Here is a 115,343-nt window from a genome sequence, read left to right as displayed (position 1 = left end):
TGCATGTGGCGGGCAGCTCGTATCCGGGACGAATGAGTAATCCGCGCGGACTTCCTTGGTGGCAAGCCAGAGCGCCCGAGATTGCCCCTTTTCTTTCCGCCGATGAGCAATCCTTGCTTGCAGCAGAATTGAATTTTCAACGATCGCAGCAAACCGGCACATTACCTGGCGGCGTTATTCATGCCGACTTGTTCCGCGACAATATTCTGTTTACCGGGCATACCATCGGCGGCGTCATCGATTTTTATTTCGCCTGCAACGATGCGTTCTTGTATGATCTGGCCATTACGGTCAACGACTGGTGCATGACTGAGAACAAAGTCTTGGATGAATCATGCACGCTGGCGCTCATTAAAGCTTATCATGCCGTACGTCCGCTTAACGCGGCCGAACACGATGCCTGGTCTGCCATGCTGCGTGCCGGCGCACTGCGTTTCTGGGTATCCCGTTTGTACGACTATCATTTACCGCGCCCGGGGGAATTGACACACGCCAAAGATCCGGCGCACTTCCGGGAAATATTAAAAAATCATGCGCGCGATTCAGTAAAACTACAGCAGCTCTGGATATAACGCTTCATTAAAACCGTTTACTGAAATTAACTGGAGAAACATTAATGGAAATTCATCAAGTTCACGCAAAACAGGGATTACAATGGATTCTAAGCGGTTTCTACATGTTCCGCAGAGCACCGCTGGCTTGGGTTTTTGTGTGCTTCACCCTGATGTTGATCGCCATATCGATGTCGTTGATCCCATTGCTGGGAAAATTTATTTTTACCTTGGTTTCACCGGTATTTCTCGCAGGAATCATGCTGGGATGCAAGGACATGGAACAAGGCAAATCGCTTGATATGACGCACTTATTTGCTGCTTTCAGGACCAATACCGTGCCGCTCATCACGATTGGCGGGATTTATTTGGTCGGGCAGATTCTCATCATCGGTCTGGTTATGTTGATCGGCGGTTCGCAAATGACCGACATGATGCTCTACGGCAAAAGAGTCGATGAAAGTGAACTGATGGGCGTGATGAGCAGTTTCCTGACATCCTCCTTGATTGCGCTGACGCTTTCCATTCCATTGATGATGGCTTCCTGGTTCTCGCCGCTGCTGGTGGTGTTTGAGAACGTACCGCCCATTATAGCCATGCAAAAAAGCTTTTTTGCCTGCCTGAGAAACTTCATACCATTTCAGTTGTATGGCGTTACGCTCATCGTGCTGACCATTATCAGCGTGATGCCTTATGGCGCCGGTCTGATCATTCTGATTCCAACCATTTTCGCGTCCATCTATGTCAGTTACAAAGACATCTTCCTGAATGAACCCATCCGCTTCAAAAACAACCAATCCGAAGCGGATTTACAAAAAGCCAATTGGGGCGATGCCGATCAACAACCGGGACAACAACATGAGCCTGAAGCCAAAGAGGAAACGGCTACAACCGGAAATAAACCTCAGGATAAAGATCAAAACGAACGCTGAGCGTGTAATACATGGTCATTAAAGCGCGGTCAATTTGGCATATTCGAGCAACAGCCATTTCGCACCGGCATGATCGAAATTAACCTGAACGCGCGCATCGCTGCCGCTGCCTTCGTAGTTGATGATAACGCCGTCGCCGAACTTGGCATGCGAGACATTTTGTCCGATGCGCCACTCCCCACCGGAAGATTTTGGCTGACCGTAGGCGGTCCTTGAATAATTTGTTGCGGTTTGACTGCCGCTATTGGAAGCGTAGGCACCTTGATTCATTCGCGGTGCTGATTGCAGCCATTTCAAGCAGTTTTGCGGGATTTCATCGAGAAAACGCGATGCGATGTGATAGCGGGTTTGACCATGTAGCATGCGGCTTTGCGCAAAACTGAGATATAACCGGCGGCGCGCACGCGTCATAGCCACATACATCAGCCGCCGCTCTTCAGCAATGCCGTTGATTTCATTCAAACTATTCTCGTGCGGAAACAATCCTTCTTCCAAACCGCTCAGAAAAACGCTGTGAAATTCCAATCCTTTGGCGGCATGCACCGTCATCAATTGCAACGCATCCTGGCCGCTGCCCGCCTGATGCTCACCGGCTTCCAGCGATGCGTGCGCGAGGAATTCCGCCAAGCTGTCGTTTTCCGCTTCATGCACAAAACTGGTCGCAGCATTAATCAACTCGTTTAAATTTTCCAGCCTTTCCGCGCCCTCGCGCTCTTTGCCGTAATGCGCCAGTAATCCGCTGCTTGTCAGCATGTGCTCAACGATTTGCGGAAGCGGTAATGCTTTACAGTACTGCTGCATGCTCAGAATCAAATGCACGAATGCCGCGATACCTTTTAACATCTCCGGCAATTTTTGCAGCACGGCCGATTCACCGCCGCACTTTTGCACAGCGGCAATCCACAGACTGCCACCAAGCACTTTGGCGTCTTCCTGTAATTGTTCCAGTCCACGAGCGCCGATACCACGCGCCGGAAAATTAATCACCCGCAATAACGCGCTGTCATCGCCGGGATTGGCAATCAAGCGCAAATAGGCCAATGCATGTTTGATTTCCTGCCGGTCGAAAAACCGCATACCACCATACACACGATACGGTATCGCGGCATTGAACAAACTGTGCTCAAGCACCCGCGACTGCGCATTGGAACGATACAGCAGCGCCATTTCCGACAAGGCAACACCTTCCGCATGCAATGCTTTGACTTCTCCCACGATAAACGCCGCTTCGTCGAAATCATTCGGCGCGTTATAAACCCGCAATAGCTCGCCTTTGCCTTCCGCCGTCCAGAGATTTTTCCCCAATCGCTCGCTATTGTTTTCGATCAAAGCATTCGCTGCATCCAAAATATGGCCGTGCGAACGGTAATTCTGCTCGAGTTTGATAACTTTGGTGATACCAAAATCATGCTCAAAGTCCCGCATGTTGCCGGCATAAGCACCGCGAAACGCATAAATACTCTGGTCGTCATCGCCGACGGCAAAAACCGCCGCGGCATTTTTTGTTCCGGTACCCGCCAGTAACTTCAACCATTTGTATTGCAGCGGGTTGGTGTCCTGAAACTCATCCACCAGGATATGATGAAAGCGCTGGCGATAGTGCTGACATAGAATTTCATTGCGATTCAGCAGTTCATAACTGCGCAGCAGCAATTCGGCAAAATCCACCGCACCTTCCTTCTGGCATTGCTGCTCGTACGCTTGATAAAACTCCAGCATACGGCGCGAGTAAGCATCTTCAACCGTAACATACGCCGCACGCAATCCGGCTTCCTTGGCATTATTGATGAACCATTGCACCTGGCGCGGCGGGAATTTTTTTTCATCAGCCGATAAGTCTTTCAGAATGCGCTTGATCAAAGCCAGTTGGTCGGCGGAATCGAGAATCTGAAACGCTTGCGGCAAACCAGCATCCTGAAAATGCGTCCGCAACATGCGATGGCATAAACCATGAAACGTGCCGATCCACATACCGCGCGGATTAACCGGCAGCATTGCGGTAATGCGCGTCAACATTTCCTTGGCTGCCTTATTGGTGAATGTCACGGCCAGGATGCCGTTCGGATTCGCTTGCCCCGACTGGATCAAATGAGCAATACGTGTTGTCAGTACACGGGTTTTGCCGCTACCGGCGCCAGCCAGCACCAGTACCGATTGATGCGGCAGCGTAATGGCTTCGAGTTGCTGCGGATTGAGATTGGATAATAAAGAAGTCATATGGCCGATATAGCCAGCGACGGACTGACTAGACTTGAAACCAAGGGGATCGAATGCATTTTCAACGCACTGATTAATCCGGAATACGATAGATCAGAGTTTGCACTTGATATCGTAATTCACGAATTAACCGGCCGTTGGTTAGAAACTACTATGCCCTGCTTTTGGCAACGATATCCAAAATCAGCGGCGTCAGTATCAGTTCAATCGCCATGCCCATTTTGCCGCCAGGAACAACGATAGTGTTAGGACGGGACATGAACGAATCATGGATCATTCTCAGCAGGAATGGAAAATCCGTCGTCTCAGGATGTCTAAAGCGAATCACGACCATACTTTCGTCCAATGTCGGAATTTCCCGGGCAATGAACGGATTGGAAGTATCAACCGTCGGCACGCGCTGGAAATTAATATGTGTACGCGAGAATTGCGGCGTGATGTAATGCACGTAGTCATGCATGCGGCGCAGTATGGTGTGCGTGACAGCTTCAGCTGAATAACCGCGCGCATTGGTGTCGCGATAGATTTTTTGAATCCACTCCAGGTTGACGATAGGCACTACACCGACCAATAAATCCACATATTTGGCAGCATCAGCGGTATCGCTCTTGGCGCCGCCATGCAGTCCTTCGTAAAACAGCAAATCGGAACCGGCTGGAATCTGCGACCAAGGTGTGAATGTTCCCGGTTTTTGATTCCAAGGCGCAGCTTCTTCTTCGTTATGCAAGTACAAACGCTTCTGCCCCGTGCCTTTCTCGCCGTATTCTTTAAACAGCGCTTCCAATTTTTCAAATTCGTTGGCTTCAGGACCGAAGTGGCTGATCGGACGGCCGGCGTTTTTTTCTGATTCGGCTACGGCTTGTTTCATTGCTTCACGATCGTAGCGATGAAAACTGTCACCCTCGATCACCACCGCACTGAGTTTCTCACGGCGGAAAATATGTTCAAAACTGGTTTTAACCGTTGAGGTGCCTGCACCTGATGATCCGGTAACGGCGATAACCGGGTGTTTTTGCGACATTCTTATTTTCTCCTAAAATATATATCACTATTAAAATTTTGCATCCTATATGATACCTTTTTTCTGCTAATCTTTGACAGGGATAATTGCTTTGCATTGAACTTTGTCTGAAAGAATTATACGAATCCACAGAGCGAAAAATACCACCGCTTGGCGGCGCGCAGCCCCTGAACCCGTAGGCACGATAATGGAGTGAAAGCACCATGAAAGCAATCAAACAACTGATCATACCGTCGATAGCTTCCTGCATGCTGGGAGCTTGCGTCAGTTTACCGACCGGTCCCAGCGTCATGACCTTGCCGGGTTCCGGTAAAAGCTTCGAGCAGTTCCGCTATGACGATTACGCATGCCGCCGCTATGCCTATGAGCAAGTCGGCGGTATAACGCCACGGCAATCGGCACAAGCCAGTGGTGTGGAAAGTGCAGCGATCGGTGCCGGACTTGGCGCGGCGGCAGGCGCCGCCATCGCAGGCGGTGGAGGCGCGGCGATCGGCGCGGGTACCGGTTTGCTAGCCGGCGGACTGGCCGGTTCGGGCACGGCCAGCACTTCCGCATACGTCAATCAGCAGCGCTATGACATGGGCTATATTCAATGCATGTATGCCAAAGGGCATCGCGTTCCGGTATCCGGCCGAATCAGCGGCGGTCCGCCCGCACATACCGGCGGCGGCACGGTACCTGCGTCATCTAATTTTACTCCACCGCCTCCGCCCCCGGGTAATCCCCCGCCGCCGCCACCGCGATAATTTCTCGCTTTGATTCGCGCATTGATCTCGATAACCGGTATAACATTGCGGGTCATCAATACCCAGAGCTTTATTACGGTGAGAAAAGTTTACAGCGGGATTGGCATGAATTCGTGTTCAAATGGATAGATCATTGCTTATCAAACAACCCATCACTCAGTATCATATTACGTTAGAATATGTGTTGAAAACGATCGCTGTTGCATGAGTAACCGGCGATTCAGGATAGAAACTCACAATTAGTTTTTTTACCCATTGCATTTGAACCTTAAGATAAGAACATAGGAGTAAAACTGTGCATCCGCTTGTACCTATTATCATGGCATTTGGTGCCATTCTGTTTTTAATTGGAATAATCGTTCAAGCCTGGTTTGGTGTGAAACGGACCAGCACCATAAAACTGCGAGGAAAGGAATATAAAATCTGGCAGTTTGTAGCAACCACTGTGGGATCGGGTGTAGCGCTGTTCATGTTCTCGGTCTTGATGCCTAAATATATGCCTTATGAACCGGAACAAGGGCCTCAGCTGGCGCAACCTGCATTATCCGGTAATCTGAAATATGAATTGGATTCCATCCTGGCCAGTTTGAATATCAAGAACGATACCATACTGAACGCGATCGACCGGTTCCAAGTAGAGTATCAAGCGGCATCGCAGAAAGGTGACAAAAACACCATGGATTTGCTCGCGCTGGAAATTGCCTACAGAATCAGAACGGAACTGCAAAACCTAGGACATGCGGAAAGCCGGATCGAGCGCGATGTTGAAGGAATCCTGGGCATTCTGAAACAACCTGCCAAACCAGGGGATGGCAAGTAGAAAAATTACCCGGCATTTCGATAGAATGAAAATTTAATTAATTACTCGATAGGATTGACCATGAAAAGAACGATTCAAGCACTATTAATCGTCTGCACGATGCTTTTAGCAGCCCCTCAATTAGTATTGGCTGACCAGTATCCTGACAAAGTTGTAGAAAAACTGGGAAATGGCCTTGCAAACGCGGTGACCGGGGTTGTTGAAATACCGAAAACAATCACAATCGTTGGCAACCGGGATGGCGTCGTTCACGGCATGACCGTCGGTTTTCTAACCGGTATCGCCAATGCGGTAGGCCGCTCACTGAGCGGAGCGTTCGATATTGCAACCTTCCTGGTACCGACAACGCCTTTTGTCAAACCAGCCAACATCTGGGATGATTTCAACCGCGAAACCACTTTTGTCGAAGCGCACATGCGCTAATCGCTTCACTATTTCTGCCACTGTCCATTCTCAGCAGAAAATGCAGTGGCAGAAAACAATCACTACAGTTTACAAAGAAAAAGTTTTCTTAAAAACTAAATGGACTTACCAAAATTTGCCGGTGGTGAGTCCGCTTCCAGGCATTCGCTGAATACATAACTGTCTTCCTCTTCCGCAAATCCTTCGCTTTCAACCAGTACGAAACTGACACAATCCTTCTTTTTAAAGGAATAGCGGTATTTATCGGGATGCCCTTTTTCCGGTAACGCAATCTCATGGAATAAACCATCCTTGATCCACCAGCGGCCGGATTCGCTAAAACTCTGCGCCGTATCATCCTTCTCCATGAAACTGAACTCGATGGTATAGGTGCCATCGGCATTTCTCGTTTGCGTCCAACGTTTTAACGTACCGCCTTCTTCCAGGTATTCACCTGTCCATACCCCGATCAGTTTGACATCAAGCGCAGGACGCTGATGACCGGCTGTGATCGCAGTACAGCCCAGCAATGCAATCGCCAGGAATGGCAAAACTAACAACTTCATTGATTCTCCTTTCATTACTGTTAATCCGAAGCGTGCGCTATTGTTTTGCGAAGCCACACACTTAAACGATCCAAATAAAATTATCGCATTTTTCCATATTAGCCTATGACAACCGGAAGTCTCCACAGAGCTATTCCAGCACTCAATAATTCCCAACCGATCCAGTAATAGTCCTGCAATAGGCACGTCACATCCCGTTCTTATAATCCATCGCGTACTGTAAAGCTATACCCGGTGTGAATCGGGGACCGGAAAATCCAGGATCTGCAACGCAGATAGCCAGATTGCCTGTACTTATCATTGGATTAAAGAATTTTTTAGATTATTTCGGGAGAATACAATGTACAAACAAAGAATACTCGCTACTGTCGTTTCCGGAGCACTCATGATGGTATCCGGAGCACCGCAAGCCGTTGCCGCCAGCACCGGTTTTGATAGTTTTACTGCTTTACCTGGCAGTGTTCCCGGCGGCTCATTAGCGGAATCCAGCCCATTTCTACTCGCAAATCCAAGCTGGAGCCAGACCTCCATTGCCAATCGCGCCAATCAATTAAGCCAAGGAATCGATAATAGCGGCAATTGGGACATGATTACGGCCAACGAATCCGGCGCGGATGCGGGCCGTTATTTGTTCATGCCGTTTGAAACCGGATCCGCTGGCGTGCAACGTATCGATTTGTGGAATGCCGATTACAATGCCCGTACCGTGACGCTGGTCGCATCCGGCACACAAAACTTCGTTTCCGGCGACGCTTCCCTTTGGACTCCCTGGGGTGGCTACTTAACCGCCGAGGAATCATGGGGCACCGGTAGCAGCAAAGGGCGTCTATTTGAATTGACCAACCCAGTCACCGCAACCGGCTCAAGTGATTCCAATTTTGTGCAGCGCAGCGTTCTTCCACGCGTGTCGCACGAAGGTTTAGCGTTTGATAAAGACAACAGCTTGTACTTCATTGATGAAGTGAACGGTGGCGGTATCTACAAGTATGTGTCGGCAAATCCGCATGCCTCCAATGGCGACGATTATTTTGCCGCCGGACAAACCTTCGTGATGCTGGTTAACGGCGGTAACAATGCCAATGCAACCGGTGCCATCACCTGGGCGCCGATCACCGATGCCAGCGGCGGCGCACTGCCCGGAGTCTCCGTACTCAACGCCGACGGCACCATCGATGGCCGTTTATCCGCCAACAATGTGCTTTCAACCGATTATCAACGCCCGGAAGATCTGGAAATCAAAACATTGGCAAACGGCGATCAGATCCTCTACGTAGCCACTACCACGACGGATGAAGTGTATTCCTTCAATCTCGCCAGCAATAACGCTAGTCTGTTTGTCAATACTGCCACGCTGGACCAAGCCACCGGTTTGGGTGTCGGCAGCGTATTCAAGAATCCGGATAATTTGGCTATCGATGCCAAAGGCAATATCTACATCGTTGAAGACCAGCCGGGCGGCTCCGCCGATATCTGGTTTGCTCAAGATGCGAATAACGACGGTATCGCCGAATCGGTCGGCCGTTGGGCTTCCCTGTCAACTTCGGGCGCAGAACCAACCGGGCTTTATTTTGACAAATTCAACCCGAACATCGCTTATGTGAATGTACAACATCCTTTTAACGGCGATGATCGTACCGTGATGATTGCGGTGCCGGAACCCGAATCCTACACGATGCTTATGGTCGGGCTTGGTTTGGTGGGTGCTTCTGTGTATCGCAGAAAACATCCCTCACAAAGCAATTCGTAATTGATCATTTTCCCGAGTTCTATGCCAGCGGTATAACCGTGACGTGGACTTTGCAATGGACAGATCACCCCGGAGAAACCAGGGGTGATCTTTTTTATAGGGCGGCTTGTTAAAGTAACGTAAAGCCAATTTCCTTATTCACATTATCCTTCACGGCATTCAGCGCCGAATTGATGGCCGCCTCGGCGGACAGAACACCTAATCCTTCGATGGTCATCAGTACCATGCGCGTCGCATTCTTTTGCATTTCCAGATGTAACTCAGCCTGTTCCTTATTGATTTTCCCGGTGGCTTTGAGCGTTCCGATCATCACCAATGTCTGCGCGAGTTTTTTCGCTTCGGCTTCACCATAATCTTTAACATCGGGCCATTTCTCCGCAAGGCTGCCATTCAACGCAGCGAGTATGTCTTTCCCCAATTTAACCGCATCCAGGCTCATCATATTCTCCTCAGATAGATATCAATCGTTGCGCAACAATTACTCGCCACGCCGTTTCGCAAGCTCGAGCTTCAGAATTGCCGTAAAACTGGTATTGAAATGCGTGCGCACGAGCGTGATTTGATCCTTGGATAAGCATTCGATCTTATGAAGCTTTTCGAGATTATCCAACTGACTGGCCAGCAATTGCGATTCTTGCGTGGTGATGTCATTTCTCGGAATCGCCGCAGCACGGACGGTAATCGCGCTAATGTCCACCTTGGCTTCATCATAAAATTGCTTATGATTTTCGTATGTGCACTCGGGCAAACCTTCTACCGACTCAAGTGTCACCAGATGCGCTTCCGTTTTGCGCTGTAAATCAGTCACCGCCCTATCGGTCGTCTCGTCATAACCGCTGACCAGTTTAACAGTACAACTGGATAACGCCAGCGTCATCGCGAGACAAACAGAAACTAAAAATAGGCCGAATCCCGGTATTCTTCGATCAATGTTCATCATTTGTCATCTCCTGATGGATATAACCCGGTTAATCAATGGATAAACCTAACTTCCTGGTTAATCTAACACCGCTATCATAGTGCCTAAGTATGCGTTGCTTGACAAGCCAAACCACGGTTACCGTGAAATTTGCACCGTACCGGCGCCCGGTATGCCATTTTCATGACTTATTCAGCGGTGACCAAGGATAGTTTTCCAAATGCTCCTTTAACTCTTCCGCACGGTAGCGATTGACCCGCACAGCAGCCAAAACGATTACCATGACGATCGGCAGGGTAAAAATCAATATACCGGTCAGCGCGATCAGATACTCACCGATCCACAATGTGACTATCCAGTTAAAGATCAGTACCGACAGATACAAAACCGGTCCCAATAAAGAGCGGAGCGGCATGGCAAAAATCCCGCGCGGTGTTTTCCCGTCCCGCTTGCGATCAATTTGCTGCAAAGCGGCCACTAATAGAAAACTAGTCAGCAGCCAGCCGAGGTAGTTTGAAATCGGCACGCCAAAATGCAATCCTGCTTCGTAGTAACCATAAATTTGCCCGAGAAACCAGCGGTTTCCCTGCAATGCCACCGGATCGATGATGATATCCAGGAATGTTTGCAAAAAAGCGCCCAATACCAGCGCTGCCCATGAATGCCGGATAGCACGCGTCTCCAGCGTGATCAGATCGGCACCTTTAGTCGCCAGCGGTGACAAAATAAACAATGCTGTCGTGTAGCTGCAATAAGTCAGGAAAACGTAAGAGAGTGAATCGAAGAAAGGCACCCCCCAAACCCACAACTCCTGATGGCTGGTGTCGTCGATGTAGTAGTACCAGCCGTAAGGAAATCCCGTGGTAATCGAGAGTTTCTCTGAGGTGAACGCGATCAAGTATCCGGCCAGTGTAAAAGTCAGCGTCTTGCGCCAGCCTAAATGCGGCACACAGGCCAGCAGAAATGCCGCAAAAAAAGTAAATACATAGGGACGCATGACAATGGTGTCAATTGCGGCATCAAACATGAATAACTCCTAGGCCGATGAACCGTTTAGTCCGTTCGATTTGAGGGTAAATCATCTGTTCCGGCAATTTATCCGCAGCATTGGTTTGCGATTTCTTGCGTCTTCACAACCTGCCGGGTTTTATTGTCTGGCTGATTTTGCTATCAAGGATAGCAATAAGCTTAATCTGACGATGAACTGAGTAATGGAACGAAACAAGGCAACGCATATTTTGCGTTGCCGGATAAGTATTCGCTTAGTCCATTACTTTTGCCGTGCGACCCGTACTTTTGCTCCGGGCTCACCAGTGTTCAATCTGCGGCTTTCGCCATGTCGATAGCGCGCATCACCATGTCACGCGCTTCGGCGGAATCACCCCAGCGGCCTACACGCACCCATTTTTCCGGCTCGAGATCTTTGTAATGGGTAAAGAAATGCTCAATCTGCTGAAACACAATATCGGGCAGATCGTCGCGTTCACACACATGAGCGTAATACGGGAAAGTTTTATTATCCGGCACACAGATCAGTTTTTCATCACCGCCATGCTCATCCTCGAGATGCAGTAATGCAATCGGACGGGCGCGCACCACACAACCGGCGAGAAATGGCGAACGGGCGATCACCAATGCATCGAGCGGATCACCATCATCGCACAAGGTGTGCGGAACAAAACCGTAATTGGCCGGATATCGCATGGGCGTATGCAGGATCCGATCCACAAATAATGCACCGGATTTTTTATCAAACTCATATTTGACAGGTTCACCACCGGTCGGTACTTCGACGATAACGTTGACATCGTTAGGCACATTTCCGCCTACAGGAATAGCGTTGATATCCATGGAATTTGCCTTTTTGCTAGATTTGAAGTGAGTGACAGAAGTTGCCGCTCATTGGGTTTGAGTGTACTGAGGAGTGGAAAGGCTGTCAAACCAGCGTTGAAAAAAACGCACATCCCCGCCAATGCGCCAATCCAGCCGCTTAGAAATTGCGTACCGTTAGATTTAGCAGAAAATGACTTAGCTCTATCTGCCGATGCATCCCGGATCGCAGTGTTTGCAAATGTACTTGCTACACGGTTTTCTTAAACAGCTCCAGTAAAAATTGATACAGCCACGATCCGCCGTAAGCGATCGCGGCGATCATGAGTATCGCCGCGGCGCCATAGATAATTTTGTCCATCACACTCTCACTCCTTTCAGTTTTTCAAGCGATGCCCGCGTCAGATGCCGAATTCGTATACGCAGATCAACCTTGGCAGTTTACTCGTTTACTGGCTGTTTTTAGGCGCTAGTTCTCAACGAAGCAATTTTTCCCGGTCATTTTACTCAGGATGGAATTGTATAGACTGGCATTCTCCAGTGCAGGTGTAGAAGCGAGCAGCCCGGACATTTGCAGGCAATTGACACGAGGTGAATTGATCACCGCCAGTACTAGGAAATGCGTGGGTGAATCAGTAGCAGCCACGCGATCGAAAAGATCCTGCGGAAGCGCCGCATTGGCCGCGAGCGCTGACAAAACATAGGTTTTATATAAGCCCTGACGTACGGGATCGGCAGCATTACTATCGTTCATCGCCGCCGCTATCAATTTTTCCATGATGGCGCGCGAGATTTTTTGATTACCAGCCAGCCCTGCAACCCGCTCGTAAGTCAGCGGCCCTGCCGCGATTCCTTCCAAAGCCGCCAGCGGCATATTGGCATTGGCGCCGGCCTGTTGCACCACAGCACCATCGCCAGACATGGCCAGCCTCTCGAGAATGGCCGGTGGCGTCGATGGATGCTGAGCCAGTGCGATTTCCATCTCCCGGTGTCCCCAAGGAATCCAGCGTTGACTCACCGCCTCAAGCACTTGCGGTGTTGATGCCGGATTCTTGGCAACCGCTAACGCACGCTGTTGCGCGAAGAAACCTAACCCTGCGAGCACGAGTATGGCCAGAAATACAGCGGCAAATTGTACATTTCTGCTATTCCATGACGCTTTGCCGGAACGTAAATCGAGCACTGCAAATGCGCTATAAACCAACGCCCACCCCACGCCCGCAGCCGCAAAACCATAGAAAGGGATCATGATCAGGCCAATAGCCGCTGTTGAGCTGGTTGATGTAAAAACGGCCTGTAGAATGAATGCCGTGGCGCCCAAGAAACCCGCATAAGCGCCCGCTTTCAGAATAGCTGTTCGATTTTGCATCCCGCCCCTCTTCTTGAATTGCCTTGTCCCAAACGCTCACATTGCAGAATACAATGCGCTTCGGTTATTGGCATCTCGTAGGTAACGGCAAAATCCGGAGAAAAATGCCGGATAGGTTGTTTGCGGTTTATGGCTCTGGTTCGAGATGCAGTAACAGCACACCAAGCTGCACCTCGGATGAAACGGCACGAACAAGGAGCAAGTGACTTGCACTTGCTCATTTCCATTAATCTAATGCTTTAATTTAGCGGGAAGTCACAGCGGATTGCAGCAGATTGGCCGTTGCCTGTCCGCTCGTTTTGCTTACATAGTTAGTAATCACCGGAATGAATTTTCCCACCATATCAGGGGAAAGATTCAATTGCTGAAATGATGCGGCCAGTGCTGCCGCACTGCCGAGTGTGCTATTACCACCCGCTAGCGCAGATAAGTTGGACATGGCTGGTGCTGCACCCAGCATTGTGCTCATTCCGGGAACAGACCGGGACAATGACGAAAATGCCTGCGGATTCATATTGCTTTGTGCCATTTGAAATATCGCACCAGCGCCGCCTAGCGCCTGTTGCGGCGAGACACCAAGACGGTGAGCCAAAATATCCACCAGACCAATCTGCGCAGCTCCTTCAGCGTTACCTGCCACCGCGGCACCGGCATTAAGCACTTGCTTTCCGCTCTGTGCCGCACTTTCTATCGTTGACAGACTTTGATTAACCGCACCCACAGGATTCGTACCGCCGGTATTGGTGGCGCAGCCCGTAACTGCCGTTAAAATGATCACGGCGCCTAATTGAACGTAATTGCTTTTTTTCATCATTACTCCTTCTCGTGTATAGATATGTGATCGATGGCTATTGTCATAATACAAGTGTGCTGAGAATAAAAAATATTTTAGCCTCTCTGAACTAGCAGAGCTAATAATATCCGATAAGCTACCATAGTTCCTTGGCAAGTGCATCAGGCTGTATCCCGGCACCCTTCAAATTCTTATTAACCGGCACGCCGCCGCATAGTAAAGCTCCAAATCATTGTAACCGTCCCGTGCCGCCATAAATGAATACATTGCGGAACAATCGCTAACGCTGTTTACAGCACCGCCAGGTGGTTAGCATCCTAAAACCCTGAATAACCTGTGGTTTCTTTAATATGCGTGTAAGACAACGCTGATTTAAATTTATTCTTCTTTTTGTTAACTTGTTTTGCTCCTTTTTGATTCCTTCCATACAGCGTTCCGAAATTTTAAACATAGTTATCAATAAAGGATGTTTATTCAAACCAATACATTACGTTCGCCAATTGATTGGCTCTTAGAAAAAATCACTGCAGAAGAGGTATTGAATTTCAAGTAATTAACTATTGGAAATAATCATTTGCAGAAGGATGGGCACGTATGAGCGGATACATCAAGATACTGATTGTTGAAGATGAAAAAATTGTTGCGCTTGATCTGAAAAGACGTCTGACAAAACTAGGCTATCAAGTCACAGGGATGGCTGCCAGCGGTCAGAAAGCACTGGCGCTGGTGGATCAGGAGATTCCCAACATTGTGCTGATGGACATTCATATTCAGGGAGATATGGATGGCGTTGAAGTGGCGGACCAGCTGCAAAAAGCGCATAGCATTCCGATCATTTACTTGACTGCCTACTCCGAAGAAAAAACCGTGACCCGGGCTAAAGCGACCAAGCCCTACGGTTATTTATTAAAGCCATTTTCCGACAGAGAACTGCACATCATCATCCAAGTCAGTATAGAGCGTTACGAAAACGATATTCTGTTAAAAAAGAATGAGCAACACTTTCGTCTTGCACTGGAAGCGGCGCAATTGGGTACATGGGAGGTGACGAAAGAATCTCGTGAAATATTCATGGGTAAAAGCACCGAAGGAACGATTGAACCTATATCCGACTGGGAAAGCTTTTTTCTTTCGATAGACGAGACCGACCAGCCGAAAGTATCGGATTTTATCGATAGGCTGCGCAATAAAAAGGGAACCGCTGCGGAAATTGAATTTCGCGTGAACCCGGATAGCGCGAAAAGTTACTGGTACAAGTTGTATGGCAAATCATTCAAAAATAGCGACGCAGGCAAGCATCAGATCGTCGGCATCTTGCAGGAAACGACCGAGAGCCGTCTGGCAAAAGACCGGTTAGCGCAAGCGGCGACCGTGTTCAAATGCGCCTCGGAAGGCATCATCATTCTGAATAAGAATAGAAAATTTAATTGCGCCAATAGCGCCTTTTATAAGATCACCCGGTTTCAGCCCCATGATCTTCAGAATAAGGAGTTACCGTTTCTTACCAGCCGTTCCTTGAGTGAGAATACTTACAATAGCATATGGCAAAGTATTGATAAGCATGGCCATTGGCGAGGGGAAATCACGGCTTTCAAAAAAAATAATGAAACCATGTATGTTTGGTTGACGATTGGACTCATTCCCGCTGAAGTGAGCGAAGAACAGCAATTCGTCGTCATGATATCGGATATCACAACCATCCGCGAGACGCAGGAACAGCTGTCTCATATTGCGTACTACGATAATCTGACCAACTTGCCCAATCGCATGCTAATCATGGATCGGCTCCGGTTGGCGCTGGCAAAAGCAATCCGGAGTTCCACGTTTCTTGGCGTGTTGTTTATCGACCTCGATAATTTTAAGAGAATCAATGACACCCTGGGGCATTCGCATGGAGACTCAATGCTCTGTCTGGTTGCGCAGAGAATGCTTTCCGTGCTGCGGCAAAGCGACACCTTGGGCCGATTGGGGGGTGATGAGTTTATTGTTATTGTGACGAATGCTGAATCCCGCGATGCCTTGGTGATCGTCGCGGAAAAAATACTGGAATGTCTTTCCCATCCCATAGTCATCAGTAACATGGAAGTCATCCCATCGTGCAGTATTGGTATCAGCGCGTACCCGGATCATTCCTCACATCATGATGAATTAGTGCAAATGGCAGATACCGCCATGTACGAAGCAAAAAACAAAGGGCGCAACAGTTACGCTTTTTATCATCCATCCCTGACACAAAAAGCCGCTCATTATTTAACGCGGGAACGGGAATTGCATCACGCTTTAATTAAAAATGAGTTTCTGCTGCATTATCAACCGCAATTTTCTTTATCGCAGAAAAAAATAACCGGTGTGGAAGCCTTGATCCGCTGGCAGCATCCAGTAAAGGGCATGCTATCTCCCGCTGAAATTATTCCGGTTGCTGAAACGAGCAGGCTTATCGTTGAAATCGGCAACTGGATCCTAATGGAAGCATGCAAACAACTCAAGCAATGGCGGGATGAAGGTTTTAGTGATCTTCGCGTGGCTGTCAATATCTCCATTCGTCAACTTGCCGATAAAGATTTGCAGCAATTTATCGCGGGACTGTTACAGCAATACGCATTGCCAGCACACTCACTCGAACTGGAAATAACCGAATCCTGCCTGCAAAATGAATTGATTTATATCCGCTGCCTGGAGCAACTGGATAGTCTGGGTATACCGATTTCCATCGATGATTTTGGCACCGGTTATTCCTGCCTGAGTTCATTGAAGAATCTTCCGATACGGCGGCTGAAAATAGATCAGAGTTTTGTCAAAAGCATTCCATATGACACGAATGATTGCGCCATTGCAGCGGCTATACTGGCATTGGCGCAAAAACTTAATCTACAGGTCACTGCCGAGGGTATAGAAACATACGAACAAGCTGATTTTCTTGGCAATCTTGGCTGCGATGAACTGCAAGGCTATTTACTGAGTAAACCGGTGGATGCTGAGCAAATACCTTATTTACTCAGAAAATTGCCAGATCGTCTCATTTTCTTAAAATCCTAGACTTCCTCCCGTTTTTTACTCCAGGATCAAATCTGAATATGCCGCCGACCCGATTTGGAAATTTCAGCAATACCGCAGAAATGATGCATTTAGCCGTTGAAGCTTCCCCCAATGGCATGGTCATGACGGATTGCGATGGAAAAATCGTCATGGTGAATTCCGCCACGGAAAAACTATTCGGTTATTCCAGGCAGGAATTAATCGGTCATTCCATCGAAATGCTTATTCCCGAACGGTTCCGCAGCCATCATCCTGGTTATCGGGAAGCTTATATCGGCGAATCAAAATCGCGTTCCATGGGGCATGGCAGGGATCTTTACGGCCTGCACAAGAGCGGCAAGGAATTCCCGGTTGAGGTTGGTCTGAATCCGGTGGAAGCCGAACATGACGGCGTCTTTGTACTAGCCGCCATCGTCGATATTACCGATCGCAAGCATGCCGAGGAAATGATATACCTCGCAGTCGAAGCTTCTCCGAACGGTATGGTGATGACCAATCATGAAGGAAAAATTATGATGGTAAATTCCACCACCGAGGAACTATTCGGTTACCACCGGGGAGAATTACTAGGTCAACCGATTGAAATTTTGATACCTGAATCACATCGCGCCCATCATCCGTCATTAAGAAGTAATTATCTGCAATATCCAAGCACACGCGCGATGGGGCATGGCAGAGATCTGCATGGGGCGCATAAAAACGGCAAAGAATTTCCGGTCGAAGTAGGTCTGAATCCGATCCAAACACCCAGAGGTGTGATGGTGCTTGCATCCGTGATCGACATTACCGAGCGCAAATCCCAAGAAGAACAACTCAAAGCCGCGTTAAAGGAAAAAGATTTATTGCTATCGGAAATTCATCACAGGGTTAAAAACAACCTTCAAATCATCGATAGCCTGCTCGGTATGCAATCCGATATGCTGGATAATAATACGGCTGCTATATCCGTTCTAAAAGAAAGTCAGAACCGGGTGAAATCCATGGCGCTGATTCACCAGATCTTATATCAATCATTGGATTTTTCCCGTGTTGATTTTTCCGGTTTCATCCAATCCTTGGTTGATAACTTATCCGTTTCCTATGCGCTGGATACATCGAGAATTTTAATAAATATCGATACCGATCAGGAGGTGCTTCTTCCCATCGATGTCAGTATTCCATTGGGATTGATTCTGAACGAGCTGTGCACGAACGCGATGAAATATGCGTTTACTGAAAACCGCTGCGGCCATATCGATATCAGCCTTAAACGCCAGAATCAAGGACAACTGCTGGTATGTATTAGCGATGACGGTGTAGGGATACCGGACGATTTTGATATTGAAAATACCCAATCCCTGGGGTTGCAGCTTGTTCAGTTACTCAGTGAGCAGATTTCCACGGAACTCACCATCCATCGTAAAAATCCGACCAGTTTTTCGCTGATTGTTCCACTCTGAAATCAGTGCATTGCTTAAGAATTTCCAGTTCGCTCTGAAACCCGCATATCGAATGAATACGATACCGATTATTGATTGGGCATATGCTGATGCGGCTGCCCGGGTTCGATATGGCGCGCATGATCGCTTAACTGCGCATCAAACCACCGGTGGATTGCAGTGATAAGCTGGGGGGACTCAGTAAAATAGCTGATTTGTGCGCCGATAGGGAGCACTTTGTATTCAATCTTGATATCTCCCGGTTTGGCTGCTTTTAATTCAGGTAATCCGGGCATGCCTTCACCGTGAATTTTTTCCGGATTTGAGAAGTTTCCTTGCTTGAATTCATTGGCTATTTCAGACAAATGCGCTCTGATCAAACTGACTTGCTCCTGATCCGATATGTTTTTGACGGTAACCTTCTGAACGCCTCCACTTTCGGTCTTGGTGAAAACATGCACGGTCTTTTCCAAACCAAACGGCATGACATGAGCACCGCGCTCCGCTACTTCGTCCAATCGCTTTTCATCCGCTGGCGCAGCAGCACCAATCGATGCCGGTAAAAGAAATACCAGCAAGAAAGTGACAGTAAGCAGTTGATTCATTTTATTTCTCCGCTACAGTGAGCTTACAGAACCGACCAGATTGGTGGAATCAACCGCACATAGAGAAAATCTTACACTTCGTTTGACTGTTTCATGTACAGGCAAGAATGCTCAAATAGTGCGGTTATTTATCCGGATGCCGCTCATGCACCTAGCTTCATCACTTCAATGCCGCCAGTTGTTCCTTCAAAGCCTTAATTTCCTCTTCCGCGCGGATTTTCGGGGTGATGTCTAATTGCACGCCGAGGAAATAAAGTAAGTTTCCGTGCGAATCGAAAAGCGGGGAAACCAATAAATGGTTATAAAATAATTCACCGTTCTTACGAAAGTTTCTCAGAACCACTTCCACCGGTTTCCTATTCTTGATCCCTTCCTTCAGCTGCTTAACACCGGCTTGATCGTGTTCATCGCCCTGCAAGAAACGGCAGTTCCTGCCTACCGTTTCCGCTAACGTATAACCGGTTATTGTCTCAAACGCTTTATTCACATAAACCAAAGGCATGTCCTCTTGATCGGGATCAGCCAGTGTTACACCGTTCACACATGAATCAAGAATCTTGGACAATACTTGTGGAATTAATCCAGGGTCTTTTTCAACGATAAAATCCATGATCTTCTCTCCAGGTTAATCAACTGTTAGCATAATTAAAACGTACGAACGGGCCTGCCATTTTGAGTCAACCTACTCCGCCTCAATCAGTTTCTTGATATTCTTGACAGTCCTTTCGGTTCCATCTTGAACGGCAATACGCACCAGCTTCTCAAACGGCCTGACATGCAGATCCAAGCTCAGCAATTCAAAAATAAAAGTTATCCGGCTGTCGGAAGCATTCACTGATTCAATGACATAATCACACCGGTAAGGATTGGAAACGCCTTCAAAACAGATACGTGCACCCGTATCAAAAAATTTAACTTTGAAGGTCGACTCCGAGCGATTGCCTTGATCGATGCGGACTTGACGGCAGACGGTTCCTAGTTTTACCGGACCATCGGTGATTTTCTCCAATTCTTTAACTTCCGGAGACCATCGGGGATAATTAATGAGCAGATCATTACCGATAAAATTGAAAAGTTTATCGGCTGGACTTTGAATTATTGCACTGGCCTTGCCAATTACAGGGCTGTCTTTGAACAAACCAAGCATAAAATGCCTCCCGCACGGTGTTTGCTAAACCAAATAGGTATCGATTCCTGCCAATAATAAGTCATATTGCGCTTCGACAATTTCTTTAATCGTTAAAGCCGGAATACCGGTGATCAAGTTACCTTCCGCAACCAGCCAGCCTACCGCATCCGACGGCCCCAGACTCACCACATAACCCAATTCATGGTGAAGATAAGGCTCGAGCAATCCGGGAAATCCCGCATGCCGCAACACATTACGCGCCACTAATTTACCCTTCCGGACAGCGGATTGCGCGGTCAATGTATTCGACCCAAGCGACTGGTAATACGAACAATCGCCCGCTACAAAAATATGGGGTAGCGGTTTCTGATTAACTATAACCTGTCCGAAAGCATTTGCGGTAAAAATATTGCGCTGCTTTTTTCCCAAAAACAGCAGAGTTAAACTGGAAGGTAATTCAAACTGCTTTTCAGTCACTTTTTCCATCAGCAAAATTTTTCCGGTTTGCTGTTCACGGTAATACGTATTCGGATAAAAAGCGATATTCATATCCCGCATGCGGGATTCCGCATAAGTACCAAACCCGGCAGGAAATTGTTCCAGCACATGCTCGCCCGAATGGATTAGGCGCAATTCCGCCTTTCGTCTGATCCGATCGAGAAATTGCTTTATTTCGAATAAAAACTGTATCCCCGTGGCTCCTCCGCCTACAACGGAAATCGACAGTTCAGGTGAGTCATTCCGGTCGAGCAACCTGGTTAATAAATCTGATCCGCTCATCGTGGCAAAATCATTCAGATTCAGCAAATTGCCGCTATCGTCATGATCACTTTTCTGACTCTCGCAACCGCTCGCGACGATCAAATAATCAAAATCAATCATTTCACCATTCACAACCAGCTGCCGTTCGTTCTGATAGCTCTCCAACGCGTTTTGATCAAAGCTCAGTTCTGCCGGAATGTGCCGGCAACCATAGCGATTTACTATATCGGCAAAAGGAACCAGCAAATCGGCTAGCGGATAGCGAAACGTTTCGTGCAAGTGCGTAATTTTCAGATGCTGCGTTTTAGGATCGATCAGCGTAATGTCGGTATCCGGAGCAAATTGTAAAAGATTGGTTAACGCGGCAAGTCCGGCATATCCGCCACCGGCAATGACCACCTTCAATCTTTTTTGCTTGGAAATATTAAATGGCAGAAAAGCCACGGTCACTCCTTACCTTTATCTATGATTAACGCAAAACCTTGCCAGACGCTTGCGCCGGTAATGTCAACTTGAACCCGGCTACACTACAGCCTAGCATAATTACCGGCTGCATGGCTTTATCTTTACATCACACCGTTTGGAATCCGGTTCACGCGCCAATTTTGCTTGACCCAGCGCCAGAAAGAAGCAATATCGCCTTCCAGAATTTCTAGTGGCGGCTGCTGACCCAGGAAATGCAACGCATCAACCAGCTCCTTTAATGCCTCGGCCGTATTCACCGGAGCAGCGTTCGTTTGCTTGCTGAGCTTCTCTCCTGCCGCGTTGGTTACCACGGGCAAGTGCATGTATTGCGGTACCGGATAACGCAACAGCTGCTGCAGAAATATTTGCCGCGGTGTGGAATCGATAAGATCAGCGCCGCGAACTACATGCGTGATATTCTGCGTGGCGTCGTCCACCACAACCGCAAGCTGATAGGCATAAATCCCATCAGCCCGGCGTAACACAAAATCACCCACCTCACTGCGCAGTTTCTGCGTATACAATCCCTTCAAACCATCGGTAAACTGAATGACATCATCATGAGTTTGAATACGAAGCGCATGTGTATTTTGCAGTGAAGCGGGATTGTTCAGACAGGTTCCGGGATAAATGAAACCATATAAACCGGTGATGCTGGAATCCGCGATTTCCTTCCGGGAGCACGTACAGGGATACAATAAACCTTGTTTATTCAACACATGCAAAGCATCCCGGTATGCCTCGGAACGCTGGCTTTGGTAGATGATTTCCTCGTCCCATTCCATACCCAATTTCTCAAGCGTATCCAAAATTTGTTTGGCCGCTCCAGGTACTCTACGTTGCAAATCGACGTCCTCAATTCTAACCAGCCATTTGCCGCCATGAAATTTCGCATCGGCATAGCTGCCTACAGCCGCTACCAGCGAACCAAAGTGCAGCGGTCCGGTCGGTGATGGCGCGAATCGTCCGCGATAATGCGTATTAATCGATCGAGTGCTTTCCATTTGTAAATCAGCACATTGAGATTAAAAGAATAATAACCACCGCACCCTTTCCATTTAGCCGCTCTATGAATGAATAAAGTATCAACAACTTCCGGTATTGCCCTGCCATATCTATTATAATTGCCCAAACTTGCCAATCATATTAGTGGTTTCCTGTCAGCAGAATCAAGAATTTCAAACCAATCATGCATATTCATATACTCGGAATTTGCGGTACCTTTATGGGGGGTATTGCAGCCATTGCACGCGAATCCGGTCACACGGTGACGGGTTGCGATCAAGATGTCTATCCACCGATGAGCACCCAACTTGAGTCTCAAGGTATCGAATTGATAGCGGGTTATTCGCCCGAACAGATCCGGTTACAGCCGGATATTTTCGTCATCGGTAACGTCGTTACACGCGGCAATCCGCTGATGGAGGAAATACTCAACCGGAATTTACCTTATATTTCCGGTCCGCAGTGGTTATCGGAAAATATTCTACGGCATCGCTGGGTGCTTGCCGTGTCCGGTACCCACGGAAAAACGACAACCAGCTCGATGTTAGCCTGGATATTGGATTACGCCGGATTGAATCCGGGATTTCTGATTGGTGGAATCCCCGAGAATTTTGGCATTTCAGCACGAATCGGAAACACCTCACCCTTCTTTGTCATTGAAGCGGACGAATACGACACAGCATTTTTTGATAAACGCTCCAAATTTGTTCACTACCATCCGAAAACCGCGATACTGAATAATCTTGAGTTCGATCATGCCGATATTTTTACAGATCTTTCAGCGATTGAACGGCAATTCCATCACTTTGTACGAGTTATTCCGAATAACGGTTTAATCGTCGCAAATGGCCAAGATCCCAATCTGAAGCATGTCCTCAAACAAGGCTGTTGGACACCGGTAGAAGAATTCGGCACTGAAAGTGGCTGGCATACCAAAACGCAGACAAACAATATGATCGATATCTATTGCAACGAAACATTTCACGGAAGCCTGCAATGGGATTTATTGGGCGAACATAACCGCATGAATGCGCTGGCTGCGCTGATTGCTGCGCGGCACACCGGGATACCGGTCAATATTGGCATCGAAGCACTAGCACAATTCAAGAATGTCAAACGCCGCATGGAGAAACGCGGTACGGTCAACGGTATCTCCGTTTATGATGATTTCGCTCACCACCCGACCGCCATTCAAACCACAATCGAAGGCTTGCGGACTCATACCGGCAAAGCAAGGATTATTGCAGTCCTGGAGCCGCGCTCCAACACCATGAAAATGGGAGTATGGAAAGATTCTCTTGCTAAGAGTTTGAGCGAAGCCGATCAGGTGCTTTGCTTCACCCGCGATGCACACTGGGCTAAAGATGCCATGTTGCCATTACATAACAAGGCACGCTGTGTTGATGATTTGAATCAGCTCGTCCAAGCTATCGCAACGATCGCAGCGCCTGGCGATCATATTTTAATCATGAGCAACGGAGGTTTTGGCGGCATCCATGAAAAAATACTATCCGCATTAGAACGAACGTAAAAACCCGTTCAAACTAAAAAGAATGCTATAAACAGCGTATCTAATCGCCTTCAAACTCGCACAACGCAAACACCGGACATCCCAAATTTTCCAGCCGGGCTTTACCGCCCACATCCGGCAAATCGATCACAAAGCAGCATTCCACCACTTCACCCCCCATATCCCGGATCAGGCCAACGGCAGCTTCAGCGGTTCCACCGGTTGCAATCAGATCATCCACTAGCAGCACTCGTTCTCCCGGTTGAATCGCGTCGACGTGAATTTCAATCCGGTCACTGCCATATTCCAGTTGATAATCTCTTCCTATCGTTTCCGCCGGTAATTTGTTTCGCTTACGAATCGGCACAAAGCCTTTACCCAGCTGATAGGCCACGGGCGCACCGATAATAAAACCGCGCGACTCAATGCCAGCCACTTTATCAATTTTGACATTGCTGTAGCGCTTTGAAATTTCCTGTATGGTTGTCCGCAATCCGATGGGATCTTTTAGCAGTGTGGTGATATCACGAAACATAATGCCGTGATGCGGGTAGTGCGGGACGGTACGAATGTGGGATTTAATCGTCATAAAGTTGTAGCAAGCAATAATGAAAACTCAAGGAATTAAAACGACAAAGGCCTCAACCCATAACAGGTTGAGGCCTTTTAAAACTACCTCAATAGAACACTACATCAAATCTTAGTGGTCCATTCCAGCTTTTGCATCAAAGCTAGCTGGTTTTTTAAGTTGAGTCATGATGTCATCATTCCAAGCACCATCAACTGTCATGTGAGCAGCAGCACCCAGCAATACAGCTTCAATCAGGTTATGACTGAGATATACATGCAAGCCAGGTTGATGGAATTCATAAGATGCAGCAACTGCAGCGCCTGCTGGAACAAACCAAGTTTCTTGGTTGGTCAGAGGTACATCACCAAATGAACCGCCTACCCAGTACAGATCACCGTGTCCACCAATCAAGTGCGGATAGGAAGGACGGTTAGCTTGTGAATGGATAAACAGAACTTTCTCACCCACTTTGGCTTTCAGTGCGTTGTCACCGGTCAGTGCACCAACTGCGCCATTGAATACTACGTGTGTTGGGATAAGTCCTTTAGCAACTTCCAACATGTCTGCCATGCCTTCTGCTGGTGAGCCATAGGTTTTGAAATTACCTTTGTCATCTTTAGGCAGATAGAAATCTTGTTCGCCGATGTAGTAAGCGCGGTCATACTTGTATGGTTTGCCTTTGTTGTCTTTCAGACCATCTTTAGGCAATATCATGATGGCACCGCTCATACCGGAAATAACGTGGAATGGAATCATGGTTCCGCCAGGTGCGCAATGATAAACGAATACGCCTGATTTGATTGCTTTCCAACGCAGTACAACTTCTTCACCGGGTTGAACCAGTGTTAAACCAGCACCACCGAGCGCACCGGTTGCAGCGTGGAAGTCTACGTTATGCGCCAATGTGCTTGATTTTGGATTTTTTAATGTCAATTCAATATAGTCGCCTTCATGTGCAACGATAAGCGGACCAGGAACACTACCGTTGAAAGTCAGCGCCCAAACTTTTGCACCTGGCGCAACTTCGATCAGCTTCTCTTGGGTTTCCATTGTAATTTGAACAACTTTTGGCCCTTTTGAAGTTTGCTCATGTGCAGGTACATTTGGTGGAGCCACCAATGTTTGTTTAACATGCGGTAATTTAGAAACGTCTGTAGCAGCCACAGCTACTTGAGTTGCGCCTAAACAGAGCAATCCTAGACCAACAATCGCTTGAACAGCTTTAATCATATCTCCCTCCATAAATGATGAATTTTACGCTTTTTTTATGCGCCATTCTAATTGCTACTTGTCATGTAATCATCAAGATTACCAACATCTGCCTTTTAAGCTATGAAGAGCCCAAAGGACGGAACGGAGAATATACACTTTTTGAAGAAAACTGTCTATTCTTAGTAGCTTGTAACGATTATAGCCATACTGAATGAATGGGATTGGAATGACTTGAATCGATATTAATATAAATCCTGTTGTTATCCGGTCATCGAGTCAAAATCCATTCAATCAGCAATGTTCAACCCTGTATTAACTTGATTTCAGCCGCCGCGAGATTCTCCTGTGTACCGCGCAGCACGATAACATCGCCAAGTTCCAGACGTGTTTCTCCGGTGGGCAATAATCCGCGAATGTTGCGTCTTCTCACCGCGGTAACTTCGACATCCAGACTTGCCAGATCAATATCACCCAGTGTTTTATTAATCGCAGCCGCACCTTGAATAATGGTGATCGTCAACAAACGCGGCAACAGTTTCTCACTGTTGTCCTCGGCTTCATCGGTCACACCATAATAAAAACCGCGCAACAGGCTATAACGCTGCTCACGAATTTTTCTGATGCGGCGCAAAATTCGCCCGGTCGATATATCGACAAACATCAGCGCATGGGACGCCAACATTAAGCTGCCTTCCATGATTTCCGCCACCACTTCCGTAGCCCCGGCTTCTTTCAATACATCAATATCAGAGTCATCGCGCGTGCGGACAACAACGGAAAGAACCGGGCGCAACTCCTGAACGTGCTTCAGAATCTTCAGTGTAGAAACCGTATCCGCATAGCTGACAACCAATACTTTGGCGCGCATCAATCCCGCGGCAATCAGCACTTCGCACCGGGCTGCATCGCCGTACACCACGGCCTCCCCCGCACCGGCTGCCTCGCGGATACGTTGCGGATCGAGATCCAAGGCGATAAACGGTATGGACTCCTGTTCCAGTATCCGCGCCATACTCTGACCGCTGCGCCCGTAACCGCAGATAATCACATGATTCTGCGACACCATCGTCTGCGCGGCAATGGATGTGATCTGCATCGCGCGATACATCCAATCCGAACCGTATAGACGATGAATCATCGATTCGCTGTATTCAATAATGAATGGCGCGATGAACATCGATAGCACCATAGCCGCAAGCACCGGCTGCAGAATTGAATTTTCGATCAAACCGGATTCACCCGCCTGTGCCAGTAAAATGAAGCCAAATTCTCCTGCTTGCGCCAGATTCACCCCCGTCCTGATCGCGACGTTGGCATCCGCGCCAAACAAACGCGACAATCCGGCAATTACGACTATTTTCAGCACAATCAACGCTGCCAGAATGGCAAATATCCACAGGAAATTTTCAATGACGACCTGCATATCCAACAGCATACCAATCGTCACAAAAAACAAACCCAGCAAAATATCCCGGAAAGGCTTGATATCGTCTTCCACTTGGTAGCGGTATTCCGTTTCGGAGATCAACATGCCCGCCAGAAATGCCCCCAAAGCCATTGACAAACCAGCCAGTTCGGTTAACCACGCGATACCCAGCGTAATCAACAGCACATTCAGTACGAACAATTCCGACGATTTCTGCCGGGCAACCAAATGAAACCAGGGGCGCATCAATTTTTGCCCGAAAAATAACAGAAAGGTCAGAACAGCGGCCACTTTCAGCAAAGCAACCGTCAGCATTAAACTGAAGTCGTTCGTTTCACTATCGATCTCAGCCGCCAGCGCGGGCATCACAATCAATAATGGAATAACCGCCAGATCCTGAAAAAGCAGAACGCCGATCACCTGCCTGCCATGCGTAGAATTGAGTTCCGCCCGCTCGGCCAATATTTTGCTCACAATAGCGGTGGAAGACATCGCCAGGGCGCCGCCCAATACCAATCCAGTGCGCCAATCCAGCGCCAGCATCCAGGCTATTGCCATCACTAAAAAAGAATGCAGATCGCCACTTGCGCCGTGCCAAAACCAAAAACAATGCGCTTCATCGTAATCAGCTTGGGCAAACTGAATTCCAGGCCTACGCTGAACATCAGAAATACCACGCCAAACTCAGCCAAGTGGCGAGTCTCATCACTATCCGCGATCCAACCCAACGCATACGGACCGATGCACACGCCCGCCAACAAATAACCCAGCATCGGCGGTAGCCGCAGTAAACGGAAAACGACCACCGCCAATACCGACACGGCTAACAAAATGAGAACAGGCTGTAATGGATTGAACATACCGGTAAAAAATTGGTTTTGGGCACAGAACCGTAAGATACTTGAGGATAGCGCGCTTCACAATCTGCGCAAGACATAATGCTATAATCGCTCCGATTTAATACTTCTTACGGAAATGCCAGTACCTCATCTCTCCACTGCTCTGCGCGGCCCTATCCTTGATCTTGAAAGCCGAATTATCAATGCCATGCCTACCATCGAGCATTGGCTCAGGAACAAGTGGCGTGAACATACCGTCCCTTTTTATTGCTCTGTCGACTTGCGCAATAGCGGTTTCAAATTGGCGCCTGTGGATACCAACTTGTTTCCCGGCGGTTTTAACAACCTGAACCAGGAATTCATTCCGCTGTGCGTGCAAGCGATGATGAGCGCAATTGAAAAAATATGCCCTGATACGCATAGCGTGCTGCTGATTCCGGAAAACCACACGCGCAATACCTTCTACTTGCAGAATATCGCAACCCTGCAAAACATCATCCAGCGCGCCGGATTGAATGTACGGCTGGGTACCTTGCTGCCGGAAATCACCGAAGCCACCCGGATTGATTTACCGGATGGGCAATTCATTACGCTTGAACCCATAATCCGTAAAAATAACAAACTCGGCGTCAAAAATTTCGATCCCTGTGCGGTGCTTCTGAATAATGATCTATCTAATGGCGCCCCTGATATCTTGCAGAACTTGCACCAAACCGTCATTCCGCCCCTGCATGCCGGCTGGGCGACACGGCGCAAATCGGAGCACTTTGCTGCGTATGATCGCGTGGCGCAGGAATTCGCCGATCTGATCGGCATTGATCCCTGGTTGATCAATCCGCGTTTTACATCGTGCGGCGAAATCAATTTCCTGGAAAAACAAGGCGTAGAATGCGTTGCAGCTGCGATTGACCGGATTCTCTCAGTAATCAGGAAAAAATATCAGCAATATGGCGTCAAGGAAGATCCTTTCGTCATCGTCAAGGCCGATTCCGGCACGTACGGCATGGGCATCATGACGGTCAAGAGCGGCGAGGAAATCCATAGTCTCAACCGCAAGCAACGTAACAAGATGGCCGTGGTAAAAGAAGGCTTGCAAGTTTCCCATGTGCTGGTGCAGGAAGGTGTCTACACCTTTGAAACCATCAATCAGGCAGTCGCGGAGCCGGTCGTGTACATGATCGACCGCTATGTCGTCGGCGGTTTTTACCGTGTTCATACCGGACGCGGCATCGACGAAAACTTGAATGCGCCGGGCATGCATTTCGTGCCGCTAGCGTTTGAAACCACCTGTCTGGAAGCCAGCGCCACGCAGCCGAACGTCATCCCGAACCGCTTTTATGCCTATGGTGTCGTTGCACGTCTCGCCCTGCTAGCCGCTGCATTGGAGCTGGAGCAAACCGATCCGCACGCGCAACCGCCGTTATCCGCCTGAAAACCGCCATGAAACTCGCCTTTATCATCGATCAGCTGGATTCAATTAAAACCGGCAAAGATTCCAGTTTTGCGATGATGCGCGAGGCCATTGCCAGGAATCACCAGATTTACGTGCTCTATCAGCACGATATCGCTTTAATAGATCACACAGTGACCGGCTTTTTCCGATCTTTGACTTTGACGGATACACCGCAGCGCGACGGACATTGGTACAACACCGGCGATAGTTTACCGGTACCGCTGCACGAATTTGACGCCGTACTGATGCGCAAGGATCCGCCGTTTGATCTGGAATATGTGTACAGCACCTATTTGCTGGAATTGGCGGAAACACAAGGCGCATTTGTCATTAATAGTCCGCGTGCCATCCGCGATTACAACGAGAAACTGGCCATTGCACAATTTCCGCAATGGATCGCCCCTACCCTCGTCACCAGCCAGTCGCATCTAATCCGGGAATTTCTCGCGCAGCATCGGGATATCATCCTGAAACCGCTCGACGGCATGGGCGGCGCCAGCGTGTTTCGCGTGCACAGCGCCGATCACAATATCAGCGTGATTCTTGAAACGCTGACTCATTACGGCACACGAACCATCATGGCACAACGGTTTATCCCCGAGATCACGCAAGGGGACAAACGCATTCTGCTCATCGGCGGCAAGCCTGTACCCCATGCGCTGGCACGCATCCCCAAACCGGGTGAAACACGCGGCAACTTGGCTGCAGGCGGTACCGGCGTGGCTCAACCGCTGTCACAGCGAGACCGGGAAATCGCGGAATCGCTTGGGCCCGAATTAGCCCAACGTGGGTTAATGTTGGTGGGTCTGGATGTGATCGGCGATTACCTGACCGAAGTCAATGTAACCAGCCCGACGGGGATGCAGGAAATTACCCAACAAACGGGATTTAATGTAGCGGGAATGATGCTGGATGCGATTGAAGCAGGCATCCAAACAAAGGCATTAATCAAACGGTAAATTACCGGCGAAAACCGTATTCCAGCACAAAATACTGTGGATTGTACTGCGCTAACGGCTCGTACAGCTTTTTCAGTTCTTCCTCGGGTCCGTGGATTTCCAAGCGGACGATCTCAGCGATCTCAAGCGCGCGTTGCAGCAGATCACCCACATTGTCCAAATGCGCCAGCAATCCCTCCGCGCCTTCGTACCCCTCGCGGCAATAGGCTTCGTCACCATGAAAGCAAAAACCATAGTAGAGGCACTTTTGCTCGCTGCTTGCTCTGGCAACAAACTGCTCACAGAGCTGTTTGAATTGGTCGATTTGACCTTCGGCAATTTTGAAATACGGCGCTATCGAACAGCATCGATCGTGTGTGGACATGGATTCAGGCGATTTGAAGCAGAGAAGATTTTATAACGTGCGATCACGAAAAAACCGGATTCAACATTAACAAGCCCGGAACAGACACAACTTACAGTGTGATCCGTTCCGGGCTGATAGTAAGCCGGAAGTTTGTTGTTACAAACTTAGTGAACCGTTGCAGCTTGTTTTTCTTCGCAAATCAGATTGCTGCAATAGGTTTCATGGATACCGTCCAGGAAGCCCCACAACGCATCGCACGCTTCTTGGGTTGCAGCCAGCACTTCGGCTTGTTTTTCCGGGGTATCGGCAAAGCGTTCGATAATGGCCCATTCGGCTTGCGAGTGATAAATATCGGCCTTTTGGTGTACCGAGAAGAATTCGTAATCTTCAGGGTTTTTCATGCCATAGAATTTAGCCAAACCATCGATTTTCACCGCAGCAATATCAGGTACTTGCGATTCGAAAGCGTGCAATGCAGCCAATCCGGCATAGAACGGACGATTCAAGCAAATATCGCGGAAGGTATCAACCAGATTCTCGGTCGAAGGCAATGCCGCTGTATTGGCCAGGATTTTATCGTTCGCGCCCAATGCGAAAGCAAAATTTTTCCATAGCGCTGGGTGATTTTTTTCACCGTGTTCTTCGTCGATCAAGTTGCGCAATACTTCCTGACGCACGCTGATGTCGCCGCTGTTGGTTTCCGAATGGATGTGCGGTGTATTGAAGTGAACCGCGCTTAAATAGGTCGGTTCGGCCAGTACGTTGTAAAAATATTGTTCAGCGTAATGACGCAGTTGTTCCTTGGTCAGTTTGCCTTCGGTCCATGCGATATAGAATGGATGTTTGAGCAAATGTTTTTCACTGATAATGGCGCTGATTTTTTGCTTGAGCAGGGTATTGGTTGTCATGATTACTCCTTATAAACCGTGATGGATAAAGTGCTGCATATCATCGCTAAATAACACCGGCAAGTCAAATTTAGCTGGCCTGCGCGATGCTCAATCGATTGGCCAAATAGCGGCTGGCGGCAATCATATTGCGCAATGCCGGTTTTACTTCTTCCCAATTGCGTGTTTTTAATCCGCAATCCGGATTCACCCACAAGCGCTCGACAGGAATGCGTTGCGCGGCCTTTTTCATCAAATCGACGATCGAATCGACCGACGGGATGTTGGGCGAATGAATATCATACACCCCCGGACCGATCTCGTTCGGATACTGAAACCGGTCAAAGGCGTCGAGCAATTCCATAGCTGAGCGGGAAGTCTCGATCGTAATGACATCGGCGTCCATACGCGCAATCGCCTCCATGATGTCATTGAATTCGGAATAGCACATGTGTGTATGAATTTGCGTTTCATCCCTGACGCCATTGGCGGTGATACGAAAGGCGCGAATGGCCCAGTCGAGGTAATTGTTCCACTGCGATTTTCTCAGCGGTAGACCCTCTCTCAGCGCGGCTTCGTCAATTTGTATCATGCGAATACCCGCTTTTTCCAAAGCCAATACTTCGTCGCGTATCGCCAGCGCCAATTGCAAGCAAGTCTCCGCACGCGGCTGATCATCACGCACGAACGACCAATTCAGCATCGTCACCGGCCCCGTCAACATGCCTTTCAGCGGCTTGCTGGTGAGCGATTGGGCGTATTGAATCCATTCCGTAGTCATCGCCTTGACATGCGAAACATCGCCATAAATCACCGGCGGTTTGACACACCGCGACCCGTACGATTGCACCCAGCCGAACTGCGTGAAAGCGTAGCCTTCCAGTTGCTCGCCGAAATACTCCACCATGTCGTTACGTTCCGGCTCACCATGCACCAACACATCCAATCCCAACGCTTCCTGCTCGCGCACGCACAGTTCGATTTCGCTTCGCATGGCCTGACGGTACTTCGGCTCGGCTAGTTTGCCTTCACGAAAATCACGGCGCGTCTGCCTGATTTGCTGCGTCTGTGGAAACGACCCAATGGTGGTAGTCGGAAAAAGCGGCAGCTGAAATTTCTTCCGCTGCACAATTGCCCGCTGCTGATACGGCGATTGACGGCTGCCCATCGCATCCGTGATCTCAAGCACACGCGCTTTTACCGCAGCTTGATGCACGCGCTTGGATACTTTTCGGCTGGTGACGGCGGCGCTATTTTCCCGCAGCATTTCAGCCACGCTTGCCCGGCCATGATTCAACGCTTGCGCCAGAACATCCACCTCGTGCAATTTCTGCACGGCAAAAGCCAGCCAGAAGCGGATATCCGGGTCAAGTTTTTGCTCGCTCTCCAGATCGACCGGCACATGCAGCAACGAGCAAGAAGGCGCAAGCCAGAGCCGTTCATTCAGCCGCGCATGCACAGGTTCCAGCCAATCCAGCGCTGCGATCAAATCGGTTTTCCAGATATTGCGGCCATTAATCACGCCTAAGGAGAGAATTTTGTGCATGGGCAACCAATCGATCACCTTGGCGATTTCATCGTGCGCCGCGACCGCATCCAGATGCAATCCGGCGACCGGCAATTCGCATGCCAATTGCAGATTGTCTTGCAACTGCCCGAAGTAAGTGGTTAATAACAACTTGACCGGCGCAGCCTGCAACTGATAGTACGTTTTGCGCAACGCATGCTTCCATGCCTGATCGAGCTCCATGACCAACACCGGCTCGTCAATCTGCACCCATTCAACACCGGCGTTTTTAAGTTCCTGCAGCAAATGCGCATACACATCGAGTAGATCATCGAGCAGATCGAGCTTATCGCTGCCATCCTTGGATTTTCCCAGCCACAAATACGTCACTGGGCCGAGAATAACGGGTTTGACGCGCGGATGAATTTGCTGCGCTTGCCGGATTTGTTCCAGCAAGCGGCTGGCATCCAATGAAAAGCGCGTATCCCGCGCAAATTCAGGCACAATGTAATGGTAGTTGGTATCGAACCATTTCGTCATTTCCCCCGCATGAACACAAGCGCAATCCGCATGATCGCTGACCGAACGGCCTCTCGCCACGCGAAAATAATGATCGAGTGTACCGCCCGGCAATGCACTGACGCGCGCGGGAATATTCCCCAGCAGGAAACTCGTATCCAGCACATGATCGTACAATGAAAAATCGCCCGCCGGAATCCAATCGAGTTGGGATTGGTTCTGCCAATGCTGCGTTTGCAGATCCTGCGCACTATCCAATAAAGCAGCTTCGGAAATGGCGCCTTGCCAGTATTTTTCCAAAGCAAATTTCAATTCCCGGTTTCTGCCGATGCGCGGGAATCCAAGGTTGTGTGTCGTTACCATCGTTCAATCACCACTTATGATTAATAATCGTGGCGCTATTGTATGAACAATGAGTAATGAATAATAATGATAAGTTTTAATGCTCCAATAAGGTTTCCTCATAGATGATCGAACACAGCCACCTGAAAATTATTCAAGCCCTGCACACCAACGGCACCCTAACTGAAGCCGCCAATGCGCTCTGCCTCAGCCAGCCGGCGCTTTCGCATCAAATCAGTTATCTGGAAAAGAAATTGGGCGTCGCGCTATGGGAACGCGAAGGCCGCAGCTTGCGTTTGACCCAGGCGGGCAAGTTGCTATTGGAAGCCGCCAATCAAGTGCTGCCGGTGCTTGCACAAACCGAAAAAACCCTCGAAGCCTACGGCGAAGGCCGGCAAGGCATTCTGCGCATCGGCGTGGAATGCTACCCCTGCTTCGAATGGCTCACCGGCATGATCGGCCAATACATGCGGCAAATGCCCGGCATCGACGTCGACATCGTGCAGAAATTTCAATTCTCGGGCTTGGAAGGCTTGCTGAATCATCACATCGACGTGCTGATCACCCCCGACCTGGTTAAAAAAGACAATATCGCGTATGAAACCCTAGCGGAATATCAACTGGTACTGTTGGCAGCACCAGATCATCCACTGGCGGATTTGCCACTAATCACACCGGAGCTTTTAAGCAAGGAAACGCTGCTGACCTTCCCGGTACCGTTGGAACGGCTCGACATTCTCACCCACTTCCTCACCCCCGCGCACCTCGAACCCAACAAATTGAAACAAATCGAATCGCTCGAAATCATGCTGCAAATGACTGCGCTCAATCGCGGCGTGTGCGTGCTGCCGGAATGGCTCGCCGACATCAAAAACAAGGATTTGAATCTCAAAAAGATCCAAATCGGCGAGCAAGGTCTGTTTCAGAAATTGTATTTGGCGCTGCGGGAAGCGGATCAGGCCATACCGTATATCCACTTTTTCATCACATTGGGGCAGCAATGCACTGGGAAATCATTCACCTGAGTGCCATGCCCAATGTATCGCGGAAAATTTCATTAGCCACCTCTAATTTCACCAGCAGCAACGGTATCTTGGTAATACCGGATGTTTCAGTCGATGGCACAACGAATTATGAGAGCGTGACCTTGCAACTCAATTTAGGAACCGGCACTTTATCAATACTGGATGCGACACCGAAAGATACCTCCTTTTCACCCACGGCGCTGGAAACAATGTCCGGTGGCGGAGTCAAAGCCGATTTTCACGGCTGCGCACGCTCGGGACATAATCAACTGACTTGTTTGATGAAGGTCGTAAGTCTTAATAACGATGCAAGTATTGATGTTTTTCCAAGACTTAGTAAACTTTTCGATAATCTTAGTAAAGAATATATCGCATCATCTGCTACCGCGTTCGACCAGATATTCTCCGGCGACTTCTCATTTAGAGCGATTCAAGGAATACCTATTGAAGTCAAATTGATCTATAACAGTATAGACCCAAGCGCTTCATTAGTTTCAACATTTCAACCATACTTTTTTTTAAATGGTAGTTTCACTAAAGGTAATTTCAGAAACATTGATTTTTAAACATCTCACTCAGCCGTTCTTTTCCTTCCAAAAAATGGATGGTTGGCTCTTATGGCAGACTATACCAGGTTGATCGCCCACCACCATGGCGCACCAAAAGACCTTTTTCAACCAGTGATGTGAAAGTTGCTTTGAGTGTGTTCGGACTTGTACCGGTTTCGCGCACCATGTCGCGGGTGGTAACGCGGCCATGGTCGCGCACGTAGTCGAGAATTTTGACCGCCAGCTCCGGCAGAATGGCGAGTGCGTTCTTCTCGCGCTCCACTTTTACGGCCAGGCGGCGTTTTTGCTGCTGCAAAGCACGCAGAAAAAACAACAGCCAAGGCTGCCAATCCGGAGCCTCGGTACGGATGGTGCCTTGAGTCTGGCGTAAAGCCAGATAGTAGCCTTCTTTGCTGTTCTCAATCACACTTTCCAGTGACGAATACGGCACATAGGCATAGCCGGTCTGTAACAGCAGCAGCGTGGTGAGGATACGGCTTAGACGGCCGTTGCCGTCCTGAAAAGGATGAATTTCCAGAAAGGTGACGATGAAGATGCCGGTTATCAGTAGCGGATGAAGGCGCGCCAGCTCACGGGTATCTTTTAACCACTCCATCAGTTCCTGCATCCGGCGCGGCGTATCGAATGGTGAAGCCGTCTCGAACACGATGCCAATCATTTTCCCGTCTGCGTCAAAGGCTCCCACATCATTGCGCAACGTCTTGTATTCACCGCGATGCCGTTCGTCCTTGTCGCTGTAGCGCAACAGGTCGCGATGAAGCTGCTTGATGTGATTTTCTGTGAAGGGAATGTCAGCCCAAGATTGGAAAATGGTTTCCATCACCTCGGCATAACCGGCAACTTCCTGCTCGTCGCGGCTGGTGAAGCGTTTTATTTCGAGGTTGGCCAGCAGGCGCTCCACCTCGCGGTCGGTCAGCTTGCTGCCCTCAATACGAGTGGAAGAGCCGATACTCTCGATGGTGGCAATGTGTCGTAACGCTTTCAGGCGCTCCGGCGCAAGAGTACCAAGCGCACGCCAGGCGCCTTTGAATTCGTCAATCTCGGCAACCAGAGCAAGCAGCTCCGGCGTGATCTGAAGTGAATCGGTCTTCATCATACCGGAATATATACCGGATTACGCCGGATTGTCTACCCGAAAACCCGGCACTGAAGCAATTACCTCCTCACCGGCAAGCTAAGATAAAATTATGCGTTGCGCAAAGTTAAATTTTTCATCTTTAAACTAAATCAATTCACATGGACGAACAATCAAGCCTAATTGCGCTATTCACCAGCAGTTTTTTAGCTGCCACCCTACTTCCCGGTGGATCGGAGGCTGTACTCGTGGGGGTTTTGCTGGCGTATCCCGATTTGCACTGGCAGGCGCTGATTTTGGCGACGATTGGCAATACGTTGGGCGGGATGAGTTCATATTTGATTGGACGGTTATTGCCGGATGAAAAAGCCGTGCTGAAGAAAGCGGGAGGCAGTGCACGGGGGTTGGAATGGGTACGTCGGCATGGCACGCCCATTCTGCTGCTATCGTGGGCGCCGTTGATTGGCGATTTGTTGTGTGTGGCCGCAGGGTGGTTGCGCGCTAATTGTTTGTGGGCTTTGCTATTTATTGCTGTGGGAAAGTTCGCCCGCTATTGGGTGATTGCGGTTGCGGTGAATTGAGTGGATTTACGATTACGATTCAATTTATTCATCGGTGCGAATAAACTGAATCGTAATGAATCGATTAAACCACTATCAATTTTCAAACAGTTTCTGTAGTTCACCGCTTTGGTACATTTCGGTGACGATATCCGAGCCGCCGATAAACTCGCCGTTCACGTACAACTGTGGAATGGTAGGCCAGTTTGAATAATCCTTGATACCCTGCCTGATTTCCGGATCTGCCAGTACATCGACAGCGTAAATATTATCAACACCACAAGCCTTCAGAATATTCACAGCATTCGCTGAGAAACCACATTGCGGCTGGTCCGGGGTGCCTTTCATATAGAGTACAACCGGGTGTGTGGTCACTTGTTGTTCAATTAAATCTTCAACATTCATAGTGTTAATTTCTCCAAAAGATCATTCCAAAAGTTTTATACAGAAACAAAAAACCGCATTCTAAATTACTACACGAGCGCCCTGCTTATAGCTTACATCAAAAAATTCAATTGACCGCCGCTTACCCGCATTATGCCAGCCAAGTCCGGGTGGGAACAAATATTACTAAAATCCTTCTCCTGCAACAATTGCCGGCACGCAGACGCTTGATCGTAGCCATGTTCCAGCAACAACCATCCGTTATTCATAAGATGATCCGGTGCTTTATCGATGATATGGCTAATGCACGACAACCCGTGATCACCGGCGGATAGCGCCATTGCCGGTTCAAAACGCAGATCGCCTTGTTGCAAATGCGGGTCGTTGTCCGCCACATAAGGCGGATTGGATACGATGAGATCAAATCTTTCCCCGGAAAGTTCATCAAACCAGCTGCCGGTGACGAGTTGCAGATTTTGAATGTGCAGATTCTGCGCGTTCGATTGGCAAACGGCAATCGCAGCCGGAGACAAATCAACTGCGGTGACTTGAGCGCGCGGACGGTGTTTGGCAATGGTCAGCGCGATTGCACCGCTGCCCGTACCCAAATCGAGGATCCGGCAGGATTGATCAAGCGGGATTAACTGCAATGCCAGTTCGACCAATAATTCCGTTTCCGGGCGCGGAATCAGAACCGCTGCGTTGACTTTGAGTGTCAAATCGTAAAAATCCCGCTCCCCGGTCAAATACGCGACCGGCACGCCTTCCATCCGCCGTTGAATCAAGTTTGAGAATTCATCCCATTGCTGCGCAGTCAGTATCTGATCCGGATAAGTCAGCAAGAATGCATGATCGGCATCGAGCACATGCTGCAACAACAAACGCGCGTCGATCCGGTCGATATCGCGGCCAGCTGTTGCTAACGCTTGGGAAATGGTGATGGGTTGCATAGTGATGCAATCAGGAAAATCAACCGCGCGGCTGATTATTCTTGCACGGAAGCGGCTAAGAGTTCTGCCTGGTGCTCCGCCATTAACGCCGAACACAGTTCATCGATATCGCCATCCATAATCTGATCCATTTTATAGAGCGTCAAATTGATGCGATGATCGGTTATGCGTCCCTGGGGGAAATTGTATGTGCGGATCCGTTCCGAGCGTTCGCCGCTGCCTACCAATGATTTCCGTGTGGCGGCTTGTTCCGCATGCTGTTCGCGCATTTGTTTGGCATGGATACGCGCTGCCAGCACGCTTAGGGCTTGCGCTTTGTTTTTGTGTTGCGAGCGTCCATCCTGGCATTCCACCACGATACCGGTTGGCAAGTGCGTAACGCGCACGGCTGAGTCGGTTTTATTGATATGCTGACCGCCCGCGCCGGAAGCGCGGAATGTATCGATGCGCAACTCGGAAGGATTCAACACCACTTCGCTGACTTCATCCGCTTCGGGCATAACCGCCACGGTACAGGTGGAAGTATGCACGCGCCCTTGCGTTTCAGTCACGGGCACCCGTTGCACGCGATGACCGCCGGATTCAAATTTAAGGCGCGAATAAGCGCCTTGGCCGATGATCTTGGCGATAATTTCCTTATAGCCGCCAATGTCCGACAGGCTTTGCGAAATGATCTCAACTTGCCAACCGCGCCTTTCCGCAAAGCGCGAATACATGCGAAACAAGTTTCCGGCAAACAGTGCGGATTCATCGCCGCCGGTTCCGGCGCGGATTTCCAGGAAAATATTGCGTTCGTCGTTGGGATCTTTCGGCAGCAGCTGTTTTTGTATTTCCGATTCCAGTTTCGTCAGTTTTTCCTTTCCCGTCTGTATTTCCACCTCGGCAAAAGCGCGCATTTCAAGGTCGGCATGCATTTCCCGCGCGGTTTGGATGTCGCGTTCGCTTTGCTGGTAGGCGCGGTAGAGTTCTACGATGGGGACGATGTCTGAATGTTCACGCGTCAATTTGCGGTAACTGTCCAGGTCGGCGGTGGCGGATTCGCTGCTGAGCAAATGATTTAATTCCTCCAATCGCACACTCAAGCGAGTGAGCCTGTCCGTGATGTTCTTGTTCATTGCGGGCGATGCAGCTGGTATAACCGGTTAATCAGCTCGACTAATTCTTCACGTTCATCCGCCGCTGCATGATTCAGAATACTGGACGGTACATGCAGGAATTTGTTGGTTAAGCCATTACTGAGCGCTTCGATGACTTTTTTCGGATCTTCGCCTTTCTCCAGCAGCTTGTGCGCCCGTTCCAGCTCATGGCGGCGGTAACGCTCACCTTGGTCACGCAACGCGCGGATGGTCGGCACCATTTCCCGGGTCGCCAGCCAGCGCATGAAATCAACGACGTTGGAATCAATGATGGTTTCGGCCTGTGCCACCGCGTTCTGGCGCGAATCTAATCCTTCCTTCACGATTTCTGCCAAATCATCGACGTAATAGAGAAACACATCATCCAGTTCCGCCACTTCCGATTCCACGTCGCGCGGCACGGCCAGGTCGACGATAAAAATGGGGCGATGCTTGCGGATTTTGATCGCACGTTCGACCATGCCTTTGCCCAGTATCGGCAACGGGCTTGCGGTACACGTCACGACAATATCGTGTAACGCCAACTGTTCCGGTAATTCGCTGAGCGTTATCGCTTGTGCATTGAAACGTTCGGCCAGCGCTTCGGCGCGCTCGACGGTACGGTTCGCCACGGTTATTTTCTTGGGATTACGCGCGGCGAAGTGATTAGCGCACAGCTCGATCATTTCTCCGGCGCCGATAAACAATACACGCTGTTCACTGATATCGCCGAAAATACGTTCGGCCAAGCGCGCGGCGGCGGCGGCCATCGATACCGAGCTGGTGCCGATCTCAGTCGAGGTACGCACTTCCTTGGCAACATAGAAGGTACGTTGAAACAGTTTATGCAGCAATAGACCCAGGGTCCCGGCATGTTCAGCCGATTTCACTGCGCTCTTCAGCTGTCCGAGTATTTGCGGTTCGCCCAACACCATCGAATCTAAACCGCTGGCAACCCGGAAAGCGTGTTTTACGGCGTGTTCGCGAGGGAATTTGTATAAATAGGGATCCAGTTCACGCGTCGGCAAATGATGAAAATCCGCCAGCCACGCCATGGCATCTTCGGGTTTATCGGTGCAGCAATAGACTTCCGTGCGATTACAAGTGGAAACAATAGCGGCTTCTTTAATCGGATTACGCCCGACCAGATCCCTCAGCGCCAATTCCATCGTATTTTCAGGAAAAGTGACCTGCTCACGCACATCTAACGGCGCAGTATTGTGATTAATACCGAAGGCGAATAACTGCATGAGAAATAATGTTAGCCAATGAAAGCAACGGGTAAGAAATAACTCGCGATTATAATATTACGAGCTCTTAAATACCATCAATCAAAATAATTTATTTTACACGTCACTGCTGACCGTAAAATCACCCCTTCAGTGCCACGGTGTGATCGGAATGATCGAAATGCTGTTTTTGGGCGATCCTTCAATAATCCGGTCGCTATAAGTCAAATAAACCAGCACATTCCGCTTTGCATCATAAAACCGCACCACCTGTAACGTTTTGAACAACAGCGATGTATTTTTTTTGAAAACTTCTTTGCCATCTTCATGCCCGTTCTTTATTTTTTCCGGCAATGTAATCGGCCCAATCTGACGGCACGCGATCGAAGCATCCGATGTATCTTCGGCAACACCGACCGCGCCGCCGACTCCTCCGGTTTTTGCGCGGCTTAAATAACAGGTCGCGCCGGGAATCTCGGGGTCATCAAATGCTTCAATAACGATTTTGTCATTCGCACCCAATAATTTGAACTTGGTTGAAACACTGCCGATTTGTTCCGCCACAGCAATACCGGCGGCAAATGACAACAAGCTCAGCATCCCGATAAAATGTACCGCAATTTTCTTTTTACTATTGATCTGAAACCGCATTATCTTCTCCCCGCAACCTTAGTGTCATCCGTTTTTAGTTTATAAACATGCATTCTTAATACACATTCCATAAAATTTGCCTCTGCTGCCATTCGCATTAATTATTAGCCATTGAGTCTCAGGTTACAAGTTAGTTTCATTCCTGCATTCGATTATTGCGATCATTGGATAAAACTGGTGAGATTTCACATCACACCGGAAAGAACCCGGTATTGCGATGTATTTATTGTGTTGGTTAAATTGACAATCATGTCCAAACACAAATGAAGAGATAGTGGAAGGAAATTACCAGATTTTTCTGGTAGGCGCGATTGGACTCGAACCAACGACCCCCACCATGTCAAGGTGGTGCTCTAACCAGCTGAGCTACGCGCCTGGGAAAAGCGGATTCTAACTGAAACCTTTAAACGCCACAAATGTAATTGTTTTAATCGCATGACTTGTTTATCAGCGAAACCAAACATCAATAATGTTCAAAACCTGATTTTCAAGTATACTGCCCCGCTGCAAGAACGATCCAGAGAAGAAAAATTGATCTGGAAGCAATGCGTTAAAACGAGATTAAGATTTTATTAGTAAATAATGGACTGGCATTCGCCAAGGAGAATTTATGCATAAACTGTTACCAAGCGTTTTTTTGTTTTTGATACTTGCTTTACCTTTCAGCGTTTTTGCTCATGAGGGCGAGGACCACAGTCATGACGAGTCGGCATCGGAATTGGATGGAGGAAACGGATGGCGTCTGGTCCGGAAAGTCGAACTGGGTACTTCGGGAAAATTTGTTAATCTAGTACTCATCGATCACGCGGTCTACACCGACAAGACCATCTACAGCGCCGTCATCAACCGGCTTTGCAGCCCTTCCGATCAGTTCTGTAGAATCAGATTCTGGAGTGAAGAACGCTTTGTGCCTGAAACTGCCGCGCTAACCGTGGAACAAAATAAACAACTCCGCGCCGACTATCTCGTGAATAAAACAGCTGGCATGCATCATTTACGCTGGTCTTGCACGGTTGACCCGGACAAGACCCACTGCTTCTAATAGTTGATTCCGCTACTGATCGCAACAATCCTGGATAAGAGTGCCGTAATACGAGAATTACAGACCGTAATTCTAAATATGCAACGCACGCTTATCCACGCCAAGTGCAGCTTCATGAAATACTTCAGATAACGACGGATGCGCATGAACTATGCAGGCGATATCTTCACTGCTGGCGGAAAATTTCATCGCCATTACTGCTTCCGAAATGAGTTCCGACACGTGCGGGCCGATCATATGAACACCCAATACGCGATCGGTTTTCTCGTCCGCCAGCACTTTGATAAAGCCGCTTGTTTCACCCATGGCTCGCGCGCGTCCGTTGGCAATAAACGGAAACTGGCCTGATTTATAAGCGATACCGGCCGCTCTCAATTCCTGTTCGTTTTTACCCACCCAGGCAATTTCCGGCGCTGTATAAATGACCCACGGCACCGTATTGAAATCCACGGTTTCAAGCTCGTCGGTTTGTCCTTTTTCCACATGCTGAATCATTTCGGCAACGGCCACTCCTTCTTCCGAAGCTTTGTGCGCCAGCATCGGCCCGCGCACCACGTCACCCACGGCATACACATTAGCTAGATTGGTACGGCAGTATTGATCGACCACAACAAATCCGCGCTCGTCCACCTGTAAACCGTTTTCCTGAACACCCAGTCCCGCAGTGTTCGGAATGCGGCCGATGGCCACGATCAACTTGTCGATTTCCAGAACCTGCTCCTGATTATTTGAGTCGCTATAACCGACCGTGACAGTATCATCGGTTACTTTGACCGATTTGATATTGACGCCGGTATTGATTTGCAAACCCGTTTCTTTGGCAAAAATACTTTTCGCTTCCTTGGCGATTTGCTCATCCGCTGCCATCAAGAAACCCGGCATTGCTTCGAGAATCGTGACTTCCGCACCCAGCCTGCGCCACACGCTGCCCATTTCGAGACCGATCACCCCCGCACCGATGACACCCAGCCGCTTGGGTACTTCCGTCAATGCCAAGGCACCGGCATTATCCAGAATCATGACATTATCCACTTCGGCAAAAGGCAATGGGCGCGGAACCGATCCGGTTGCGACGATGACATGTTTGGCCTGAATTGTCTCGGCAGTGCCGTTATCGTCTACTTTGATCTGCCAGGTATTGGCGGATGCTTCCCGTTTCAACAGGGTTCCCCGGCCATGCATCGATTTCACTTTGTTCTTCTTGAACAACGACGCAATGCCGGTGGTAAACATAGTCACAATCTTGTCTTTACGCGCAATCATGACCGGAACATCGACGGATACATTCTCCGCCGTGATACCGTGCGCGGACACCTTGTGTTGAATCTGGAAATAATTTTCCGAGGATTCCAATAACGCCTTGGATGGAATACAACCGACGTTTAAACAGGTGCCGCCAAGACTGGCTTTGCCTTTGGGATTTTTCCATTCGTCGATACACACGGTATTCAAACCCAGTTGCGCACAGCGGATTGCCGCCACATAACCGCCGGGACCCGCACCGATTACTGCTACATCAAATGTTTCTGACATGATTAAACCTTATGGGAAGATCGTAATGAGGGAGTAATTTTAAAGTAAAACAAAATGACTGTTGATGATTTGTTTTGACTGGCAGGCTTAGTTCACTACAGCGGCAGCTCCCCGCTTTCACAGCCAATGCCGCTGATTTCACGTACTGCCTGCACGTAATCGCCATTTTCGCGCAGTTTTGTCAGTGAGCCGGAATGATTTCTGGCATGCATACGCGCCAAACGGGAGAGGCTGGTAGCCGTCATTTCCCACTGCAAGCCATTTAAAATCTCATCCGCACCGGTGGAATTATTGCACACCAGTATCATGTCGCAACCCGCAGCCAGTGCCGCTTGTGCGCGTGACAACATCGATTCGAGAAATTCTCCGGCGCCGCGCATCGTCAAGTCGTCACTGAAAATACAACCTTCAAATTGCAGCTGCTCGCGCAAAATTTTCTGTAACCAGATGGTGGAAAAACCGGCCGGTCTCGCATCCACTGCCGGGTAAATGACATGCGCCGGCATTATTCCGGCCAAGCCAAAATCAATCATCTGCTGGAAAGGAATCAGATCGTTCATTTCGATATCGATGTAACTGCGCTGATCGATAGATTTTTGCAGATGGGAATCGGCCTTGATATAGCCGTGACCCGGAAAATGCTTGCCGACCGCGAGCATGCCGCCTTTTTTCAATCCGAGCATCAATTGATGCGCCAGATCGGCAACGGCACGCGGATCCTGGTGAAAAGCGCGATCGCCGATCACGCCGCTTTGTCCGTGATCGATATCCAACACCGGCGTAAAGCTGAAATCGACATCGCATGCGTTTAACTCCGCCGCCAGCACATAACCGGTCTGTCTGGCGAGATGACGCGCGCGCGCGGGCTGCTTATCCCAGATTTTTCCCAGCTCACGCATCGCGGGTATGCGCGTAAAATCTTCCCGGAAACGTTGCACGCGGCCGCCTTCATGATCGACGGCAATCAATAGGTGCGGGCTGCGTAACGCATGAATTTGCTGCGTCAATTCTGTCAATTGACGGTGATTGTCATAATTGCGTGTGAACAGAATCACACCGCCGGTGAGCGGGTGCAGCAGCCTGCGCTTATCGTCCTCGGTCAGCTGCGTACCGGCGATATCGAGCATCACGGGACCCAGCGGCACGATTATCTTTCCAGCACGACAAAGGCGCACACCATATTGATCTCATCGCTGATGGAAAGATGGTGCTGCGTAATGCCTTTATCGTTAATGAGTTGATCTAGCTCGGGATGAAACTGAAAAAAAGGCTTACCCAGATCGTCATGAGTAATCGTGATATACGTGAAATTCACCGGATGGCGCAATCCCGTACCTATCGCTTTAGATAATGCTTCCTTGGCGGCAAAACGGCCGGCCAGATACAAAACCGGCTTGCTGCTCGAATGGTATTCCTGCCATTCGCTGTCGGTTAAGATGCGCCGCGCAAAGCGCTCGCCATAGCGGTCCAGCGATTGCGCGATGCGCGCCGACTCGACAATATCGGTGCCAATACCGTAGATCATCCACGCGCCTCAAGCATCAACTGCTTCATTTCCTGCACCGCCTGCTTAAAACCAACAAAAATCGCCCGCGCGACAATCGCGTGACCGATATTCAATTCGGAAATAGCGGGAATAGCAGCGATGGTTTGCACATTGTCATAATGCAAACCGTGTCCGGCATTGACTTTCAGACCCAGATCGATACCCAGCGCAACCGCTTTCCGGATAGCGGCAAATTGTTCTGCTTGCACTTGTGGCGTATGCGCATCGGCAAAACCGCCGGTATGAATTTCGATAACCGGCGCACCCGCGCGCGCAGCCGCATCAATTTGCAGCGGATCGGCATTGATGAACAACGAAACCCGAATCCCCACTTGCGCCAGTTTCTGGCATGCGCGCTGAACTTGCTCAAAATGCTTGACCACATCGAGTCCGCCTTCGGTCGTCAACTCTTCGCGCCGCTCCGGGACCAGGCAAATGTCGTGCGGCTTAATGCGCAATGCGATACCGATCATCTCGTCGGTCACCGCGCTTTCCAGATTCATCCGGGTAGTTAACCGGTCACGTAAAATCTCGACATCGCGATCCTGTATGTGACGGCGATCTTCGCGTAAATGCAGTGTAATCGCATCTGCTCCGGCGGATTCCGCGATCAATGCCGCTTCGATCGGATCCGGATAGTTTGTGCCGCGCGCCTGCCGTAATGTCGCCACATGATCAATATTGACGCCGAGTTCAATCATCATTGCAATTTCCCAAGAAAAGCCCGTTAGAAAAAACTTCTAACACATTATTCGTAACCAAGATTTCTTAATACACTTTCGTTATCAGCCCATCCGCTTTTCACTTTCACCCACACCTCCAAATAGACTTTTTCACCCAGCAGCAATTCCATGTCTTTACGTGCCTGAGTCGCTATCTGCTTCAACTTTTCACCTTTCTTACCAATGATAATCGCTTTCTGGTTCGGTTTCTCAACCAAAATGGTGGCATAAATCTTGTGCACCCCATCTTCCTGCTTAAATTGATCGACCACGACACTGGTCGAATAGGGAATTTCGTCGCCGACCAAGCGGAATAGTTTTTCCCGGATAAATTCTCCCACAATAAAGCGCTCACTGCGATCCGTCACTTCATCTTCACCATATAAAGGCGGATTCTCGGGTAAATACTGACGGATAGTAGTCAGAAGCTCCGGTAATTGGATTTTATGCATGGCGCTGACCGGTATGACGTCGGCGAATTTAAAAGTATTACCCACTTCCTTTAAAAACGGGAGCAACCGATTCTTGTCAGCCAACTTATCAATTTTATTGATCACCAAAATAACCGGAACCTGCTCAGGCAGAATTTTAAGCGTCGCAAGATCGCGCTGATCAAACCGCAGCGCTTCGATGACAAACAAAATAACGTCCACATCCTGCACGCTTTGCGTAACCACCCGGTTCATGGCCGTGTTTAAACGGTTGATAAATTGCGTCTGGAAACCAGGTGTATCCACGAAAACGTACTGCGTTTGCTGGTCCGTCAAAATACCGTTGATGCGGAAACGAGTCGTTTGGGCTTTTCGGGAAGTAATGCTGATTTTTTGTTGCAACAGCTTATTTAGTAATGTCGATTTACCCACATTGGGACGGCCGATAATGGCGATGTAGCCAGTGCGGAAATGGGCTGCAACAATCATACTAAGAAATCTTGGGTTGTCATATCGTGTTATCTGGAATAACTGTCACATTAAGGATACGCATGATGCAAGCAAATTTCGTCATAAGCCAGCTTTGCCGCTGCCTGCTCCGCGCCACGCCGGCTGGTGCCTTCTCCCGAAGTACGGATATCGAATGCCGGTATCACGCACTCCACTTGAAATTTCTGCTTATGCGCTTTACCGCTGGTGGTAACCACCACATACTCCGGCAGCGCCAGTTTCTGGCTTTGTAAAAATTCCTGCAATAAAGTTTTCGGATCCTTGCCTTGCGTTTTAAAATCGATATCCTGCATCAAGGGCAAATAGAGCGTTCTAATAACTTCTTCCGCCTGTGCGTAATTACTGTCCACATAGATGGCGCCCAACACGGCTTCCAGGGCATCAGCCAGAATCGATGGGCGGTGGCAGCCGCCACTCCTGAGCTCACCCTCACCCAATCTTATCAATTGATCGATCTGCAAGTTCAGCGCCATGCCGGACAGCGCTTTCTGATTGACAAAATTGGCGCGCAAGCGCGATAAATGGCCCTCGGGAAGATCCGGGAAGTGTGTATAAATCAATCCGGCGATCGCACAATTCAGTACCGCATCGCCAAGAAATTCAAGCCGTTCATTATGCGCTGCGCTATGACTTCGATGCGTCAATGCTTCCTGTAACAACTGGGGTTGTGTAAATGTATACCCCAGGCGTTTACAAAACTGATCGAACAACAATGGATGATTACTCGGTAGCGACATTGGATACGATATTTCCGCTATCACTCGCTGGATGCTTGAAAGTCAATTTGCAGGGAAATATTGGAAACCAGGGGTATTTGGACTACGTAGCTCGCACTGAGTACAATGCGGCCATTTTCCTTATTGATTTTAATATCCTGCCCATTGATAGATTTAATATTATCGATTTGAGCGCGCTTATCAAACAGTATTTTTATTTGACTCGGGCTTGTGGTCTGCGTATCGATATCTTTCACAATGGCAGCCAAATTTCTTTTGATCGATGAGAATTCAATATAAGCAGGTGCAACTTTCAAACCGGAAATTGAAACCAGAATTAAAATCACCGCCCAGACGAGCAAACCGGATAAGCTAATCCCCCTTTGTTTTTGCCGCAGCGTATGATATCTCATGCTTTCTTCCACATTTAAAAAAGCTTATCGATTATTTAATGGATAGCCCGATACGATCAAAGCTTCCAAAGTTCCACCAAATCATGAAGGCTTTGCCGACAATATTTTCCTCCGGAACAAACCCCCAGTAACGGCTATCGCTGCTACTGTCGCGATTATCCCCGAGGGCAAAATAATTTCCCGGTGGCACTTCACAGGTAAATCCCGTGCGGTGGTACTTGCAGTTATCGCGAAACGGAAAATCCCTGACATTCGAGTATTGCAGTCCTTTAACATCCTGATTAATCAGAATAGAATGACTTTCTTCCTTGCTGAGATATTCCGAATAACGATCGGAATAAATATAGCCGTGCCCAGACTCGACATATTTGTAATCGCCGTCATAGTCCATTTTGATCACTTCACCATTAATAATCAGCTGCTTATTATGATAAGTGATCACGTCGCCGGGCAGTCCGACTACACGCTTGATATAATCAATCGAAGGATCCTCAGGATAGCGGAATACCAGCACATCGCCACGCTTGGGCTCATTCATATCGATAACTTTCTTGTTGATAACCGGCAGCCGGATTCCATAGGTATATTTGTTGACCAAAATGAAATCGCCAACCAGCAGCGTCGGTATCATCGACCCGGAAGGAATTTTGAATGGCTCGATCACAAAAGAGCGCAAGCTGAAAACGATCAGAATGATTGGAAAAAAGCTCTTGGGATATTCGATCCACCAAGGTTCACTTTCTCCTTCGGCGCGTTTATTTTTCCAAAACAGAAAATCCAGTAAATAAATACAACCGGTAATCACCAGCAGTACGAACAAAATCAAAGGAAAATTCATTGCGATTCCTTCGATGACACATGAAATATCGTATTAAAGCAATCCGGCTTTAATTCAAAACCGGACAATAGAACTGTATTTTTACGCTTCATTATTTATTATCAACCTGCAAAATTGCCAGAAATGCTTCTTGCGGAATTTCCACATTACCCACCCGTTTCATTCTCTTTTTACCTGCTTTTTGCTTCTCCAGCAACTTTCGTTTACGGGATATATCGCCACCGTAACATTTTGCCAACACATTCTTGCGTAACGCTTTGACTGTCTCGCGCGAGATGATATGCGCACCGATGGCCGCCTGCACGGCAATATCGAACATCTGACGCGGAATCAATTCACGCATTTTTTGCACCAATTCACGTCCGCGGTAGTGACTGTTGCTGCGGTGAATGATCAGCGACAACGCATCGACTTTATCGCCATTAATCAACACATCCAGTTTCACCAAATCGGAAGCGCGGAATTCCTTGAATTCATAGTCCAATGAAGCATAACCGCGGCTGGTCGATTTCAAGCGGTCGAAAAAATCCATTACGACTTCATTCAATGGCATCTCATAGGTCAGCATTACTTGCTTACCCATATACTGCATATTCGTCTGGTTGCCGCGTTTGCTTACGCACAAGGTAATCACCGCACCCACATATTCTTCCGGCACGATGATGGTGGATGTAATAATCGGTTCGCGTATCTCTTCGATTTTAGAGAGATCAGGAATCTTGGACGGATTCTCAATTTCGATCATGGTGCCATCGCGCAACAGTACTTGATATACCACTGTCGGTGCAGTCGTAATCAAATCCATATCGTATTCTCTTTCCAGCCTTTCCTGCACAATGTCCATATGCAGCAGCCCAAGAAAACCGCAACGGAAACCAAAACCCAATGCTTGCGATACTTCCGGTTCAAAGTGCAACGATGAGTCGTTCAGCTTCAGTTTCTCCAGAGCTGAACGCAGAGCATCGTACTGATTGGATTCCACCGGGTATAATCCGGCAAATACCTGCGGCTTAATTTCTTTAAAGCCTTGCAGCGGTTTTTCCGCCGGATTGGTGGCCAATGTTACCGTATCGCCCACTTTGGCCGTATCCAGCTCTTTAATGCCGGAAATGATAAACCCCACTTCTCCGGCGCTAAGCGAATCGCGATTTAAGGATTTTGGCACGAACACTCCAACCTGCTCGCATAACTGAACCGCTTTGCTCGCCATCAACAAAATTTTATCGCCGGGTTTCAGCGTGCCGTCCATAACTCTGACCAATATCACGACACCGACATAATTATCGAACCAGGAATCGATAATCAATGCTTTCAGCGGTGCTTTAGGGTCACCTTTTGGTGCGGGAATTTTTGCGATCAATGCTTCTAGAACATCCGCGACACCTTGCCCCGTTTTCGCACTGATTCTGACGGCGTCGTGCGCATCGATTCCGATAACTTCCTCGATATTGTCGATAACCCGTTCCGGGTCCGCAGCCGGCAAATCAATTTTGTTGAGCACCGGAATGACTTCGACCCCCTGCTCAATTGCGGTATAGCAATTGGCAACCGTTTGCGCTTCAACGCCCTGCGAGGCATCAACCACCAGGAGTGCGCCTTCGCAGGCCGCTAACGAGCGCGAAACTTCATAGGAAAAATCAACGTGCCCGGGCGTATCGATCAAATTCAGCAAGTAAGTTTCACCATTTCTAGCCTTATAACGCAATGCCGCCGTCTGAGCCTTGATGGTAATGCCTCTTTCGCGTTCCAAATCCATGGAATCCAGGACTTGTTCTTCCATTTCACGATCAGACAAGCCGCCGCATAAGTGAATAATACGGTCTGCCAGTGTCGATTTGCCGTGATCAATATGGGCAATGATGGAGAAATTACGAATATGCTGCATCAGGATATGAGATATAAAAATATTTCCAGTACTATAAGATTAACGCCGCTGGACTGGAAATTAAAATATTGTATTGGCAGTTAAAAGAGGCAGCATTCTAACGAAATTCAGCAAGATAATCATCTAAAGCTGCTAAATCCAGAAAATAGTGACAGATTTCCTGGCCGTTATGCGAGGACATCAACACGGGAATTTTGTCCCCGTAGCGGGCAACCAGCTCAGGATCGGAATCAATATCAATCACCTGAAAAGCGAAAGATACTTGCGCCTGCAAGTTTCGCAGCGCAAGTATCATGTCCTGACACAGATGGCATTCTTCACGGCCATAAACGATCAATTCGGGTACTTGATCCACGGCCTCCGGGCCGGATTCAGTCTTTTTTGTCATCGTCGGTAAGCTTCATCGTGATAAAAGTCGTGATATCGCTTCGCTTAACAAGCAAAGCGATATTCTTTCCGCTCTTGACCTGACCCAACAATTCATTAAATTGCTCAACAGTTTTCACGTCCTTACTGTTTAAGCCCAGAATGATATCGCCAATGCGGATTCCCGAGCGGCTAGCGATACCGGGCTGCATATCTTCAACCAGCAAGCCATTGGCAATCTCGAGTTGTTTCTTTTGCTCGTCATTAATCTCGCTTAGTGCCAATCCCAAGCGATTCGACGTATTCGTTTTTTTACCTTGTTTCTGTTTGCGATTTTCCGCCGCGTCATCGGAAGGTGTTTCTCCGACTTCGACTTTGATTGTTTTCAAAGCGCCCTCTCGCCAAACTTCTATCGATACTTTGGATTTCGGTTTGGTATTGCCAACTATACGCGGCAAATCTGCCGAGGTTCCCACCTCTTTTTCATCAAACTTCAGAATAATATCGCGTGGCTTGATCCCCGCTTGATCGGCAGGACCACCTTTTTCCACTGAAACAACCAGCGCGCCGTTACTGTCGGATAAACCGAACGACTCCGCGAGCTCTTTGGTAACTTCCTGGATCATCACACCGATTCTTCCCCGGCTCACTTTACCATTAGCTTTTAATTGATCCGCAATTTCGGTTGCAACATTAATCGGTATGGCGAATGATAATCCCATGAACCCGCCAGTCCGGCTGTATATCTGGGAGTTGATCCCAACCACTTCACCGCGCATATTGAACAGCGGGCCGCCGGAATTTCCGGGATTGATCGCCACATCGGTTTGTATGAATGGAACATAATTTTCCTGCGCCAGAGAACGTCCTTTTGCGCTCACGATACCGGCCGTCACACTGTGTTCAAAACCGAACGGTGAGCCGATTGCAACCACCCACTCACCCACTTTGAGATTTTCCGGATTCCCTTGCGTCACTTTAGGCAAATCCGTGGCATTGATTTTAATTAAAGCAATATCGGTTTTCCGGTCAGTACCAATGATCTCAGCAGTAAACTCCCGTTTGTCATTCAGCTTTACCGTAATTTCATCAGCCGTTTCAACAACGTGTGCATTCGTCAGAATATAACCGTCCGCACTGATGATAAAACCGGAACCCAAAGACTTTGGCTCTGATCTTCTCGGCGCGGGGAAAGGTTGCATGTGCCGCTTAAAGAAATCGTAAAACGGCGAATTTTCCGGAAGACCCTGTATTTCAGGGAGAACCTGACTGTTCACCGCATCTGCGTTCTGCATCGCGCTGATATTGACTACCGCAGCGCCATGTTTTTCAACAAGCCCGGTAAAGTCGGGTAATTGATTGGTTTGTGCGAATGCTGATGAGGTATACAAAAACAACATCATTAATATCAATCGAAGCATGATTTTTATCCTTATTTTACGTTTGGCAAGCAATCAACGTGGGTATACATCACTTTTTTAACCGTCGAACCGGGAAATATGTTCAATTTTTCTTGTGGATATCGATGGGAAGCGGAAGAATTTTACAGGTTCGGTATGCTTTGACTTGCGGAAATTAATCTTTTTTAACAACAGAATCGCCTATTAGTTTAATGGTTACCAGTGGAACTTCACCGACTGTCGTTATTTTATTATCATTGAGTGTGCGAACATAGATATTTATCGCACCACGGCTAGTAAAGAAACCAGGAACCGGTGACGGCGCATCCTTACTAATCGGTTCGATAAACACCGAAACTGTTGCAAGTCCGTCAGATACGGCAATATGATCGACCAGAGCAGGCTTTTCGGTTAAATTGCGCTTCATTTCAACCAATTTCCGGAAGCCTGCGGGAAGACTCTTGACCTGCCACGGTAATTCACCTTCGGCTAAAATTGAGGTCAGTAATTTTGTTGTTTCCCACTCGCCTGAAATCAGCGATTGGTTCGGTTTCAATTGGCTGGAAGGAATGTCTCCATCGATCTCCAGTTGTGCAAAAGCAAATTGCTCAATGATTTGATTGCCATTGATCACAGCCACCTTCACCGGCACTCCGGTTGCAGTGTCAATCCAAAATTTATGACCATATCGTAATGAATCCCTCGGAGTCAGAGATAAGACCTGGCACTCATGATCCGCAATCCGTTCGCGGCCGATTTCCTTGACGGAGTAATTCTCGTCAACGTTATCTAATGGTAAAGGGAGAATATCAGGAAAGAATTTACGAAACCAACGTTTTTCAGTATATATTTTTTTACTTTCAGGAAGATAACACTGCATCTCATCGTTATTTCGAAAAACAATACGCGGCAGTCCGTCCAGCACTTCAATTTTTTCATATTCACCGGTTGGACCAGCCTTGTGCACAATGCGAGAGGTCTCTATATGGCCATCGGCATAATAAACGAACGTTCCGGAGTAATTATGGCGGCGTGGCGCGTCAGCCATTTTCTTTAACCAACCCAGCGCACTCTGCGTTGAACGAGATAACTCTTGCGCAACCGCTGTTTGAAGGCCTACTACTAGCAGTAAAAATAGCGAAAACAGCGCGAATATTTTACGGCTAATCATCTACCATATCTTTCGTGGTATTCAGTCACGTTATTGACATTGGTAACCTGCCCATTCATCGTGATACCTGGAGAGAATTCCCGGTGCACGAACAGGTAATCATTCATTTCAACCGGGGGATGCGAGTAATTATGAATTAAAGGAGGAGAAGAAACTGTGACGGGTGTGGCAGTTAAGTTATTATCGCGTTTTGATTGTTCAGCTATCATAACCTGCTGCGGTTTATAGAGATTGTTCATTATAACCCACCCCGAAACCATCGCTATCACCGAGGCAGCCATTGAAAAGGCCAGAACTTTATGTGTTTGTTTCTTTTCAATGTCACGAGAGCTATTATTAGGAGAGAGTATGGTTGGTTCGGCTTTTAACTTTTGGCTGACGCTAGCGGATATATTCATCGATAATCGAGATGATTGCCGCAGCGCATCGCCAATCACGTGATACGTTTTCCATTCATCCCGCAGATCATCACCTTTTTTTATCGCTTCAATAATATTTGAAACATCTTGCTGATCAAGCTCACCATCCATCAATGCAGATACTTTACTTTTCACATTACCACCTCTTGTCTTTACTTGTCCCTAGCAAAGGACGCAACTGTTCAGATATCGCTTCACGTGCGCGAAATATGCGCGAACGTACAGTCCCAATGGGACAACTCATAATATTTGCAATTTCTTCATAACTTAACCCATCAATTTCTCTTAAAACAATCGCTGTACGCAATTCTTCAGGTAACGAATCCAACGTCTGATTTACTGTTTGAGCAATTTCTTGGCTCATCAGTTCACTTTCAGGCGTATTCATCTCCTTCAACAAACCGCTATCTTCAAAATCTTCGGCATCTTCATTGTCAAATCCTTGCAATGTCGGCAGCTTACGCCCCTGAGATACCAGAAAATTCTTTGCTGTATTGATACCAATCCGGTACAGCCACGTATAAAAAGCACTATCTCCACGAAATGAAGGTAATGCTCTATATGCTTTGATAAAAGCTTCTTGCGTAACATCCTCAACCTCAGCTGAGTCACGAATGAACTGTGACAATAAACGAGCCAGCTTACGTTGATATTTAATGACTAGTAGATCAAATGCATGCTTATCTCCGCCTTGAACTCGTTCTACTAACTGTTGATCGATCTCCCGATCACCCATACAACCTGATCCCTGAGCATTTTAAATGAATTTATAGTTTCTTCTTGTTCCATTAAATGTAGCATAATGACACAACAGAACAAGTATACATATCCAAATGAATCTCGGGAACTACGTAATTGCATCATCATTGTTTCAGAGACAATTAATCCTATCGATTAGTTCACAATTCAGTTTTTTAGCATCAGTAAAAGCAAATCCATGTATACAGATTGAAGCACTCCGAGTCTGTTATTATTCAGCCTATCAATTACAAAAATAGATGGCCGAGTTTGATGCCTAAAAACAATTTCGATACGCTGATCATTGGCAGTGGATTAGCTGGGTTCACGCTGGCATTACATTTAGCACAGCATAAAAAAATCTGTATCGTGACTAAGCTAAGTGCTGATTCGGGTGCCAGCTCATGGGCGCAAGGGGGAATTGCAGCGGCATTATCCGATAACGATTCTCCATCACAACATGTACAAGACACATTGATCGCCGGAGCCGGCTTATGTGATAAGGACATCACGCAATACATCACTGAAAATGCAGCCAATGCGATTCATTGGTTGATAGATCAAGGTGTTATTTTCACCAGCGACAAAACAAGCGAAACCGGATATCACCTGACAAAAGAAGGTGGTCATAGCATACGGCGCATTATTCATAGCGGTGATGCGACAGGTAAAGCTGTACAGCAAGCCTTAATCCGGAAAATACAAACGCATCCGAATATTTTAGTACTGGAACATCATATCGCCATCGATCTGATTACCAGCGACAAGTTATCCGATTATGCTCAAACGCAGCATAAACGATGCTTTGGCGCTTATATCCTCGACAAAAAACAAGATAAAGTGCTTACTTTTACAGCGCAAAACACTGTATTAGCGACAGGTGGAGCCAGCAAGGTCTATCTCTACACGACCAATCCGGACACCGCCACGGGTGACGGTATTGCAATGGGCTGGCGTGCGGGTTGCCGGATTGCCAATATGGAATTCATTCAGTTTCACCCGACTTGCCTCTATCATCCGCATGCAAAATCGTTCTTGATCAGTGAAGCCGTGCGCGGCGAAGGCGGTTTATTAAAACTGCCTAACGGCGACCGCTTCATGCCACGGCATGATGAACGCGCCGAACTCGCGCCGCGCGACATCGTGGCTCGCGCTATTGACTTTGAAATGAAAAAAAGAGGACTGGATTGCGTCTATCTGGATATATCCCACAAACCTGCCGACTTTCTCAAAGAACATTTCCCGACCATTTACGCCCGCTGCCTGGAATTGGGAATCGATATCACCCGGGAACCGATTCCGGTTGTTCCGGCAGCACACTACACATGCGGCGGGGTGGTGACTGACAAGCACGGCAAAACCGACTTGGATAACCTATATGCCATCGGAGAAACAGCCCATACCGGATTACACGGCGCCAATCGTTTAGCCAGTAACTCTCTGCTGGAATGTCTGGTATTGGCTCAGGCTGCGGGAATCGATATCGCCAATCAGCCGATGAATGGACTGCCCAAGCTGCCCGATTGGGATGAAAGCCGGGTTACAGATGCGGATGAAGAAATTGTCATCGCGCACAACTGGGATGAACTGCGCCGCTTTATGTGGAACTATGTCGGCATTGTGCGAACAACCAAACGATTGCAACGCGCGCAGCATCGCATTGCGTTATTACGCGAAGAAATCGAGGAATACTATACAAACTTCCGTGTTACCAGTGACTTGCTAGAGCTGCGCAATCTCGTCGATAGCGCCGATCTCATTGTGCGATGCGCCATGCTGCGCCATGAAAGCCGGGGATTGCACTATAGCAAGGATTACCCGGATACCTTGCCGGTAGCGCAAGATACGATACTGCAGAGAGAAATTTAAGAGCAACTGAAAACTGTGCTTAACTTTTCAACACCTAAGCCGGTGTAACCGGCTTAGGTTAATAACAGAACAACCCTATTTTTAAATAGATTAATTTAAAAGATTAACTGCATTTTCCTGTTTCGGAACCATCACTATTGGTCTCTGTACCATCATCTTTCACACAAGAATTTTGGCAGACGCCTGATTTTTTACAGGACTTTCCCGCTGGCAGGCTTTTCTTATCAATACAAGTGCCATCTACCAAATAACACACTTGGTTTGCTCCGCAAGCTGATTTTCCATCTTTCTCGGTATCCAGGCTACAAGCGGCAAAAGCCTGGCTGGTAGCAAACACCATTGCAATAACTAATACCAATGCATGAACAGTTTTTTTAAACATATTTTCTCCATTTTTAATTTACAAACAAAGGACTCCCTCTTTGCACAATTAGGATAACAGAAAAATTTTCCATTGCGTGCAAATTGTTTTTATCGCTCATGTGGAAAAATACTTCAGAATAAACAGCCTACTTACATTCCCCAAGGTGCACACCACCATCAAAACGCTAAACACCATGCACGTATTCTGTTGAGCGCAGTTTGGCATGAAATACACCCGCCATCGTTAACCGGCCGCCATGATCATTTGCCAGTTTCTTGATCCTGCTTCCATTTCCATCGCAACCAAACCCGCAACCGCCTGAATTCATCCACTTTGATGCTATCGGGCAATATCACGACACTACGGATAAAAAATTTACCGGCCGGTTGCAGACTCATCACGGTAAGATAAGGAGCGACAAAAGTGCTGCCCAATATGCGGCAAGTGATCGATTGTCCGGATCGCGTTGTTACAATACAGCACATATCCTCCTTCAGCTGCAAAGCGATCACCGCATCATTTGCACTGAGCAATGCATCTTTACGCAGGTAATAGAGCAGACTGATAATCAGCAAGACAACGATGACAGCCTTTACTTCCAAGGGTAACGCCAGCGGCCATAAAAAGCTGGCAGCAATCAGATGCGCCAGACTCAATATCGCCACAAGCCGGTAGGAAGATTGAAGATGAATAAACAAATCAGGCATATTTAAAATCGCTTTTCCAGCCTTGACACTCACAGAAAATAAAATCACCCGGTGCAAAGCGCAATCTCCCGCAGCGCACGCTTGCTTTCACCCGGATTGAGTATCGTATAATCAGTGCCCGTTTATTCATCCGTAGCTTTTGTATGAACCCAGCATGGCAAACCTTTTTACGTGATCGTCACGCCGTCATTGAAAATGATAGCGTGGTACATTTTGGCAACATCACAACCGAGCTTCAAGAGACACCAACAGCCACCGTCATGGCTGATCTATCCCATCACAGCCTAATTCGTTTTTCCGGTGAGGACGCAAAAACTTTTTTGCAAAACCAACTCAGTTGCGATATCCGGGAAATCAATCCAAATCAGGCGCAATATGGCAGCTACTGCACTCCTAAAGGCCGGATTCTGGCAACTTTCCTGCTCTGGCAGCACCATGACGATCTTCTCATGCAATTGCCCGCCGGCTTATCCGCTGCCATACAAAAGCGGTTAACCATGTTTGTGCTGCGCGCCAAAGTGCGGTTGACTGATGCCAGTAATGACTTGGTCCGAATCGGTGTCGCAGGTCCCGATGCCGCCATGCTGATTAAAGATGTAACCGGTTTAGCATGCCATTTTGATCATCCGTTGCAAGTCGCGCATGATGGCGCACTGAGCGCTCTTTGTCTGTCTCCGCAACGTATCGAATTGATCACCTCAGTTGAAAATGCACCCGCACTCTGGCAGCGTCTTGATCAACAGGCCAAACCGGTTGGCGTGGATTGCTGGAATTGGTTAAATATCGAATCGGGAATTCCGGTTATATTGCCCGAGACCCAGGAAATGTTTCTGCCGCAGATGGTCAATTTGGACGCCATTGGCGGTGTCAGTTTCAAAAAAGGCTGCTATCCGGGGCAAGAAATTGTGGCACGCACGCAATACCTCGGGAAACTCAAACGGCGCATGTTTTTGGCGCATATCGGCTCGACACAAACCATTAAAGCGGGCGATGCGCTCTACAGCAACGACATGGAAGATCAATCCAGCGGCAACATTGTCAATGCGACACCGTCACCGCAAGGGGGTTTTGATGTTTTAGCCGTTATTCAACAAAGTAGTATTGACACCGGTGAGATACATTGGCAATCGCTGCAAGGGTCAACGCTGGAAATTAAGCCGCTGCCCTATTCATTGCCGGCGTAAAAACACAGCGGCTCATCACCGCTTATTGAGTCACTTTATTGTTTCTCAACAGCTTGCGCTTGCGGCTTAGGTTGATTGGAAAAATTCAAATTATCGGGTGCATTGGTCCCTCCCGTCACAACAAACGTCATTGCTTCTTCAGTCGTCCAATCCGTCAGAACGACATCGTCCATCGGCACAATTTCGATATAACCGGAAGTTGGGTTGGGCGCGGTCGGTACATAAACCGCAGCAAGCTTTCTTCCGCTGTTTTTATCCGTTATGACTTTCGTGATAAACCCGACCGCTTTCATTTCTGACGATGGGAAGCTGATCAGCACAACACGTTGCCCGGTAACCGGCGGCTGACTGACCGTGTGCAAGAAACGTTTGGTGGCGCCATAAATTGTTTGCACCAGAGGCAGTCGAGCCAAAATATTTTCATAAATACCGATGACTTTCTTGCCAATGACAAAAGAAGCCAGCAAACCGATGCCATAAAGACTCACAATCGTTAGCAATGCAGCCACTGCATGCTGAAAATTGGAATCGAGAAGCCAGCTGGCCGTGGTATCCGAAAATGGCCGGACAGCACGCGCCATCCCCTTTAACAAAGGATCTCCGATCTGTGCCAATAAATTCAATAAAAAATCAAATACCAGCCACGTCACCCACAGCGGCGCCACGGTAAGAAAACCGATGAGAATATAGCGAGCTAGATGGGCAGAACGTGCTGCAGGCTGCTCCTGATTACTTTCTGTTGACATGCTTTAAAATTTTCTCCCGCCAAGTGTGTATGATCCAAGCTTTATTTTCTTCCGGTCAAAAGGTACAAACCACCGGAAACCGGCCGTCCATAAAACTGGTTATGATAATATTATTTTGCGTGAAACCAATGCAAATATTAGAAATATCATATACTGGCAAGCCTGCGGCGTTCTTGGTAAAATCGCGGGGCACGCTGCAATAATTTCTGACATAGATCGACTGGCATTGAACATGCGTTATCCGTAAAATCTGTTTTCATTTGTAGTAAAAAATTCTGGTCGGCACGCATTCCAAAAAACCAGAGTAACTGACTGAAAACAGCATCATCTCATGCAGAAAAATGAATTTTTAAACTAAAAAATCACCTTCACGCAATTCAGGGTGTACTCTCATAGGAATGAAAAGGGATCGTTATGTCACATAGCTCAACACAAATTAATAAGTATCTTAAGAGTTTACAAAAGCACTTAGCTGATGAGCATCCGGATAACCCGACACTGGCCAATGCAGTAAAAAGCTTCAGAAAAATGGATTATGTCGGCCACAGCATGGGGTTACTCAACAAAGACGAATCCTATGCGACCTGTGTGACCTGGTGGCCTATGATCGCCGTATTAGGTACCTTTTCCGCCGGAAAATCGACCTATATCAATTCCTATCTGGATATGAAGCTGCAACGCACCGGCAATCAGGCCGTCGATGACAAATTCACGGTCATTTGCTACAGCCGTCATAATGAAGCAAAGACACTGCCGGGCATTGCACTCGATGCCGACCCGCGTTTCCCGTTCTTCCAAATCAGCCGTAGTATTGATGAGATTTCCGAAGCCGGTCAAGAGCGCATTGATGCTTACTTGCAGTTGAAAACCTGCCCGTCCGAAAATATACGCGGAAAAATCCTGATCGATTCTCCCGGCTTTGACGCAGACAATCAGCGTGCATCGACATTGCGCTTAACACAACACATCATTAACTTATCCGATCTTGTGCTGGTATTTTTTGACGCGCGCCACCCCGAACCGAAGGCCATGCAGGATACATTGGCTTATTTGGTATCGGCCAGCGTTAACCGTGCCGATGCAAACAAATTCCTGTACATTCTGAATCAGATTGATGTCACCGCACAGGAAGACAATCCGGAAGAAGTTGTTTCGGCCTGGCAACGCTCGCTCGCTGAAGTAGGCTTAGTCACCGGACGGTTCTATCGCATCTATAATCCCGCCGCTGCCGTTCCGATCGCCAATCCGCACATCAAGGAACGCTTCGAGAAAAAACGCGAAGAAGATATGGCTGACATCAATGCAAGAATGCATCAGATCGAAGTCGAACGTTCGTACCGCATTGTCGGAAAACTAGAACAAACAGCCAAAGGTATTAAAAATCAGATTGTTAATAAACTATCTGACATGCTAAAAAAATGGAAAAGCAAAGTCATATTATTTGATGGCTTAGCTTATGGCACATTGGCGGTGCTGGCAGGAATAGCTTTGACGATGAATGAATCGTGGGGGATTGTCAAAACATTCCCGGAAGAGCTCATACAAGGAGATACCACAGCAATCGCCATCGCTTCGTTTTTAGCGCTCAGTATTATTTTCATCCATTTTTCCATCCGCCGCGCAGTTGCCAATAAGCTACTGAAGAATCTGGCAAATGAAATCGGCAACGATCATGAGGTCTACAAACAGTACGTACAGGCATTTAATAAGAGTACCGCCACGTACCGTCCAATGCTCCTCAGCGGACCGGCTGGCTGGAATGATGTTGCACAACAAACCATTGATGAAATCATTAACGAAGCTAACGATTATATTCAAGCATTGAACGATCAATTCACGAATCCATCGGGAAATGAGGGTGAAAATTCGCAAGTTTAAGATTTTACAATGCGAAATCGTTTTCCCGCACTGCTATATGCGCACTTTGCGGCACAAACGATCTTAGGGCCTGTTAACACAATCTGATTGCTTCGACGATGAGAGCGAAGTGGATAAAGGAGATGAAGACGACATCGAGCTTATCGAACCTGGAGAAGATGCGGCGAAATCCCTTGAGCCTTCTGAACAATCGTTCGATCTCGTTGCGTTTTTTGTACATGGCACGGTTGTATTCCCAGGGTGACAAGCGATTTGCTTTGGGCGGAACAACCGGGATGTAACCCAAATCTAGTGCCAGTTGCCGGGTTTGGTCGCCCTCATAAGCACGATCCATCAGCAGGTAGGTGGGCGTATTGACGGGACCGAGGGAAAGCAAAAGCTGCCTGCCCTCTGGCGCATCGTGGGCGTGACCGGGCGAGAGGGCAAAGCTTATGGTTGTTCTGGAATCTGCGGCAACCAGATGAATTTTGGTGGTCCATCCACCTCGAGATTTTCCGATGGATTGGGGGCCGTTTTTTTTAACGCACCCGTACCGTCGGGATGGACTTTGATGCTGGTGCTGTCCAGCGAAACAGTTTCAATACGGATACGGATGATTTGCTGATGCTGAAGTTGCCCAAATACATGGCTCAGTACACCACTCTTTGCCCAGCGATTCATGCGGGTATAGATGGTATGCCAGTTGCCGAATCGCTTGGGCAGTCCTCGCCACTTGCAGCCATGCTCGGCAACGTAAAGAATGGCATTGAGAACTTGCAGATTGGAATGGCTGACGTTGCCACGCTGACGCGGCAGGCAGTGCTCGATCTGTTGATATTGAGTTTCGGTGATTTCCATCACCAAATTATATCAAATAGCGTTAACAGGCCCTAATCAACCACTAGGGGTAACAAATAGAATTGATAGAAGAATCCAATTCACAATATCAATTCTTTTGTTCTCCATAGATTACTGAGTTTCTTTTTCATCAACTTCAACTCGTGCCCATTCCGGTTTGCCCAGAATTACACTTCCCCATCACTCAGCTTTTGAGCTGTAACGAGCTTTAAGGTCTCTGTTGCCGGTTCGATTTAGTTTCATAACTTGTTCTGGTTTGGACAAGAACGATATAAAAGAGTAAAATTCCGGCTCTTTATACCCAAGGGTAGTTTAATAACCGGAGAATTTTATGTCAGTCACAATCGACCAAAAAGCACAGGTAGTGCGCGACTATCAAAGAGCCGAAGGGGATACTGGCTCTCCTGAAGTCCAAGTTGCACTCTTAACAACCAGAATCAATGACTTAATCGGTCATTTCAAAACGCATGTCAAGGATCATCATTCCCGCCGCGGTCTATTACGCATGGTTGGACGCCGCCGCAAACTGCTTGATTATCTAAAAAACCGCAATGCCGATTCTTACCAAACGCTGATTGAACGCCTTGGTTTACGTAAATAGATGTTCTCCTCAAGCTTGGCTGGTGCCAATCGAGCAGACCATTTTTCAGTCGTGCAATCGATATTCTTGTCTGCAAGCAAATCAAAATTCGGAAAGATTCATCAAATAGGAAAAAGGGATTGTTAATTGAAACCTATTAAGAAGAGTATTACCTATGGACGCCATCAACTCACACTGGAAACAGGTGAGATAGCAAGACAGTCACATGGCGCCGTAATGGTTACAATGGACGATACAGTAGTACTTGTCACCGTAGTTGGCGCAAAAAATATAAAACCAGGACAGGATTTCTTTCCGCTGACAGTGGATTACCAGGAAAGATCTTATGCGGCAGGCAGAATACCCGGCAGTTTCTTTAAACGAGAGGGTCGTCCATCAGAAAAGGAAATATTAACTTCCCGATTGATCGACCGTCCTATTCGGCCGCTCTTCCCCGAAGGTTTCTATAACGAAGTGCAGATAGTAGCCACGGTAATGTCGGCCGACAATGAAGTGGATCCGGATATACCTTCGATTATTGGCACCTCCGCTGCATTAATCCTTTCCGGCATTCCGTTCGATGGCCCGCTTGGCGCAGCCCGGGTCGGTTATATCAACAATGAATATGTTCTAAATCCAACCACTTCCGAGCTGGAAGATACGCAATTGAATCTAGTTGTTGCAGGTACACAAAACGCTGTTTTGATGGTTGAATCAGAGGCACTGGAACTCTCTGAAGAAGTGATGCTAGGAGCCGTGACGTTTGGTCATGAGCAAATGCAAGTCGTTATCAATGCGATCAACGAGCTTGCCGATGAAGCAGGTGTTACCGCTTGGGATTGGACACCACCGGCAAAAGATGTCGCTTTTGAAGAAAAGATTAACGGCTTGGCGGAAGCTGATTTGCGGCAAGCATACAAAATCAAGCAAAAACAAGCGCGCAGCGAAGCGATTGAAGCCATCAGTCAACGCATCTCCGCCGAACTCGGTGTTGATACCGAGGGTGGCCCCGGTCTCCAGCCATTCAAGGAAGCTTTTTTTGCGCTGGAATCGAAAATTGTGCGCAACCAAATTCTGGATGGTGAACCTCGGATCGATGGCCGCGGCACGCGGACTGTACGCCCTATTACAATTCGCAACGGCGTACTGCCGCGCACGCATGGCTCAGCACTATTTACCCGTGGAGAAACGCAGGCACTGGCAATTGCAACTTTGGGCACCGCGCGCGATGAGCAAAAAATCGATTCGCTGCAAGGCGATTATAACGACCGGTTCATGCTGCATTACAATATGCCGCCCTATGCAACCGGAGAAATTGGCCGTGTCGGCACTCCAAAACGCCGTGAAATCGGCCACGGACGGCTTGCCAAACGCGCCCTAGCCGCGGTACTACCAACTCCCGAAGAATTCGGTTATTCACTCCGTGTGGTATCCGAAATTACCGAATCCAATGGTTCCAGTTCAATGGCATCGGTCTGTGGCGGTTGCCTTGCACTGATGGATGCAGGTGTTCCATTGAAAGCTCATGTCGCGGGTATCGCCATGGGCTTGATTAAGGATGGCAACCGTTTCGCTGTACTGACGGACATTCTTGGTGATGAAGATCATCTCGGTGATATGGATTTCAAGGTAGCAGGCACCGAGAAAGGTATCACCGCCTTGCAAATGGATATCAAAATTCAAGGTATCACCAAAGAAATCATGCATGCAGCGTTGATACAAGCGCATGAAGGGCGGATGCATATCCTGCAAATCATGAAACAAGCGCTGCCATCGACCCGGGAAGATATTTCAGTGCATGCACCGCGCATCATCAAACTGAAAATCAATCCAGAAAAGATTCGCGATGTTATCGGTAAAGGCGGCGCTGTAATACGCACGCTCACGGAAGAAACCGGCACCACCATTGATATCACCGATGACGGTCAAGTTACGATCGCTTGTGTTAATGCGGAAGGCGGTGAGCTCGCCAAAAAACGCATTGAAGACATTACCGCGGAAGTCGAAGTTGGTAAAATTTATGACGGCGTAGTCCTGAAATTACTGGATTTTGGTGCCATCGTCAGCGTTCTTCCCGGAAAAGACGGCTTGTTGCATATTTCGCAAATCGCCAATGAGCGTGTCAACAACGTTTCCGATCATTTGAACGAGGGCCAGCAGGTTCGTGTCAAGGTGCTTGAAGCGGATGACAAGGGTAGATTGCGCCTCAGCATGAAAGCGCTAGCTGCTGATGAAGGCAATACCGATCCTGCTACAGAAGAATCTTAAACCGTCTCAGATTTACGCACTAGCTTAAACAAAAGCCCTGCTTCACAAGCAGGGCTTTTCATTTTAACCGGCTACAAACCCGTTCAGCTCATTGCGTTCAAAACTATTTAGCTATTTGTCTCTCACGCATTTCATCCAGTGTCTTGCAATCGATGCAAAGTGTCGCCGTAGGCCGTGCTTCTAATCGTTTTAATCCGATTTCCACACCGCAGCTTTCGCAATAACCATAATCACCGGAATCGATCTTGCCGATAATCTCATCAATCTTCTTGATCAGTTTGCGCTCCCGGTCACGGTTACGTAATTCAAGCGTCATATCAGATTCCTGACTGGCTCGGTCATTAGGGTCGGCGAAAACCGTCGCTTCATCCTGCATGGTATGAACGGCACGGTCAATATCCTGACCCAATTCCACTTTCATATCGTCCAGTATCTTACGAAAATGCGTCAGCTGATCAGGCCCCATATATTCTTCACCTGCTTTGGGTTCATAGGGAGTCACTTGTTTACTTTGCAGCTCTTTTGGCATCTGTCAGGCTCCTCTTTAATTCCGCTAGCGTACAAAAATCGCATAGTATTATCAGAAAACAGGTTCGATAACAAGTTATTTATCCATAGATGATGTTTGTCATCAGTCGAATTCTACAATAACATACCACTGTAAATTTGATTTGCGACATGACGCATGCAAAATGTAAACATTTCTGGTTTTTAATCGTGCCCAAACAAAATTAGCATAACTCTCAACTTGAAGCACGAAGAAATTGACGTTTCACCGCTAAGAAGGTATAGTGTCGCCTTTTCCGGGGTGTAGCGTAGCCTGGTAGCGCGCCTGGTTTGGGACCAGGATGTCGGGAGTTCAAATCTCTCCACCCCGACCAATTTCAGCCCTAATATTTAGAGCAGCCCGATTTAGTGCCCGTAGCTCAATCGGATAGAGCACCAGCCTTCTAAGCTGGGGGTTACAGGTTCGATTCCTGTCGGGCACGCCACAAATATTATACCTTCCTCATGGATGGACTGAATTGTTCAACTCGGTTTGTGTGTGCAAGACCGTATCACTTTTCTTCATATGGTGGCTGTAGCTCAGTTGGTAGAGTCCCGGATTGTGATTCCGGTTGTCGTGGGTTCGAGTCCCATCAGCCACCCCACCTGATAATCCATATCCCCCCCCTCCATTCTGTTTCTTTATTGTCATTTATGCTCGCAATCCGAAGCGTGACTTTGTTTGCCTAAAAATATATATTAGCGGCAGAATACTTTATTTACCCGCTAACCCGCACTATTCAGGAACATTACCGATGAGCCACAATTTATTCAACAGCCTGCATGAGCTATCCATAGCCCCCGGAAACACTGCGAAATACTATTCACTCCCGGCGCTGGAGAAAAGTGGCATTGGAAAAATTTCCCGGCTGCCGGTATCGATCCGTATCGTATTGGAATCGGTATTGCGGAATTTTGACAATAAAAAGATCACGGAAGCGCATATCCGGCAACTGGCCAGCTGGAAACCCGAAGCTGCCAGAGTGGATGAAATACCGTTTGTCGTTTCCCGCATTGTGCTGCAAGACTTTACCGGCGTACCGCTGCTGGTCGATCTCGCTGCCATGCGCAGCACGGCGGTAAAGCTGGGAAAAAATCCGAAGCTCATCGAACCGTTGGTTCCCGTCGATCTGGTCGTGGACCATTCGATACAGGTTGATCACTACGGCACGAAAGATGCGATCGATCGCAATATGGAAATAGAATTTTTCCGTAATAACGAACGTTACCAGTTCATCAAGTGGGGCATGCAAGCGTTTGACACATTCAAGGTGATCCCCCCCGGGATTGGCATTGTGCATCAGGTCAACCTCGAATATCTCGCGCGCGGTGTGCACCGGAAAGACGGACTTATTTTTCCTGATACGCTGGTCGGTACCGATTCGCATACCACCATGATCAACGGTATCGGTGTCGTCGGCTGGGGTGTCGGCGGGATCGAAGCGGAAGCCGGTATGCTGGGTCAACCGGTTTATTTCCTCACCCCCGATGTAGTGGGTGTCAATTTAACAGGCCAGTTGCGCGAAGGTGTTACCGCAACCGATCTGGTACTGACGATCACGGAAATGCTGCGTAAGGCCAATGTGGTCGGTAAATTCGTCGAGTTCTTCGGTGAAGGAACCGCTTCATTGACGCTGCCCGATCGCGCCACGATCGCCAACATGGCGCCGGAGTATGGCGCAACCATGGGATTCTTTCCGGTCGACGACGCGACTATTGATTATTTCAGAGGCACGGGACGTAGCCAGGAAGAAATCGCCGCATTCCAGGCTTATTTCCAGGCACAGCAAATGTATGGCATCCCCAAAAAAGGAGACATCGACTATACCAGCGAGCTGACGCTCGATCTGAGTTCGGTATCACCTGCACTAGCGGGTCCCAAACGCCCTCAGGATCGCATTGAACTGACGGCCATAAAATCCCGTTTCACCGAGCTCTTTAACAAACCCATCAGAGAAAGCGGTTACGGCAAACAAAACGACAATATCAATCAGCGTTACTCAGTGCGCAATGCTCATAGCCAGGATCTCGAAGTTTGCACACATATCGACTCCGGCAATGTCGATGAAAACAGATTGTCGGCACCCAGTGCCGGCAACACACCGGCGCCGCAAAGCGCTGCATCCACCGAGCGGCGGATGGTTTCCCGCAATATCACCGAAATGACCAGTAACCGCCCCGCGCCCAATGCAGCCGACTTATGTCAGGTCGAATTGAATGGCTCAAGCGTTGATCTGGGTCACGGCGATGTATTGATTGCCGCCATCACATCCTGTACCAACACATCCAACCCGAGCGTGCTGCTGGCTGCGGGTTTACTGGCCAAAAAGGCGGTCGAGAAAGGATTGTCGGTCAAGCATCACATCAAAACATCGCTGGCGCCCGGCTCGCGCGTAGTCACCGATTATTTAAACATCACCGGACTGTCGCCTTATCTCGAACAGTTGGGCTTCAATCTGGTCGGTTACGGCTGCACCACGTGCATCGGCAACGCGGGACCATTGGCCGAACCGATAGAAGAAGCCATCGTCAAGAATGATCTGGTCTGCGCTGCGGTATTATCCGGTAACCGCAATTTTGAAGCGCGCATTCATCCAAACATTCGCGCTAACTTTCTGGCGTCACCACCATTGGTCGTGGCCTACGCAATCGCCGGTACTATACTGAAAGACCTCACGGCTGAACCATTGGGCATCGGCAAAAACAATCAACCAGTCTGGCTAAAGGATATCTGGCCTAGCAGCGCGGAAATTCATGCATTATTGAAATATGCCGCCAACGCGGATACTTTCCGGAAACTCTATGGCAATCTCACCAAAGATCACACGTTGTGGAATAGCGTCACTTCCGTTACCGGACAAACCTACAATTGGCCGGAGTCGACTTATATCGCCGAACCGCCCTTTTTCCAGAATTTCTCGCTGCAGCCTGCAACATCCAGCGGCGCGGGTAACATTAAAAATGCCTACGCGCTGGGGATATTTGGCGATTCCGTGACAACGGATCACATCAGTCCGGCGGGATCGATCAAGGACACTTCACCCGCAGGACGTTATCTGCTCGATCATCATGTCGGCAAAGCCGATTTTAATAGCTATGGCGCCCGGCGCGGCCACCATGAAGTGATGATGCGCGGTACCTTTGCCAATGTGCGCATCAAAAATCTGATGATTCCCGGCAGCGAAGGCGGCATTACCCTTTATCAGGGCGCCGCAGGCGCTGCGCCGGAGCAAATGAGCATTTACGATGCCGCAATGAAATATCAATCCCAGAATATTCCCACCGTTGTTTTCGGTGGTAAGGAATACGGTACTGGCTCAAGCCGCGACTGGGCCGCTAAGGGCACGCAGCTGTTGGGTGTTAAAGCGGTGATCGCCAGCAGCTTTGAACGCATCCACCGCAGCAATCTGATTGGTATGGGCGTTCTGCCATTGCAATTCAAAAACAATGACAATGCCGATACGTTGGGCATCAAAGGCGACGAGCAATTCGATATCTTGGGACTGGATAATATCCAGCCGCAACAGGATGTCACGCTGAGTATCCGGCGAAAAGACGGCAGCAACCAGACCGTGCAACTGTTATGCCGTATTGATACCACCATCGAGGTGGATTACTTCAAACACGGCGGAATCTTGCCTTATGTTCTGCGGGAATTGATGGCATAGGCAATTATTTATTGCACTGGAGCAAATAATAATATTTTCAGATTGTTATAACTATACAACTATCTCTGTTTATATATATAACGCTGGATGTCATATAGTACGTCTACGATAAAAAAAGCGGAGGCAGTCCGATGATGTACGATCTGGTTGATAAAGTTTTTAAAGCGCTTTTGTCTTTAAATGAGGAAGATGAAAGAAAGTTTGCCGATGTGAGAAAAGACATCAATCACATCAATCATATCCTGCACGATATGGTTATTATCGATACCAAAAGCTCTGCACTGCTAACGCACGTTTCCGTCATGCTAGCGGTTGTCATCGGTATGCTGTTCACGTTGATCGGCCCCAAGGAAAGCGGCAGTATTTTGGCTTATATGCTGAAAATTGAAATGGTGTCTTACGCCATCGTTGCCATGGTGCTGCTTCGATGCCTCGATATCATGGGGCCGCCATTCCGGAAACTCAGAAACGAAATGCACGAAATCGATGCTCAATACCATCAAGAAATAGTCACCAGAAGAGCAATCTATCAATTGATGTCTCGAGTCGTTTTCATTTTGACGGTGGTACTGATCTTAATTACATTCTTAAAGATTTTTGGCTTTCAATGAAGCATAAAGCCAAATGGCACCACCGCTCTCAACACATCCTTACTACGACGGTCGTGGGATAACACATTCCCGTCTGATCAAAGATAATGCGAATTTACTCGTTCTTTGCCTGTAGCGTAAATACATCCACCAAACGGAATTTAGGCGCTTGTGTCTTGAGATCTGTCATGGGGGTATCAATGCCGATGACATAACCGGTCAACGTATTCTCGGTCAACTTAAAGCGAATGATGTGACGATAGCGTTCAGACCTCGCCCCTCCTCCGGCCTCGCCGTTATGGCAATTGAACGCCAGCGATACCGCGAAATACCAGCCTAGCCAAATACAGCTGAAAATCGCGCCCGATAGCAAAGCCATCAGCAAACGCCAACCATCCACAGGAACAGGCTCCCCCCGCGTTGCTGCAAAAAATACGGCCATTCCGATGATAATCCATGCCATCAACATACCGTTACCGATTTTTTTCTGAATTTCCGGTGAAAAATTTTTGGTTAAATGCTCACTAGAAAACAAGAAACCGGCAGCCACAGTAATCGCGATTGTCACTGTGCAAATTACTAACCACTCAGTCAAACTGGCATACAGCGCCAAACAAACCGGTATTGAAATTTGCAATAGCGCATGCCAGAAACCTATCGCCAGGAACTTACCCCAATTGGCTCTGGCTATACCGAGCTTGCCGGTATCAAAAAACGGGAATGCGGTAAAACCGGCTATGACTAAGGACCAAAGAATGATCGCCAGCAAATCAAAACTCATCACGGATGCCTTGTAAACACCGTAATGCAAAAAAACAAATGCGATACAAACAATCCCCATCACATTCAATACCCATAAAGGAAAAGAATCCCACCAGGTTTGATGCCGGATTTTAGACCGGTCCGATAAAACATCGCTGTAGCTCCGGTTCAAATCAAATATCAGCAGCGCTGCAAATACAAACAAACCGATCAACCATGAAGCTTGGAAAGAAGCGGGAGATGATTCTCTTGGCCAAAGCACCAGAAATAGTAACGGAATTATCCATAAAGAAACGGGTATGAGGAATGCCGTACGGAACCGTTCCCATTCATCCTGCAAGTCACTGTATTTGACTTTTGATAACTCCGGTATGCTCATCCTCTTCCATGCAAGCAAGAACACGATGAATAGAAAGATATAAACCAAATCGAACCCATACGATAATTCGAAATAGTGATGTGTATCAGCAATAAGAAGCCCTTGCTGGATACGTTCCAGGAAATACTGATCTGCATCGAGTGCAGGTAAATTATCCAAGAAATACCTGAATAAGGACGAAGTGCTTTGCGGAATAGTCACTGCAAAATAAGTCACCAAAGCCACGATGGCGCCGATTAACCCAACACTACCACGCCAAAGAATGTTCCATGGATTCAGAATTCTCCGCGTGATTTCGCAATGGGAATCGGATTCTTCCGGATAAACCCGCTGTTTTTTTATTTCTCCGGCATCGGTATGGCTCGGGTGCAAAAAAGCGCCACCGCCGCCAGCGACCACGGAAGCGTAATTACCAGGTTCGCCATTTTCATTTTTGTTGCCCCAGTAACGCGCGTAATGATGCGTATCCCCCGAAATATCCAAGCGGCATTTGTTGCTGTTCAGTTTGCCGTCATGCAGAAAACCGGGCTCCAGCCCCAAATGCTCAAACGATCTCGTCATCGGCGCATCTTCCGCGGCACACTTGCCAAAGACAGTACTGGGTTCGGGTGTGGCAACAATTAATTTACCGGGTATTGCAGCTTGCAAAGCTTCTTGTACTTCCGCTTTTTTGTCTGTATCAAATAACGCGCCACTGGCTACCAAATTGTCGCAGAAAGTCGATACAAAAAAAGCTTGCTGCCGCTTATCCATTTTGCCATTTTGCGCATCGAATCCCCATAATTTCCAGTCAAAAGGCAATTCCAGCGCGACATAACTGCTTCTTTGCATCCGCGTGAATCCGTACAGACCCAACTGAGGATCTTGCAGATTTTCTTGCTCGCGCACATTCGCCTGAAGATTTTTACTGATCGGTTCACAGAACTGCCGGTTAAAACCATCCAATGCATCATAATAATCATGATTGGCCGGTATACCAAAAATCGGACGTTGCTCGACCTTTTTCCCTGTAGCGGCACAGATGTCGACATAAGCCCAATTAAAAGGCGTCTGGAACCGCTCTTTGAGCGAAGCCACATCTGCCACATGGTAAGCCGTATCGCCGCCGACAAATAAAAACTCACCGCGCGGTAATTGAAGATCATAGCCTTCGGTTGGAGATAACGAAATCTGCTCCTTACCCGGCACTTCACTTTTAAGCCAGAGATCGCTCATGCACAAATACGCGACGTTATAGACCGCGCTCATGCCGTCGCCGGTATCCGCAATGTAATCAAACCAGTAGGGTTCTTGCTTATTGCCAGTGCAGCGCTTCATTGAAATGGTTTCAGCAAACATCCAATCCCTGGGATCTTGCTTCTCACCATTCACTGTAGAGGAAATAATGCTTTTGAGACTGGTCAGAAGATCCCTGCCCCCGAGCCAGCTAACCGGCTTCTTGAATTCCCGTTTCATTCCCATCCTATTGTCAGTTGAGCATTAAATACTATGAGTGCTGGTCATCATAGCGCACGACATCGCATTAAGAGAAATTTAACTTTATTTAACTGACCGGAAATTCGGAACTGTTTGCAGCCTCCTCGTTTTTTCGACCCCATCAAATAGAAGTTGCGGGTATTTGGCCATGGTGAACTGTACTGGTGCAACGCGACCGGGCAACTCATGGAAGCCATGAACGGCACATCAAGCAGTTCGTGGATAACCCTCCAGCAGTCGCTTTTGCCCCATGCTGCTGCATGGACACAAAGCGGGAATAAACAGACCAAAGTCATGGCAAGGATTATTCGTTATGTAATACATATAGTTAAGCATTCGCTTGTTTACTTAATACCAAACATAATAATAAAATCAATATCGTTAGCATCAAATGAAATAAGTTACGATTCTTGTTTCCGGATAAATCTATTCTGGAATTAGAAAAAACCACGCAAGCGATTGAAAAATAATGACAAAATTCCAGAAAAATATTTGAATAATAATGCAGAACAACCAATGATAGATTTATCCAACAACAGCCTGGAGAAGATGGAATTCATGAAAGAAATCGCCAGCGATGAATGAAGAAGAGTTTCACGCAAAGATTGGTGTATTTAAGGCAGTGGCGGCAGTCCAAACAAACAAAGAATCAAACCACGATGACTAAAATTTCAATGCTCTCAGACTAGTGCGAAACGGAGCCATGCAAGTGCAAGGCGGGGAGTAAATAAAAAGGGGTTGAAAATGAAAAACAAGAAAAACAGAATCGCAGCGGCAATTGGTGGATTAATGCTGTGCGCATCTTTTGCAGCCAACGCAACGCTTGAACCAAGATTGAGCGGGATGGCTTATTACGATACGGATACCAGGCTGACTTGGGCGGCGCCAAAACATACGCTGGATTTAGGATTGAATTATTCAGGGTATGATGCTTTTATGCCAACTTTTGAGCTGGGTGGAACCGGCGATTGGGCAATACCGCAATGGAGAGATTTAATAAATTTTGTGGCCAATCACTCCATTATTATCGGATGGGGAGGCCCGGGATCAATTCCGTTGCCGCCACTGGAGTCCTGGGGTAATAACTTTTGGTATTGGGCTGAAGATGGACTCTTGATAGGTGGAAGACTGTATCCGAATGCCTTTTCACCAGCAATGCTGGACTCTTACCCATTCACCGAGTCAACAATTACTTTCTTCGGCGTATGGCCTGTACACCATGGCGATGTGCCGCTGGTAGCGGTGCCGGAACCATCCACCTACACGCTGCTGCTGGCGGGGTTAGGGTTGTTTGGGTATATGGGACACAGGCAAGCGAAGCAATAAAGGAGCACACCTTCCATAGAAACGGAGATCGATCATGAAAAAAGAACTAGGGCCTGTTAACACAATCTGATTGCTTCGACGATGAGAGCGAAGTGGATAAAGGAGATGAAGACGACATCGAGCTTATCGAACCTGGAGAAGATGCGGCGAAATCCCTTGAGCCTTCTGAACAATCGTTCGATCTCGTTGCGTTTTTTGTACATGGCACGGTTGTATTCCCAGGGTGACAAGCGATTTGCTTTGGGCGGAACAACCGGGATGTAACCTAAATCTAGTGCCAGTTGCCGGGTTTGGTCGCCCTCATAAGCACGATCCATCAGCAGGTAGGTGGGCGTATTGACGGGACCGAGGGAAAGCAAAAGCTGCCTGCCCTCTGGCGCATCGTGGGCGTGACCGGGCGAGAGGGCAAAGCTTATGGTTGTTCTGGAATCTGCGGCAACCAGATGAATTTTGGTGGTCCATCCACCTCGAGATTTTCCGATGGATTGGGGGCCGTTTTTTTTAACGCACCCGTACCGTCGGGATGGACTTTGATGCTGGTGCTGTCCAGCGAAACAGTTTCAATACGGATACGGATGATTTGCTGATGCTGAAGTTGCCCAAATACATGGCTCAGTACACCACTCTTTGCCCAGCGATTCATGCGGGTATAGATGGTATGCCAGTTGCCGAATCGCTTGGGCAGTCCTCGCCACTTGCAGCCATGCTCGGCAACGTAAAGAATGGCATTGAGAACTTGCAGATTGGAATGGCTGACGTTGCCACGCTGACGCGGCAGGCAGTGCTCGATCTGTTGATATTGAGTTTCGGTGATTTCCATCACCAAATTATATCAAATAGCGTTAACAGGCCCTAATAAAAATAGCAGCAGCATCCCTACTCATTGCATCGACATCAGCCAATGCCGAATGGTCAATTACCAGTCTGGGTACATTAGGTGCACCATCAAGCGTTGCCAAAGACATCAACAATTTAGGACAGGTGGTGGGATATCTTAATGAAGGCGCAAAGGCCTTCGTTACAGAAGCAAACGGTGCGAATATGATTGAGCTTCTTGGCGGCCCACACACAGCCTTTGGTATCAACGATTCTGGACAAGTAACGGGACATAACAGATCTAACCATGCTTTTATCACGGACACCAATGGCACAGGCATTACAGACCTAGGTACTTTGGGTGGCACAAGCTCGAGTTACTCCACAGGATATAGCGTAGGATCGGCCATCAATAATTCTGGACAAGTAGCGGGATATTCTTATGTTGATTCCAACTATTCAACTCACGCATTCATTACGGGTTCTAACGGAGTAGGGATGACTGACTTAGGTACGTTGGGAGGAAGAGAAAGTTACGCCACAGACATTAACGATTCCGGACAGGTAGTTGGATATTCAAACCCTCTCCGTAGCGGTATTCTCCATGCATTCATCACGGGGCCGAACGGTATAGGCATGACTGATTTGGGTACTTTGGGCGGATATTACAGCTATGCAACTGGAATTAACAACTCTGGGCAAGTGACGGGATTCTCGGAAGATACCAGTAATAATTATATCGCCTTCATTACTGATACAAATGGTACAAACATGACTAGCATTGGAACTTTAGGCGGAGCAAGAAGTTGGGCCAATGATATTAATGATTCCGGACAGATAGTTGGCTGGTCTGACACTGCTACTGAACGTGCCCATCCTTTTTTATATAGCGATGGTGTAATGATCAACCTTATGCAACTTGCTCCAGTAATCGAAGCCGGATGGGATTGGATTCAGCCCGAAGCCATCAACAACCTTGGACAAATTGTTGGGCATGGATCACTGAACGGCAGTGATCGGCAGGCATTTTTGCTTTCACCTTTTGATATTCCTGAGTTTCCTATAATCGGGCCTCCCCCTCTTCTCCCTATTCCATCTGTGCCTGAACCGTCAACTTATACGCTGCTGCTGGTGGGGCTGGGATTGCTATTTTTCAGAACCAAAACAGAATTGAACTCATAAAAGGAATACTGAATGCTGACAACTACACTCATGTGTTTCGTTATTTCCGTCACCAATGGGGATACATTGGTTGCAAGTTGCGATCATCATCAAATAGTTGTTCGGCTCGCTGAAATTGACGCACCCGAAAAACGCCAAAGATTCGGTCTTGATTCAAAGTTATCTTTATCGGAAATTTGTTTGAATAAAAATGCTGAAGTAGCGCCCAAAAGCAAAGATAGTCATGGCCGCACTGTTGCCTATGTTACATGTGAAGGAATAGATGCCAACACCGAGCAAATCAAACGCGGCATGGCTTGGGTTTTTGATAAATATGTAACTAATAAGGGATTGTATGACATACAAAATAAAGCAAAATCATCACAATCCGGATTATGGAAATTAGATTCCCCTACCCCGCCTTGGCAGTGGAGAAAAAACACGCCAGCCCCCAAACTATGAGGTGAAATATGAAAGACAAGGAGCAGTCAATGCCATTTTCACCCGTAAGCTGCTAAAAACTTTCGCTTGAAGCATCGCTCGATAACCACTCACCCACCAGATACTAGCGGTGTTGGTCGATTAGTGAGTGCTCCGACAGACGCAAGAAATCTGACTGAAAGTAATGGAAAAAGACCCAATAGAGCGCATCCTCATCTTCGCCAAAACTAACATGATCAAGTAAAACCGGACAACCCAGTTAAGCAACTTTCTTTACATTTTCAATTTCTACCTCATATTGATTAGGGCTTTTGTATCCCAAATATGAGTGCAGTCGATGATTGTTATAGAACATGGAAATATAGTGCAGCACATCTTGCTGAGCTGAGAAACGGGTTTGATAATGGCGCCAGATTTCCTGACGATCCAATAATGTTAAGCGAGTGCGTTTGTGTATATTCATCGACAGTATTCTCCTAAATACTGTAAACAGCGCTAGGAATTCTTACAGATAAGGAGATATGCTGCAAAGGCGCTCAACCAGTATAACTTAGCAAAAATTATTACCCATCATGCCTATTCACGCAGAGTGTAATTCACGTGGTTTATCAATATTTCCCACTCATCTGGATAAAAGCAGCGAAACCCATCTCAATCCATTGGGACCGAAAGAAAATCTATCCGCCTATTTTTACATCTTTTATTCTGATCGCTTCCAAGGCATCAAACTTTTTTGGATCCATCATTTCTTCCAGTAATTTCTTAATATCTGCAATACTGGTTTTATGCAGACTTATCTCAAGCTCAACCGTCACTTCGACTTTCATAAATCACCCCCATTTATTTGCATTTGATCAATAGATTACGAGTGACTATTGCGCCGGAAGTTGTCGAATATCCAACCGATGACGATTGTGTATTTGCGCCCAGTTCTCGGATTGCCTGAGAGAAAGGAACCGCTTCGCCTTGCTGATTCAACAAGTGATACCCGCGCGTGCCACAGACCTCGCCCGCTTTCTCAAGGCAGTTGCTATAGTTCATTCCGGAGCCACCACAGTTGATGTTATGCCCTTTGGTACCATCGGCCAGAAACACCTCTTTGGAGGTAACACAACCTTGCAGCAGTGCAACAACGACAATAAGCATAGAAAGTGTTTGAAACATGTTGATTCCTTCTCATCATTAGATCACAAAGCCACTGCATGAAAACAAGCAGCTTCCCGGTTTGATTTTATACCACATCGCAAGGCGCTGTTAGGTTTGAATGCAATGCAGAATCGGACGGCCTCTCTGCTCTGTCTTGGCGTTGCTTTTTATTGCGCGGTATCGCCACAGACAGAAATAACAAAAAACCCGCGTTTAAGCGGGTTTCGTGGATGTTTTTACAAATCATTGCCGGGCAATGCAAAACATAAAATCATTCCCATTCGATGGTAGCCGGTGGTTTGCCGGAAATGTCGTAGACGACACGGTTGATGCCGCGGATTTCGTTAATAATCCGGTTGGAAACCTTGCTGAGTAAGGAATAGGGAAGTTCCGCCCAGTTGGCGGTCATGAAATCCTGGGTTTGTACGGCTCTGAGCGCAATGACGTACTCATAGGTACGTCCGTCCCCCATCACGCCGACGGATTTGACCGGCAGAAACACCGCGAACGCTTGCGAGGTTTTTTCGTACCAACCGGAATGCTGCAATTCTTCGATAAAAATGTGATCGGCCTGTCGTAATAATTCGGCGTATTCGTATTTCACTTCGCCCAGTATGCGCACACCCAAACCGGGACCGGGAAACGGGTGGCGGAAAACCATATCGCGCGGCAAACCGAGCACTAAACCCAATTCGCGCACTTCGTCTTTAAACAGTTCACGCAACGGTTCGAGCAATTTCAGGTGCATCGTCTCCGGCAACCCGCCGACATTGTGATGTGACTTGATGGTATGCGCTTTCTTGGTTTTCCCCCCCGCGGATTCGATCACATCGGGATAAATCGTGCCTTGCGCCAGCCATTTGGCGTCGCTGATTTTGGCCGATTCGCGCTGAAATACCTCGACAAATTCCCGGCCGATAATTTTGCGCTTGGCTTCCGGATCGGTAATGCCGGTCAGGTTGCGATAGAAATCACGGCTGGCATCGACATGAATCACTTTAACCGCCAAATTCTTAGCGAACGTTTCCATGACTTGCCTGGCTTCATTGGCGCGCAGCAGGCCATTATCAACGAAAACACAGGTCAACTGATCGCCGATGGCGCGATGGATCAATGCCGCCGCCACTGAGGAATCCACACCGCCGGATAAACCCAGAATAACCTGATCGTTACCCACCGTTGCGCGAATTTTACCGATCGCTTCCTCGACATAATCCGGCATATTCCAATCGCGCCCGATGCCACAAATATCGTGCACAAACCGTTCGATGATCGCTTTGCCTTGCAGCGTATGCGTCACTTCGGGATGGAACTGGATGCCGTAAAAGCGCCGCCGGTCATCCGCCATCGCCGCAATCGGCGTCGCTGCGTTACACGCCATCACCTTAAATCCGGCCGGTAATGCGATCACCGCGTCGCCATGACTCATCCACACATCCAACACATTGCTTCCGTCCGCGCTGGTGCGATCTTGTATGTCCTGAAACAGCGCGACCTGTTGCGCCGTCTGTATCTCGGCATAACCAAACTCGCGTACCGCAGCATTCTCAACCGTACCCCCCAATTGCGCCGCCATCGTTTGCATGCCATAGCAAATACCCAACACCGGCACGCCCAGCTCAAAGACAATGTGCGGCGCGCGCGGTGTTTCGTCTTCAGTGACTGAAGCGGGACCGCCGGAAAGGATAATTCCGCTGGGTGCAAAGGCTTTGATAAATTCGGGGCTGGCATCGTACGGATGCAATTCGCAATAGACGTTCGTTTCACGCACACGCCGCGCAATCAGTTGCGTGTACTGCGAACCAAAGTCCAGGATGAGGATTTTCTGATGCATTGAAGAGAATTCTTATTTGACGTGGTAGTTAGGCGCTTCTTTGGTGATCTGCACATCGTGCACATGCGATTCACGGATACCGGCTGAGGTGATTTCGACAAACTCGGCTTTTTCGTGCATCGCGGCGATGGTTTCACAACCCAGATAGCCCATGCTCGAACGCACGCCCCCCATCAACTGATGGATTACGGCAGAAATGCTGCCCTTGAATGGCACCCGGCCTTCCACACCTTCGGGAACCAGTTTGTCGTTGTTTTTCTGTTCTTTATCCTGGAAATAGCGATCGCTTGATCCCTGCTGCATGGCGGAAAGCGAGCCCATGCCGCGGTAGCTTTTGTACGAACGCCCTTGAAACAACTCAATCTCACCCGGCGCTTCGGTCGTGCCAGCGAACAATCCGCCGAGCATCACGGTATTCGCTCCCGCCGCCAGTGCTTTGGCGATATCGCCGGAATAGCGGATACCGCCATCGGCAATCATCGGCACACCGCTCCCTTTTAATGCTTCGGAAACGTTATGAATCGCGGTGACCTGCGGAATCCCGACACCTGCGACGATACGCGTGGTGCAAATGGAACCGGGGCCGATACCCACTTTCACCGCATCCGCGCCATGATCGACCAGCGCTCTCGCGGCAGCTGCCGTGGCCACGTTTCCGCCAATGACTTGCACCGACGGCAAATTCTTTTTGACCCACGCGATACGGTCCAGCACGCTTTGCGAGTGACCATGCGCCGTGTCAACGACAATCACATCGGCACCGGCTTCCGCCAATGCAACGGCACGTTCTTCGCTGCCCTCCCCGACGCCGATCGCCGCCCCGACCCGCAACCTCTCCTGTTCATCCTTGCACGCCAGCGGATATTCCGACGTTTTAATGATGTCCTTCACGGTAATCAATCCGCATAGCTCGAACTGATCGTTGACCACCAGCACGCGTTCCAGCCGGTGTTTGTGCAGCAGCGCCAGCACCGCCTCACGCGACGTATCTTCCTTGACTGTCACTAACCGGCTTTTCGGCGTCATGATATGTTTGATCGTCTGATCGAGATTGGTCTCAAAACGCAAATCCCGGTTGGTGACGATACCGACGACTTTTTTACCGTTCACAACCGGCAAACCGGAAATTTTGTGCTGGCGTATCAGTTCCAGTACTTCCCGCACGGTCATATTTTGATGGATGGTCACCGGATCCTTAACCACACCGCTCTCGAAACGTTTGACTTGCGCGACATGCGCGGCTTGCGCTTCGATCGTCATATTTTTATGGATGATACCGATGCCGCCTTCCTGCGCCAGGGCAATCGCCAGCGGCGCTTCGGTCACCGTATCCATGGCCGCCGACAGCACCGGGAGATTGAGTGTGATGGTACGCGTCAATTGCGTTGCCAGGCTGACATCACGCGGCAAAACCGTCGAGTGGGCTGGGATTAACAGAACATCATCAAAGGTCAGTGCTTTTTGAATCAATTGCATGATAACAATCCTTGGCAAAGCGACATTATAGCCAAATTCAGCTATGAATTTCGCGCCAAATCAACTAAGAACACAGCATATTTGCAGTAGATATGATTTAATGCGAAAAATCTTTAAGTTGCATAAATACGAAACCGATGTATTTCAGATTATTCATGTTCTGGAGCACGCTATGAGAATTTTTGTATTTACAGTGATGATTCTGTTAATGAGCATCAGCGCCAATGCGCAGATTTATAAGTGGGTCGATAAAAACGGCAAAACACAATACACCGATCAACCGCCCCCGCCGAATGCTGCTCAGAACGAGCAACGATTAAATATCAAATCCGCGCCGGTCGCAGGAAATCAAAACAGCCCCAGGAATTTATCCGAAGACAGAGAAGAATTTGACAAACGGCGGCAACTCAGAAGAGAAGAAGAAACTAAACAGCAAGCCAAATCCGAAGAAAGCAAAAAAAAATGTATAGACGCCCAAACTCAGCTTAAAATGTACACCGATTCGCCGCGCCTCACCGTTCCCGATGGCGCCGGTGGTATGGTTTATGTGGATGATGATTTGCGGCAAAGAAAAATTGCCGATGCCAACAAGACGATTGCAACTTACTGTAAATAGAAAACCTTCTTGAACTAGATGATTGTATCCCGCGGCAAACTATTCATTGTCATTCTTCTCTTTTTGACAGGTACTTCAGTTTCGGCTGAAGTACCTGTTTCACATTCAGAACGCGATCACACTGCTCAGCAAAAAACCGGAAATCCTGCCTATAACGCAGCCAGACCGGGAATGCAGTGGCAAATCTTGCCAGGGGAGGATATTCCTCAGATCGGTCATTTGATGTTTCCGCACGATGCGGTTGCACGCGACGCATTTGTTCGTGCGGTTATCCGCACAAATCCCGAGCACTTTCCCGATGGAATCTATCGCCCCATACCGGCTGGAACCGTGATTCACATCCCGGATTTAAGAACCATCGGCAAGTATGCAAAACCGGCAACTAAAGCGCATCCATCCAACGCAAGCCACAACGCGAATAAGAGTCAACCGCAAGCATCAGCTCCGGACAACGCAACATCGGACTTGAACGAAGCATTGCAACTGATCGCGCAATTGGAACAAATTGCTGAAAATGAAACCAACGAACTCAATATTCTGTTAAAGCGCATCGAGTCCATTGAAAAGCAGATCACTGCGATGCAAGCCATACTCATGGCCCATGTTCCAGCAAGCAGCAACGAGCGCCGCAGCGAGAGTGCAGCGCCTATCCCTCCGGAAGAAATGACGCACCCTTCCCAGGAAGCAGTTGCGGCACCGCCTGCTGATAGCAGTGTGCAATCCGCGGAGAATATCGTCACAGCGCCGCAATCACCCGCCAACACGCCACAACCGGCCAATCCAATTGTGCCGGTTGAAACCAATCCGGCTGCGCCGGAATCCGCCCTGCTATTGGATAATGCATTTCTTCTCGGAATTCTGCTGACACTGCTGATTATTTTCCTGATCGTGCGCAACTATCAAAGAATCAAGGAAAGACTTGCACAATCCCGCGACACAGCGCAACCGTTCGATCCATCCGAGCGGCATCAATATGAAGCGCTGCTGCTGCGCCGCAGCGACGATAAAAAAACCGAATCACCGCAGAATCCGCCCGAACCGCCAGGACAACTGGTATCCGAAGCGCGCACGCTGCTCGAGCAGGAAAATCCCGAAGCCGCCATTCAATTGCTGCAAAAACAGCTCGCCAAAAACAAACAAGACGTTCCCGGCTGGCTGTTGCTATTCGAGTTGCTGTACAAAGCAAACGACAAAAGAGATTTCAAGAAAAATGCCCGCCGCTTCAAACGGCTAGGAGAATTTCCCGGCATCTGGCAGCAAATCCAGAAACTGGGCAATCAACTCGAACCCAATGAACCGCTGTATTTTGACGAGCAAAAACGCAAGGAAAAGTTTTTTTCCGATCCCGCAGATGCGGAAAAATAAAAAGCGCTGGCTTTTCTGTCATCCGCCAGCGCTTCTCTTCCTTGCAGACAATTGATTTACTTCAGCGATAGACTTTCCAGCGCTTTTTGATGATCCCACTTGCCGTGGAATAACAATCCCTTCTTACCGGGTGTCCGGTCGCTGGTCCAGGTAATGTAATTGCCATCCGGCGTAAATACCGGCAAGCCGTCAAAACCTTCCTTATCGGTCACACGTACCGGCTCTTTCTGACCATCGGTGTCGACAATGTACAGCTCAAAATTACGATGTCCGTGCAGATTGGTCGCGAAAATTATGTACTTACCGGAAGGATGGTAAAAAGGCGCCCACGACATCGCGTTCAGGCGCGTGATTTGTTTTTGATCGGTACCGTCGATATTCATCGTGAATATTTCAGCTTCCCGGCCATTATCCGAGAAACGCCGCCACACGATCCGCTTGCCATCCGGGCTGAAAAACGGCCCGCCGTCGTAGCTTTTGGTTTGCGTAAGGCGTTTGACGTTGGAGCCGTCCGCATCCATGATGTAAATATCGATCATCGACGCCGGATTGGCTTTGAACAAAGCGGCTTCCTCTTCGGTTAACTCGCCGCTGTAGGCGCGGCGGTTGGAAGCAAACGCGATCAACTTGCCATCCGGTGACCACGACGCTTCGGCATCGTAACCCAAAGTTTTGGTCAGATTCTTGATATTTCCGCCGGTGAAATCGGTTTCGTAAATATCGTAGTACTCATCGTAATCCCACGCGTAAGACTTCTGCTCACCCGCATTGCGGCGCTCGATCTCGGCAGCCATTTTAGCTTTGGCTTCCTTGTCGTCATGCGTTGACGAAAACAATACCTTTTCCTGTGCCGGATGCACCCACGCGCACGTGGTTTTGCCGCTACCCGGCGACACCTGCGTCACAGCACCGCTGCCGATATTTTTCAGGAAAATCTGATAAAATGGATTATCATCCGCCACTTCCGCCTGATAAATCATCCATTTTGAATCCGCCCGGTAATACGCTTCACCGGCGCGTTTTTCCTTAACGGAAAGCTGCTGTTCGCCGGTGATGAAACCGGTGGCATTGGCATTCAACGCTGCCAAGCAAAATAAAACCGGGGAAAACTTGATCGCGGATTGTAAATAATCCGGTTTGCCAGCACACATTTTCATTTAATATCAAAACCCTTAAAAATAATTCAAATATCTTGTGCTCTACAAGATCCGGTCTCAATTGTACAAGTATTCGATGATGCTTGTTAAGCCGATACCACCACCGGGCAGTAACAGCGCAAGTAATGCGGGCCGCTGCACGATTGGCAAAAAAGTGCTTTGCTTGGCACTGCGAATCTCGGTCAGTAAGTTATCTGCTTTGCTTAATTTACTGGATGACATTGCTACCAAGTGCATCCGGTAGTCTTCATAGTATTGCACTACCATTCCACACTGCTTCTCAGCGCTTTTTCTCAGTAAATACAAAATAGTAATTAGATATACGGATGCCAGGAGATACACAACGATTAAAGCCGGTGAGAAACCCAGATTGTCAAAGAGATTACTGCGGCCAATCGCTATGATCAGCATCAAAATAAATGGCATATAAATCAAATTATTGATACTTTTTACCAGCTTGGTAATCAGTAAAAAATGTAAATAGGGATTTAGCATGCCTACCGGAAGTCCCGTCATTACTGATTGTTGTTTGCGCACTTCCGGTGACCATACTGTTTTATTTGAATTAGGGCCTGTTAACGCTATTTGATATAATTTGGTGATGGAAATCACCGAAACTCAATATCAACAGATCGAGCACTGCCTGCCGCGTCAGCGTGGCAACGTCAGCCATTCCAATCTGCAAGTTCTCAATGCCATTCTTTACGTTGCCGAGCATGGCTGCAAGTGGCGAGGACTGCCCAAGCGATTCGGCAACTGGCATACCATCTATACCCGCATGAATCGCTGGGCAAAGAGTGGTGTACTGAGCCATGTATTTGGGCAACTTCAGCATCAGCAAATCATCCGTATCCGTATTGAAACTGTTTCGCTGGACAGCACCAGCATCAAAGTCCATCCCGACGGTACGGGTGCGTTAAAAAAAACGGCCCCCAATCCATCGGAAAATCTCGAGGTGGATGGACCACCAAAATTCATCTGGTTGCCGCAGATTCCAGAACAACCATAGGCTTTGCCCTCTCGCCCGGTCACGCCCACGATGCGCCAGAGGGCAGGCAGCTTTTGCTTTCCCTCGGTCCCGTCAATACGCCCACCTACCTGCTGATGGATCGTGCTTATGAGGGCGACCAAACCCGGCAACTGGCACTAGATTTGGGTTACATCCCGGTTGTTCCGCCCAAAGCAAATCGCTTGTCACCCTGGGAATACAACCGTGCCATGTACAAAAAACGCAACGAGATCGAACGATTGTTCAGAAGGCTCAAGGGATTTCGCCGCATCTTCTCCAGGTTCGATAAGCTCGATGTCGTCTTCATCTCCTTTATCCACTTCGCTCTCATCGTCGAAGCAATCAGATTGTGTTAACAGGCCCTAGTTTGGTCCAATTCGATGCCTTCAATAAGCTGCTTGCAAGCAATTGCTTCGTATGCAACCCAAAAAATCAAGCCCCACAACAAGAAAAACTGAAGCGTTACAAGAAAATAGTGCCCATATAATGTAATAACTCCGCGCGCAGGAAAGTTTAAGTAACCCAACTCCCAAAAAGCATATAAGGTCAATGCCAGAGAGATTGAGCTAGTCAGAAAAACCCAAAGATATCCTCTTGATTCCTTAAATTGAATTACTCTTTTGTATTCGGACCATAAATCAGCAATATCAGTGCTTTTTTCCTCAGTAAGATTTAGAAATGGGCCTTTCCAAACAGCTTCCTGCCAGCTACGTAAGCAAGTTGTTTTACATAGCTCATATTTTTTCTCAATGGCCTCGATCTCTCCTTCCCTATCAGGACGAAAATGACATATAAAGAGAAGAATCATTATCATAATTCCCGCAAATCTGATTACCAGATTGGGCCAGACACTGACTCCCTCAAACAACAAAAATGGTTCCCCGTAGGTATGAGTTGGATAATTATCTTCATAGATTAGGAAAAGCAGAAGAAACAATAAGGTAGGAACAAGAAGTAATATATAGACAATATGAATTAGCTTGGTATCTTTCCGGTCGACTGACTGCACGAGCGAATCACCTCGTTGTGCGGCACTCGTACCATCATCTACCATGTCAAAATTTAAAGGTTGTTGCGTTCCGTGCGCCTCGTGCTTCATCCCATTCGTTGAATTAATCAGTTTTTCTTTAAAGAACCTCCAAGAAATATGAGCAACAAAAAGGAGTAATATTAAAGTAAAGCAGATAGCTTCCCAGTCAATCTGTTTAGTACGATCTGGCTCAATGATTAAACATGCCTGTACATTTTCTACGGAGGTGTAAATAATTTTGTGTAAATGGTCATATTGCAGGAAACTGTTTATATATTTTTGGAGCAAAAATGACCACACCCAAACCCCTGCCAGCCGGCTTAATTGATAGCCTGCTGGCCGATTACAAAAAGCCAGAAGATTTAATCGGTGAGCATGGTCTTCTCAAGCAACTCACCAAAGCGTTGGTTGAATGTGCCTTGCAAGCAGAAATGGCCGATCATCTTGGTCACGATAAGCACGAAACGGTAGTCAATGCCACTGGCAATACCAGAAATGGTAAAAGCCGTAAGACCCTGAAAGGTGAATTCGGTGAGTTACCCATCGAGATCCCCCGTGACCGTGAGGGCAGCTTCGAGCCTCTGATCATTTCCAAGCATCAGACCCGCTGGGCGGGCTTTGATGACAAGATCCTCTCGCTGTATGCCCGTGGCATGACAGTGCGTGAAATCCAACAGCACCTCACTGAAATGTATGGCACAGAAGTATCGCCTACGCTCATTTCTACGGTCACTGATGGCGTAATGGATGAAGTGAAGCAGTGGCAATCCCGGCCTCTCGATGCGGTGTATCCTGTGATCTATCTCGATTGTATCCATGCCAAAGTTCGTGACGCTGGTAGCGTTCGTACCAAAGCGATTTACCTGGCGATCGGCATTAACATGGAGGGCCATAAAGAAATACTGGGCTTATGGATTGCTCAGACCGAGGGTGCCAAGTTCTGGCTCAGCGTTGTCACTGAACTCAAAAATCGTGGCGTGCAAGATATCTTTATCGCCTGTGTCGATGGCTTAAAGGGCTTTCCCGAAGCGATTGAAACCATCTATCCACATGCCATTGTACAACTCTGTATCGTGCACATGGTTCGTAATAGTCTCAACTACGTCGGCTGGAATAAACGCAAGGAAGTAGCTGCTGATTTACGTTTGGTCTACAGCGCCGCCACGATTGATGAGGCTGAACACGCGTTAGCCGACTTTGAAGATAAATGGAACTATGCTTATCCACCGATCGCCCGATCTTGGCGCAATAACTGGCAACGCATCATTCCATTCTTCGACTACCCGCCTGAGATACGGCGCATTATTTACACCACCAATGCGATTGAGTCAGTCAATATGAGCCTACGCAAAGTCAGCAAAAACCGTGGATCGTTTCCCAACGATGAAGCTGTGATCAAATTGTTCTATTTGGCTCTCAGCAATATCGCCAAAAAATGGTCTATGCCACTAAGAGATTGGAAACCGGCACTAAACAGGTTTACTATTCAATTTAACGAAAGAATGCCTCGGCATTATTAACCACCGTTTACACAAAATCTAGGACACCCCCTTTTCTACACCACAACCACTGCCATTTTTTGGTTTCTTTACTATTGAACCAGCTTTATATTCACCCTTTATCCATTTATCGAGATCATCAACAGTAGGTGATGCTAAGTGAATCGCTTGCGTTCTCCCAATTTCAAAAATTTGAGGACTAGTCCACCAATATTGAAACATTAGAGAATCGTTTCTATAACTGTTGGAATCTAAAGCAAGCAATGTCGCAAGATACGTCGAAGTCTGATAGCTATCTCTAAAAGGCATTACCGTATCTTGCAATTCTGGATGCAGCGAAAAATCAAAATTGCTAGCGATTACTAAATTTTTTGCCCATGCAGATTGATCCTTATGCAGAAAACGTGCATCCAGATCCGTGGTAAAGAAAATTTTATGCTTAAAACTATCTTTTAATGCATGCAGAATCAGAAGCTTGTCGTAAACATCGGTCCCGATGATTCCGATTGCCTTGATCTGGCCTCTATCCCCATTGGCGGAATCCAATAGCTCGATTTTGTCGACCAATCTCCTTAAATAATCGAATTGATTTCGGCCTTCGGCATGCTCGGGCGAAGCATCATCCAGTTGCATCAAAATATTTTTTTGTTCTTTGGTATTTTTTTCACTTTGCGATTTTTTATTCGATTCATCGAATTCAGGCAGCTTTCCGTCCAAGCCGCGCAAATAAGTAAAATTGTTGATCAGTTTCTTTCCTCCTTCACATCGTTTTCCTAAAATGGAAGAAAAATGATCGACAAGACTTCTAGCATACAGCGAGTCTTGCTCGCTAATGAGTACCAGTTGATCCTTACAGTCTTCTTTAATTATAGGAATCTTACGATTAACATCCCGTTGTTCCAATTCCCAAAGAAGCGCTTTTGCTAGATTTTCGTCTGGTCCAATCGTACGCACAATCGAGCGATTATTCAGCATGCATTGAATTTTTTTATTCTTTGACTCTTTACAATCTTCGTCAAAGTCATCTTTAATTTTTTTCAACAAGTCATCGTCTGAGATCGTTGCGCCTGGTGAAAAAATTCTGAACGATTGTGCATTTTTCTCGATCGGTTTGCTATTCATCAACTCCACCAATAAAGACGTATTGGTTGGTCCAATTAACGAGAAACTGGATTCTGGTTTAGTTTTCTTCAATGTTTGATATAGCAAGTAAATAAAATTTCGGTATTCTCCTTCAGGAATCTTGTCTTCGTTCAACCAGATAACCAGTACTTTTTCAGAGCGAGAATTATGCTCGTACCATTCATAAGGTAGAGTAATCGCTGTACTTAAATAGTAATTAGGAGAGAATCCGGTGGTCAGATTAAAATAATTGATATGTTCATTATCCTGAGGTGTATAGCCACTTGAACCCAGTGCAGACACAACCGCATTTCGATAACGAAGCCGATACTCAACTGGCTCAGAATAAGAACTGCCAAACACGCTTACCGCAACTACTTTTAAATTAACAGTTTTGTCATCAATTTCCTGTTTAATTTTTCGAGCGAACTCAGTAATCAGGTAGTAGGTACGATCATCATTTTGCTTTGCTTCTTTATTGTTATTAAGAAATTGCTCGGTTACTGCGATCGGGTCTTGCCAGAGCCGAGCATCAATCTTTCGTTCATCCATTAATGACAATTTTTTATTTTGCGGATCAAATGGCCGTGTGCTGGTTAGCGGGTCGATCAGCGTACCGGTCGTAAGCATGATGAATAGCAGTATCGTAATCAGACCATTCTTGGAATCTTGATTATTGTCGTTTCCCATCATTCTTCGCTCGCTATTGATTATTTAGCTAAATGTCATAACCCTGGCATTATGCCGGTGTTTTGTGACTTACCTCAATGTACCAATGATGTTTGATATGATGCTAAACATGCAGTGAGCAAAATCACATTACAATGTAAATCGTTTGAAATCCCCAATAATCATCAGAATCCGTTCAATCTCCTTACAAAATGCAAAAATCATTAAACCTCAGCATCGTCTTTTTTGTGCTTGTCTTCGTCTTCTGTATCAGCCCGGTTGCCACGGCAAATAACGAAACCTTCCATCATCATATGGAAATTCAACTATCGCCAAACACTTCTGAAATCCGCGTCAAAGATCAAATCCGGATTCCGGATTGGGCGCGGAGTGCAAAAGAACCCGTACAACTCGAATTCTTTTTACATGCCGGTTTATCGATCACGAATGTTCAAGGGGCTGCAATTCAGGCGGAAGAAAACGAGGTCGCGTTGAAATCCCGGCCGATTTCGATCAGGCACTACCGCGTAACGCTGCCGCCGGAACAGCAGGAATTCACGCTGCAATTCAATGGCAAGATTCACCACGCAGTGCAAGGCCCAGGGCAGGAATATTCGCGCAGTTTCGGTTCGACGCCGGGGGTGATTTCGCCGGAAGGGGTGTTTCTAGCCAATGCCAGTGCATGGTATCCGCAGTTTGGCGATGCGCTGGTGTCGTTCCAGCTGGATATTCAAGCGCCAGCCGATTGGGACGTGGTGAGCCAGGGCACGTTGTTGCGCGAGAACCGGACCAGTACACTGCAAAACATCGTGTGGGAGGAAAAGCAGCCGCAGGATGATATTTATCTCATCGCCGGGAAATTTCACCGTTACACGCAGTCCGCCGGTGCGGTGAATGCGCTGGTGTATTTGCGCAGCGCCGATCAACCGCTGGCGCAGAAATATCTGGATGCGACGGCGCAGTACATCGCCATGTATAACAAGCTGATCGGCCCCTACCCTTACACGAAATTCGCATTGGTCGAGAATTTTTGGGAAAGCGGTTACGGCATGCCATCGTTCACGCTGCTGGGCTCTAAAGTCATCCGTCTGCCGTTCATTTTGCATTCGTCGTATCCGCACGAAATTTTGCACAACTACTGGGGTAACGGCGTCTTCGTCGATTACGCCAAGGGCAACTGGGCGGAAGGATTGACGGCGTATCTCGCCGACCACTTGGTCAATGAGCAGCGCGGCAAAGGCGACGAATACCGGCGCGACGTGCTGCAAAAGTACGCCGATTTCGTCAACAAAGAAAAAGATTTTCCCATCATTCGCTTCGTGTCGCGCCATAGCGCCAGCTCGGAAGCCGTCGGCTACGGCAAGACCATGATGTTCTTTCACATGCTGCGGCAGGAACTCGGTGACGACGCGTTCACCAAAGCACTGCGGCGCTTTTATCAGCAATTCAAATTCCAGCAAGCGACGTTCGCCGATTTGCTCGCCACGTTCAACGCCAGCACCGGCAAGGATCTGACGCAGCGCTTCGAGCAATGGGTGCACCGCACCGGCGCGCCGGATCTGGTGCTGCGCAGCGCCGAAACCGAGCGCGCGGCGGATGGATTCAAGCTCACGCTCACCGTCGAGCAAACCCAGCCGGGCGAACCGTACCACTTAAAGGTGCCGGTAGCCGTTACGCTGGAAGGCGAGGACATGGCAACGCAATCGCATATCACCATCGATCAACGCGCGCAAACCATCGCGCTGGATTTTCACGCCCGTCCGGTGCGCGTTGATCTCGATCCGCATTTCGATGTGTTCCGGCGCTTGGATAGCCGCGAGATTCCATCGGCCCTGTCGCAGGGTTTCGGCGCGGAAAAACCGTTGCTGGTTCTGCCTGCGCGTGCGGACAAATCCGTTCTGGAAGCGTATCGTGCGTTGGCGGCGAATTGGCAGAAAACCCAATCGAGCCGGCTGGAAATCCTCACCGACGATCAATTGAAAACACTACCCGGGGATCGCACTGTCTGGATCATGGGGTGGCAGAACAAATTTGCCGATGCGGCTTTAAAAGCCTTGGCTGATCGCGGTGTCGCGTATCAATCCAAGCAACTGAAATTGGATCATAAAACGTACCCGCAAGATGACCATGCGGTCGTGTTGACCGCCCGGCAGCCGTCCAATCCGGACAAAACGCTGTTATGGGTCGCCGCCGATCATCCGAAAGCGATTGCCGAACTCGCCAACAAATTGCCGCACTACCGCAAATACAGCTATCTGGTGTTCAAAGGCAACGACTTGACCAATATCGGCAAGGGGCAATGGCCAATCACGCAATCGCCGCTCACGCAGTGGGTCAAGCAGAAAGATGGCCACGTCATCCGCACGGCGCATACCGGTATCACCAAACCGCGCCGCGCGCTGGCGGAACTGCCACCGGTTTTTTCCGAGAGCCGCATGATGGATGACATCACGCATCTGTCGCACGAATCGTATAAGGGACGCGAGCTTGGCACGCCGGAGCTGGACGATGCGGCCACGTATATCGCCAAGCAGTTTCAACAAATCGGCCTGCTGCCCGGCGGTGACGACAATAGTTTTTTCCAAACCTGGCAACAGGATGTCGGCCTGCCGAAAGGCAATATCACGTTACGTAACGTCGTCGGCATTCTGCCGGGCACCAACCCGCAACTCGCCGGGCAAAGTCTGGTGATCGGCGCGCATTACGACCACCTCGGCACCGGCTGGCCGGACGTGCGTGCCGCACATCAGGGCAAAATCCATCACGGCGCGGACGACAATGCCAGCGGCATTGCCGTGATGCTGGAACTCACCCGCCAGATTGTGCCGAAATGGCAACCGGAGCGCACCGTCATTTTCGTCGCATTCACCGGCGAAGAAGCCAATTTGCTCGGCTCCAGGCATTACACCCGCGCTGACAAGCATTACCCCACTGAAAAGATTATCGCGATGTTGAATCTGGACACCGTCGGGCGGCTGGAAAACAATCCGATCACGGTATTTGGCACCGGCAGCGCGCGCGAATTGGTGCATATTTTCCGTGGCGCAAGCTTCGTCACCGGCATTCCGGTCAACGCCGTGCAAGACGACTTCGGCTCCAGCGATCAGGCCACTTTCATCCAGGCCGGTATCCCGGCAGTGCAATTCTTCGCCAGCGCGCACGAGGACTACCACGCCCCCGGCGACACCGTCGATAAAATCGACTCCGCCGGACTGGTCAAAGTCGCCGCGATCCTGAAAGAAGCCACCGAATACCTCGCCAATCGCATCGAACCGCTGACGGTCACACTACCGTCAGTCCCCGCACCCGCCGAACCCGCTGAACGCAAAGAAAAACGCACGGCCAGCCTCGGCACGGTGCCGGATTTCACTTATCAAGGCGAAGGCGTACGCGTAGACAACACCCTCCCCGGCTCCCCGGCACAACAAGCCGGATTGCAACCCGGCGACATTCTGATTCAATTGGCCGGACAACCGGTTAGCGACTTGGCGTCGTATGCGGCGATTCTGCGCACGCTGAAAGCGGGGGAGAAAGTGGAATTGCGGTATCGAAGGGATGATGCGGTAATGGTTGTTGAGGTGGTGTTGGTGGAGCGGTAGCAGCCTAATTGCCGATTCCGGGCCGATTCGATTGTTGGAACATTAGTCGATTAGCCGAAGGAAGCTTGCCATCAAAAATATTAGAGTGTTACTCTATGAAGTATTGGTTTTTCCATGCTGAAAAGATCATCCTTGCAATTTTTCTTGCGGATTGAATAGGACAAATTCTTAATTGATCGCATGAGTCGCATTTGCTGCTATGCACTGACTTAGTCAATTTATCAATTAATATTAAAGTATGATGATTGATAACATTTATTCTGATTACGCGACATTTTCTACGAGATTATTGGACAAAATGTCTTATATATTACGTTAGGGCAGTAAGAGAATCAGCGTGAACCATGATTGGAGGAGAAAGAAAGTCAGGTTTGGGACGCCAAGCGATAGAACTCTTGGGATTGTCGTTCTTGGGGCTGTGGCAGTTGTCGCGGCGCTCACAATCATGGGAAAAAGACAAGATAAAGTGTCGGTTACCGAAGATCCTCAGCCGCATCAAGCCATAAGAATAATCGATGGGGATACTATTGAACTGTCGTCGGAAAAAATGAGGCTGTTCGGAATTGATGCACCAGAAAAAGGCCAGCCATGTAAAAGAAATAATGCTTCTTATGATTGCGGTGCTGCATCTAAAGAGCATTTGGAGTTTTTGCTCACGGGAGCAAAAGTTGAATGTGTCAAGAAAAAGAAAGATAAATGGGGAAGATATATTGCCCTGTGTTCTGCTGATGGTGAAGATATCAGTCAACTGATGGTTCGGCATGGTTGGGCGGTAGCTTATAGGGAGTATTCTGCTGCATATATTGAGGATGAAGAATTTGCTAAATCTAATAGGTTCGGAATGTGGTCAAAGGAATTATCCATCCCATCCGAATGGCGAAAAACTGATAAAGGTGACAAATTATGAGTGAAGACAGCAACGATAAGAATCTCACCAAACCCTCTGGTGGCGTTCCTACACAGATAAATCTTGGCCCAAGCACATCTATGGACCTTTCTTGGCTCCCGGAAAACGAACGAAAGGCCCTTTTGATCGATTACACAAAAGGCATGATGGACATTAGCATAAAGGCACAAGAGTTACACGTTGATGCTGCTGTCTTAAAGAAAACCTTAGATGACTTATCTGATACTACTCGTGAAGTCTCTGATAGTGGAAATGCGGTTACGATAACGCATTCTCAAACAACCAAAGTAGGGCGCACGGAAGTAATGATGGGTAACACAGAGCAAGCCCAAAGTGGAAAATTGTCGAAAAGCCAAACAGGTGAAAAGGATTGGACGCCTTATTATATTTTTGGAGGCATATTGGCCTTAATAATTATTGCCGCCTTAATGAAAGGCTAATATGAAACCTGTCAAGGTATATGTTTCGGATGATGTCGCCGCAGTTTCAGCGATTGAGCATTTGCAGAGTCATATTCCGGCCGAAATTAGAAATTCTCCGGAGTATGGATTCATATTCCCTGAGATTCGATCCTGCATTGAGGATTTTTCATCAAAAGCAAAAAAGTTGGCTAGGACAGGAACAACCATTCATATCGACAAGGAATTTGCACTCTCCGGGTTAAAAATTGTTGTCGTCCTCGACTATCCAAGAAAGACAGGATTCTTTGAAAGAATCGTTAGGATATTTAGAAGAGAATAAAAATGGGTCGCTATAGAGGCAATCGATATCGATCATTTAATAAACGATCGGTAGGGTATGAAAGGGCCTTAGAGCACATCCGCGAAGCAGAAGCACTATCCCGAGAACTGGGCGGCACGGATAAGGATGTTAAGAGTTATTTCTTTTCACTTTCCGTTGCACAACTGAGATCAATCCTTGATAAATACGAATCTCAATACGGTAACTCGGCGAGGGAATATGCTGAGAAAACCCTTCCGGGTTGGAAAAGTGGGAAAGTGCATATGAGCGGCATGGTTGCAGAAAGACTTTTCAATTTACTGCCTCCTATCATGCCAATCGAAACAAAATTCCAACTAACTGAAAGTTTATGGAAGCATGTCGGACCATCTTCAAGTAAAAAATTCTACGTTGGCGTAGATGTAAACTTGGGAGATGTATCCAATCGTGTTAAATCACATCTAGAAGAAGTGGTAACGCATTATCAAATACCAAGCTCAATGGAGGCAAGGTTCAACTGGCTTTCGCATGGCGATATCACTGTAAAACAACAACTTCTAAATCACTTTCGCCAACAGGAGAAGGCGCTTCTATCTGAGGCGCTTCGAACACAGCTGCCAATATTGATAAATCATTTAAATAGTGAAAAAGGAAGTCTTACAACTCACGCAGCCCAAGTGCTTAAAGTAGGAAAACACGAGATTCAAGTTGTCGTAACCGAGGGTGTCAATGGGGTATCAGAAACAGCACCATTGAGAACTTCTGATTCAAGTGACTACAGTTGGATCTGGTGGGTAGTCGCAATTGTTTTTGTTCTATGGCTACTGAGCAAGTAATAGCAAATACGATGAATAGCCCTAACAATCGCATACACACGGACAGCAAACAAAGTACCAGGTCTTGAATTAAAATGCTGATAAGTACGCCATTGGTGGATAATCACTATATGAATTAGAAACTTATTATTACAACAAAGATACAATAACAAGAATATATAGCGAAAAAACTAAGTAAAGAAAAAACCAATTCCTCATCAAAATATAAAACAAAAACAAATCCAATCGCAATTATTATGCCCATTTGTTGGATCATTGCCGGCCCCAACGGCGCGGGTAAAACCACATTTGCACTGGAATATCTGTCCAAGGTAGCGGGTTGTACTCATTTTGTTAATGCCGATCTGATCGCGGCGGGGCTTTCTCCGCTGGCACCGGAACGCGAACTTATTGCGGCAAGCTGTATCTTCCTGAACGAGATCGAAGAAAACATCAAACACCGTGAGAATTTTGCATTTGAAACCACGCTTTCAGGCCGCAGCTATTTGCACCTGATCAATCGGCTGCAACGTGATGGCTGGCGGGTGGAGTTGATCTATCTTGCCTTGCCCAGCGTCAAAATACCGGAAATGCCCGTGGCAGAAAGGGTTGCACATGGTGGCCACAATATCCCATTGCGCGACATCGAGCGGCGTTTCCCGCGCAGTCTTGCCAACTTATTTCATTTATTCAGCTATGAGGTTGACCGTTGCACTTGTTTCATGAATGATGGCGAGAAACCGATTCCCGTGTTTGAACAAATAGGCAGTAGCCGTGAATTACGCAATGAAAATAACCATAAAGACAGAACCCTCCAGAGAATACCAGCTAATCCTGGATTCGTTGCAAAAAGCCGTAACGCAGGCACTTGAAAGAAAACGCCACTTGGGTCAGTACGCTGTCGTCTGGCGGGACGGCAAACCGACGATGATTGGTGAGGATGCGCCGAAGGCATGGAAAAATTCTACCGGTTATGAGGCCAAAAGAATATTCTAAATTACAACACCCTACCGTAATATCCCAGTAGAAATAATGGGGCCAGCATTACATTTTTAGGGCTGCAACCCGGTGACATTCTGATTCAGTTGATTAGACAATCGGTTAGCGACTTTGCGGTCGTTGAAGGCAGGTGAAAAAATGGAATTAGTGTTTAGGCGAGATAGTGAAACTAGAATAGTCATTGTTGAATTGATTAAACGCTAAAATTTTTTTGTTTGTCGTATTTTAAAGAGAAAGAAAAAAATGCAGAATGAAAAATATTGGGAAATTATTCATACAAGACTGAATCATGTCCAGAATCTTCAATCTGCGATGAGTGGTCTTGAGATAACAGGGATTGGAATATTTCTTGCAAAATCAAATCCTGAAAATTTAGAATTTTTATCATATAATCAATCTGTTGCATATGGTATTTATGGTTTATTAATATGGATGCATTTATTTACCCTATACCAATATTTCTCCGTCAAGAAAGCTTTATTGGTGCTTAAAGATTGGGAAAATCAACTCAATGGAACAATAGGTATAAGATATTTCGATATGGGAAATATGCGTTTGGGGGTGTCCTAGATTTTGTGTAAACGGTGGTTAATAATGCCGAGGCATTCTTTCGTTAAATTGAATAGTAAACCTGTTTAGTGCCGGTTTCCAATCTCTTAGTGGCATAGACCATTTTTTGGCGATATTGCTGAGAGCCAAATAGAACAATTTGATCACAGCTTCATCGTTGGGAAACGATCCACGGTTTTTGCTGACTTTGCGTAGGCTCATATTGACTGACTCAATCGCATTGGTGGTGTAAATAATGCGCCGTATCTCAGGCGGGTAGTCGAAGAATGGAATGATGCGTTGCCAGTTATTGCGCCAAGATCGGGCGATCGGTGGATAAGCATAGTTCCATTTATCTTCAAAGTCGGCTAACGCGTGTTCAGCCTCATCAATCGTGGCGGCGCTGTAGACCAAACGTAAATCAGCAGCTACTTCCTTGCGTTTATTCCAGCCGACGTAGTTGAGACTATTACGAACCATGTGCACGATACAGAGTTGTACAATGGCATGTGGATAGATGGTTTCAATCGCTTCGGGAAAGCCCTTTAAGCCATCGACACAGGCGATAAAGATATCTTGCACGCCACGATTTTTGAGTTCAGTGACAACGCTGAGCCAGAACTTGGCACCCTCGGTCTGAGCAATCCATAAGCCCAGTATTTCTTTATGGCCCTCCATGTTAATGCCGATCGCCAGGTAAATCGCTTTGGTACGAACGCTACCAGCGTCACGAACTTTGGCATGGATACAATCGAGATAGATCACAGGATACACCGCATCGAGAGGCCGGGATTGCCACTGCTTCACTTCATCCATTACGCCATCAGTGACCGTAGAAATGAGCGTAGGCGATACTTCTGTGCCATACATTTCAGTGAGGTGCTGTTGGATTTCACGCACTGTCATGCCACGGGCATACAGCGAGAGGATCTTGTCATCAAAGCCCGCCCAGCGGGTCTGATGCTTGGAAATGATCAGAGGCTCGAAGCTGCCCTCACGGTCACGGGGGATCTCGATGGGTAACTCACCGAATTCACCTTTCAGGGTCTTACGGCTTTTACCATTTCTGGTATTGCCAGTGGCATTGACTACCGTTTCGTGCTTATCGTGACCAAGATGATCGGCCATTTCTGCTTGCAAGGCACGTTCAACCAACGCTTTGGTGAGTTGCTTGAGAAGACCATGCTCACCGATTAAATCTTCTGGCTTTTTGTAATCGGCCAGCAGGCTATCAATTAAGCCGGCTGGCAGGGGTTTGGGTGTGGTCATTTTTGCTCCAAAAATATATAAACAGTTTCCTGCAATATGACCATTTACACAAAATTATTTACACCTCCATGCGTTTACGCTTATATTTTATTTCTCACGCTGCACCAAGCTTTATCGCTTTTTTAACACCGTTTCTGGCACTTAATTTAGGACTTATTTCCTTAGAAACAACATTCAGTCTTCTTGGAGTCTTCCTTGTTATCACCATTCCTTTTTTTATGCTTCTACAAAGAGGCTTCAAACTATAACTTCAAATATTTTACTCTCTATTCAAAAATCACGGCCTCAGGTTGCAGGAATGGATCCACAACCATCGATTCGACTCAGGATTTTCCCGCATACGCCCCTGATGCACGACGATTACTATTATTTGCGAAGCTTGATCAAGTCCATTTTTGCATACCTAATTACAGGGCAACACGATCTATCGTTTCGGATGCGAGTAAATATTCAGAAAAGTCGCGAGAATTCTGTTTAATATGTACATTGAGTTAACATCCAAAGCACGCTTCGCTGATTTGAGATATGTTCATCACCCACAGCTCATGTAGGGCATTAACCTCATGCAATATTCCCGCTTTTTTCTCTTGATTCTTCTATTTTATTCAGGCTTTGCCTTCCAGGCATCCAGCACATGCCCGGAAGTTTTAGATTATGAATGCCTGGTAAAAAATTCGCAGCAGGTGTATCAAGAAGATTCTGAGCAATGGTGGAAAATTTACCATCACACCGCAGCCAAGGCCAAGAAGTGCGAAAATTTCAACGACGTCACGCTTTTCTTGCGCCTGTGGTCTGGCAGCACCGACGGGGAAATGGCCGAAGGCCTTGCCATTGATACCGAGGAAATCCTGATCAAGAATAGCCGGTGTTTTTTTGAAGGAGCACTGGGGCTGCCAAAGCAAGAAATGGCTACGCTCATTACACGCTTTTGTCCACTGACAGAACCGGAGCCCATTGTCAAAGCGCTAAAGCAGGCCATAAAAAATGCACGTTACGGGCACATAGCAGAACAATTGCTACAGCAAGTTGAGAGGGAAGGCTGTCAGTCACATCGCTAAGCTTAACGACTAACCCAGGCGCATCCATTTGCAATAAACACCCCCGTGGCAAGACCGCGGGGTATCAGAAAAGCTCAAGTCGGCACAGCGCTTCTTTCGGTTTGCCTTGGCTCTTTACATACCTTTTGATCAATCAAGTAACCGTCCAAGTAGCGCAACCGTGAGAAGCAACCGGCACCCATGCACTCATCAGATCGGCATTACTTCACTGATAAAAGCAAACGCTGATTAAAGCAACAGAAATAGCGAGTAAGGGCAATCTACCGATCTTCCCTGAGTTTCAATTTAAACTTAGGCGCCCGTTTTTTTTCCAAAGACGACGACCGGTTGAGTCCCAGTACGGTGATGCGGTGTGCACTGTTGAAGCTGGGGGCACCGTCTTGGTCGCGCAGGATGGAGGATACTTTGTATTCTAGGTAGCCTGCTCGCGGATCGAAGCGGATGTCGTGAATCCAGATGCCTGCCCGTTGTACCCGTTGATGTTCGCATTCGTTGGCAAGTTCCCAGCCAGTCAGCATCGGAATGGCATAGTCGTAAGGCAGTTCATTGATGCGAACCGTTTGCGTGCGCACCACGCCATCGACGCTTTTGCGGCAGGTGTCCGTTTTTCCGGTACGGGGATTCAGCGCCAGGAAATCTCCGTGCAGTTTGACGCTGCGGCCGCGGATCTGGGCGGCGCGGGTTTTGATGCGGTGCGTGTGCGTGTTGTTATCCTTGAAAATGGTCTGCGTCACCCAGTGCGGGGTACCGCCGAGACTGGGCGCTGCACTGGCTTGCGACAAATTGTAAGCCACTTGCAACAGGCGATAATCCACGCGATCCCCCCATTGGCAGGGCCACAGACGCCATTCGCATTCAAAGGTATCGGTATATTGGAAATCAAATCCGCGCGGGATAATGGCAACCGCATCGTATTTTCTTAACATGCCTTTGTGGCCGGTATTTTCCAATGTGGTCACCGCACCTTGATTTGCAGGCTGCACGACCGAAGATTCGATACCGTTGTGATCTTCTTCTATCGTGGCATCAATTGCCGTGGAATGGTAACCAAATGCGGTATAAAACACGCAAAATTCAAAAGCGTCTTTGCGACTCTGATCTTCCAGTGTGCCTTTTGCCTCGAATACCAGAACCGTGGAACCGGTGTTTTTAACCAGCTTGCTGTGCGTGATATCGGCCCGCATCGAGTTGATTTCGCGATCTTGGTTCAGATAGCGCAAATCCCAGCCATTTAACACGACCGTGCCGCTATCGACGTAATCCGGCATTTCAATCCACTGCAGCAGGGTTACCGGTTCCGCCCCGTTATCACGTTGCATGCATTTTTTCCCTTCAAGCAGTATGAATTTGCCTTGATCTTCAAATACCGTTTTTGCGTCGGACTTGAGCGACAGTTGCTCAAAGGGTGTGAGGATTTTTGTGCGGTCTTCCGCATCCGGCGTTTTCTTTTCCGGTTTTTTAGTGGCGCAAGCGGAAAGGGAAAGCAGCAGGCACGTTGCAAGCAGTATCAATACAGCGCGGATCATTTTTACTCCCTTGAAATTGAGCTAGGGAAAGTCAGCGGTTATTTTTCTTGGCGCGTAATCTTCTCGCTTCTTTCGGATCGATGATCAAAGGCCGGTAAATTTCAATTCTGTCATGCAGCTCCAGCATGGCTTGCAATTGGGTTAATTTACCGAAAATACCCAATTTGCTTTTTGCCAGATCGATTTCCGGAAATTGATCCAAAATCCCGGAACACCGTATCGCTTGCTCAACCGTGCAATCCGCCGGCACATCGAGTTTCTTCAGCACTTGAACATGCGGGAGTGCGTAGACGACTTCAATTTGCATCGGCGGCGTCACCGCTTGCCGTAAATCACTTCCGCCCGCTCGATGAAATGTTCCACAAAACTGTTGGCAATCATATGAAATACCGGCCCGACCAGTTTTTCAAGAATCCTGTGCGAGAAGGTGTAATGCAAGCGGAATTTGATTTTGCACGCGCTATCCGACAGCGGGATAAATTGCCAGTAACCATCCAAGTGTTCAAACGGCCCATCGAGCAAACTCATTTCGATCAAATCCGGCGGAAAGCGTTTGTTCTTGGTGGTAAAACTGTGCTGAATATGGTGATAGTCGATCTTGACGGTGGCATGCGTCGTGATCTCGTCTTGCGGATCGACGGAGGTACCGCCGCACCACGGGAGAAATTCAGGATATTTCGCCACATCATCGACCAATGCGAACATTTGACTTGCCGAGTATTCAACCAAAACTGATTTTTCTATTTCTGCCATAAAAGTAAATCACCCCGCATCATGAGGTAATACTAAAAAACTGATAAAATACACGAAATCTAGTGATTTCCACCCATTTCATACCTGCATGAGTATAGTACAAAATAAAAAAGCCTTTCACGATTATTTTATCGAAGAAAAGTACGAAACGGGCATGGTGCTGGAGGGATGGGAAGTCAAAGCCATTCGCGATGGCCGGGTTCAGTTGAAAGAAGCTTATGTTATTATCAGCAACGGCGCACTGTACTTAATTGGCAGTCATATCAGTCCGCTCAAGACAGCTTCAACGCATATCAATCCCGATCCGGTCAGAACCCGCAAATTGTTATTGCACGCGGAAGAAATCAAACGGCTCATCGGCAAAGTCGAACGCGCCGGATACACACTGGTTCCCCTCGATATGCACTATAAAGCAGGCAGGATCAAACTGGAAATCGGCTTGGCCAAAGGCAAGAAACAACACGACAAGCGCGAATCCGAGAAACAGAAGGAATGGGAGCGCGACAAGCAACGTTTGATGCGCGCAAAATAAAGCAAGCAATACCGAGTATCCATTCAATTTCAAAAATAATTTAAATTTTTACGATTATGCAGAAACCTATTGCAATCTGGTTATTCATTTGTTGTGCCCTAGTATTCGCCATGATAGTAGTCGGCGGTGTTACGCGCTTGACCGATTCCGGGCTTTCCATTGTCGAATGGCAACCGATCGTCGGCACCATGCCGCCCATCACGCAGCAGGATTGGGATGTGTTGCTGGAAAAATACCGCGCCACACCGCAGTATCAGCAAGTCAACAAAGGCATGAGCGTCGATGAATTCAAAAGTATTTTCTGGTGGGAATACTTCCACCGCGTACTCGGCCGGTTGATCGGCCTGGTATTTTTTGTACCGTTTGTTTACTTTCTGCTGAAAAAGCAAATCGACCGGCCGCTGGGCATCAAACTCGCGGGGATATTCGTATTGGGTGGTCTGCAAGGATTCATGGGTTGGTATATGGTCATGAGCGGTTTGGTCAACGATCCGCATGTCAGCCAGTACCGCCTGACCGCGCATTTAGGACTGGCTTTTGTCATTTTTGCCGCGATGTTCTGGGTCGCTTTGGGATTGCTGTCGCCGCACCGCGAATATTCCCCAGCCAATTACAAATTGCAGGGTCTGCGGCGATTTTCCTTCAGTCTCTCTTCATTGATTTTTATCATGGTGCTGTCCGGCGGTTTCGTGGCCGGCATTCGCGCAGGCTTGGCCTACAACACCTTCCCGCTGATGAACGGACATGTGATTCCACCCGACCTTTTTATCCTTGAACCGTGGTACCGCAATTTTTTCGATAACATCACCACGGTGCAATTCGATCATCGCTTGATCGCCTGGATACTGGCCTTCTCAGTGCCGATTTTCTGGCTCAAATCACGCACCGTGGAACTGCAAGGCACCACACGCCTGGCATGCAACCTTTTCCTGCTGATGCTGGCGGTACAAATCAGCTTAGGCATCGCAACACTGCTCCATGCGGTACCGATTCCCTTAGGCGCATCGCACCAAGGCGGAGCGGTGCTGCTGTTTGCCGCATCCCTATGGGTGAGCCACCGGTTACGGTAGTCATTCGCGCAAGCTGCATCGTCCCGCTCCCATGACGGGGCGATGCCAGCAGTAACCCAATTCATCCCAGCCATTGCCCCTATGCGGTGCATTTCGTTCAGCCCCCATTCCAATGGATAAAACAACCCGCGCCAGCAACCCCGGACCCGCTAACGCAAAACCCAGACCGAAGCGCAGACGTACCGCAGCTGCGCGTAATAGCAATGACCCTGGCAAAACGCCCAGAAAGCAACCCAGAAGAAACCGGCCCGGCAGATTCCAGCGGACAGTATTACTGACCGGTATCGAAATGCTCGGCTTATGCATCGCCGCGGTTTGCGCCATCATCCTGCTGCTCGGTTACTCCGCGGGCCAGTTCTCGGGCACCAGTTTTTTCGGTCATTTGCTGCCTTTCACCGCCGGTGTGCTGGTGTTGATATTGTCCGCTAGTGTTTTTCTGCTCGGCTGGTGGAAGCTGCGGCAATGGCTGCGGCGCTATTCGGAATTTTTCATGCCGGTATTGTCCTTGTCGCTCGCCCTGCTGACCGGCTGGCTCGTTACGCACGACCAGTTTTCGCTGGCTTACGGTAATTTCCGCACCTTGGTTGGCGGCAAGGAAGAAGCGGGACGAGTGACGATTTCGCATCAGGTTTACGCGGCTTACCGCCGCCACGACTCAGCGCAATTGCAAAAAATGGTTAACCGCGCGCAAGAATACCGGCAAGCCATCGAAGACGCAGCCCGGTCTTTCGATATCGACGCGCATCTGCTGCACGGCATCGCCGCAACCGAATCGTCTTTTATTCCGCGCGACAGCCACGACGGCGGACGCGGATTGTTTCAGATCACCCGCGTTCCAGAAGTCGTCATCGCGCAAGCACGCAAGCGGCTCAATGTGGAAAAAATTGTGCTGGACAATCCCCGCCACAACGCTTTTGTCGCCGCCGCCACGTTTAAACACTACCTAGCGGAAATGAAAGACGATCTTTTTCTCGGATTGCTGGCTTACAACATCGGCCCGGCGAACGGCGGTTTACGTTTTATCATGCAGCAATACGGCGCGACCGATTTCACCACGATACAACCGTATCTGCAAACCCTGCCGCGCGACTACCCGATCCGGGTACTCGCCTACTCGCTGGCGTTCCGCCTGTGGCATCAGGAAGGCCGCTTGCTCGCGTATGAAGAAGGCAACAATGCCATCCGCATCCAGCGCATCGGCATCCCGGGGCTACATGCCGGTTTGTGATCCTGCACCGCGCGGCGCATAACTGCTCCCTGCTATTTAATCCACACCGTTTTGATATTCACAAATTCCCGGATGCCGTGGTACGACAGTTCCCGGCCGTAACCGGATTCTTTCACGCCGCCAAACGGCAAGCGCGGATCGCTTTTGACGATGCCGTTGACGAAGGTGCAACCGGCATGAATCTGCCGGGCCAGCGCTTCTCCGCGCACCGTATCGCGCGTCCATACGCTGCCGCCCAGGCCGAAATGCGTGCGGTTGGCCAATTGAACCGCTTCTTCGGCATTTTTCACCCGCACGATCGCCGCCACCGGACCGAATAATTCTTCGTCAAACGCCGCCATGCCCGGCTGCACATGATCCAGAATCGTCGGCGCGTAGTACGCGCCTTGTGTACCGATAAAAGTGCCGCCGGTCACCCGCTGCGCCCCTGCTGCCAGACTCCGCTCGACCTGCGCATGCAGCTCGGCGCGCAAATCTTCGCGCGCCATCGGCGCAATGCCGGTAGCATCATCCTTCGGATCACCGCTTTGCAATTGATTCATCAGCCCTTTCAATTGCGCGACAAAGGCATCGGCAATGGTGTCGGCGAGAATAAAGCGCTTTGCGGCAATGCAGCTTTGTCCCATGTTCTGTAACCGCGCCGCCAGCGCTTGTTTTGCTGTCGCTTCGATGTCGGCATCGTCGAGCACGATGAATGGATCCGACCCGCCCAGTTCGAGCACGCATTTTTTCAGATGCTGCCCGGCAATCGCAGCGACTTTTCGTCCCGCCGCGCTGCTGCCCGTCAGCGTTACGGCAGCGATACGCGGATCGGCGATCACCGTCTCCGCTTGCGCGGCACTGATCATCAACGTGCGGAAGGTATGCCCGGGAAATCCGGCCTGCCGGAACGCCTCTTCCAGCGCCAGCGCGCAACGCGGCACATTCGACGCATGCTTCAGCACCACCGTATTGCCCGCCATCATCGCCGGTGCCGCCGCGCGGATCAATTGCCAGAATGGAAAATTCCACGGCATGATGCACAACACCGTACCCAAAGGCTGATAAACCACCAGGCTGCGGCTCGCATCGGAAGCAATCACTTCGTCGCTCAAATACGCTTGCGCGTGGTCTGCATAGTAATCGCAACCGGTCGCGCACTTCTCCACTTCCGCCTTGGCTTCTTTGAGCAGTTTTCCCATTTCTTCGGTGATCAGATGGGCGTACTCCTCGCTACGCTGGCGGAAAATTTGCGCGAGATTACGCATAAACCCGGCGCGCTGTTCAAAACCGAGCGCCGCCCATCCGGCTTGCGCGGATTCCACTTGGCTCAGCGCCGTATCGATTTCGCTGGCTTGCCAAATTGGAAAAGATTGCAGGGTTTGGCCTGTGGCCGGGTTGATCGATAGCATCGGCATAGCGGTCATTCTCCTGTTAGTCATTTACTGCCAGCGCAACTGCGCCATTCACTTCGTCACGCAAATCAGCTCGTTCCAGTTCGTTGTGTATCTGGGACTGCGGTTTCCTTGTTTCATTTTCCACGGCTGCCGGAAACCTTCGGACGCGAGCTTCAACGTGCTGCTACCCATTTTGGCATTGATTTGATCCATAACCGCCATTAATTTGCCGGATTTATTTTCTGCCGCTGCCAAGCCAAACAGATCGGATTGCCGGTTACCGGCGGAAACCAATCCGGACAGCATCACCCGCGCTTTCTGATAGCGATAGCCGCCACGGTAAATTTTACGCAACCCCCATAACGCGGCTTTGGTCAACCGCACGGTATCATCGGTTGGCACGGGAAGCGGAATAGTCAAGCCATTGGCATAATAGCGCTCTTCTTCGTTGAACGGGCTGGTACGGATCGCAACGTAAATCGCCCCGGCACACAATTGCTGGCGGCGCAATTTTTCCGTTGCGCGGCGAACATACAACGAAACCGCTTCTTCCAGACTGGCCAGATCCGCAACAGCAACACCAAACGAACGCGAGCTGACAATTTGCTTTCTCGGCGGCGCGATTTCTTCCAGCTCGATACAAGCCACACCATTGAGTTCGCGGATAACTTTCTCCATCACGACGGAAAAACGCGAACGCATCCCGGCCGGGGAAGCCCGCTTCAGATCAAGCACGGTTCTGATGCCACTATCATACAGCTTGGGAACAAGCCGCCGACCGATGCCCCAAACTTCACCCGCGGCAATCCGGTTGAACCAATCATTTTGCTGATCGGACGGCATGCTGTTCAGGTCGCATACACCGTCTAATTCCGGGTATTTCTTGGCGATGTGGTTGGCCAATTTAGCCAGCGTCTTGGTCGATCCGATGCCGATGCAAACCGGCAGACCGGTCCACTGTTTCACGCACCGGCGGATACGCTGGCCGTAAGATGTCAGATCTTGTGCTCCGAATCCTGACAAATCGAGAAAGCATTCGTCAATCGAATAAATTTCCTGCTGCGGGCTAAACATGGCCAGAATGCTCATCACGCGATTGCTCATATCGGCGTACAACGCATAATTGGAAGATTGCGCGATGATTCCGTACTTTCTCGCCAAATCCTTGAACTCAAACCACGGCTGCCCCATCTTCACACCCAGCGCTTTCACCTCGTTGCTTCTCGCCACCGCGCAGCCATCGTTGTTGGATAGCACCACAACCGGCTTGCCTTCCAGGCGCGGATTGAACACCCGCTCGCAACTCACATAGAAGTTGTTGCAATCGATCAAAGCGATCGCGCGCGTCATTTGAGTTCACGCATAGAGCCGGTCACCACGCTCCATGCTTCGAATGATTGTTTGAAGATTGTGGCGTTGAATTCCCCTGCCTGCATTTTTCATCGTGATGAGTTGTGCTTTTATGATATCGGAACGATATTCAAACATGCATGGAAAAGCATGTCAAATGGCCATTCATGACCCCTGACAGCACTATATTTGTAGAATCTTCAGCCGGAATCCGAATGCCTCGAATCCATTTCCCGTTCAAATGAAAAAATCTTGAATAAAATATGATGACTCAACGATATTTCCCGTACGATACCCCGATGAAAAATTATTTCTCTCCGTTGCATCTGCTGCTTTTCATTTTCCTGCTTGGCGTCATGATGGTGCTGTTTCAGGTGGAATTGCTGTCATTTGCTTTTGTAAAGCTGGGGCTGCCGCCGGAATCGGGTCTGATGGTGCTATTGCTTTCGTTGCTCGGCAGCGTTGTCAATTTGCCGGTGGCGCGGATCAAAAGCGATGTGCCGGTACAGGAATTCACTCCGCCTGCCTACTGGGGATTACTCAGGATACCGCCGCAACCCTTTCATAATGAAACACAAATTTTGATCAATCTTGGCGGCTGCCTGATACCGGCAACGCTCTCGCTGTATTTGTTTTCCCACAGCACACTCAGCCTATCTTCCACACTGCTGGGAATCGCGATTATCAGTGCGATCAGTTACTACTTCAGCCGCCCGATTCAGGGACTCGGCATCGGCATGCCAATATTGGTCGCGCCCATCAGCGCCGCGTTGACCGGTTTGATCATCAGCCCGGAACAAAGCGCCGCGCTCGCATACATCAGTGGCACACTGGGCGTATTGATCGGCGCCGATCTGCTGCACATGAAAGACATCTCCCGGCTCGGCACGCCGTATGCGTCTATTGGTGGTGCGGGGACGTTTGACGGGATTTTTATCACCGGTATTGTGGCCGCGCTGCTGGCTTAAAAGATTAAACGCTCACAAAAAACCCCGCCGAAGCGGGGTCAGTTGCGGTCTTACTTAGAATTCAGCTGCTGATTACTGTTTTCTGCGGCGTGCGGCAAATCCTATTAAACCCAGACCGGCCAGCAACATCGCGTAGGTTTCGGGTTCCGGAATGGCCGCGATGGCATCGATTTCGCCTTCACCGGGAGAAAATGGGCCGCCTACCAGACGATCGCCCGATACGACTGCAAAGTAATTATAAGAACCGGTGAAAGACCATTGTGACGTCCAGTCATCGGCATTTTTCAATGTGCTGCTGTCATCCACGCCTCTCGCCCATACGCTGGTGATATGACCTTCTTCAAGCAATGCACCAGAAGAGTCGGAACCGTAAATACGGAATTCAAAAGGCTCCCAGAATTCACTGGTGTTGTCAGCATTCCAGCCGTGATCGATGGCCGGAATAGCGAGCACGGAACTCAATGCGGCAGGACTATACACCAGAATGGCCGGATCATACTGCAACCAATGGTGATCGGCCGAACTCATCGCAGCAGCAGCCGTGAAGCCATCGCTACCGTAAGTCGATCCGTCCGCCCAGCCGGTATTACCATTACCGCCGCTGACATAGCTCAGGTAACTGGTTGGTGTTACCGTGCCGCTGTTCACCGTCGCGGTATCGGTCAGCGTTGCACCGCCAATCGTGGTTGTAGCAAATGCCGTGGAAATGGATACCGACAGCACTGCCGCAGTCAAAAGAATCTGTTTAAACATAAAATCTCCAATTTATAAATTAAGCCCATCTCGTTCTCACGCCAACCAACCTTAAAGTTGCATGTTTTAGTTGGCGCTTCTCACTTATTTTTATCATTAATAACCTTTTCCTGTTAAGAAAAAGGTTATTAATTGTAATACGAATTTAGTTTCGTTTTTATAAAAATGAGCAAGATTTCATAGAACTAACCCTAACCATCTCTGCATTCCGGTCTTAACCCCGGTATACTTTTACGCATGGATATTTCACGCCCGCACAATTCCGGTTCACCACACCCGCATATACTGCATCGGCTGCATGCCTTGCAACAGCAATTCCGGCATATTTCACCGCACGCCATGCAACAAGCTGCCGTCGAGTTCAATATGCCGCTCAGTCAGGTGGCTGCGGTAGTCGCGTTTTATTCATTTTTCTCCACGCAACCACGCGGCCGTTTCGATATTTTATTCAGCAATTGCACCAGCTGCGGCTATCTGTCCGGAGAACAAGACCTGATGCGGCTGCTGTGCCAGCTATTGCAAGTCACCCCGGGCAAAACGCGCGCGGATGGATTGATCAGTATCGGCGAAACCTCGTGCATCGGCATGTGCGATCAGGGTGCGTCGCTGCTGGTCAATGGGCTGCCGGTCACCGCTTTGAATGCGGAAAAACTGGCACAGATCGCACAGCGGATCACAACGGAATCCCCACTCACCGATTGGTCAACGGAATGGTTTTCCGTACATGACAAGATATATCGTCGCGATCTGCTGCTAATGGAACCACACGCTCCCGGCAGCGCGCTGCAAACCGCACTGGCACAAGGCGCTGATCGAACGCTGGCAGTCATCCAACAATCCGGCTTACGCGGCCGCGGCGGCGCCGGGTTCGATACCGGCAAAAAATGGCAATTGTGCCGCGCAGCACCCGGCGATGCGCATTATGTCGTTTGCAACGCCGATGAAGGCGAGCCCGGCACATTCAAAGACCGGCTGCTGTTACGCGATCATGCCGATGCGATGATTGAAGGCATGACACTGTGCGCGTCAGTCATTGGCGCAAAACAAGGATTTATCTATTTACGCGGCGAATACCGCTATTTATTACCGCATCTGCACGCCGTGCTCGATCAGCGCCGCAGCCAAGGATTACTGGGCCAGCATATTCTCGGATATGGAAACTTTGAATTTGACATCGGCATCGTCGTTGGTGCCGGTGCGTACATCTGCGGCGAGGAATCGGCGTTGATCGAATCGCTCGAAGGCAAACCCGGCATTCCGCGCATCCGTCCGCCGTTTCCCGTCACGCATGGCTACCTGGGGCAGCCCACCAGCGTCAATAATGTCGAGACTTTCATTGCGGCAGCGCACATCGCCGCGCACGGCAGCGCTTGGTTTAATTCCATCGGCACGGAGCAATCGCGCGGCACCAAAATCCTCAGTATCAGCGGCGATTGCGAAAAACCGGGCATTTATGAATATCCATTCGGTGTGCGCATTCAGCAGATTCTCGACGATTGCGGCGCGCAAAACGTGCAAGCGGTGCAAATCGGCGGTCCTGCTGGAACATTGCTCAGTCCAGTGGAATTTAACTGCACCATCGGTTTTGAAGATGTTTCCACTGGCGGATCGTTCCTGGTATTCGGCCAGCAGCGCGATTTACTCGCGATCCACCGCAATTTCGCACATTTCTTCGCGCACGAAAGCTGCGGTTTTTGCGCACCCTGCCGCGTCGGCACGCAGTTATTGAAAAACAATCTGGATAAAATCGCCGGAGGTCGGGGCACAATGCACGATATCGAAGAACTCAAACAACTCAGCCATCTGATTCAGCACCAATCGCATTGCGGCTTGGGTCATACCGCCGCCCATCATGTGCTGGACGGTTTGCAGCATTTCCCGCACACTTTTTCCGCCTCGCTACAACCCCATTTCACCGCGCAGTTCGACCTCGATCAGGCACTGGAAAGCGCCCGGCAGGCAACACATCGTGACGATGCGGCAGCGCATCTGGATAACGGATAATGTCAGACAATCCCAGCACAATCCGCATCGACGGCCAGGAAGTCCCATTTACAGCAGGACAGACCATCATGGATGCCGCGCTCGCGGTAGGAATCTACATTCCGCACCTGTGCCACTACCCCGGCCTGCCGCCGAGCGGCAATTGCCGCCTGTGCGTAGTGGAAACCGGTAACCGCAGTGCCGCCGCGTGTATCACACCGGCCGTAGCGGGGCAGGAAATCCGCAATAACACGCCGGAATTGAACGAAGCGCGTAAAGCCATTACGCAAATGCTGTTTGTTGAAGGCAATCACATTTGCCCGTCGTGCGAGAAAACCGGCAACTGCAAATTGCAAGCGATGGCTTATCATCTGGGCATGCTGGACGATCACTTCCCGCAGTTTTACCAGCGCCGCGAACTTGACGCCTCGCACCCCGATATCCTGCTCGATCGCAGCCGCTGCATCCTGTGCGATCTATGCGTGCGCGCCAGCCGCGATGTGGACAAGAAAAATGTATTCGCCATCGCCGGGCGTGGCACGGATGCGCATCTAATCGTCAATTCATCAAGCGGGAAGCTGGCGGATAGCGCGATGGCAGTTACCGATCTGGCGGCCAATATCTGTCCGGTGGGCGCAATTTTGATCAAGGAAAAAGGCTACGAAGTGCCGATCGGGCAGCGTATTTACGACCGGCAAACGATCCGCGAAACCGGTTTGCAGGAACATATCGAACGGAAAAATGACGATTGAGTATGCAATTCAACCATTGATAGCGGCTCCTTGGCAAACACGCTAGCATAATCTCGCAAACCTATTAAACTTCAATAATTCTTGAGCTCTCCTAAGAGGATAAATGAATGAAAGACGAAACGATCGCTATCCACGCCGGTTATCAAACCGACCCCACCACCAAGTCGGTGGCGGTTCCTATTTATCAGACCGTCGCCTACGAATTCGACAACGCGCAGCATGGCGCGGATTTGTTCAATCTCGCCGTGCCGGGCAACATTTATACGCGCATCATGAATCCGACCAGCGATGTGCTGGAACAACGGGTGGCGGCGCTCGAAGGCGGAGTGGCGGCCTTGGCGCTCAGCTCAGGTCAAGCAGCCATCCATTATTCGGTGATTAATATCGCCGAGGTGGGCAATAACATCGTCAGCGTGCCGCTGCTGTACGGCGGAACTTATACGCTGTTCGCGCACATGCTGCCGAAATTGGGAATCGAAGTGCGCTTCGCCAAAGACGATAATCCTGCAAACCTCGAACCGCTGATCGACAAAAAAACTGCGGCGGTATTCTGCGAGTCGCTGGGTAATCCGGCGGGAAATATTCCGGACATGGAAGCCATTTGCGCGATGGCGCATCGGCACGGTGTTCCGGTTATCGTCGATAACACCGTGCCCACGCCGGTCCTGATGAAACCTTTCCAGTTCGGCGCGGATATCGTGGTGCATTCGCTGACCAAATATATGGGTGGACATGGCACATCCGTCGGCGGCATTATCGTCGACTCCGGCCAGTTTCCCTGGCCGGATCATGCGGAGCGGTTTCCGATGCTCAACAACCCCGAACCGGCCTATCATGGCGTCGTCTATACGCAGGAATTCGGCCCCGCCGCCTATGTCGGGCGCGTGCGCACCGTCGCGCTGCGCAATACCGGTTCGGCCATGTCACCGATGAATGCTTTCTTCTTTCTACAGGGTATCGAAACCTTGTCGCTACGCATGGAGCGGCATACTGAAAATGCGCTCAAAGTCGCGCAACACCTTGAGCAACATCCCGCCGTGGCGTGGGTGAAATATGCGGGGCTGCCATCATCGGAATACTATCAATTGGCGCAAAAATACATGCAAGGCCGCCCATCGGCCTTGATGACATTCGGCATCAAAGGCGGATTCGAGGCCGGTGTGAAATTTTACGATGCGCTCAAACTGTTCAAGCGGCTGGTGAATATCGGCGATGCCAAATCCTTGGCCGCGCACCCGGCATCCACAACCCATCGGCAATTGACCGGCCCCGAACTCGCCGCTGCGGGCGTCACGCAGGACATGATCCGTTTGTGCATCGGCATTGAAAATATCGATGATATTCTGGCGGATTTGGAACAAGCGCTCGCCGCTAGCCGGACTTAAGCAATCGTGACAAACAAAGTTACCGGATACCCATCAGGTCAGAAAGCATAATGAGTTTCTCCATCGATATCAGTGAAGAAGCCGGGGTGCGCACTTTGCATTTCGGCTCCGACTGGATACAGGGCGCGATGCGCATCGCGCGCCCTTGGCGCTTGGAACTCGACTACACTCGGGAAATGATGGCGAGCTTGTTGCTGAGAGACGATGCGCGTTTTCCGCGCAAAGTGCTGCTGATCGGCCTGGGTGCGGCATCGCTGACCAAATTTCTTTATCGCTACTACCCGCTGGCGAAACTGACTGCGGTTGAGATCGAACCGCGCGTGGTAGCAGCCGCAAGGCAATTCTTCAAACTGCCGGAAGACCCGCTACGCCTCAATATCGTGATCGCGGACGGCGCACAGTATATCGCCGGGAACGGCAAGACTTACGACCTGATTCTGGTGGATGGCTACGACGCCGATGCGCACCCCGGTGAGCTCGACATGCTGCCGTTCTATCAAATGTGCCGGGCGCGCTTGAACCATAATGGCGTTCTCACGGTGAATCTGCTAGGCCGCAGCCGTGGCCACCAAGCCAGCCTGGAACGCATCAAAACAGCATTCGACGGACGCGCACTGGCTCTCCCTCCCTGCGACAGCGGCAACGTCATCGCAATGGCCGCGACCGGAGATAGGATCGAGATTTCCATCAGTGAGCTCACAGAACAAGCGCTCGAATTGAAGCAAAAAACCGGTCTCAACCTGCTGCCGACGCTGACGCGATTGGAGCAGGCAAAATTCTGTTCAGGTGGGATTCTTGCGATTTAACAAAAGCCAGATGCTAGGCTTTACACACTAATGTGCTAATTTTTCAGAAAGATCATAAATCTTATCTTTAACCGTTTTCCACATCTCCGCTGGCGGCGGAACTTGAGTTTGTGTTTTGATTTGATTAATTTTATTCATAGCATCCGTATACGTATCTACCAGTTGATCTTCCAGATCATCCCCCATTTGAGCTGCTTGTTCTTTAGCATCCCCATATTTTTGATTTATCAGATCCTTGGCATTCATATGCGATAATTCTATTTGGACTTTGGCATTATCATATGCTTCTTGCCAATTTTCCTTTACATCAGCCAGAACCTGCTCTTTTGTAGGCACTTTCATGCCACATATCTGATCCTGATCTTCAAGCGCATGCCCAAACGCACTATTTAGTTGGTTAATGTCCTTCATGTTCTGACAGAGATCATGAATATCCCACACAGCTACTCCAACTATTATTGATGCACCCGATATTGGAATTGCTCGGCCTGGGAGGGATACAATATTACGTGTTGCACTCGCAACCGATCGGGTGGCTATACGCTTTGATACTTTCTGAACAGTTTTTATCTTTTTATCAGATTCCATTTTAAGTTTGGCATGCTTCTCCTCCAATTCCGAGTTATTTCTGGTCAATCGCGTATTTTTATCAACCAGTTCTTTGGTTTTAACAGCCACATCATCATTTCTTTTTACCGTTGGGCTCTGGCCAAGAACTCTCGTTAATGCCGTGTCGGTCAATGCATATCCTAAGAAAGATTTCAATGTATTAAAGGCGGCGGTATGCAAACTATCGCTGACGAGCGTCGCAATGTTGGCTGATATAAGCCCCAAAAACGACGATAGTAAGAGCACATTTTTTATTCTTTTCCACAACGATGCGCTTTTTAATTTAGGTTTCTGTTCTTGTTCTCGTATTTGTTCAACAGACGCATCCACGGTACATTTCCTTTTTTTCATTGTTATCGGTATACATGCTACCGCATGTCCATCGATCTATTCAAAGGGGGCTTGATTCTCATTTGATGCTGGACTTTCTTTGGCGGCCCAACTCACCATCTGTGTTTGCAAAAAAAATAGCATAATCAGTGAATTAGTTAATCAAGCACACCAACATCACCCCCAGAATTTGTACAAAAATACAAAAAAAACAGTATGGATTTTCCATTACAACCGTCTATGCTTCAGTATATATTTTTGTAATACACTAATATTGAAATAAAAATCTAGTT

111 protein-coding genes, 4 tRNA genes and 1 pseudogene (1 of these 116 cut by a window edge) are annotated in these 115,343 nt (G+C 48.5%); 49 read left to right on the top strand and 67 right to left on the bottom strand.

Annotation, left to right across the window (positions count from 1 at the left end; translation table 11 throughout):
* Together R2083_RS05840 and R2083_RS05835 are read left to right on the top strand one after the other, a co-directional pair.
* Positions 1-572 carry the 3' portion of a homoserine kinase gene (locus tag R2083_RS05840; protein WP_317530952.1) on the top strand. It extends 379 nt beyond the left edge of the window, so the window shows 572 of its 951 coding nt (coding positions 380-951); its start codon lies beyond the left edge, outside the window; the stop codon is at positions 570-572.
* Positions 573-616: 44 nt separating this feature from the next.
* A complete protein-coding gene (locus R2083_RS05835; protein ID WP_317530953.1) occupies positions 617-1,483 on the top strand; it encodes a BPSS1780 family membrane protein in 867 nt (288 codons plus the stop codon).
* A gap of 18 nt (positions 1,484-1,501) precedes the next feature.
* Here the strand turns inward: R2083_RS05835 and R2083_RS05830 are convergent, their stop codons facing one another.
* Both R2083_RS05830 and R2083_RS05825 read right to left on the bottom strand, forming a co-directional pair.
* Positions 1,502-3,700 carry a UvrD-helicase domain-containing protein gene (locus tag R2083_RS05830; RefSeq protein WP_317530954.1) on the bottom strand — a complete coding sequence of 733 codons (2,199 nt, stop codon included), beginning with the start codon at positions 3,698-3,700 and terminating at the stop codon, positions 1,502-1,504.
* A 151-nt stretch (positions 3,701-3,851) separates the two neighbouring features.
* Positions 3,852-4,721, bottom strand: coding sequence for a phosphoribulokinase (locus tag R2083_RS05825; protein WP_317530955.1), 870 nt, complete (start codon positions 4,719-4,721; stop codon positions 3,852-3,854).
* Between the two features lie 203 nt (positions 4,722-4,924).
* Between R2083_RS05825 and R2083_RS05820 the strand changes: the two genes are divergently transcribed.
* The 3 genes from R2083_RS05820 to R2083_RS05810 all read left to right on the top strand — a co-directional run bounded on the left by R2083_RS05820 (position 4,925) and on the right by R2083_RS05810 (position 6,710).
* On the top strand, positions 4,925-5,467 hold the full coding sequence (locus R2083_RS05820; RefSeq protein WP_317530956.1) for a hypothetical protein: 543 nt from the start codon (positions 4,925-4,927) through the stop codon (positions 5,465-5,467).
* A 295-nt stretch (positions 5,468-5,762) separates the two neighbouring features.
* Entirely contained in the window at positions 5,763-6,287 is a 525-nt protein-coding gene (locus R2083_RS05815) for a hypothetical protein (protein ID WP_317530957.1), read from the top strand.
* A gap of 60 nt (positions 6,288-6,347) precedes the next feature.
* On the top strand, positions 6,348-6,710 hold the full coding sequence (locus R2083_RS05810) for an exosortase system-associated protein, TIGR04073 family (RefSeq protein WP_317530958.1): 363 nt from the start codon (positions 6,348-6,350) through the stop codon (positions 6,708-6,710).
* A 95-nt stretch (positions 6,711-6,805) separates the two neighbouring features.
* On the opposite strand, the gene R2083_RS05805 is transcribed toward R2083_RS05810, so the two are convergent.
* Positions 6,806-7,255 (bottom strand): hypothetical protein, encoded by a 450-nt coding sequence (locus R2083_RS05805; RefSeq protein WP_317530959.1) that lies wholly within the window; start codon positions 7,253-7,255, stop codon positions 6,806-6,808.
* Between the two features lie 340 nt (positions 7,256-7,595).
* Here R2083_RS05805 and R2083_RS05800 point away from each other — a divergent pair, with 340 nt between their 5' ends.
* Positions 7,596-9,002 carry an alkaline phosphatase PhoX gene (locus R2083_RS05800; protein WP_317537836.1) on the top strand — a complete coding sequence of 469 codons (1,407 nt, stop codon included), beginning with the start codon at positions 7,596-7,598 and terminating at the stop codon, positions 9,000-9,002.
* 109 nt (positions 9,003-9,111) lie between these two features.
* Here the strand turns inward: R2083_RS05800 and R2083_RS05795 are convergent, their stop codons facing one another.
* The 6 genes from R2083_RS05795 to R2083_RS05770 form a co-directional block, all read right to left on the bottom strand.
* Entirely contained in the window at positions 9,112-9,444 is a 333-nt protein-coding gene (locus tag R2083_RS05795; RefSeq protein WP_207909723.1) for a hypothetical protein, read from the bottom strand.
* Between the two features lie 36 nt (positions 9,445-9,480).
* A complete protein-coding gene (locus R2083_RS05790; RefSeq protein ID WP_317537835.1) occupies positions 9,481-9,942 on the bottom strand; it encodes a hypothetical protein in 462 nt (153 codons plus the stop codon).
* Between the two features lie 160 nt (positions 9,943-10,102).
* Positions 10,103-10,948 (bottom strand): carotenoid biosynthesis protein, encoded by an 846-nt coding sequence (locus R2083_RS05785; protein ID WP_317530963.1) that lies wholly within the window; start codon positions 10,946-10,948, stop codon positions 10,103-10,105.
* Between the two features lie 290 nt (positions 10,949-11,238).
* Entirely contained in the window at positions 11,239-11,772 is a 534-nt protein-coding gene (ppa, locus tag R2083_RS05780; RefSeq protein ID WP_317530964.1) for an inorganic diphosphatase, read from the bottom strand.
* Positions 11,773-12,220: 448 nt separating this feature from the next.
* Complete coding sequence (locus R2083_RS05775; RefSeq protein ID WP_317537834.1) at positions 12,221-13,120, bottom strand: hypothetical protein; 900 nt, start codon at positions 13,118-13,120, stop codon at positions 12,221-12,223.
* 244 nt (positions 13,121-13,364) lie between these two features.
* Complete coding sequence (locus R2083_RS05770) at positions 13,365-13,931, bottom strand: DUF2780 domain-containing protein (RefSeq protein WP_317530966.1); 567 nt, start codon at positions 13,929-13,931, stop codon at positions 13,365-13,367.
* A gap of 576 nt (positions 13,932-14,507) precedes the next feature.
* Between R2083_RS05770 and R2083_RS05765 the strand changes: the two genes are divergently transcribed.
* Both R2083_RS05765 and R2083_RS05760 read left to right on the top strand, forming a co-directional pair.
* Positions 14,508-16,949, top strand: a complete 2,442-nt coding sequence (locus R2083_RS05765) for an EAL domain-containing protein (protein ID WP_317537833.1) — start codon at positions 14,508-14,510, stop codon at positions 16,947-16,949.
* 80 nt (positions 16,950-17,029) lie between these two features.
* A complete protein-coding gene (locus R2083_RS05760; RefSeq protein WP_317537832.1) occupies positions 17,030-18,388 on the top strand; it encodes a PAS domain S-box protein in 1,359 nt (452 codons plus the stop codon).
* A gap of 68 nt (positions 18,389-18,456) precedes the next feature.
* Here R2083_RS05760 and R2083_RS05755 read toward each other — a convergent pair whose 3' ends face one another.
* The 5 genes from R2083_RS05755 to gluQRS all read right to left on the bottom strand — a co-directional run bounded on the left by R2083_RS05755 (position 18,457) and on the right by gluQRS (position 22,332).
* The gene (locus R2083_RS05755) at positions 18,457-18,972 is read right to left on the bottom strand and encodes an aspartate carbamoyltransferase (protein ID WP_317537831.1); all 516 of its coding nucleotides are present in this window, start codon (positions 18,970-18,972) and stop codon (positions 18,457-18,459) included.
* A 160-nt stretch (positions 18,973-19,132) separates the two neighbouring features.
* Positions 19,133-19,582 (bottom strand): PAS domain-containing protein, encoded by a 450-nt coding sequence (locus R2083_RS05750; RefSeq protein WP_317530971.1) that lies wholly within the window; start codon positions 19,580-19,582, stop codon positions 19,133-19,135.
* Positions 19,583-19,654: 72 nt separating this feature from the next.
* Positions 19,655-20,119 carry a polyketide cyclase gene (locus R2083_RS05745; RefSeq protein WP_317530972.1) on the bottom strand — a complete coding sequence of 155 codons (465 nt, stop codon included), beginning with the start codon at positions 20,117-20,119 and terminating at the stop codon, positions 19,655-19,657.
* A 24-nt stretch (positions 20,120-20,143) separates the two neighbouring features.
* A complete protein-coding gene (locus R2083_RS05740) occupies positions 20,144-21,307 on the bottom strand; it encodes an NAD(P)/FAD-dependent oxidoreductase (RefSeq protein ID WP_317537830.1) in 1,164 nt (387 codons plus the stop codon).
* 122 nt (positions 21,308-21,429) lie between these two features.
* On the bottom strand, positions 21,430-22,332 hold the full coding sequence (gluQRS, locus tag R2083_RS05735) for a tRNA glutamyl-Q(34) synthetase GluQRS (protein WP_317530974.1): 903 nt from the start codon (positions 22,330-22,332) through the stop codon (positions 21,430-21,432).
* A 185-nt stretch (positions 22,333-22,517) separates the two neighbouring features.
* On the opposite strand from gluQRS, the gene mpl reads away from it, so the two are divergent.
* Positions 22,518-23,864: a UDP-N-acetylmuramate:L-alanyl-gamma-D-glutamyl-meso-diaminopimelate ligase gene (gene mpl / locus R2083_RS05730; protein WP_317530975.1), complete on the top strand. Its 1,347-nt coding sequence runs from the start codon at positions 22,518-22,520 to the stop codon at positions 23,862-23,864.
* A gap of 40 nt (positions 23,865-23,904) precedes the next feature.
* On the opposite strand, the gene R2083_RS05725 is transcribed toward mpl, so the two are convergent.
* The 4 genes from R2083_RS05725 to R2083_RS05710 all read right to left on the bottom strand — a co-directional run bounded on the left by R2083_RS05725 (position 23,905) and on the right by R2083_RS05710 (position 27,912).
* Entirely contained in the window at positions 23,905-24,432 is a 528-nt protein-coding gene (locus R2083_RS05725; protein ID WP_317537829.1) for an adenine phosphoribosyltransferase, read from the bottom strand.
* A gap of 111 nt (positions 24,433-24,543) precedes the next feature.
* Positions 24,544-25,644 (bottom strand): copper-containing nitrite reductase, encoded by a 1,101-nt coding sequence (gene nirK / locus R2083_RS05720; RefSeq protein WP_317537828.1) that lies wholly within the window; start codon positions 25,642-25,644, stop codon positions 24,544-24,546.
* Positions 25,645-25,927: 283 nt separating this feature from the next.
* The gene (locus R2083_RS05715; RefSeq protein ID WP_317537827.1) at positions 25,928-27,610 is read right to left on the bottom strand and encodes a cation:proton antiporter; all 1,683 of its coding nucleotides are present in this window, start codon (positions 27,608-27,610) and stop codon (positions 25,928-25,930) included.
* Positions 27,611-27,612: 2 nt separating this feature from the next.
* A complete protein-coding gene (locus R2083_RS05710) occupies positions 27,613-27,912 on the bottom strand; it encodes a cation:proton antiporter (RefSeq protein ID WP_317537826.1) in 300 nt (99 codons plus the stop codon).
* A 115-nt stretch (positions 27,913-28,027) separates the two neighbouring features.
* Here R2083_RS05710 and gshA point away from each other — a divergent pair, with 115 nt between their 5' ends.
* Both gshA and gshB read left to right on the top strand, forming a co-directional pair.
* Positions 28,028-29,323, top strand: a complete 1,296-nt coding sequence (gshA, locus tag R2083_RS05705; protein WP_317537825.1) for a glutamate--cysteine ligase — start codon at positions 28,028-28,030, stop codon at positions 29,321-29,323.
* An 8-nt stretch (positions 29,324-29,331) separates the two neighbouring features.
* Positions 29,332-30,303: a glutathione synthase gene (gene gshB, locus R2083_RS05700; protein WP_317537824.1), complete on the top strand. Its 972-nt coding sequence runs from the start codon at positions 29,332-29,334 to the stop codon at positions 30,301-30,303.
* Between the two features lies 1 nt (position 30,304).
* Here the strand turns inward: gshB and R2083_RS05695 are convergent, their stop codons facing one another.
* The 3 genes from R2083_RS05695 to metE all read right to left on the bottom strand — a co-directional run bounded on the left by R2083_RS05695 (position 30,305) and on the right by metE (position 33,925).
* A complete protein-coding gene (locus tag R2083_RS05695) occupies positions 30,305-30,667 on the bottom strand; it encodes a hypothetical protein (RefSeq protein WP_317530981.1) in 363 nt (120 codons plus the stop codon).
* A gap of 146 nt (positions 30,668-30,813) precedes the next feature.
* A complete protein-coding gene (locus tag R2083_RS05690) occupies positions 30,814-31,557 on the bottom strand; it encodes a CADD family putative folate metabolism protein (RefSeq protein ID WP_108698359.1) in 744 nt (247 codons plus the stop codon).
* Positions 31,558-31,627: 70 nt separating this feature from the next.
* Positions 31,628-33,925, bottom strand: a complete 2,298-nt coding sequence (gene metE, locus R2083_RS05685) for a 5-methyltetrahydropteroyltriglutamate--homocysteine S-methyltransferase (protein ID WP_317537823.1) — start codon at positions 33,923-33,925, stop codon at positions 31,628-31,630.
* 104 nt (positions 33,926-34,029) lie between these two features.
* Here metE and R2083_RS05680 point away from each other — a divergent pair, with 104 nt between their 5' ends.
* Both R2083_RS05680 and R2083_RS05675 read left to right on the top strand, forming a co-directional pair.
* Positions 34,030-34,929, top strand: coding sequence for a LysR family transcriptional regulator (locus R2083_RS05680; protein ID WP_317537822.1), 900 nt, complete (start codon positions 34,030-34,032; stop codon positions 34,927-34,929).
* Positions 34,905-35,495: a hypothetical protein gene (locus R2083_RS05675; RefSeq protein ID WP_317537821.1), complete on the top strand. Its 591-nt coding sequence runs from the start codon at positions 34,905-34,907 to the stop codon at positions 35,493-35,495. Before R2083_RS05680 ends, R2083_RS05675 begins: the two co-directional genes overlap by 25 nt.
* Positions 35,496-35,544: 49 nt before the next feature.
* Here R2083_RS05675 and R2083_RS05670 read toward each other — a convergent pair whose 3' ends face one another.
* On the bottom strand, positions 35,545-36,594 hold the full coding sequence (locus tag R2083_RS05670; protein ID WP_317537820.1) for a Fic family protein: 1,050 nt from the start codon (positions 36,592-36,594) through the stop codon (positions 35,545-35,547).
* Positions 36,595-36,734: 140 nt separating this feature from the next.
* Here R2083_RS05670 and R2083_RS05665 point away from each other — a divergent pair, with 140 nt between their 5' ends.
* A complete protein-coding gene (locus R2083_RS05665; RefSeq protein WP_317537819.1) occupies positions 36,735-37,154 on the top strand; it encodes a YqaA family protein in 420 nt (139 codons plus the stop codon).
* A 75-nt stretch (positions 37,155-37,229) separates the two neighbouring features.
* On the opposite strand, the gene grxD is transcribed toward R2083_RS05665, so the two are convergent.
* The 6 genes from grxD to R2083_RS05635 all read right to left on the bottom strand — a co-directional run bounded on the left by grxD (position 37,230) and on the right by R2083_RS05635 (position 41,838).
* Positions 37,230-37,538 carry a Grx4 family monothiol glutaredoxin gene (gene grxD, locus R2083_RS05660; RefSeq protein WP_108698467.1) on the bottom strand — a complete coding sequence of 103 codons (309 nt, stop codon included), beginning with the start codon at positions 37,536-37,538 and terminating at the stop codon, positions 37,230-37,232.
* Positions 37,539-37,630: 92 nt separating this feature from the next.
* On the bottom strand, positions 37,631-38,467 hold the full coding sequence (gene prmC / locus R2083_RS05655; protein ID WP_317537818.1) for a peptide chain release factor N(5)-glutamine methyltransferase: 837 nt from the start codon (positions 38,465-38,467) through the stop codon (positions 37,631-37,633).
* Positions 38,468-38,502: 35 nt separating this feature from the next.
* A complete protein-coding gene (gene prfA, locus R2083_RS05650) occupies positions 38,503-39,582 on the bottom strand; it encodes a peptide chain release factor 1 (protein ID WP_317530989.1) in 1,080 nt (359 codons plus the stop codon).
* Positions 39,579-40,832 carry a glutamyl-tRNA reductase gene (gene hemA, locus R2083_RS05645; protein ID WP_317530990.1) on the bottom strand — a complete coding sequence of 418 codons (1,254 nt, stop codon included), beginning with the start codon at positions 40,830-40,832 and terminating at the stop codon, positions 39,579-39,581. Before hemA ends, prfA begins: the two co-directional genes overlap by 4 nt.
* Before the next feature lie 129 nt (positions 40,833-40,961).
* On the bottom strand, positions 40,962-41,411 hold the full coding sequence (locus R2083_RS05640; RefSeq protein ID WP_411172540.1) for a CreA family protein: 450 nt from the start codon (positions 41,409-41,411) through the stop codon (positions 40,962-40,964).
* A gap of 350 nt (positions 41,412-41,761) precedes the next feature.
* Positions 41,762-41,838, bottom strand: a tRNA-Val gene (locus R2083_RS05635).
* 234 nt (positions 41,839-42,072) lie between these two features.
* On the opposite strand from R2083_RS05635, the gene R2083_RS05630 reads away from it, so the two are divergent.
* Positions 42,073-42,504, top strand: coding sequence for a hypothetical protein (locus R2083_RS05630; protein ID WP_317530992.1), 432 nt, complete (start codon positions 42,073-42,075; stop codon positions 42,502-42,504).
* A 72-nt stretch (positions 42,505-42,576) separates the two neighbouring features.
* Here R2083_RS05630 and lpdA read toward each other — a convergent pair whose 3' ends face one another.
* The 14 genes from lpdA to rpoE all read right to left on the bottom strand — a co-directional run bounded on the left by lpdA (position 42,577) and on the right by rpoE (position 55,190).
* Positions 42,577-44,037: a dihydrolipoyl dehydrogenase gene (lpdA, locus tag R2083_RS05625; RefSeq protein WP_317537817.1), complete on the bottom strand. Its 1,461-nt coding sequence runs from the start codon at positions 44,035-44,037 to the stop codon at positions 42,577-42,579.
* Positions 44,038-44,132: 95 nt separating this feature from the next.
* Positions 44,133-45,182: a beta-N-acetylhexosaminidase gene (nagZ, locus tag R2083_RS05620; protein ID WP_317537816.1), complete on the bottom strand. Its 1,050-nt coding sequence runs from the start codon at positions 45,180-45,182 to the stop codon at positions 44,133-44,135.
* A 2-nt stretch (positions 45,183-45,184) separates the two neighbouring features.
* Positions 45,185-45,562, bottom strand: coding sequence for a holo-ACP synthase (acpS, locus tag R2083_RS05615; protein WP_317537815.1), 378 nt, complete (start codon positions 45,560-45,562; stop codon positions 45,185-45,187).
* Positions 45,559-46,284 carry a pyridoxine 5'-phosphate synthase gene (pdxJ, locus tag R2083_RS05610; RefSeq protein ID WP_317538977.1) on the bottom strand — a complete coding sequence of 242 codons (726 nt, stop codon included), beginning with the start codon at positions 46,282-46,284 and terminating at the stop codon, positions 45,559-45,561. Before pdxJ ends, acpS begins: the two co-directional genes overlap by 4 nt.
* A gap of 47 nt (positions 46,285-46,331) precedes the next feature.
* Positions 46,332-47,225: a GTPase Era gene (gene era / locus R2083_RS05605; RefSeq protein ID WP_317537814.1), complete on the bottom strand. Its 894-nt coding sequence runs from the start codon at positions 47,223-47,225 to the stop codon at positions 46,332-46,334.
* Positions 47,226-47,275: 50 nt separating this feature from the next.
* Positions 47,276-47,983: a ribonuclease III gene (gene rnc, locus R2083_RS05600; protein ID WP_317530998.1), complete on the bottom strand. Its 708-nt coding sequence runs from the start codon at positions 47,981-47,983 to the stop codon at positions 47,276-47,278.
* Positions 47,984-48,003: 20 nt separating this feature from the next.
* Entirely contained in the window at positions 48,004-48,375 is a 372-nt protein-coding gene (locus R2083_RS05595) for a DUF4845 domain-containing protein (protein WP_317530999.1), read from the bottom strand.
* Positions 48,376-48,406: 31 nt separating this feature from the next.
* Entirely contained in the window at positions 48,407-49,213 is an 807-nt protein-coding gene (gene lepB / locus R2083_RS05590; RefSeq protein WP_317531000.1) for a signal peptidase I, read from the bottom strand.
* Positions 49,214-49,304: 91 nt separating this feature from the next.
* Complete coding sequence (lepA, locus tag R2083_RS05585; protein WP_317532075.1) at positions 49,305-51,101, bottom strand: translation elongation factor 4; 1,797 nt, start codon at positions 51,099-51,101, stop codon at positions 49,305-49,307.
* 94 nt (positions 51,102-51,195) lie between these two features.
* On the bottom strand, positions 51,196-51,486 hold the full coding sequence (locus R2083_RS05580) for a glutaredoxin family protein (protein ID WP_317537813.1): 291 nt from the start codon (positions 51,484-51,486) through the stop codon (positions 51,196-51,198).
* Positions 51,470-52,885 (bottom strand): DegQ family serine endoprotease, encoded by a 1,416-nt coding sequence (locus R2083_RS05575; RefSeq protein ID WP_317531002.1) that lies wholly within the window; start codon positions 52,883-52,885, stop codon positions 51,470-51,472. Before R2083_RS05575 ends, R2083_RS05580 begins: the two co-directional genes overlap by 17 nt.
* Before the next feature lie 154 nt (positions 52,886-53,039).
* On the bottom strand, positions 53,040-54,035 hold the full coding sequence (locus R2083_RS05570) for a MucB/RseB C-terminal domain-containing protein (protein WP_317537812.1): 996 nt from the start codon (positions 54,033-54,035) through the stop codon (positions 53,040-53,042).
* Complete coding sequence (locus R2083_RS05565; RefSeq protein WP_317537811.1) at positions 54,032-54,589, bottom strand: sigma-E factor negative regulatory protein; 558 nt, start codon at positions 54,587-54,589, stop codon at positions 54,032-54,034. The genes R2083_RS05570 and R2083_RS05565 overlap by 4 nt, the downstream gene beginning before the upstream one ends.
* A gap of 1 nt (position 54,590) precedes the next feature.
* On the bottom strand, positions 54,591-55,190 hold the full coding sequence (gene rpoE, locus R2083_RS05560; RefSeq protein ID WP_090316177.1) for an RNA polymerase sigma factor RpoE: 600 nt from the start codon (positions 55,188-55,190) through the stop codon (positions 54,591-54,593).
* A gap of 275 nt (positions 55,191-55,465) precedes the next feature.
* Here rpoE and nadB point away from each other — a divergent pair, with 275 nt between their 5' ends.
* Positions 55,466-57,061 carry an L-aspartate oxidase gene (gene nadB, locus R2083_RS05555; protein ID WP_317531005.1) on the top strand — a complete coding sequence of 532 codons (1,596 nt, stop codon included), beginning with the start codon at positions 55,466-55,468 and terminating at the stop codon, positions 57,059-57,061.
* Between the two features lie 103 nt (positions 57,062-57,164).
* Here nadB and R2083_RS05550 read toward each other — a convergent pair whose 3' ends face one another.
* Both R2083_RS05550 and R2083_RS05545 read right to left on the bottom strand, forming a co-directional pair.
* The gene (locus R2083_RS05550) at positions 57,165-57,443 is read right to left on the bottom strand and encodes a hypothetical protein (protein WP_317531006.1); all 279 of its coding nucleotides are present in this window, start codon (positions 57,441-57,443) and stop codon (positions 57,165-57,167) included.
* Positions 57,444-57,685: 242 nt separating this feature from the next.
* Complete coding sequence (locus tag R2083_RS05545) at positions 57,686-58,132, bottom strand: protein YgfX (protein ID WP_317537810.1); 447 nt, start codon at positions 58,130-58,132, stop codon at positions 57,686-57,688.
* Positions 58,133-58,275: 143 nt separating this feature from the next.
* Between R2083_RS05545 and R2083_RS05540 the strand changes: the two genes are divergently transcribed.
* Positions 58,276-59,316: a folate-binding protein YgfZ gene (locus R2083_RS05540; protein WP_317537809.1), complete on the top strand. Its 1,041-nt coding sequence runs from the start codon at positions 58,276-58,278 to the stop codon at positions 59,314-59,316.
* 35 nt (positions 59,317-59,351) lie between these two features.
* Here R2083_RS05540 and R2083_RS05535 read toward each other — a convergent pair whose 3' ends face one another.
* Positions 59,352-60,062 carry a DUF502 domain-containing protein gene (locus R2083_RS05535; RefSeq protein ID WP_317531009.1) on the bottom strand — a complete coding sequence of 237 codons (711 nt, stop codon included), beginning with the start codon at positions 60,060-60,062 and terminating at the stop codon, positions 59,352-59,354.
* A 414-nt stretch (positions 60,063-60,476) separates the two neighbouring features.
* Between R2083_RS05535 and R2083_RS05530 the strand changes: the two genes are divergently transcribed.
* Complete coding sequence (locus R2083_RS05530; RefSeq protein WP_317531010.1) at positions 60,477-61,940, top strand: dynamin family protein; 1,464 nt, start codon at positions 60,477-60,479, stop codon at positions 61,938-61,940.
* A gap of 73 nt (positions 61,941-62,013) precedes the next feature.
* Here the strand turns inward: R2083_RS05530 and R2083_RS05525 are convergent.
* Positions 62,014-62,777, bottom strand: a protein-coding gene (locus tag R2083_RS05525; RefSeq protein WP_317530936.1) for an IS5 family transposase whose coding sequence is annotated in 2 segments (ribosomal slippage) — positions 62,014-62,462 and positions 62,462-62,777 — 765 coding nt in all. Because the reading frame shifts where the segments join, the coding sequence is not laid out codon by codon here.
* A gap of 331 nt (positions 62,778-63,108) precedes the next feature.
* Here R2083_RS05525 and rpsO point away from each other — a divergent pair.
* Positions 63,109-63,378, top strand: a complete 270-nt coding sequence (gene rpsO / locus R2083_RS05520) for a 30S ribosomal protein S15 (protein ID WP_108698442.1) — start codon at positions 63,109-63,111, stop codon at positions 63,376-63,378.
* A 126-nt stretch (positions 63,379-63,504) separates the two neighbouring features.
* Positions 63,505-65,625 carry a polyribonucleotide nucleotidyltransferase gene (pnp, locus tag R2083_RS05515; RefSeq protein WP_317531011.1) on the top strand — a complete coding sequence of 707 codons (2,121 nt, stop codon included), beginning with the start codon at positions 63,505-63,507 and terminating at the stop codon, positions 65,623-65,625.
* Positions 65,626-65,728: 103 nt separating this feature from the next.
* Here pnp and dksA read toward each other — a convergent pair whose 3' ends face one another.
* Entirely contained in the window at positions 65,729-66,154 is a 426-nt protein-coding gene (gene dksA / locus R2083_RS05510; protein ID WP_317531012.1) for an RNA polymerase-binding protein DksA, read from the bottom strand.
* Between the two features lie 275 nt (positions 66,155-66,429).
* On the opposite strand from dksA, the gene R2083_RS05505 reads away from it, so the two are divergent.
* From R2083_RS05505 to R2083_RS05485, 5 genes are all read left to right on the top strand, one after another.
* A tRNA-Pro gene (locus R2083_RS05505) sits at positions 66,430-66,506 on the top strand.
* Between the two features lie 34 nt (positions 66,507-66,540).
* Positions 66,541-66,617: transfer RNA gene (locus R2083_RS05500), tRNA-Arg, on the top strand.
* 83 nt (positions 66,618-66,700) lie between these two features.
* Positions 66,701-66,776 (top strand) — tRNA-His (locus R2083_RS05495).
* Between the two features lie 150 nt (positions 66,777-66,926).
* On the top strand, positions 66,927-69,839 hold the full coding sequence (locus tag R2083_RS05490; protein ID WP_317537808.1) for an aconitate hydratase: 2,913 nt from the start codon (positions 66,927-66,929) through the stop codon (positions 69,837-69,839).
* A gap of 131 nt (positions 69,840-69,970) precedes the next feature.
* On the top strand, positions 69,971-70,450 hold the full coding sequence (locus R2083_RS05485; protein ID WP_317531014.1) for a hypothetical protein: 480 nt from the start codon (positions 69,971-69,973) through the stop codon (positions 70,448-70,450).
* A gap of 94 nt (positions 70,451-70,544) precedes the next feature.
* Here the strand turns inward: R2083_RS05485 and R2083_RS05480 are convergent, their stop codons facing one another.
* On the bottom strand, positions 70,545-73,025 hold the full coding sequence (locus tag R2083_RS05480) for a hypothetical protein (protein ID WP_317537807.1): 2,481 nt from the start codon (positions 73,023-73,025) through the stop codon (positions 70,545-70,547).
* A gap of 480 nt (positions 73,026-73,505) precedes the next feature.
* On the opposite strand from R2083_RS05480, the gene R2083_RS05475 reads away from it, so the two are divergent.
* Positions 73,506-73,631, top strand: a complete 126-nt coding sequence (locus R2083_RS05475; RefSeq protein WP_317537806.1) for a hypothetical protein — start codon at positions 73,506-73,508, stop codon at positions 73,629-73,631.
* A gap of 159 nt (positions 73,632-73,790) precedes the next feature.
* Positions 73,791-74,372, top strand: a complete 582-nt coding sequence (locus R2083_RS05470) for a PEP-CTERM sorting domain-containing protein (RefSeq protein ID WP_317537805.1) — start codon at positions 73,791-73,793, stop codon at positions 74,370-74,372.
* A gap of 56 nt (positions 74,373-74,428) precedes the next feature.
* On the opposite strand, the gene R2083_RS05465 is transcribed toward R2083_RS05470, so the two are convergent.
* Positions 74,429-75,192, bottom strand: a protein-coding gene (locus tag R2083_RS05465; RefSeq protein ID WP_317530936.1) for an IS5 family transposase whose coding sequence is annotated in 2 segments (ribosomal slippage) — positions 74,429-74,877 and positions 74,877-75,192 — 765 coding nt in all. Because the reading frame shifts where the segments join, the coding sequence is not laid out codon by codon here.
* A gap of 164 nt (positions 75,193-75,356) precedes the next feature.
* On the opposite strand from R2083_RS05465, the gene R2083_RS05460 reads away from it, so the two are divergent.
* The gene (locus tag R2083_RS05460; RefSeq protein ID WP_317537804.1) at positions 75,357-76,370 is read left to right on the top strand and encodes a DUF3466 family protein; all 1,014 of its coding nucleotides are present in this window, start codon (positions 75,357-75,359) and stop codon (positions 76,368-76,370) included.
* Between the two features lie 12 nt (positions 76,371-76,382).
* Complete coding sequence (locus tag R2083_RS05455; protein ID WP_317537803.1) at positions 76,383-76,811, top strand: thermonuclease family protein; 429 nt, start codon at positions 76,383-76,385, stop codon at positions 76,809-76,811.
* A 238-nt stretch (positions 76,812-77,049) separates the two neighbouring features.
* Here the strand turns inward: R2083_RS05455 and R2083_RS05450 are convergent.
* From R2083_RS05450 to guaB, 5 genes and pseudogenes are all read right to left on the bottom strand, one after another.
* Positions 77,050-77,202, bottom strand: a pseudogene (locus tag R2083_RS05450) (IS3 family transposase); the annotation flags it as partial.
* 265 nt (positions 77,203-77,467) lie between these two features.
* Complete coding sequence (locus R2083_RS05445) at positions 77,468-77,617, bottom strand: hypothetical protein (protein ID WP_160817637.1); 150 nt, start codon at positions 77,615-77,617, stop codon at positions 77,468-77,470.
* Between the two features lie 13 nt (positions 77,618-77,630).
* Positions 77,631-77,954 carry a hypothetical protein gene (locus R2083_RS05440; RefSeq protein WP_317531020.1) on the bottom strand — a complete coding sequence of 108 codons (324 nt, stop codon included), beginning with the start codon at positions 77,952-77,954 and terminating at the stop codon, positions 77,631-77,633.
* 253 nt (positions 77,955-78,207) lie between these two features.
* Entirely contained in the window at positions 78,208-79,770 is a 1,563-nt protein-coding gene (gene guaA / locus R2083_RS05435; RefSeq protein WP_317537802.1) for a glutamine-hydrolyzing GMP synthase, read from the bottom strand.
* A 12-nt stretch (positions 79,771-79,782) separates the two neighbouring features.
* The gene (gene guaB, locus R2083_RS05430) at positions 79,783-81,246 is read right to left on the bottom strand and encodes an IMP dehydrogenase (RefSeq protein ID WP_317537801.1); all 1,464 of its coding nucleotides are present in this window, start codon (positions 81,244-81,246) and stop codon (positions 79,783-79,785) included.
* A gap of 172 nt (positions 81,247-81,418) precedes the next feature.
* Here guaB and R2083_RS05425 point away from each other — a divergent pair, with 172 nt between their 5' ends.
* Positions 81,419-81,862 (top strand): DUF4124 domain-containing protein, encoded by a 444-nt coding sequence (locus tag R2083_RS05425; protein ID WP_317537800.1) that lies wholly within the window; start codon positions 81,419-81,421, stop codon positions 81,860-81,862.
* A gap of 18 nt (positions 81,863-81,880) precedes the next feature.
* On the top strand, positions 81,881-83,227 hold the full coding sequence (locus tag R2083_RS05420; protein ID WP_317537799.1) for a hypothetical protein: 1,347 nt from the start codon (positions 81,881-81,883) through the stop codon (positions 83,225-83,227).
* A gap of 56 nt (positions 83,228-83,283) precedes the next feature.
* Here R2083_RS05420 and R2083_RS05415 read toward each other — a convergent pair whose 3' ends face one another.
* Positions 83,284-84,384 (bottom strand): biopolymer transporter Tol, encoded by a 1,101-nt coding sequence (locus tag R2083_RS05415; RefSeq protein ID WP_317537798.1) that lies wholly within the window; start codon positions 84,382-84,384, stop codon positions 83,284-83,286.
* Positions 84,385-84,441: 57 nt separating this feature from the next.
* Positions 84,442-84,996 (bottom strand): hypothetical protein, encoded by a 555-nt coding sequence (locus tag R2083_RS05410; RefSeq protein ID WP_317537797.1) that lies wholly within the window; start codon positions 84,994-84,996, stop codon positions 84,442-84,444.
* Here R2083_RS05410 and R2083_RS05405 point away from each other — a divergent pair.
* A protein-coding gene (locus tag R2083_RS05405) for an IS5 family transposase (RefSeq protein ID WP_317529838.1) occupies positions 84,986-85,749 on the top strand; the annotation gives its coding sequence in 2 pieces (ribosomal slippage) (positions 84,986-85,301 and positions 85,301-85,749; 765 coding nt in all). The genes R2083_RS05410 and R2083_RS05405 overlap by 11 nt on opposite strands.
* Here the strand turns inward: R2083_RS05405 and R2083_RS05400 are convergent.
* Positions 85,746-86,723: a hypothetical protein gene (locus tag R2083_RS05400; RefSeq protein ID WP_317537796.1), complete on the bottom strand. Its 978-nt coding sequence runs from the start codon at positions 86,721-86,723 to the stop codon at positions 85,746-85,748. The genes R2083_RS05405 and R2083_RS05400 overlap by 4 nt on opposite strands.
* On the opposite strand from R2083_RS05400, the gene R2083_RS05395 reads away from it, so the two are divergent.
* Entirely contained in the window at positions 86,714-87,943 is a 1,230-nt protein-coding gene (locus R2083_RS05395; protein ID WP_317537795.1) for an IS256 family transposase, read from the top strand. The genes R2083_RS05400 and R2083_RS05395 overlap by 10 nt on opposite strands.
* 18 nt (positions 87,944-87,961) lie before the next feature.
* Here R2083_RS05395 and R2083_RS05390 read toward each other — a convergent pair whose 3' ends face one another.
* The gene (locus tag R2083_RS05390; protein WP_317537794.1) at positions 87,962-89,737 is read right to left on the bottom strand and encodes a hypothetical protein; all 1,776 of its coding nucleotides are present in this window, start codon (positions 89,735-89,737) and stop codon (positions 87,962-87,964) included.
* 188 nt (positions 89,738-89,925) lie between these two features.
* On the opposite strand from R2083_RS05390, the gene R2083_RS05385 reads away from it, so the two are divergent.
* The 7 genes from R2083_RS05385 (at position 89,926) to R2083_RS05355 (ending at position 97,323) form a co-directional block, all read left to right on the top strand.
* Entirely contained in the window at positions 89,926-93,312 is a 3,387-nt protein-coding gene (locus R2083_RS05385) for a M20/M25/M40 family metallo-hydrolase (RefSeq protein ID WP_317537793.1), read from the top strand.
* 445 nt (positions 93,313-93,757) lie between these two features.
* A complete protein-coding gene (locus tag R2083_RS05380; RefSeq protein WP_317537792.1) occupies positions 93,758-94,219 on the top strand; it encodes a thermonuclease family protein in 462 nt (153 codons plus the stop codon).
* The gene (locus tag R2083_RS05375; RefSeq protein ID WP_317537791.1) at positions 94,216-94,659 is read left to right on the top strand and encodes a hypothetical protein; all 444 of its coding nucleotides are present in this window, start codon (positions 94,216-94,218) and stop codon (positions 94,657-94,659) included. The genes R2083_RS05380 and R2083_RS05375 overlap by 4 nt, the downstream gene beginning before the upstream one ends.
* Before the next feature lies 1 nt (position 94,660).
* On the top strand, positions 94,661-94,960 hold the full coding sequence (locus tag R2083_RS05370) for a hypothetical protein (RefSeq protein WP_317537790.1): 300 nt from the start codon (positions 94,661-94,663) through the stop codon (positions 94,958-94,960).
* 2 nt (positions 94,961-94,962) lie between these two features.
* On the top strand, positions 94,963-95,775 hold the full coding sequence (locus R2083_RS05365) for a hypothetical protein (protein ID WP_317537789.1): 813 nt from the start codon (positions 94,963-94,965) through the stop codon (positions 95,773-95,775).
* Positions 95,776-96,011: 236 nt separating this feature from the next.
* Positions 96,012-96,626 carry a hypothetical protein gene (locus tag R2083_RS05360; RefSeq protein WP_317537788.1) on the top strand — a complete coding sequence of 205 codons (615 nt, stop codon included), beginning with the start codon at positions 96,012-96,014 and terminating at the stop codon, positions 96,624-96,626.
* A 370-nt stretch (positions 96,627-96,996) separates the two neighbouring features.
* The gene (locus R2083_RS05355) at positions 96,997-97,323 is read left to right on the top strand and encodes a hypothetical protein (RefSeq protein WP_317537787.1); all 327 of its coding nucleotides are present in this window, start codon (positions 96,997-96,999) and stop codon (positions 97,321-97,323) included.
* Between the two features lie 18 nt (positions 97,324-97,341).
* On the opposite strand, the gene R2083_RS05350 is transcribed toward R2083_RS05355, so the two are convergent.
* Positions 97,342-98,571 (bottom strand): IS256 family transposase, encoded by a 1,230-nt coding sequence (locus tag R2083_RS05350; protein WP_317537414.1) that lies wholly within the window; start codon positions 98,569-98,571, stop codon positions 97,342-97,344.
* Between the two features lie 563 nt (positions 98,572-99,134).
* Here R2083_RS05350 and R2083_RS05345 point away from each other — a divergent pair.
* Positions 99,135-99,629 carry a hypothetical protein gene (locus tag R2083_RS05345; protein ID WP_317537786.1) on the top strand — a complete coding sequence of 165 codons (495 nt, stop codon included), beginning with the start codon at positions 99,135-99,137 and terminating at the stop codon, positions 99,627-99,629.
* A gap of 260 nt (positions 99,630-99,889) precedes the next feature.
* Here R2083_RS05345 and R2083_RS05340 read toward each other — a convergent pair whose 3' ends face one another.
* The 3 genes from R2083_RS05340 to R2083_RS05330 are packed head-to-tail and all read right to left on the bottom strand — an operon-like array spanning position 99,890 to position 101,908.
* Positions 99,890-101,155 carry a hypothetical protein gene (locus R2083_RS05340; RefSeq protein WP_317537785.1) on the bottom strand — a complete coding sequence of 422 codons (1,266 nt, stop codon included), beginning with the start codon at positions 101,153-101,155 and terminating at the stop codon, positions 99,890-99,892.
* A gap of 31 nt (positions 101,156-101,186) precedes the next feature.
* The gene (locus tag R2083_RS05335) at positions 101,187-101,462 is read right to left on the bottom strand and encodes an RnfH family protein (RefSeq protein WP_317537784.1); all 276 of its coding nucleotides are present in this window, start codon (positions 101,460-101,462) and stop codon (positions 101,187-101,189) included.
* Between the two features lie 8 nt (positions 101,463-101,470).
* The gene (locus R2083_RS05330; protein WP_317537783.1) at positions 101,471-101,908 is read right to left on the bottom strand and encodes a type II toxin-antitoxin system RatA family toxin; all 438 of its coding nucleotides are present in this window, start codon (positions 101,906-101,908) and stop codon (positions 101,471-101,473) included.
* Between the two features lie 88 nt (positions 101,909-101,996).
* On the opposite strand from R2083_RS05330, the gene smpB reads away from it, so the two are divergent.
* Positions 101,997-102,440: an SsrA-binding protein SmpB gene (smpB, locus tag R2083_RS05325; RefSeq protein WP_107803800.1), complete on the top strand. Its 444-nt coding sequence runs from the start codon at positions 101,997-101,999 to the stop codon at positions 102,438-102,440.
* 56 nt (positions 102,441-102,496) lie between these two features.
* Positions 102,497-103,510 (top strand): COX15/CtaA family protein, encoded by a 1,014-nt coding sequence (locus tag R2083_RS05320; RefSeq protein WP_317537782.1) that lies wholly within the window; start codon positions 102,497-102,499, stop codon positions 103,508-103,510.
* Here the strand turns inward: R2083_RS05320 and R2083_RS05315 are convergent, their stop codons facing one another.
* A complete protein-coding gene (locus R2083_RS05315) occupies positions 103,511-103,816 on the bottom strand; it encodes a hypothetical protein (RefSeq protein ID WP_317537781.1) in 306 nt (101 codons plus the stop codon). It lies immediately after the preceding gene.
* Here R2083_RS05315 and R2083_RS05310 point away from each other — a divergent pair.
* Positions 103,800-104,738, top strand: a complete 939-nt coding sequence (locus R2083_RS05310; RefSeq protein ID WP_317537780.1) for a lytic transglycosylase domain-containing protein — start codon at positions 103,800-103,802, stop codon at positions 104,736-104,738. The genes R2083_RS05315 and R2083_RS05310 overlap by 17 nt on opposite strands.
* A gap of 32 nt (positions 104,739-104,770) precedes the next feature.
* On the opposite strand, the gene R2083_RS05305 is transcribed toward R2083_RS05310, so the two are convergent.
* A complete protein-coding gene (locus R2083_RS05305) occupies positions 104,771-106,159 on the bottom strand; it encodes an NAD-dependent succinate-semialdehyde dehydrogenase (protein WP_317537779.1) in 1,389 nt (462 codons plus the stop codon).
* Between the two features lie 24 nt (positions 106,160-106,183).
* Positions 106,184-107,464: a Y-family DNA polymerase gene (locus R2083_RS05300; RefSeq protein WP_317537778.1), complete on the bottom strand. Its 1,281-nt coding sequence runs from the start codon at positions 107,462-107,464 to the stop codon at positions 106,184-106,186.
* A 263-nt stretch (positions 107,465-107,727) separates the two neighbouring features.
* Between R2083_RS05300 and R2083_RS05295 the strand changes: the two genes are divergently transcribed.
* Positions 107,728-108,432, top strand: a complete 705-nt coding sequence (locus R2083_RS05295; protein WP_317537777.1) for a DUF1614 domain-containing protein — start codon at positions 107,728-107,730, stop codon at positions 108,430-108,432.
* A gap of 72 nt (positions 108,433-108,504) precedes the next feature.
* Here R2083_RS05295 and R2083_RS05290 read toward each other — a convergent pair whose 3' ends face one another.
* Positions 108,505-109,185 (bottom strand): FxDxF family PEP-CTERM protein, encoded by a 681-nt coding sequence (locus R2083_RS05290; RefSeq protein WP_317537776.1) that lies wholly within the window; start codon positions 109,183-109,185, stop codon positions 108,505-108,507.
* Positions 109,186-109,422: 237 nt separating this feature from the next.
* On the opposite strand from R2083_RS05290, the gene R2083_RS05285 reads away from it, so the two are divergent.
* The 4 genes from R2083_RS05285 (at position 109,423) to R2083_RS05270 (ending at position 114,111) form a co-directional block, all read left to right on the top strand.
* Positions 109,423-111,189, top strand: coding sequence for an NAD(P)H-dependent oxidoreductase subunit E (locus R2083_RS05285; protein ID WP_317537775.1), 1,767 nt, complete (start codon positions 109,423-109,425; stop codon positions 111,187-111,189).
* Entirely contained in the window at positions 111,189-111,920 is a 732-nt protein-coding gene (locus tag R2083_RS05280) for a 2Fe-2S iron-sulfur cluster-binding protein (protein ID WP_317537774.1), read from the top strand. Before R2083_RS05285 ends, R2083_RS05280 begins: the two co-directional genes overlap by 1 nt.
* A gap of 107 nt (positions 111,921-112,027) precedes the next feature.
* A complete protein-coding gene (locus R2083_RS05275; protein ID WP_317537773.1) occupies positions 112,028-113,305 on the top strand; it encodes an O-acetylhomoserine aminocarboxypropyltransferase/cysteine synthase family protein in 1,278 nt (425 codons plus the stop codon).
* A gap of 50 nt (positions 113,306-113,355) precedes the next feature.
* The gene (locus R2083_RS05270) at positions 113,356-114,111 is read left to right on the top strand and encodes a fused MFS/spermidine synthase (RefSeq protein ID WP_317531043.1); all 756 of its coding nucleotides are present in this window, start codon (positions 113,356-113,358) and stop codon (positions 114,109-114,111) included.
* A gap of 27 nt (positions 114,112-114,138) precedes the next feature.
* On the opposite strand, the gene R2083_RS05265 is transcribed toward R2083_RS05270, so the two are convergent.
* On the bottom strand, positions 114,139-115,050 hold the full coding sequence (locus tag R2083_RS05265) for a hypothetical protein (RefSeq protein WP_317531044.1): 912 nt from the start codon (positions 115,048-115,050) through the stop codon (positions 114,139-114,141).
* Positions 115,051-115,343: the final 293 nt, after the last annotated feature.

Source organism: Nitrosomonas sp. Is35 (genome assembly GCF_033063295.1).
Classification (GTDB): domain Bacteria; phylum Pseudomonadota; class Gammaproteobacteria; order Burkholderiales; family Nitrosomonadaceae; genus Nitrosomonas.
Note: the sequence above shows the minus strand (reverse complement) of the source record. Positions and strands in the feature narration are given on the sequence as shown.

Coding starts and splice junctions, on each gene's coding strand:
- R2083_RS05830 (WP_317530954.1), bottom strand. CDS start 3,700: ATGACTTCTTTATTATCCAATCTCAATCCGCAGCAACTCGAAGCCATT.
- R2083_RS05820 (WP_317530956.1), top strand. CDS start 4,925: ATGAAAGCAATCAAACAACTGATCATACCGTCGATAGCTTCCTGCATG.
- guaA (WP_317537802.1), bottom strand. CDS start 79,770: ATGCATCAGAAAATCCTCATCCTGGACTTTGGTTCGCAGTACACGCAA.
- lpdA (WP_317537817.1), bottom strand. CDS start 44,037: ATGTCAGAAACATTTGATGTAGCAGTAATCGGTGCGGGTCCCGGCGGT.
- nadB (WP_317531005.1), top strand. CDS start 55,466: ATGCCTAAAAACAATTTCGATACGCTGATCATTGGCAGTGGATTAGCT.
- R2083_RS05420 (WP_317537799.1), top strand. CDS start 81,881: ATGATTGTATCCCGCGGCAAACTATTCATTGTCATTCTTCTCTTTTTG.
- R2083_RS05415 (WP_317537798.1), bottom strand. CDS start 84,384: ATGAAAATGTGTGCTGGCAAACCGGATTATTTACAATCCGCGATCAAG.
- R2083_RS05715 (WP_317537827.1), bottom strand. CDS start 27,610: ATGGCAATAGCCTGGATGCTGGCGCTGGATTGGCGCACTGGATTGGTA.
- R2083_RS05665 (WP_317537819.1), top strand. CDS start 36,735: ATGGACGAACAATCAAGCCTAATTGCGCTATTCACCAGCAGTTTTTTA.
- R2083_RS05770 (WP_317530966.1), bottom strand. CDS start 13,931: ATGAAAAAAAGCAATTACGTTCAATTAGGCGCCGTGATCATTTTAACG.
- nirK (WP_317537828.1), bottom strand. CDS start 25,644: ATGATTAAAGCTGTTCAAGCGATTGTTGGTCTAGGATTGCTCTGTTTA.
- R2083_RS05595 (WP_317530999.1), bottom strand. CDS start 48,375: ATGAGATATCATACGCTGCGGCAAAAACAAAGGGGGATTAGCTTATCC.
- R2083_RS05580 (WP_317537813.1), bottom strand. CDS start 51,486: ATGACAAAAAAGACTGAATCCGGCCCGGAGGCCGTGGATCAAGTACCC.
- R2083_RS05670 (WP_317537820.1), bottom strand. CDS start 36,594: ATGATGAAGACCGATTCACTTCAGATCACGCCGGAGCTGCTTGCTCTG.
- rpsO (WP_108698442.1), top strand. CDS start 63,109: ATGTCAGTCACAATCGACCAAAAAGCACAGGTAGTGCGCGACTATCAA.
- R2083_RS05810 (WP_317530958.1), top strand. CDS start 6,348: ATGAAAAGAACGATTCAAGCACTATTAATCGTCTGCACGATGCTTTTA.
- R2083_RS05680 (WP_317537822.1), top strand. CDS start 34,030: ATGATCGAACACAGCCACCTGAAAATTATTCAAGCCCTGCACACCAAC.
- R2083_RS05710 (WP_317537826.1), bottom strand. CDS start 27,912: ATGTTCAATCCATTACAGCCTGTTCTCATTTTGTTAGCCGTGTCGGTA.
- R2083_RS05775 (WP_317537834.1), bottom strand. CDS start 13,120: ATGCAAAATCGAACAGCTATTCTGAAAGCGGGCGCTTATGCGGGTTTC.
- R2083_RS05825 (WP_317530955.1), bottom strand. CDS start 4,721: ATGTCGCAAAAACACCCGGTTATCGCCGTTACCGGATCATCAGGTGCA.
- R2083_RS05750 (WP_317530971.1), bottom strand. CDS start 19,582: ATGGATTTTATCGTTGAAAAAGACCCTGGATTAATTCCACAAGTATTG.
- R2083_RS05360 (WP_317537788.1), top strand. CDS start 96,012: ATGCCCATTTGTTGGATCATTGCCGGCCCCAACGGCGCGGGTAAAACC.
- dksA (WP_317531012.1), bottom strand. CDS start 66,154: ATGCCAAAAGAGCTGCAAAGTAAACAAGTGACTCCCTATGAACCCAAA.
- R2083_RS05470 (WP_317537805.1), top strand. CDS start 73,791: ATGAAAAACAAGAAAAACAGAATCGCAGCGGCAATTGGTGGATTAATG.
- mpl (WP_317530975.1), top strand. CDS start 22,518: ATGCATATTCATATACTCGGAATTTGCGGTACCTTTATGGGGGGTATT.
- lepB (WP_317531000.1), bottom strand. CDS start 49,213: ATGAATTTTCCTTTGATTTTGTTCGTACTGCTGGTGATTACCGGTTGT.
- R2083_RS05365 (WP_317537789.1), top strand. CDS start 94,963: ATGGGTCGCTATAGAGGCAATCGATATCGATCATTTAATAAACGATCG.
- guaB (WP_317537801.1), bottom strand. CDS start 81,246: ATGCAATTGATTCAAAAAGCACTGACCTTTGATGATGTTCTGTTAATC.
- R2083_RS05330 (WP_317537783.1), bottom strand. CDS start 101,908: ATGGCAGAAATAGAAAAATCAGTTTTGGTTGAATACTCGGCAAGTCAA.
- R2083_RS05440 (WP_317531020.1), bottom strand. CDS start 77,954: ATGTTTCAAACACTTTCTATGCTTATTGTCGTTGTTGCACTGCTGCAA.
- R2083_RS05335 (WP_317537784.1), bottom strand. CDS start 101,462: ATGCAAATTGAAGTCGTCTACGCACTCCCGCATGTTCAAGTGCTGAAG.
- R2083_RS05480 (WP_317537807.1), bottom strand. CDS start 73,025: ATGAAACGGGAATTCAAGAAGCCGGTTAGCTGGCTCGGGGGCAGGGAT.
- R2083_RS05485 (WP_317531014.1), top strand. CDS start 69,971: ATGATGTACGATCTGGTTGATAAAGTTTTTAAAGCGCTTTTGTCTTTA.
- R2083_RS05290 (WP_317537776.1), bottom strand. CDS start 109,185: ATGTTTAAACAGATTCTTTTGACTGCGGCAGTGCTGTCGGTATCCATT.
- R2083_RS05275 (WP_317537773.1), top strand. CDS start 112,028: ATGAAAGACGAAACGATCGCTATCCACGCCGGTTATCAAACCGACCCC.
- era (WP_317537814.1), bottom strand. CDS start 47,225: ATGATTGTTGCAGCCCATTTCCGCACTGGCTACATCGCCATTATCGGC.
- R2083_RS05280 (WP_317537774.1), top strand. CDS start 111,189: ATGTCAGACAATCCCAGCACAATCCGCATCGACGGCCAGGAAGTCCCA.
- R2083_RS05550 (WP_317531006.1), bottom strand. CDS start 57,443: ATGTTTAAAAAAACTGTTCATGCATTGGTATTAGTTATTGCAATGGTG.
- R2083_RS05345 (WP_317537786.1), top strand. CDS start 99,135: ATGCAATATTCCCGCTTTTTTCTCTTGATTCTTCTATTTTATTCAGGC.
- R2083_RS05530 (WP_317531010.1), top strand. CDS start 60,477: ATGTCACATAGCTCAACACAAATTAATAAGTATCTTAAGAGTTTACAA.
- gshA (WP_317537825.1), top strand. CDS start 28,028: ATGCCAGTACCTCATCTCTCCACTGCTCTGCGCGGCCCTATCCTTGAT.
- R2083_RS05445 (WP_160817637.1), bottom strand. CDS start 77,617: ATGAAAGTCGAAGTGACGGTTGAGCTTGAGATAAGTCTGCATAAAACC.
- R2083_RS05490 (WP_317537808.1), top strand. CDS start 66,927: ATGAGCCACAATTTATTCAACAGCCTGCATGAGCTATCCATAGCCCCC.
- R2083_RS05570 (WP_317537812.1), bottom strand. CDS start 54,035: ATGATTAGCCGTAAAATATTCGCGCTGTTTTCGCTATTTTTACTGCTA.
- gshB (WP_317537824.1), top strand. CDS start 29,332: ATGAAACTCGCCTTTATCATCGATCAGCTGGATTCAATTAAAACCGGC.
- R2083_RS05755 (WP_317537831.1), bottom strand. CDS start 18,972: ATGAATCAACTGCTTACTGTCACTTTCTTGCTGGTATTTCTTTTACCG.
- R2083_RS05355 (WP_317537787.1), top strand. CDS start 96,997: ATGCAGAATGAAAAATATTGGGAAATTATTCATACAAGACTGAATCAT.
- grxD (WP_108698467.1), bottom strand. CDS start 37,538: ATGAATGTTGAAGATTTAATTGAACAACAAGTGACCACACACCCGGTT.
- R2083_RS05455 (WP_317537803.1), top strand. CDS start 76,383: ATGCTGACAACTACACTCATGTGTTTCGTTATTTCCGTCACCAATGGG.
- R2083_RS05630 (WP_317530992.1), top strand. CDS start 42,073: ATGCATAAACTGTTACCAAGCGTTTTTTTGTTTTTGATACTTGCTTTA.
- R2083_RS05575 (WP_317531002.1), bottom strand. CDS start 52,885: ATGCTTCGATTGATATTAATGATGTTGTTTTTGTATACCTCATCAGCA.
- R2083_RS05395 (WP_317537795.1), top strand. CDS start 86,714: ATGACCACACCCAAACCCCTGCCAGCCGGCTTAATTGATAGCCTGCTG.
- R2083_RS05310 (WP_317537780.1), top strand. CDS start 103,800: ATGCTCGGCTTATGCATCGCCGCGGTTTGCGCCATCATCCTGCTGCTC.
- R2083_RS05425 (WP_317537800.1), top strand. CDS start 81,419: ATGAGAATTTTTGTATTTACAGTGATGATTCTGTTAATGAGCATCAGC.
- R2083_RS05285 (WP_317537775.1), top strand. CDS start 109,423: ATGGATATTTCACGCCCGCACAATTCCGGTTCACCACACCCGCATATA.
- R2083_RS05535 (WP_317531009.1), bottom strand. CDS start 60,062: ATGTCAACAGAAAGTAATCAGGAGCAGCCTGCAGCACGTTCTGCCCAT.
- prfA (WP_317530989.1), bottom strand. CDS start 39,582: ATGAACAAGAACATCACGGACAGGCTCACTCGCTTGAGTGTGCGATTG.
- R2083_RS05690 (WP_108698359.1), bottom strand. CDS start 31,557: ATGACAACCAATACCCTGCTCAAGCAAAAAATCAGCGCCATTATCAGT.
- R2083_RS05390 (WP_317537794.1), bottom strand. CDS start 89,737: ATGATGGGAAACGACAATAATCAAGATTCCAAGAATGGTCTGATTACG.
- R2083_RS05370 (WP_317537790.1), top strand. CDS start 94,661: ATGAAACCTGTCAAGGTATATGTTTCGGATGATGTCGCCGCAGTTTCA.
- R2083_RS05800 (WP_317537836.1), top strand. CDS start 7,596: ATGTACAAACAAAGAATACTCGCTACTGTCGTTTCCGGAGCACTCATG.
- R2083_RS05805 (WP_317530959.1), bottom strand. CDS start 7,255: ATGAAGTTGTTAGTTTTGCCATTCCTGGCGATTGCATTGCTGGGCTGT.
- rnc (WP_317530998.1), bottom strand. CDS start 47,983: ATGTCGCTACCGAGTAATCATCCATTGTTGTTCGATCAGTTTTGTAAA.
- R2083_RS05790 (WP_317537835.1), bottom strand. CDS start 9,942: ATGATGAACATTGATCGAAGAATACCGGGATTCGGCCTATTTTTAGTT.
- R2083_RS05765 (WP_317537833.1), top strand. CDS start 14,508: ATGAGCGGATACATCAAGATACTGATTGTTGAAGATGAAAAAATTGTT.
- R2083_RS05295 (WP_317537777.1), top strand. CDS start 107,728: ATGATGACTCAACGATATTTCCCGTACGATACCCCGATGAAAAATTAT.
- R2083_RS05380 (WP_317537792.1), top strand. CDS start 93,758: ATGGGAAAAAGACAAGATAAAGTGTCGGTTACCGAAGATCCTCAGCCG.
- R2083_RS05785 (WP_317530963.1), bottom strand. CDS start 10,948: ATGTTTGATGCCGCAATTGACACCATTGTCATGCGTCCCTATGTATTT.
- R2083_RS05375 (WP_317537791.1), top strand. CDS start 94,216: ATGAGTGAAGACAGCAACGATAAGAATCTCACCAAACCCTCTGGTGGC.
- R2083_RS05305 (WP_317537779.1), bottom strand. CDS start 106,159: ATGACTAACAGGAGAATGACCGCTATGCCGATGCTATCGATCAACCCG.
- ppa (WP_317530964.1), bottom strand. CDS start 11,772: ATGGATATCAACGCTATTCCTGTAGGCGGAAATGTGCCTAACGATGTC.
- prmC (WP_317537818.1), bottom strand. CDS start 38,467: ATGCAACCCATCACCATTTCCCAAGCGTTAGCAACAGCTGGCCGCGAT.
- R2083_RS05320 (WP_317537782.1), top strand. CDS start 102,497: ATGCAGAAACCTATTGCAATCTGGTTATTCATTTGTTGTGCCCTAGTA.
- R2083_RS05545 (WP_317537810.1), bottom strand. CDS start 58,132: ATGCCTGATTTGTTTATTCATCTTCAATCTTCCTACCGGCTTGTGGCG.
- gluQRS (WP_317530974.1), bottom strand. CDS start 22,332: ATGGAAAGCACTCGATCGATTAATACGCATTATCGCGGACGATTCGCG.
- R2083_RS05315 (WP_317537781.1), bottom strand. CDS start 103,816: ATGCATAAGCCGAGCATTTCGATACCGGTCAGTAATACTGTCCGCTGG.
- R2083_RS05540 (WP_317537809.1), top strand. CDS start 58,276: ATGAACCCAGCATGGCAAACCTTTTTACGTGATCGTCACGCCGTCATT.
- R2083_RS05675 (WP_317537821.1), top strand. CDS start 34,905: ATGCACTGGGAAATCATTCACCTGAGTGCCATGCCCAATGTATCGCGG.
- smpB (WP_107803800.1), top strand. CDS start 101,997: ATGAGTATAGTACAAAATAAAAAAGCCTTTCACGATTATTTTATCGAA.
- R2083_RS05695 (WP_317530981.1), bottom strand. CDS start 30,667: ATGTCCACACACGATCGATGCTGTTCGATAGCGCCGTATTTCAAAATT.
- R2083_RS05760 (WP_317537832.1), top strand. CDS start 17,030: ATGATGCATTTAGCCGTTGAAGCTTCCCCCAATGGCATGGTCATGACG.
- R2083_RS05640 (WP_411172540.1), bottom strand. CDS start 41,411: ATGCTGAGCTTGTTGTCATTTGCCGCCGGTATTGCTGTGGCGGAACAA.
- rpoE (WP_090316177.1), bottom strand. CDS start 55,190: ATGGGTGATCGGGAGATCGATCAACAGTTAGTAGAACGAGTTCAAGGC.
- R2083_RS05385 (WP_317537793.1), top strand. CDS start 89,926: ATGCAAAAATCATTAAACCTCAGCATCGTCTTTTTTGTGCTTGTCTTC.
- metE (WP_317537823.1), bottom strand. CDS start 33,925: ATGGTAACGACACACAACCTTGGATTCCCGCGCATCGGCAGAAACCGG.
- pdxJ (WP_317538977.1), bottom strand. CDS start 46,284: ATGATTGAACTCGGCGTCAATATTGATCATGTGGCGACATTACGGCAG.
- hemA (WP_317530990.1), bottom strand. CDS start 40,832: ATGCAGTTATTCGCCTTCGGTATTAATCACAATACTGCGCCGTTAGAT.
- R2083_RS05745 (WP_317530972.1), bottom strand. CDS start 20,119: ATGCTTGGTTTGTTCAAAGACAGCCCTGTAATTGGCAAGGCCAGTGCA.
- R2083_RS05795 (WP_207909723.1), bottom strand. CDS start 9,444: ATGATGAGCCTGGATGCGGTTAAATTGGGGAAAGACATACTCGCTGCG.
- R2083_RS05725 (WP_317537829.1), bottom strand. CDS start 24,432: ATGACGATTAAATCCCACATTCGTACCGTCCCGCACTACCCGCATCAC.
- R2083_RS05340 (WP_317537785.1), bottom strand. CDS start 101,155: ATGATCCGCGCTGTATTGATACTGCTTGCAACGTGCCTGCTGCTTTCC.
- R2083_RS05350 (WP_317537414.1), bottom strand. CDS start 98,571: ATGACCACACCCAAACCCCTGCCAGCCGGCTTAATTGATAGCCTGCTG.
- R2083_RS05270 (WP_317531043.1), top strand. CDS start 113,356: ATGAGTTTCTCCATCGATATCAGTGAAGAAGCCGGGGTGCGCACTTTG.
- R2083_RS05835 (WP_317530953.1), top strand. CDS start 617: ATGGAAATTCATCAAGTTCACGCAAAACAGGGATTACAATGGATTCTA.
- R2083_RS05300 (WP_317537778.1), bottom strand. CDS start 107,464: ATGACGCGCGCGATCGCTTTGATCGATTGCAACAACTTCTATGTGAGT.
- acpS (WP_317537815.1), bottom strand. CDS start 45,562: ATGATCTACGGTATTGGCACCGATATTGTCGAGTCGGCGCGCATCGCG.